General features: G+C 60.0%; 91 protein-coding genes, 6 tRNA genes and 1 pseudogene. 21 read left to right on the top strand and 77 right to left on the bottom strand.

Annotated elements, in window-relative coordinates:
• Positions 1-170: 170 nt before the first annotated feature.
• The 8 genes from larD to ACTM86_RS03805 all read right to left on the bottom strand — a co-directional run bounded on the left by larD (position 171) and on the right by ACTM86_RS03805 (position 12,242).
• On the bottom strand, positions 171-902 hold the full coding sequence (gene larD, locus ACTM86_RS03770) for a D/L-lactic acid transporter LarD (RefSeq protein ID WP_441017382.1): 732 nt from the start codon (positions 900-902) through the stop codon (positions 171-173).
• Positions 903-951: 49 nt separating this feature from the next.
• Positions 952-2,229: a nickel-dependent lactate racemase gene (gene larA, locus ACTM86_RS03775; RefSeq protein ID WP_427748316.1), complete on the bottom strand. Its 1,278-nt coding sequence runs from the start codon at positions 2,227-2,229 to the stop codon at positions 952-954.
• Positions 2,230-3,346: 1,117 nt separating this feature from the next.
• Positions 3,347-6,160, bottom strand: coding sequence for a phosphoenolpyruvate carboxylase (locus ACTM86_RS03780; RefSeq protein ID WP_441017379.1), 2,814 nt, complete (start codon positions 6,158-6,160; stop codon positions 3,347-3,349).
• Positions 6,161-6,417: 257 nt separating this feature from the next.
• Positions 6,418-7,731 (bottom strand): histidine--tRNA ligase, encoded by a 1,314-nt coding sequence (hisS, locus tag ACTM86_RS03785; protein WP_427729192.1) that lies wholly within the window; start codon positions 7,729-7,731, stop codon positions 6,418-6,420.
• A 307-nt stretch (positions 7,732-8,038) separates the two neighbouring features.
• On the bottom strand, positions 8,039-9,343 hold the full coding sequence (locus tag ACTM86_RS03790; RefSeq protein ID WP_441017376.1) for an MFS transporter: 1,305 nt from the start codon (positions 9,341-9,343) through the stop codon (positions 8,039-8,041).
• 3 nt (positions 9,344-9,346) lie between these two features.
• On the bottom strand, positions 9,347-10,645 hold the full coding sequence (locus ACTM86_RS03795; protein ID WP_441017374.1) for a M20 family metallopeptidase: 1,299 nt from the start codon (positions 10,643-10,645) through the stop codon (positions 9,347-9,349).
• A gap of 153 nt (positions 10,646-10,798) precedes the next feature.
• A complete protein-coding gene (locus ACTM86_RS03800) occupies positions 10,799-11,761 on the bottom strand; it encodes an IS1595 family transposase (RefSeq protein ID WP_441017371.1) in 963 nt (320 codons plus the stop codon).
• A 55-nt stretch (positions 11,762-11,816) separates the two neighbouring features.
• Positions 11,817-12,242: a hypothetical protein gene (locus ACTM86_RS03805; protein ID WP_441036934.1), complete on the bottom strand. Its 426-nt coding sequence runs from the start codon at positions 12,240-12,242 to the stop codon at positions 11,817-11,819.
• Between the two features lie 130 nt (positions 12,243-12,372).
• Between ACTM86_RS03805 and ACTM86_RS03810 the strand changes: the two genes are divergently transcribed.
• From ACTM86_RS03810 to ACTM86_RS03825, 4 genes are all read left to right on the top strand, one after another.
• A complete protein-coding gene (locus tag ACTM86_RS03810) occupies positions 12,373-14,565 on the top strand; it encodes a DUF7601 domain-containing protein (RefSeq protein ID WP_441036935.1) in 2,193 nt (730 codons plus the stop codon).
• Positions 14,552-16,219, top strand: coding sequence for a SpaA isopeptide-forming pilin-related protein (locus ACTM86_RS03815; RefSeq protein ID WP_441036936.1), 1,668 nt, complete (start codon positions 14,552-14,554; stop codon positions 16,217-16,219). Before ACTM86_RS03810 ends, ACTM86_RS03815 begins: the two co-directional genes overlap by 14 nt.
• A 78-nt stretch (positions 16,220-16,297) precedes the next feature.
• The gene (locus ACTM86_RS03820) at positions 16,298-18,001 is read left to right on the top strand and encodes an isopeptide-forming domain-containing fimbrial protein (protein ID WP_441017360.1); all 1,704 of its coding nucleotides are present in this window, start codon (positions 16,298-16,300) and stop codon (positions 17,999-18,001) included.
• Between the two features lie 76 nt (positions 18,002-18,077).
• Complete coding sequence (locus ACTM86_RS03825; protein ID WP_441017358.1) at positions 18,078-19,010, top strand: class C sortase; 933 nt, start codon at positions 18,078-18,080, stop codon at positions 19,008-19,010.
• A gap of 268 nt (positions 19,011-19,278) precedes the next feature.
• On the opposite strand, the gene ACTM86_RS03830 is transcribed toward ACTM86_RS03825, so the two are convergent.
• The 12 genes from ACTM86_RS03830 to pstB all read right to left on the bottom strand — a co-directional run bounded on the left by ACTM86_RS03830 (position 19,279) and on the right by pstB (position 35,108).
• Positions 19,279-20,325 (bottom strand): IS1595 family transposase, encoded by a 1,047-nt coding sequence (locus ACTM86_RS03830; protein WP_441036937.1) that lies wholly within the window; start codon positions 20,323-20,325, stop codon positions 19,279-19,281.
• Positions 20,326-20,395: 70 nt separating this feature from the next.
• Positions 20,396-21,379: a DMT family transporter gene (locus ACTM86_RS03835; RefSeq protein WP_441036938.1), complete on the bottom strand. Its 984-nt coding sequence runs from the start codon at positions 21,377-21,379 to the stop codon at positions 20,396-20,398.
• Between the two features lie 207 nt (positions 21,380-21,586).
• Positions 21,587-23,776, bottom strand: a complete 2,190-nt coding sequence (locus ACTM86_RS03840; RefSeq protein ID WP_441015698.1) for a YhgE/Pip family protein — start codon at positions 23,774-23,776, stop codon at positions 21,587-21,589.
• Positions 23,777-26,542 carry a YhgE/Pip family protein gene (locus ACTM86_RS03845; protein WP_441036939.1) on the bottom strand — a complete coding sequence of 922 codons (2,766 nt, stop codon included), beginning with the start codon at positions 26,540-26,542 and terminating at the stop codon, positions 23,777-23,779.
• 462 nt (positions 26,543-27,004) lie between these two features.
• Positions 27,005-29,029, bottom strand: a complete 2,025-nt coding sequence (gene htpG, locus ACTM86_RS03850) for a molecular chaperone HtpG (protein WP_427719038.1) — start codon at positions 29,027-29,029, stop codon at positions 27,005-27,007.
• A gap of 202 nt (positions 29,030-29,231) precedes the next feature.
• On the bottom strand, positions 29,232-29,732 hold the full coding sequence (locus tag ACTM86_RS03855; RefSeq protein ID WP_427795298.1) for a GNAT family N-acetyltransferase: 501 nt from the start codon (positions 29,730-29,732) through the stop codon (positions 29,232-29,234).
• Between the two features lie 39 nt (positions 29,733-29,771).
• On the bottom strand, positions 29,772-30,422 hold the full coding sequence (locus ACTM86_RS03860) for a tyrosine-protein phosphatase (RefSeq protein WP_441015692.1): 651 nt from the start codon (positions 30,420-30,422) through the stop codon (positions 29,772-29,774).
• Positions 30,423-30,439: 17 nt separating this feature from the next.
• Positions 30,440-31,177, bottom strand: a complete 738-nt coding sequence (locus ACTM86_RS03865; protein ID WP_441015689.1) for a CpsD/CapB family tyrosine-protein kinase — start codon at positions 31,175-31,177, stop codon at positions 30,440-30,442.
• A gap of 2 nt (positions 31,178-31,179) precedes the next feature.
• Entirely contained in the window at positions 31,180-31,833 is a 654-nt protein-coding gene (locus ACTM86_RS03870) for a YveK family protein (RefSeq protein WP_441015686.1), read from the bottom strand.
• 178 nt (positions 31,834-32,011) lie between these two features.
• Positions 32,012-33,436 carry a sensor histidine kinase gene (locus tag ACTM86_RS03875; RefSeq protein WP_441015683.1) on the bottom strand — a complete coding sequence of 475 codons (1,425 nt, stop codon included), beginning with the start codon at positions 33,434-33,436 and terminating at the stop codon, positions 32,012-32,014.
• Between the two features lie 3 nt (positions 33,437-33,439).
• Entirely contained in the window at positions 33,440-34,168 is a 729-nt protein-coding gene (locus ACTM86_RS03880) for a response regulator transcription factor (RefSeq protein ID WP_154517679.1), read from the bottom strand.
• A 64-nt stretch (positions 34,169-34,232) separates the two neighbouring features.
• Positions 34,233-35,108, bottom strand: coding sequence for a phosphate ABC transporter ATP-binding protein PstB (gene pstB, locus ACTM86_RS03885; protein WP_441015680.1), 876 nt, complete (start codon positions 35,106-35,108; stop codon positions 34,233-34,235).
• Positions 35,109-35,359: 251 nt separating this feature from the next.
• Between pstB and ACTM86_RS03890 the strand changes: the two genes are divergently transcribed.
• A complete protein-coding gene (locus ACTM86_RS03890; RefSeq protein ID WP_441015677.1) occupies positions 35,360-36,700 on the top strand; it encodes a D-alanyl-D-alanine carboxypeptidase family protein in 1,341 nt (446 codons plus the stop codon).
• A gap of 132 nt (positions 36,701-36,832) precedes the next feature.
• Here ACTM86_RS03890 and ACTM86_RS03895 read toward each other — a convergent pair.
• From ACTM86_RS03895 to serS, 6 genes are all read right to left on the bottom strand, one after another.
• A tRNA-Ser gene (locus ACTM86_RS03895) sits at positions 36,833-36,923 on the bottom strand.
• A gap of 96 nt (positions 36,924-37,019) precedes the next feature.
• The gene (locus tag ACTM86_RS03900) at positions 37,020-39,206 is read right to left on the bottom strand and encodes a tetratricopeptide repeat protein (protein WP_441015675.1); all 2,187 of its coding nucleotides are present in this window, start codon (positions 39,204-39,206) and stop codon (positions 37,020-37,022) included.
• Between the two features lie 635 nt (positions 39,207-39,841).
• Positions 39,842-39,918: transfer RNA gene (locus ACTM86_RS03905), tRNA-Arg, on the bottom strand.
• Between the two features lie 353 nt (positions 39,919-40,271).
• Positions 40,272-40,348 (bottom strand) — tRNA-Arg (locus ACTM86_RS03910).
• Between the two features lie 74 nt (positions 40,349-40,422).
• Positions 40,423-40,800 carry a hypothetical protein gene (locus ACTM86_RS03915; RefSeq protein ID WP_441015672.1) on the bottom strand — a complete coding sequence of 126 codons (378 nt, stop codon included), beginning with the start codon at positions 40,798-40,800 and terminating at the stop codon, positions 40,423-40,425.
• A gap of 173 nt (positions 40,801-40,973) precedes the next feature.
• Complete coding sequence (serS, locus tag ACTM86_RS03920; RefSeq protein WP_441015669.1) at positions 40,974-42,257, bottom strand: serine--tRNA ligase; 1,284 nt, start codon at positions 42,255-42,257, stop codon at positions 40,974-40,976.
• A 111-nt stretch (positions 42,258-42,368) separates the two neighbouring features.
• Here serS and ACTM86_RS03925 point away from each other — a divergent pair, with 111 nt between their 5' ends.
• On the top strand, positions 42,369-42,542 hold the full coding sequence (locus tag ACTM86_RS03925) for a DUF6724 family protein (protein ID WP_195838594.1): 174 nt from the start codon (positions 42,369-42,371) through the stop codon (positions 42,540-42,542).
• A 156-nt stretch (positions 42,543-42,698) separates the two neighbouring features.
• On the opposite strand, the gene proC is transcribed toward ACTM86_RS03925, so the two are convergent.
• The 22 genes from proC to cpaB all read right to left on the bottom strand — a co-directional run bounded on the left by proC (position 42,699) and on the right by cpaB (position 61,120).
• Positions 42,699-43,469, bottom strand: coding sequence for a pyrroline-5-carboxylate reductase (proC, locus tag ACTM86_RS03930; RefSeq protein ID WP_441015666.1), 771 nt, complete (start codon positions 43,467-43,469; stop codon positions 42,699-42,701).
• A 73-nt stretch (positions 43,470-43,542) separates the two neighbouring features.
• Positions 43,543-44,013 carry a 23S rRNA (pseudouridine(1915)-N(3))-methyltransferase RlmH gene (gene rlmH, locus ACTM86_RS03935; RefSeq protein WP_370450649.1) on the bottom strand — a complete coding sequence of 157 codons (471 nt, stop codon included), beginning with the start codon at positions 44,011-44,013 and terminating at the stop codon, positions 43,543-43,545.
• Between the two features lie 6 nt (positions 44,014-44,019).
• Positions 44,020-44,958: an SPFH domain-containing protein gene (locus tag ACTM86_RS03940; RefSeq protein ID WP_117848150.1), complete on the bottom strand. Its 939-nt coding sequence runs from the start codon at positions 44,956-44,958 to the stop codon at positions 44,020-44,022.
• Between the two features lie 117 nt (positions 44,959-45,075).
• A tRNA-Leu gene (locus tag ACTM86_RS03945) sits at positions 45,076-45,162 on the bottom strand.
• 43 nt (positions 45,163-45,205) lie between these two features.
• Entirely contained in the window at positions 45,206-46,123 is a 918-nt protein-coding gene (locus ACTM86_RS03950; RefSeq protein ID WP_441015663.1) for a TatD family hydrolase, read from the bottom strand.
• A complete protein-coding gene (gene rsmA, locus ACTM86_RS03955) occupies positions 46,113-46,973 on the bottom strand; it encodes a 16S rRNA (adenine(1518)-N(6)/adenine(1519)-N(6))-dimethyltransferase RsmA (protein ID WP_441015660.1) in 861 nt (286 codons plus the stop codon). Before rsmA ends, ACTM86_RS03950 begins: the two co-directional genes overlap by 11 nt.
• 107 nt (positions 46,974-47,080) lie before the next feature.
• A complete protein-coding gene (gene metG, locus ACTM86_RS03960) occupies positions 47,081-48,682 on the bottom strand; it encodes a methionine--tRNA ligase (protein ID WP_154517665.1) in 1,602 nt (533 codons plus the stop codon).
• 69 nt (positions 48,683-48,751) lie between these two features.
• On the bottom strand, positions 48,752-49,630 hold the full coding sequence (gene rsmI / locus ACTM86_RS03965; protein WP_441015658.1) for a 16S rRNA (cytidine(1402)-2'-O)-methyltransferase: 879 nt from the start codon (positions 49,628-49,630) through the stop codon (positions 48,752-48,754).
• Between the two features lie 6 nt (positions 49,631-49,636).
• Positions 49,637-50,698: a glycoside hydrolase family 5 protein gene (locus tag ACTM86_RS03970; protein WP_441015655.1), complete on the bottom strand. Its 1,062-nt coding sequence runs from the start codon at positions 50,696-50,698 to the stop codon at positions 49,637-49,639.
• A 603-nt stretch (positions 50,699-51,301) separates the two neighbouring features.
• Positions 51,302-51,374: transfer RNA gene (locus ACTM86_RS03975), tRNA-Phe, on the bottom strand.
• Between the two features lie 158 nt (positions 51,375-51,532).
• Positions 51,533-51,892, bottom strand: a complete 360-nt coding sequence (locus tag ACTM86_RS03980; RefSeq protein ID WP_441015652.1) for a DUF192 domain-containing protein — start codon at positions 51,890-51,892, stop codon at positions 51,533-51,535.
• Positions 51,889-52,365: a hypothetical protein gene (locus ACTM86_RS03985; RefSeq protein ID WP_441015649.1), complete on the bottom strand. Its 477-nt coding sequence runs from the start codon at positions 52,363-52,365 to the stop codon at positions 51,889-51,891. The genes ACTM86_RS03980 and ACTM86_RS03985 overlap by 4 nt, the downstream gene beginning before the upstream one ends.
• On the bottom strand, positions 52,365-54,530 hold the full coding sequence (locus ACTM86_RS03990; RefSeq protein WP_441036916.1) for a hypothetical protein: 2,166 nt from the start codon (positions 54,528-54,530) through the stop codon (positions 52,365-52,367). Before ACTM86_RS03990 ends, ACTM86_RS03985 begins: the two co-directional genes overlap by 1 nt.
• Entirely contained in the window at positions 54,502-55,038 is a 537-nt protein-coding gene (locus ACTM86_RS03995) for a TadE/TadG family type IV pilus assembly protein (protein WP_441015643.1), read from the bottom strand. Before ACTM86_RS03995 ends, ACTM86_RS03990 begins: the two co-directional genes overlap by 29 nt.
• A complete protein-coding gene (locus ACTM86_RS04000; RefSeq protein WP_154517649.1) occupies positions 54,974-55,192 on the bottom strand; it encodes a hypothetical protein in 219 nt (72 codons plus the stop codon). Before ACTM86_RS04000 ends, ACTM86_RS03995 begins: the two co-directional genes overlap by 65 nt.
• Before the next feature lies 1 nt (position 55,193).
• On the bottom strand, positions 55,194-55,424 hold the full coding sequence (locus tag ACTM86_RS04005; RefSeq protein ID WP_441015640.1) for a hypothetical protein: 231 nt from the start codon (positions 55,422-55,424) through the stop codon (positions 55,194-55,196).
• Between the two features lie 293 nt (positions 55,425-55,717).
• The gene (locus ACTM86_RS04010) at positions 55,718-55,951 is read right to left on the bottom strand and encodes a hypothetical protein (protein WP_427719148.1); all 234 of its coding nucleotides are present in this window, start codon (positions 55,949-55,951) and stop codon (positions 55,718-55,720) included.
• A 10-nt stretch (positions 55,952-55,961) separates the two neighbouring features.
• On the bottom strand, positions 55,962-56,603 hold the full coding sequence (locus ACTM86_RS04015) for a type II secretion system F family protein (RefSeq protein WP_441015637.1): 642 nt from the start codon (positions 56,601-56,603) through the stop codon (positions 55,962-55,964).
• Complete coding sequence (locus ACTM86_RS04020; protein ID WP_441015634.1) at positions 56,600-57,526, bottom strand: type II secretion system F family protein; 927 nt, start codon at positions 57,524-57,526, stop codon at positions 56,600-56,602. Before ACTM86_RS04020 ends, ACTM86_RS04015 begins: the two co-directional genes overlap by 4 nt.
• Entirely contained in the window at positions 57,499-58,827 is a 1,329-nt protein-coding gene (locus ACTM86_RS04025; RefSeq protein WP_441015631.1) for a CpaF family protein, read from the bottom strand. Before ACTM86_RS04025 ends, ACTM86_RS04020 begins: the two co-directional genes overlap by 28 nt.
• Complete coding sequence (locus tag ACTM86_RS04030; protein ID WP_441015628.1) at positions 58,824-60,461, bottom strand: AAA family ATPase; 1,638 nt, start codon at positions 60,459-60,461, stop codon at positions 58,824-58,826. Before ACTM86_RS04030 ends, ACTM86_RS04025 begins: the two co-directional genes overlap by 4 nt.
• Positions 60,461-61,120 carry a Flp pilus assembly protein CpaB gene (gene cpaB, locus ACTM86_RS04035; RefSeq protein ID WP_370450646.1) on the bottom strand — a complete coding sequence of 220 codons (660 nt, stop codon included), beginning with the start codon at positions 61,118-61,120 and terminating at the stop codon, positions 60,461-60,463. Before cpaB ends, ACTM86_RS04030 begins: the two co-directional genes overlap by 1 nt.
• Between cpaB and ACTM86_RS04040 the strand changes: the two genes are divergently transcribed.
• The gene (locus tag ACTM86_RS04040; protein WP_195838599.1) at positions 61,107-61,310 is read left to right on the top strand and encodes a hypothetical protein; all 204 of its coding nucleotides are present in this window, start codon (positions 61,107-61,109) and stop codon (positions 61,308-61,310) included. The genes cpaB and ACTM86_RS04040 overlap by 14 nt on opposite strands.
• A gap of 67 nt (positions 61,311-61,377) precedes the next feature.
• Here ACTM86_RS04040 and rsgA read toward each other — a convergent pair whose 3' ends face one another.
• A complete protein-coding gene (gene rsgA / locus ACTM86_RS04045) occupies positions 61,378-62,331 on the bottom strand; it encodes a ribosome small subunit-dependent GTPase A (RefSeq protein ID WP_441015710.1) in 954 nt (317 codons plus the stop codon).
• Positions 62,332-62,842: 511 nt separating this feature from the next.
• Positions 62,843-65,524, bottom strand: a complete 2,682-nt coding sequence (locus ACTM86_RS04050; protein WP_427728430.1) for a cation-translocating P-type ATPase — start codon at positions 65,522-65,524, stop codon at positions 62,843-62,845.
• A gap of 442 nt (positions 65,525-65,966) precedes the next feature.
• Between ACTM86_RS04050 and pyk the strand changes: the two genes are divergently transcribed.
• Positions 65,967-67,427, top strand: a complete 1,461-nt coding sequence (pyk, locus tag ACTM86_RS04055) for a pyruvate kinase (RefSeq protein ID WP_427719104.1) — start codon at positions 65,967-65,969, stop codon at positions 67,425-67,427.
• Between the two features lie 421 nt (positions 67,428-67,848).
• On the top strand, positions 67,849-68,922 hold the full coding sequence (locus ACTM86_RS04060) for a hypothetical protein (RefSeq protein ID WP_441015625.1): 1,074 nt from the start codon (positions 67,849-67,851) through the stop codon (positions 68,920-68,922).
• Here ACTM86_RS04060 and ACTM86_RS04065 read toward each other — a convergent pair.
• The 6 genes from ACTM86_RS04065 to pheS form a co-directional block, all read right to left on the bottom strand.
• Entirely contained in the window at positions 68,919-69,767 is an 849-nt protein-coding gene (locus ACTM86_RS04065) for a hypothetical protein (RefSeq protein WP_427795218.1), read from the bottom strand. The genes ACTM86_RS04060 and ACTM86_RS04065 overlap by 4 nt on opposite strands.
• A gap of 79 nt (positions 69,768-69,846) precedes the next feature.
• Positions 69,847-70,617: an energy-coupling factor ABC transporter ATP-binding protein gene (locus ACTM86_RS04070; protein ID WP_441015622.1), complete on the bottom strand. Its 771-nt coding sequence runs from the start codon at positions 70,615-70,617 to the stop codon at positions 69,847-69,849.
• A gap of 44 nt (positions 70,618-70,661) precedes the next feature.
• Positions 70,662-71,498: an energy-coupling factor transporter transmembrane component T family protein gene (locus tag ACTM86_RS04075; protein WP_441015619.1), complete on the bottom strand. Its 837-nt coding sequence runs from the start codon at positions 71,496-71,498 to the stop codon at positions 70,662-70,664.
• Positions 71,476-72,561 (bottom strand): cobalt transporter CbiM, encoded by a 1,086-nt coding sequence (gene cbiM, locus ACTM86_RS04080; protein WP_441015616.1) that lies wholly within the window; start codon positions 72,559-72,561, stop codon positions 71,476-71,478. The genes ACTM86_RS04075 and cbiM overlap by 23 nt, the downstream gene beginning before the upstream one ends.
• A 246-nt stretch (positions 72,562-72,807) precedes the next feature.
• Positions 72,808-75,261 (bottom strand): phenylalanine--tRNA ligase subunit beta, encoded by a 2,454-nt coding sequence (gene pheT, locus ACTM86_RS04085; RefSeq protein WP_441015614.1) that lies wholly within the window; start codon positions 75,259-75,261, stop codon positions 72,808-72,810.
• A gap of 181 nt (positions 75,262-75,442) precedes the next feature.
• On the bottom strand, positions 75,443-76,519 hold the full coding sequence (gene pheS, locus ACTM86_RS04090; RefSeq protein WP_154517607.1) for a phenylalanine--tRNA ligase subunit alpha: 1,077 nt from the start codon (positions 76,517-76,519) through the stop codon (positions 75,443-75,445).
• A 505-nt stretch (positions 76,520-77,024) separates the two neighbouring features.
• On the opposite strand from pheS, the gene ACTM86_RS04095 reads away from it, so the two are divergent.
• Positions 77,025-78,599 carry a carboxypeptidase M32 gene (locus ACTM86_RS04095; RefSeq protein ID WP_441015612.1) on the top strand — a complete coding sequence of 525 codons (1,575 nt, stop codon included), beginning with the start codon at positions 77,025-77,027 and terminating at the stop codon, positions 78,597-78,599.
• Positions 78,600-78,803: 204 nt separating this feature from the next.
• On the opposite strand, the gene glmM is transcribed toward ACTM86_RS04095, so the two are convergent.
• The 7 genes from glmM to ACTM86_RS04130 all read right to left on the bottom strand — a co-directional run bounded on the left by glmM (position 78,804) and on the right by ACTM86_RS04130 (position 88,372).
• Positions 78,804-80,135, bottom strand: coding sequence for a phosphoglucosamine mutase (glmM, locus tag ACTM86_RS04100; RefSeq protein WP_441015610.1), 1,332 nt, complete (start codon positions 80,133-80,135; stop codon positions 78,804-78,806).
• A gap of 83 nt (positions 80,136-80,218) precedes the next feature.
• Positions 80,219-82,495 (bottom strand): DUF4012 domain-containing protein, encoded by a 2,277-nt coding sequence (locus tag ACTM86_RS04105; protein WP_441015608.1) that lies wholly within the window; start codon positions 82,493-82,495, stop codon positions 80,219-80,221.
• A 150-nt stretch (positions 82,496-82,645) separates the two neighbouring features.
• On the bottom strand, positions 82,646-83,668 hold the full coding sequence (locus tag ACTM86_RS04110) for a DMT family transporter (RefSeq protein ID WP_441015606.1): 1,023 nt from the start codon (positions 83,666-83,668) through the stop codon (positions 82,646-82,648).
• 439 nt (positions 83,669-84,107) lie between these two features.
• Positions 84,108-84,380, bottom strand: a complete 273-nt coding sequence (locus ACTM86_RS04115; protein WP_441015604.1) for a hypothetical protein — start codon at positions 84,378-84,380, stop codon at positions 84,108-84,110.
• Between the two features lie 385 nt (positions 84,381-84,765).
• Entirely contained in the window at positions 84,766-85,671 is a 906-nt protein-coding gene (locus ACTM86_RS04120; protein WP_233539623.1) for a TVP38/TMEM64 family protein, read from the bottom strand.
• A 182-nt stretch (positions 85,672-85,853) separates the two neighbouring features.
• A complete protein-coding gene (locus ACTM86_RS04125) occupies positions 85,854-87,653 on the bottom strand; it encodes a HAMP domain-containing sensor histidine kinase (protein WP_441015602.1) in 1,800 nt (599 codons plus the stop codon).
• Positions 87,638-88,372, bottom strand: a complete 735-nt coding sequence (locus ACTM86_RS04130) for a response regulator transcription factor (RefSeq protein WP_117743134.1) — start codon at positions 88,370-88,372, stop codon at positions 87,638-87,640. Before ACTM86_RS04130 ends, ACTM86_RS04125 begins: the two co-directional genes overlap by 16 nt.
• Positions 88,373-88,631: 259 nt before the next feature.
• Here ACTM86_RS04130 and ACTM86_RS04135 point away from each other — a divergent pair.
• Both ACTM86_RS04135 and ACTM86_RS04140 read left to right on the top strand, forming a co-directional pair.
• Positions 88,632-88,706, top strand: a tRNA-Val gene (locus ACTM86_RS04135).
• Between the two features lie 60 nt (positions 88,707-88,766).
• Complete coding sequence (locus tag ACTM86_RS04140; RefSeq protein ID WP_346979024.1) at positions 88,767-89,108, top strand: ATP-binding protein; 342 nt, start codon at positions 88,767-88,769, stop codon at positions 89,106-89,108.
• Positions 89,109-89,336: 228 nt separating this feature from the next.
• Here ACTM86_RS04140 and ACTM86_RS04145 read toward each other — a convergent pair whose 3' ends face one another.
• Positions 89,337-89,486, bottom strand: a complete 150-nt coding sequence (locus tag ACTM86_RS04145; RefSeq protein WP_175406107.1) for a hypothetical protein — start codon at positions 89,484-89,486, stop codon at positions 89,337-89,339.
• Between the two features lie 224 nt (positions 89,487-89,710).
• Here ACTM86_RS04145 and ACTM86_RS04150 point away from each other — a divergent pair, with 224 nt between their 5' ends.
• Both ACTM86_RS04150 and ACTM86_RS04155 read left to right on the top strand, forming a co-directional pair.
• Positions 89,711-90,769, top strand: a complete 1,059-nt coding sequence (locus tag ACTM86_RS04150; protein WP_138113938.1) for a DUF262 domain-containing protein — start codon at positions 89,711-89,713, stop codon at positions 90,767-90,769.
• A gap of 5 nt (positions 90,770-90,774) precedes the next feature.
• Positions 90,775-91,581 (top strand): MAE_28990/MAE_18760 family HEPN-like nuclease, encoded by an 807-nt coding sequence (locus ACTM86_RS04155; protein ID WP_138113936.1) that lies wholly within the window; start codon positions 90,775-90,777, stop codon positions 91,579-91,581.
• Here the strand turns inward: ACTM86_RS04155 and ACTM86_RS04160 are convergent.
• From ACTM86_RS04160 to ACTM86_RS04170, 3 genes are all read right to left on the bottom strand, one after another.
• Positions 91,578-92,654: a DNA cytosine methyltransferase gene (locus tag ACTM86_RS04160; RefSeq protein WP_117765512.1), complete on the bottom strand. Its 1,077-nt coding sequence runs from the start codon at positions 92,652-92,654 to the stop codon at positions 91,578-91,580. The two genes, ACTM86_RS04155 and ACTM86_RS04160, sit on opposite strands and share 4 nt — an antisense overlap.
• Positions 92,655-92,939: 285 nt before the next feature.
• The gene (locus ACTM86_RS04165) at positions 92,940-93,188 is read right to left on the bottom strand and encodes a PriCT-2 domain-containing protein (RefSeq protein WP_117765514.1); all 249 of its coding nucleotides are present in this window, start codon (positions 93,186-93,188) and stop codon (positions 92,940-92,942) included.
• Positions 93,189-93,350: 162 nt separating this feature from the next.
• Complete coding sequence (locus tag ACTM86_RS04170) at positions 93,351-93,488, bottom strand: helix-turn-helix domain-containing protein (protein WP_138113932.1); 138 nt, start codon at positions 93,486-93,488, stop codon at positions 93,351-93,353.
• Between the two features lie 430 nt (positions 93,489-93,918).
• Between ACTM86_RS04170 and ACTM86_RS04175 the strand changes: the two genes are divergently transcribed.
• Complete coding sequence (locus ACTM86_RS04175; RefSeq protein WP_347478047.1) at positions 93,919-94,617, top strand: DUF5710 domain-containing protein; 699 nt, start codon at positions 93,919-93,921, stop codon at positions 94,615-94,617.
• Between the two features lie 155 nt (positions 94,618-94,772).
• Here the strand turns inward: ACTM86_RS04175 and ACTM86_RS04180 are convergent, their stop codons facing one another.
• A complete protein-coding gene (locus ACTM86_RS04180) occupies positions 94,773-96,278 on the bottom strand; it encodes a Sau3AI family type II restriction endonuclease (protein ID WP_441015600.1) in 1,506 nt (501 codons plus the stop codon).
• A gap of 149 nt (positions 96,279-96,427) precedes the next feature.
• Here ACTM86_RS04180 and dcm point away from each other — a divergent pair, with 149 nt between their 5' ends.
• Positions 96,428-97,690 carry a DNA (cytosine-5-)-methyltransferase gene (gene dcm / locus ACTM86_RS04185; protein WP_441015598.1) on the top strand — a complete coding sequence of 421 codons (1,263 nt, stop codon included), beginning with the start codon at positions 96,428-96,430 and terminating at the stop codon, positions 97,688-97,690.
• Positions 97,691-97,814: 124 nt separating this feature from the next.
• The gene (locus ACTM86_RS04190; RefSeq protein ID WP_055309616.1) at positions 97,815-98,306 is read left to right on the top strand and encodes a hypothetical protein; all 492 of its coding nucleotides are present in this window, start codon (positions 97,815-97,817) and stop codon (positions 98,304-98,306) included.
• Positions 98,307-98,406: 100 nt separating this feature from the next.
• Here the strand turns inward: ACTM86_RS04190 and ACTM86_RS04195 are convergent, their stop codons facing one another.
• Positions 98,407-99,873, bottom strand: coding sequence for an ATP-binding protein (locus tag ACTM86_RS04195; RefSeq protein WP_441015596.1), 1,467 nt, complete (start codon positions 99,871-99,873; stop codon positions 98,407-98,409).
• Between the two features lie 569 nt (positions 99,874-100,442).
• On the opposite strand from ACTM86_RS04195, the gene ACTM86_RS04200 reads away from it, so the two are divergent.
• Together ACTM86_RS04200 and ACTM86_RS04205 are read left to right on the top strand one after the other, a co-directional pair.
• A complete protein-coding gene (locus tag ACTM86_RS04200) occupies positions 100,443-103,481 on the top strand; it encodes an insulinase family protein (RefSeq protein WP_441015594.1) in 3,039 nt (1,012 codons plus the stop codon).
• A 389-nt stretch (positions 103,482-103,870) separates the two neighbouring features.
• A complete protein-coding gene (locus ACTM86_RS04205; protein ID WP_441015592.1) occupies positions 103,871-104,467 on the top strand; it encodes a 5-formyltetrahydrofolate cyclo-ligase in 597 nt (198 codons plus the stop codon).
• Between the two features lie 91 nt (positions 104,468-104,558).
• Here ACTM86_RS04205 and metA read toward each other — a convergent pair whose 3' ends face one another.
• Entirely contained in the window at positions 104,559-105,485 is a 927-nt protein-coding gene (metA, locus tag ACTM86_RS04210; protein ID WP_427719472.1) for a homoserine O-acetyltransferase MetA, read from the bottom strand.
• Positions 105,486-105,696: 211 nt separating this feature from the next.
• Here metA and ACTM86_RS04215 point away from each other — a divergent pair, with 211 nt between their 5' ends.
• On the top strand, positions 105,697-106,674 hold the full coding sequence (locus tag ACTM86_RS04215; protein WP_441015590.1) for an L-lactate dehydrogenase: 978 nt from the start codon (positions 105,697-105,699) through the stop codon (positions 106,672-106,674).
• Positions 106,675-107,056: 382 nt separating this feature from the next.
• Here the strand turns inward: ACTM86_RS04215 and ACTM86_RS04220 are convergent, their stop codons facing one another.
• The 3 genes from ACTM86_RS04220 to ACTM86_RS04230 all read right to left on the bottom strand — a co-directional run bounded on the left by ACTM86_RS04220 (position 107,057) and on the right by ACTM86_RS04230 (position 110,904).
• Positions 107,057-108,025 (bottom strand): SIS domain-containing protein, encoded by a 969-nt coding sequence (locus ACTM86_RS04220; protein ID WP_427793944.1) that lies wholly within the window; start codon positions 108,023-108,025, stop codon positions 107,057-107,059.
• A 144-nt stretch (positions 108,026-108,169) separates the two neighbouring features.
• On the bottom strand, positions 108,170-108,925 hold the full coding sequence (locus ACTM86_RS04225; RefSeq protein WP_427747837.1) for a GntR family transcriptional regulator: 756 nt from the start codon (positions 108,923-108,925) through the stop codon (positions 108,170-108,172).
• 2 nt (positions 108,926-108,927) lie between these two features.
• Complete coding sequence (locus ACTM86_RS04230; RefSeq protein ID WP_441015588.1) at positions 108,928-110,904, bottom strand: RecQ family ATP-dependent DNA helicase; 1,977 nt, start codon at positions 110,902-110,904, stop codon at positions 108,928-108,930.
• Positions 110,905-111,212: 308 nt separating this feature from the next.
• On the opposite strand from ACTM86_RS04230, the pseudogene ACTM86_RS04235 reads away from it, so the two are divergent.
• Positions 111,213-111,278 (top strand): annotated as a pseudogene (locus ACTM86_RS04235) (hypothetical protein); the annotation flags it as partial.
• Between the two features lie 24 nt (positions 111,279-111,302).
• Here the strand turns inward: ACTM86_RS04235 and ACTM86_RS04240 are convergent.
• The 4 genes from ACTM86_RS04240 to ACTM86_RS04255 all read right to left on the bottom strand — a co-directional run bounded on the left by ACTM86_RS04240 (position 111,303) and on the right by ACTM86_RS04255 (position 115,148).
• A complete protein-coding gene (locus tag ACTM86_RS04240; RefSeq protein WP_441015586.1) occupies positions 111,303-112,022 on the bottom strand; it encodes a GntR family transcriptional regulator in 720 nt (239 codons plus the stop codon).
• A gap of 142 nt (positions 112,023-112,164) precedes the next feature.
• The gene (locus ACTM86_RS04245; RefSeq protein WP_441015584.1) at positions 112,165-113,172 is read right to left on the bottom strand and encodes a YitT family protein; all 1,008 of its coding nucleotides are present in this window, start codon (positions 113,170-113,172) and stop codon (positions 112,165-112,167) included.
• 206 nt (positions 113,173-113,378) lie between these two features.
• A complete protein-coding gene (locus tag ACTM86_RS04250; protein ID WP_441015582.1) occupies positions 113,379-114,008 on the bottom strand; it encodes an HAD family hydrolase in 630 nt (209 codons plus the stop codon).
• Positions 114,009-114,164: 156 nt separating this feature from the next.
• On the bottom strand, positions 114,165-115,148 hold the full coding sequence (locus ACTM86_RS04255; protein WP_229770738.1) for an SIS domain-containing protein: 984 nt from the start codon (positions 115,146-115,148) through the stop codon (positions 114,165-114,167).
• Positions 115,149-115,343 lie beyond the last annotated feature (195 nt).

A 115,343-nucleotide genomic window follows, 5' to 3' on the forward strand; every position in this document is an offset into this window, starting at 1 on the left:
CCTGGCCTCGATGTCGTGCTTCACCCTCAAGTCGACTCGCATAAAAAGCCTCCCATTTCTCGTGTCCAAGAAATGGGAGGCAGTTCAGTGCGCAGCGGGGGTTCTTTCATGTCCGAGGACGCGCTGGGAAGTCACCCCATGCGGCCAGCGGACTACTATGCGGCCTTGGACTAGAACATGCCCAAGAAACCGTGCACAAACAGCGCGGCCAGAGCGGCACCGATAAACGGCGCGATGCCAGGAACGAGCAGGCCGTACTTCCAGTTGTTGTCAGCCTTGTTCTTGATCGGCAGCACCTGATAGGCCATGCGAGGACCAAGGTCGCGTGCCTGGTTCATGGCGAAGCCGGTAATGCCACCCATGCCCATGCCAACGGCCCAAACGATCAGGCCGACGCAGATAGCGAGCATCAGAACGTTCTCGCCGGCGCGGCTAGCGGCAGCAAGGATGGCGCTTATGAACACAAAGGTGCAGATAGCCTCACAGAAGAAGTTGCGGGCATAGTTCGTGCCCTCGGTGGTGGGGTTGGTCGAGAAGATGTTGCGCTGGGCAATGGGGTCGACGACGCCCTCGGAAGCCTTGAACTCATCGGTGTACATAAACCAAGCGATTACGGCGCCCACAAAGCCGCCGAGCATATCGGCAATCATGAAGGGGATGCAGCTGCTCCACGGCACCAGACCGACGATGCACTGGGCAAGCACCATAGCCGGGTTCATGCACACGGCGCCGCCAAAGACAAACAGGCAGACCGAGATGCCAAAAGACCAGGTGGTGATGGCAAACATGTGGCCGGAGCCCTGATACTTGGTGCCCTTAAGCACGGTATCGCAGTGTACGCCCACGCCAAAGATGATCATGAGGGCCGTTGCACCGAATTCGCAGAGGAGTTTGGTAAGCATAAAACCTTATCTTTCTTGTCGGTTACAAACGATTCGTTTAGGCCGCGCGCTAGTGCTGAGCGACGACAACGCCCAGGCCATCGGGAATGACGGCTACCTTGGCATCGGCACCCTTCATTTCAAAGGCGAGCTTGAGCGCCTCCTCGAGGGTGTTGACCGGCGTCATATGCATATCCTTGAGCATCTGGTGATCGCACAGGTCGGTGACCATGATCACAGGGTGATGCGCCAAGATGCGGGCAAAGATCTGGCTCGTCCACTGGTCGGGCAGGGTCTCGTCCTTAGGACGGTCGATGCAGGCGCGCTCAAACTCTGCCGGATCGTTGTCAGCGATGTTGTGATAGAAGCCCTCGCCACCGTGACCATCGGCGCAACCGGCGACATCGATGATCACGCCGCCCTCGGGAAGTGTGGCCTCGGCAGCGCACATGCCCTTCACGGCCTGATAGACGTTCTGATCGAGCGGATAGCCACCGTTGGTGGTGATGGCAATCTCGCACTCGACGGGCTCAACGCCGGCAAGGCTCTTCACGAACTCGCAGCCGGCCTCGTGCGCCTTGTGAATGTCGCCGGCAAAGGAGCCGATGACCTCGTGCTTGCCGTTGAGCACCACGTTGAGCACAAAGGCAAGGTGAGCCATCTCGGCAGCGGCAAACATGTCCTCGCTCACGTGGTTGTGGCACAGGTTGCCGGCGCGCGAATGGGAATCGTTCACAAACTGGCCGTTGTGGTTGTACATGATGGTCTTGTAGCTGGCGATGCCGGGCAGCACGGACTTGCGGCTGCCAGAAAAACCGGCAAAGAAGTGCGGCTCAATAAAGCCCTCGGCAAGCAGCAGATCGCAATCGGCGGCAATCTTGTTGATGATGCACTCGCCACCAGAAGGCAGGGTGCCAATCTTTTCCATCATGCTGTCGTCGGTCGCGACGTGCATGACAATTTCCTCGTTGGCAACGATCTCCTCGCCATACTTGTTGACGAGTTCCTCGTGCGTCGATGGACGATGCATACCCGTAGCAACCAGAATGCGAACGCGCGCCTCAGGCGCAGCGGAGTGGATGTGATGCAGCAGAATAGGCATCGTCACACGCGAGGGAACGGGGCGCGTATGGTCGGAGCTAATGATGACAATATCCTTCTTGCCAGCGCAAAGCTCCTCGAGCGAAGGCGATCCATAAGGGTTGGCAAGCGACTCCTCTACCAGCTCTTCCTGCGATTTTGCAGTCTTAAACTCGTTTTGGTGACCTTCCATCACACCCGCGAAGTTCTTATCCTCGAGCTCCAGATGCAATGTCTTGTGGTCAAACGGCAGTTCACATTCAAACAATGACGAGCGCCCTCTTCCTTTCAACTGACACACTAGATAAACCGTTGGAAGGATACGCCGCTCACCGAAAAACGCCACCGTCCACCGAGTCGTTAACACAACGTTCATATTTAACCCACAACAAAACGGCCGCGACCCCAAGAGGGACCGCGGCCTCCTGTCAAAGAAGCTATAGGCAGGGTGGCTTACGCAGCGCCGAGGCAAACATCAATCCTGTGGCATGCGCGTGTAAGCTATTTTGCATAAATAGGTCAATATACTGCATAGAATGACGCATTGGGTTTCGAACCGCAACATGGTAGCCCCCTCCGGAGCGTGCATTTTTGCGAGTATTCAGCATCGCAAGATAAGATTTTGGTGTCAAAAGTCTTTCAAAAGGTAGATCGTCCTCATGACTCGTCCCATCTGGATAACATGCGGCGAGAAACCAGCCATATATGAGCATCGCCAAGGCCCAATTGTCTTGCAAAATCATCAACAAAGGCAGCGAGGGCCGGCTATGGCCTTATGCATCGATCTTTGGCTGCTGAAAACTCCGTTTTTTGCACGTCGCCCCAGGCACCACCCTCACCCAGCGGCCTTCCGCCGAAGCTGGACATCGCAGGGCCCGCCATCAGTTTACTTTTAGGCACACTCCGCAGGACGCAAGAAGCCCTCGCCGCTCTCCACGCTATGCGCGAAGCGCGCCATTCTTCTCCTCAGCTTTAATTCCAGAGGACCAAGGACGAAGGGGCCCGACGGGCTTCCCTCTGAATGCATTCCGCAGCACGAAGCCCTTTCCAAACGCGCGAAGCGCGCCATTATTCCCCCAGCAGTAATCCGCCGAAGACCGGACATCGCAGGGCCCGCCATCAGTTTACTTTTAGGCACACTCCGCAGGACGCAAGAAGCCCTCGCCGCACTCCACGCTATGCGCGAAGCGCGCCATTCTTCTCCTCAGCTTTAATTCCAGAGGACCGAGGACGAAGGGGCCCGACGGGTTTCCCTCTGAATGCATTCCGCAGCACGAAGCCCCCTTATCCGCAGCTCCGAAGGAGCAGGATAAGGGGGCTTCAAGTGCGAGGACGCATTCAGAGGGAAACCCGTCGGGCCCCGGTGAGAGCCACAGGGCTATCGATTACCCCGTGTTCTGCAGACCTGCCGAGACGCCGGTCACAGTCGAAAGAATCAGGCTCATGTACTCGGCCTTCTTCTCCTCGGCCATCTCGTCCTGGTTCATACGCACCTCGCGGAGGGCGCGGACCTGGGCGATGGACAGGGCGTCGACGTAGGGGTTACGCACGCGAACGGCACAGCCGAGCACGCGACGACGCTGCAGCGGCCACTCGTCACCGACGATGGCAAGGACCCACTTACGGGTGAGCTGCATCTCGGTAAAGACCTTCTTGGACAGATCATCGCGGTCGCCCAGATGCAGATACATCTTGGCAATGCGCTGATCGGTCTTAGCAATCGACATCTCGATGTTATCGATAAAGGTGCGGAAGAACGGCCACTCCTGGTAGGCAGCCTTGAGCTGGTCAAGATCGCCCAGCTGCTCGCAGGCGCTGCCCAGGCCGTACCAAGCGGCCAGGTTAATGCGTGCCTGGCTCCAGCTGAAAATCCACGGAATGGTACGCAGGTCGTCGAGCGACTTGGCACCCAAGCCGCGCTTGGCGGGACGCGAGCCAATCGGCAGCAGACCGACCTCGGTCAGCGGCGTCACAGTCGAGAACCACGGTGCAAAGTCCTCGGTGTTCAGCAGGTCCAGATAGCGCTCGTGGCTTGCGGCGTTGAGTTTCTCGGCCATATCCCAGAACTTCTGCGTGGTCTCGGTGTTGGTCTTCTCGACGCTCGGGGCCGACTGCAAAAGCGTTGCGGCGGCAACGGACTCAACATGGCGCTGAGCCAGCGTGCGGTTGCCGTAACGGGCAAAGATGACCTCACCCTGCTCGGTGAGCTTAAAGAAGCAGTTGACTGAACCCTTGGGCTGCGCCAGTACGGCCTTGTTGGCCGGGCCGCCACCACGGCCCACGGCGCCGCCGCGACCGTGCATGAGCACCAGGTCGATATCGTTCTTCTCGGCCCACTTGGCGATGCGCTCCTGCGCGGAGTGCAGCGCAAGCATGGCCGTGGTAGGACCGGCATCCTTGGAGGAGTCGGAGTAACCCAGCATAACCTCCATGCGGCGGTTGGTCTGGGCAAGACGCTTCTGCACCACGGGCAGCGTAAGCATCTGGTCGAGCACGTCAACACAGCCCTCGAGGTCCTCGAGCTGCTCGAACAGCGGGATCACGTCGAGCTCGGGAACGTCCTCCTCGTGTGCGAAGGACAGGTGGGCCAGCTCAAAGACGTCGGCCACATGCTGGGCACTCTTGGTAAACGAGATGATGTAGCGGTGTGCCATCTTCTTGCCGTAGCGCTTTTGGATGGAGCCGATAGCGCGGAAGGTGTCGATGACCTCGCGCGTCATGGGCTGCAGGTCGCCATGGATACCGTTTTCGTGGATATCCTTAAGGGCGCGGGCATGCACCACGGAGTGCTGACGGAACTCCATCTCGACCATATGGAAGCCGAAGGACTCGACCTGCCAGATGATGGTCTGCACCGGGCCGTAGGCGGCACGGACGGCACCGCAGGCAGCCAGCGAACGCTGGACGACGCGCAGGTCATCTAGGAACTCGTCGGCGCTGTGATACATGGTGTCGGTGATACGGCGTACGGTGGCGTTCAGACGGTCGGCCATGACGAGCATGACGGCGCGATGCGGCTCGTGCTCGGAGATAAGCTCGGCGCGGGCCGTGTAATGCGCACTCATCTCGACCTGATGGTTCCACAGGTTGATGAGCTCGGCAGACGGCTTGCTGTAGGTGGCCTCGAGCGTGAGGTTGCGGCCGATGCGGCGGCACTTGTCCTCGAGCTTGAGCACCATGTGGGTGAAGTACTTGGCGGCGACCTCACGGCTCACCTTGGCGGTGACGTTGGGGTTACCGTCGCGGTCGGAACCGATCCAGCTGCCGGGATGGAAGAACGCCGGGCACAGCGGCGGCACGGTACCGGCCTTGTCACCCAGCACCCAGTCGTCAAAGCGACGATAGATGACGGGGATGACGTCGAACAGCGTGTTATCGAAGATGTCGATGATGGTATCGGCTTCCTCGACCGGCGTGGGCTTCTTGAGCGCGATGGGGCTCGTACGCACCAGGGCGTCGATCTCCTGCAGCATATGGCGCTCGTTCTCCACCAGGTCGGAGCCGCCCAGACGCGGACGCTCCTCCAGCAGGTTAGAGATACGGCGAATCTTGCCCTCGACGGCCTTGCGACGGGCCTCGGTGGGATGCGCGGTAAAGACGGGATGGAACTCAAGCTTGCCGAGCAGCTCGTTGGCGCCCTCGACACCCATCTCATCCACCAGCTGGTGATAGGCGACGGTGAGTTCGTTGGCGGGATCGACCTCGGTATCGGTCGATGCGCCGGCCTCACGCTCGCGCAGCTGCTTCACACGGTAGTTCTCCTCCGACAGGTTTGCCAGATGGAAGAAGCTCGTAAAGGCGCGGACGATAACCTGCTGCTTATCGAGCGGTAGGCTGTCGATCAAATCGACGACCTCGCGAAACGCCACAGCAGTGGGCTCGTCGGCGGTGGGCACGCCCTGCTCGTCGACGGCCTCGTCGGCGGCACGGCTACCGGGGTTGCCGGCATTGGCCACGATCTCGGCCGACAGAATCTTGTCGAACAGGTCCGCGATCTCGGGATCATACTCGCTAAGCACACGGCGCTCCAGGCGCAGGAACAGCGCAAGGTTGTCGCGCAGCTCCTCGGGAATCTCAATCTCGGCGAGACGCTCCCTGGACTCGGCATTCGAGCCGATTCGGTTAACGAGGCGGTTGACCACGGCAGCGACGCGCGCCGCGGCTTCGGGTACAGACTGGTTGCTTAGGTTCTCAGCCACGTTTCCTCCCATTCCTCCTTCTATGCACGTAACATGCGGTATTCATTATAGGCACTTGAGAAATACTTTCGACACTGATTGCGCTTTACCACACAAAAGTATTTTCTGCATTGCAAGGCTTTTTGCCCCAAATGGTCGTATTTCTCGGTGGGCGGCATATGCAAACGGGGACATTCCGCATAAATGCGAAACACCCCCGTAACAATCGTTCGCCGCGAGCGGGACGAGTTAGCGGACCCGCAGCTCAAAATGATGCCCTACAGGCGCTCTCGAACCGCCTCGACCACGTTGGCCAGATCGACCAGTACCTCGTCATGGCTCTGCATGTCGCGCACCTTGACCTTGCCGGCGGCAAGCTCGTCGCCGCCCAAGACCAAAATGAGCTTGGCGCCCACCTTGTCGGCCTGCTTAAACTGAGCCTTGAGCGAACGACCCTGATAGTCTGCCTCGGTCACGATGCCTGCGGCGCGAAGCTTCTGCGTAATGGCAAAAACGTTCTGACGCAGTTCCTTGCCGGCGTTGGCAACGTAGACACACGGAGCCTCATCGGCACCCAGGTCGCTGCCAAAGGCCTGCAGGGCCAGCAGGGCGCGCTCAAAACCGACGGCGAAGCCGACACCGGCCGTGGGCTTGCCGCCCTCGAGCTCGACCAGGCCGTCGTAGCGGCCGCCGCCACCGATGGAGCCGACGCCGGCGCCGGGGGCCTCGACCTCAAAGACGGTACGGGTGTAGTAGTCCAGGCCGCGCACCAGGGTGGGATCCTCGACATACTCGATGCCGGCGGCATCCAGATAGCGCTTGACCTGCTCGTAGTGCTCGCGGCACTCGTCGCACAGGTTGTCACCCATCAGCGGGGCCTCGGCCATGATCTCGCGGCAATGGTCGTTCTTGCAGTCGAAGGCGCGCAGCGGGTTGAGCTCGGCGCGCTCGCGGCACTCATCGCACATCTCGTCGGCGTGATCGAGAATGAACTGCTTGACCTGCTCGCGATAGGCCGGACGGCACTGGGCATCACCCATCGAGTTAATGAGCAGACGGAGCTTGGAAAGATCGAAGCCCAGACGCTTGTAGAACTCCATGAGCATAATGATGCACTCGGCGTCCGCAGCCGGATCGGGAGCACCGAGCCACTCGATGCCCACCTGATGGAACTGACGCAGGCGGCCCTTCTGGGGGCGCTCGCCGCGGAACATGGCCTCGGCATAGTAGGCCTTAAACGGCGTGGAGCCCTGGGGCACCAGGTTGTTCTCCACGACGGCGCGCACCACGCCGGCAGTGCCCTCGGGACGAAGCGCCAAGCGCTGTTTGGGCTTGAGCTTGGCATCGGTGCCCTCGGTAAAGACACGCTCCAGGTTGGCGCCGCTAAACACGCGGAACATCTCCTTGCGCACGACATCGGTCGACTGGCCGATGCCGTGGACAAACACGTCCACCTGCTCGATCGCGGGCGTCTCGATGGGCTTAAAGCCAAACGGCTCGAACACGCCGGCAGCGATCCGCTGCATCTTTTGCCAGGCGCGCATCTCGGCGCCGATTAGGTCGCGGGTTCCCTCCGCCTTCTGTGCCTGCATGGGCAAACACCTTTCTTTTAGTATCGCGTCATAGGTAGTGGTCATTATACGGCACAAAAACAAAACGCGGCGACGCGTCTGACCGAACGAGGGTATGGGGGCTCGTTCGGCCAGACGTGCCGCCGCTGCAGCCGATCCGCTTTCCTCCGCCCCCTTCGAATCACACGATCTGTTGGGGACAGAGGAAAACGGATCATTTTGTATGCCCGTGGCCGCCTTGGAAACCGAATGATGGTACGAGCATCCATTCGGCTTCCAAGGCGGCCACGGACAGAACACGGGGCGAGCAGAAAAGAGCGACGGACGTCTACTCCCCCGCCACGCTCGCACGCAGCTTAGCGGCGATGGGCTCGGATGCCAGCAGGAATACGAGCATGACCACAGAACACACCAGGCACACGATCCAGGTGCTCGCAAAGGAGCCCGTGGCATCGAACAGCACGCCCGAGACAATGGCACCCACGGTGCCGCCGACCATCTCGAGCGAGGTAATGGTGCCCGTGACCTTGCCCAGATCGGCCATGCCAAACTGCTTGGACGCGGCGATAGTGGGCGTGATGGTGCCCATGCACGTTCCGACACCAAAGCTCACGGCAGCCACGATGGGACCAAGATCGGTCGCGGGGAAGCACAGGGCGACGCAGGCGATAATGCACGCAACGGATCCCAACACGTTGCCAAAACGTAGGCCAAAGCGATCGTAAATGACGTCGAGCGAAATCTTGGCGATAACGACGGTGACCATATAGGCCGAAAGCACAGTGCCCGCCCACACGGGATCGTGACCGCCCGTGACGATCTTGGCGCCGTTGACGGTAACGCTCGTCATGTTGGTGACCTGGTTGGGCAAGATGGCACCGTTAACGAGGCCCATAAAGAGAAAGGCGACGACAAGCAGCCAAAACGCCGGGCTCTTCTTGATGCGAGACCAACCGACGTTAACCTCGGGAGCCGTGTGCTCGTCCTTGTCGCCAGCTGTCGAGACGGACGGATCGCCCGGGTTCTCGCCGAGCGGCTTAAGGCCTATCTCAGAAGGCTTGGTACGGAAGGAATAGGCCGTGATGGGCAGCGCCGCCACCATGCAGATAGCCGCGAGCACCAGGAAGGCGGAACGCCAGCCAACGCTCACGATAAGCGAGCTCACGGTGGGAGAAAGAACAGCGCCTCCAAAGCCCGAGCCCGAAAGTGCTATGGAGATCGCAAGACCTCGCTTGGCCGTAAACCAGTTGGCGGTCACAAGGCTAATGAGCAGGCGGGTCGAGGCGACGGCAAAGCAGCCCGAGACGGCAAAGAGCACGTAGACCTGCCACAACTCACCGACAAAGCTCATCCCGGCAAGAACGGCAGAGGTGGCGATAACGGTAAGGGAACCCAAGATGCGACCGCTCACTTTGTCGGCAACATGGCCAATGACAAGCGAGCCGACAACGCTCACCACGGTTGAGATGGCGTTGGAGATGTTGTACTGAGCAAGGGAAATGCCCAAGTCGCTCACGATAAGCGGCTGAAACAGGCTCATGCAGTTAACGAAAATCGTGTAACACGTGGCCATGATGACAAAGCCGGAAGCCACGACGAGCCAACCGGGGAAGAATTTATGCTGCTGGGACATGGATTACTCCTTGTGGTCGGCGATATAGCCCAGGGCGACCGCCGCATAAGCCGCGGCGCCGAGCGGCAACTCGGCATCGCTAAAGCGTGCCTTGGGATGGTGCTGGGCAAAGTGCTCGTCCGTATCGGTCACAGCCGCACCGAACGTAAAGTACGCGCTCGGTATCTCGCTCGAGATAAGCGCAAAGTCCTCGCTCGCCATGGCATGGAACAGCGGCAGGAAGGCGGCCTTGGGCAACGTCGCACCCACATAGCCAAGCGAAGCCTGGGTCATATCGTCATCGAGCACGAGCGGGGGAACATCCGAGAGCGTCTCAATAGTCGCCGGCGTACGATAGGTCGTGGCAACGCCTTTGACGACCTCCGCGATGCGGGTCTTGAGGTGCTCCATGAGCTCAACGTCAAAGCCGCGCAATGTTCCCTCGAGCACGCAGGTGTCGGGAATCACATTGGCCGCTTGGCCACCGGCAAACTTACCCACGGTGAGTGCGACCTCCTTGGCCGCCGGCACCTCGCGAGCGATAAGCTCCTGGAACGCCAGGTGCACATGCACGCCTGCCGTGATGGGGTCGATGCAGATCTCGGGGCTCGAACCGTGGCCGCCCTTGCCCTGCAGCGTGATGCGGAAACCGTACACGCCCGAAAGCGCCGGGCTGCCGTAGAGCACCAGGCCAAGCGGCGACTGGCTGTTGACATGCATGGCAAAAGCCGCCTGAGGACGCGGGTTCTCGAGCAAGCCGTCGGCGATGGCAGCACGTGCCCCCTCAAAGGTCTCCTCGCCCGGCTGGAACAACAGCTTGACAGTGGCATTGGCGTCGACAAGCGCGGCCTCGCGAGCCTTGAGCAGGCGCGCCGCACCAAGCAGCGCCGTCGCGTGCATATCATGACCGCAAGCATGCATGCAGCCATTGGTAGATGCAAAGGGCTCGCCGGATTCCTCGACAACGGGCAGGGCATCCATGTCGCCGCGCAGCATAACGACCGTACCGGCCTGTTCGTCCGTGCAGACGCCATTGCCCTGGGCCGCGGCGGCACCGGCACCAACAAGGCCCACAACGCAGGAACCATCGACGAGCGTGGAAAATGGGATGTCCATCTCGTTCAGGCGCGCTTGGATATACGCAGAGGTCTGTGGGAGGTCGTTACCGAGTTCGGGCATCCGATGCAAATCGTGACGCCATGCGGCAAGCTCATCGGCAAAAGCCTGAGCCTCTTTGACCAGACCGTCGCCAATGGCGGCTTGCGCCGCCGCTGAGGTCTGAAGCGCTGGTTGTGGTTGGAAATCGGACAGAGCTGGTGCCATAGATGCCCTCCAGTAAAGTTTTAGCAGCAAGCACTTTCATACTCTAAAGTGCAGGGCATAACTTTAAAGGCGACGCATAAAAAACGCCGCCCCAGAGGGACGGCGCAACAGATTGTTTACAAACGCGCTCGCGGCTTTTTACGCAACTCTCTGTTAGACCAGCATTGACGTAGCCGCTCCCTGCCGTTGCCAATAGTCCCAGAAGGGCTGGGGACGATCGATCATCTGGCGCCTCGTATGCTCGTAGAAGCCGCAGGCGCTCTGGCCGGAAAGCGTCTGAAGCCCGTCTGCGTCCGAGCGCCTTGCCTGCTCGAGCCAAAGGAACCAGGAGAGGTAGTGGTCCAGCCACTTGGTGGATACGCCGTGGAATGGGGCAAGGAAGATGCGCAGCCTCTGGTGCATCGCGTTGACCATGCCAAGCTCGCCGTCCTTCTGCAGGCGCGTGTCGGTGGCGGCATGCTCGGTGATGCCGAGGGCGGGAAGCACGCGCTTGTAGCCCTGATGGGCGTCGGTCGCCACCCAGGTGCCAGGACCGAGACCCTTGATGGCGCCTCTCAGGGCCTCATCCTTCGGCCTTCCCCTGTCGGCCACGCGGCAGAGCTCGTCTCCGGCATCATTGGCTCCGCAGATGGCGCAGACCTTGAGGTTGGAGATGCCGCGCGCATGGACGGCGCCGCCGTGCTTGTGGGGCTTCCTCGGCATCTTGGCAGCACTCCTTGCCCTGTTTCCCGTGAGGGACTCGTCGAGGTAGGCGCCGTCTACCTGCCAGGAGACCGAAGGTCCGGTCCTGAAGGCGAGAAGCGAGCGCTCCATAACCTCGCAGAGTCTCATGCGCATGAACCAGGAGGTCCTGAGGCACACATGGCACGTCTTCGCGCACTGCCTCAGGCTTGAGCCCGAAAGCGTTGCTTCCACGAAGAGCGCCCAGGTCATGGCATCGAGCTTCGAGGCGGCGAGCAGGCCCCTGCTCTTGGACGAGAATGTCCTCCCGCACCCCTTGCAGAGCCAGCGCTGGGAGCCGTCGGCATTGTGCCCTTTCCTGATGAAATTTGTAGAGACAGCATGAATAACAGCTGCGGTCCGCACAATTCCGAGCTTGATTGTAGGAGTATTCATAACGATAAGTGCTACTAAATAGTTCTCAAAACTAAGGGATAGCGATAGGCACAGATTAGGGCGGATAGATGAAATTGGGGAGAGGGAGCGGCACTGCTCTTATTGCAGCAATGTGCGCCATTGTTCTGGCATTGTTCCTGGTGCCTATACGTACCTTTGCGGGCGAGGAAAGCGCAGCGGAGACTGCGGCATCGGCAGATGCCACCGTCACGCCATCCGCAGACGATAGTGCAGGGACTGCCGGCAGCTCCACAAGCAGCACGTCTGCCAAAGCAGCCGCAGGCACTTCGTCTGTATCAGAAACGGCAGGTGCCAGCCCTTCTTCCTCTTCAGCATCTTCTGATACGTCGTCCTCTTCGAGCGCTTCCGCAGGCTCTGAGAACACCAGCTCCTCTGCTGCAGGGCAGAGCAGCTCTGACAGCGCTGCAACGACACTTGCTGCACAGATTCTGGCATCGCCCCTGACTGCGACAGGCGGCATCACAATCCAATACGACACAGCTACCGACATTCATTATGTAGCGGATTCCGAAAGCGCCAACGGCCGCATCATCCTCTACTGCATGAACAACTCGTCGCACTGGCCGCATACCACGCTGAGCATTCCGAACGTGCCCTCCTATGTCGAAGGCTATCTGACGCCGGAAAAATTCAAGCCCCAGGCAGACTACGATGCCTGCATGAACAAGCTCCTCGCTATACTCTACGCCGGCTATCCCTACAATGGCCTGAACATGTATCAGATTGTTGATAAGGCCACCGGCATCACCGAGGACCAGTTCAATGTAATACTTACGGTGCCTGATGTCCTGCGCACCGATTTCCCTAGCACCATCGGCAACGAAGTATTTTCCTATGATGACTACGCGAACAAGAACACCGACCACCTTAATAGGCTGAGCGAATTCATCCAGCAGGTCATCATGATGAGCCTCAGAAATACGACGAGCACTTCTGGCCTCACGGCAGCCCAGATCCAGTCGATGCCGTTCTATCAGGCGGCGCTGTGCCTTGCCTGGTCGGACTCGTACAACACCACGCCGCTCGGCATGTATGACGCGCTTCACTCGGGCGAGTACTACGTCACCGAGGCACAGGCCTACGAGGCCACCCAGTATGCCATCTGGGCGGCGCTCGGCGACTACGGCATCGAATACAACACGCTCAAGTCGGATAGCAGCGAGGTCACGCAGAAGGCGCTTGCCGTCAAGCTCCTCAACTACGCGACCGCCGACCAGGTTCTGCGCAGCGAACCCGATGAATCCAACGTGTCGATCACAGGCGATGCGGCCTTTGTCTACGATCCCAGTTCGGGTACGTGGAAGACAGGGGCTCTCAAGATCGCCGAAGGCACGAACTACAACGGCATGTACACGCTCACGCTGCCTGATGGCGTGACGGCCCAGACGGCAAATGGGTCAACAGTGACAAGCATCGCCGCAGGAATTTCGTTCTATCTGGTCTCCTCGACCAAGCCAACATCGACCGACATGAAGATTACGGCATCGAGCACGCTCACCTGGCTGCAGAAATACCGCCAGTACTCGCCCAATCCCGAAACCTATACTGCCTCTGACGGCAAGAATTTCCAGCACATGATCGGCGCTGTCATCAAACAGAAGCAGGTGAACGCCACGCTGGCGCTGAAACCCGCGAACGAGGGCAGCCTCACTGTCTCTAAGTCGGTGGTGGGGGAGACGAACTCCGCAACCGACTTCACCTTCACGGTCACGCTGGGCAACAAGAACATCAACGGGAAATACGGGGACATGACGTTCACGAATGGCGTGGCGACTGTCACCTTGAAGGCTGGCAAATCTGCAACGGCCGAGCATCTGCCTGCAGGGACGACCTATACGGTTACAGAAACCGAAAATGCAGACTACTCGCCTGACAAGACTGTCGATACGGGCGCGATTGTGAAGGACGCGACCGCTACGGCTGCCTTCACCAACACCCGCCTCTACAAGCTTACGGTGAGCAAGACTGTCTCGGGCCAGGCGGCAGATGCTTCGCAGACCTTTGCCTTCACGGTCACGCTGAAGGGTGCGGACGGAAAGCCGCTCTCCGGCACGTATGCCTATACCGGTGGCTCGGTGTCAGGCTCTTCTGCCACAGCTCCTGCAAATGGCACGATCACGTTCGACGCCAACGGCGAGGGGCCGGTCAGCCTGAGCAGCGGACAGCAGATCACGATCGGGGGCATCCCCTCCGGCAGCAGCTATACGGTGCAAGAGGTCACGAGCAATGAGGACAATGCCCTGGAGTACGACGTTACGTATAACGGAACGCAGACTGTGCCTTCAGGCACGCTTTCGGCCGATGCGACCGTCGCGGTCGTCAATGCTGTGCAGGAAGGCGCGCTTTCAGTGACCAAGCACGTGACGGGTGAGGTTAACTCCACGAGGAATTTCAACTTCACGGTGACGCTCGGCGGATCGGGTGCAAACCTCACGGGCACATACGGCGGCATGGAATTCTCCAACGGAGTGGCAACCTTTACGCTTGCTGACGGCCAGACCAAGACTGTCGAGCATTTGCCGGCAGGTGCTACCTATACCGTGACCGAGGAGCCAAACGATAATTACACCACCACGTCCGAGAATGCGGAAGGCACGATTGCAAAGGGCGTGACGTCTCAGGCAAGCTTCACCAACACGCGCAGCATGTCTTCGCTTCCTCTTACCGGATCTGATGGAGTGGGACCGACCTACCTTGCAGGCATTGCCGTGCTTGCTGGCGCGGCAGTCTGGATGCACATCCGCCGCAATGCTTCTGCGAAGGGCGGTGATGGCCGTGACTAGGAAGAACCGCTTCTCTGCTATCAAGCACAGCCTCATCCTCGCTGCCATCACAGCGTTCGCGCTCCTTCTCGCTGTGCCTGCTCCTGCATATGCATCGGGCACGGGAAATCTGACCGTCAATGCCACCGATGGCTCATCGACTGAATTTGTCGCCTACCAGATCTTCGCTGCCGATGTGGCAGATGGCTCGAATGGCACGAAGACTGTCGCGAACATCGCGTGGGCAACCGACATAGCCGCCTCGGTTGTCCCCAAGGCAATCAAGAGCGTCAATCCGTCGGTAAGTGCTGAAAGCGTCGCAGATGCAGACGGTGCTGCTCAATGGATCAGAAACAATGTCCAGAGCGGCTCAGCTGCTGCCCAGGGCTCTGTTCCTTACGCAATCGCTTCTGCTCTCATGCAGACGGCAGCTGATGGGGAGACCCTTGAAGCAGGCGTGCCCAAGCCTCTGAGCGCAGGTTACTGGATTATCGTGAGCAGGGATTCGAGCGTCGGCCAGGACCAGTCCGGCACTTCTGCCATCCTTGTGGTGGTCGGCGGTTCCGATGTGACAGTTGCTGCCAAGTCCGGCGTGCCGACGGTGGAAAAGCAGGTGCTCGAGGATTCGAACGATGCCTGGCAGAAGCAGGCGGATGCCACAGCAGGAGACGACCTTTACTGGCGTCTCGATGCGACGGTGCCTTCCATTCTCTCGAGCTACACCTCCTACAAGATCGTCTTCGATGACACGCTTGGTGTCGGTCTTGCCGAGCCTTCCGATATCCATGTCTACCTTGCTCCTGCAGCCGCAGACGTATGGGAGACAGGTACTGAGATCTCTTCAGACTGGACAGAGCTCGGCGATGAGGAATATACACACATCTATACGCCTGCAGCAGATGGCGGAAGCTTCAAGGTCGCGCTCGATCTGGTGGAGGCTGTCAAGGCCCATGCAATCGACGCCTCCCAAGGAGTGCGGGTTGTCGTTGTCTACGATGCGTCCCTGAGCGCATCTCTCGGGACCGGCATGGGGAACGGCAATGTGAATACCGTTACGCTCATCTATCCAAAGTCGACCTATTCGACCGAGACGACCACTACACAGGAATCCAAGGCGGTTGCCTATAGCTGGAATCTCATCCTCACGAAGCGCGACGCAGATGACGGCACGCCGCTGTCCGGAGCGGTGCTGAGGATCAGAGACGACAAGGGACGCTATCTGACCACGGATGGCACCTGGTCTTCCAATGAGGCGACTATCACGACCGGAAGCGACGGCACTATCTCCGTCCGAGGTGTCGACGCGGGCACCTTCACGGTGGAGGAAGTTTCGGCACCGGCCGGATACCGCGCATTTGCGGGGACACGGACCATCACGCTTGCGGTTCCTTACGAGCCGAACCAGATCGTGTCTGGCCCTGCTACGGGGAACTCAGCTGCAGCCGAACTCTCTGCAGAGTCTCCGCTCAAAGCGTCTGGCTTCGATAGCGCGATCGGCATAGCTACGGTATCGGTGCCCAATGCACATGAAGAGACTTCCATTCTCGAGAAGCTTGGCCTTCCCGACATGAGCGATCTGAACCCTTCTGGCCTTGCTCTGGGGCTTGTGGTTCTAGGAGCAGCCATTCTGATAGCGGCAGGAGTTCTCAGAAGAAGAGGGGGAGACAGGCATTAGGTACGGACGCTGGATGCAGAAAGCATCCTGCGATTGCAGACAGACTTAGATCCACGTATGAAATAAATGGAGGACACTATGAAGCAGCACACAAGCATTGCCGCCAAGGCCATAGCAGCAGGCCTGAGCTTTGCGTTGACGATGGGGAGCGTGGCAGCACCGGTCACGATCGCACTGGCAGATGACACAGGCACTTCTGCGAGCAGCACCACGACGACTGCGGCTAGCAAGACGGGCTCTGTGACTATCGAGAAGAATGCTAACAACACCTCCGATGCCACGACGACGATCGGCTATCAGATCTTTACAGCCGATGTCGTGGACAACGGAATCGGAACACCGAAGACCGCCTCGAATATCGCCTGGGCGAGCGACGAGGTTGCGACGGTGGTCAATGCCCAGATCACGGCATTCGCCGAGGAATCTGGCAGCACCTATAAGGGAACGACCGCCCAGGAAGCCGCAGACTACCTGGCGACGCATCTTCCTGCGGAAGGAAGCTCCGGTACGGACACGATCATCGAGAGCGGGAAGCTCTATTCCAATATCGCTAACGCCCTGCGTGCTGACGAGAATCTGACCCCGACGACGCTCACGATCGGTGAGCCGCAAGACCTCTCCGAAGGCTACTGGCTCTTCCTCACTGATAGCGATTCGACCAACAACGGCACCAACCAGGTGGGTACCGCTCCCATCTATGCGGTGGTAGGTGGCAGCGCCCTCACCATTTCGCCCAAGACCGACCTTCCCACGGTAACCAAGCAAGTGAAGAACGATAAAACAGGCGCCGATTGGGGCAACGTCGCCGATTCCCAGGTAGGCCAGAATCTGCAGTACCGTCTGACCGGCACGGTCGCTGACGCACTGCCCAGCTACAGAACCTACTACTACAAGTTCACCGATACCCTCTCTGCTGGCCTGACCGCCGACAAATCGTCTGTTGCGGTCACGGTGAAAACGGACAACACAGAGTATACGGTTGCGCCGACTTCGTACACGACGTCGCTTACGACCAACACCGACGGCACGAGCACGCTCGGGGTGGAGTTCACCGACCTCAAGAGCCTGACAGACGCCTCCGGTACAAAGATTCCGGTGAATGCGGGCACCCATGTGTATGTGACCTATAACGCAAAGCTCAACTCCTCCGCAGTGATGGCAAGTGACTCCAACGACAACTCCGTCAAGCTCACCTACTCCAATAACCCCGGCACCGACAGCACGGGCGATACCGCGCCGGCGAGCGTGCGCGACTACACCTACAAGCTCAATCTGGTGAAGGTCGACAGCTCGCAGCAGAGCACGAAGCTTTCCGGCGCGAAGTTCACCATCCAGGCGACAAAGCCCGATGAGGGCGCCGGTACGAAGTACGTGCAGGCAGACGGTACCCTGGGCACCGACGCTCACGAATTCACGACGGGTGACGACGGCTCCATTTCCGTGTCTGGCCTCGATGTGGGCACCTACACGGTGGTCGAAACCCAGGCTCCGAAGGGCTACAACACGGTAGCGAGCTTCGATTTCTCGATCATGGCCACCTACGACGCTGCCGGTGTGCTTACCAAGGTGGGTGCGAGTACCACGAACGCCACCGCTGCCGACGCCTCGGTGGGCAGCGATGACGCTGTCACCGTCACTGTCAAGGACAAGGCGGGCATGAGCCTGCCTCTTACCGGCCAGGCGGGCGTGACGCTTACCTGGGTTGCCGGCGGTGTCGTCCTTGCCTTCGGTATCACGCATCTTGTGCGTTCCCGCAAGCGTGACGAGAACAGCGCTGAGTAGCATCTGTCCTGCACGTCATTCATGCTCTGGCAGGCCCCGCTTGTGCGGGGCCTGTTCTTTGAGAAGGTGAGATCGTTTGGGAAAAGATCGGGGTAAAAGCGCCAGACGCAGGCTGCCGCGCTGGGCAGACCGGCTCATCACGGCTCTGGTGATCCTTTTCGGTGTCGGCCTTCTTGTGTGGCCGTGGGTGGTCGATTGCTTCGAAAGCCAGGGTGTCGGCGCTACGATCTCGAAGGTCACAGCTGAGGTCGATGCGCTTCCTGCTGACCAGAAGCAGTGGTATCTCCAGCAGGCACAGAGCTACAATGCCGTGCTTGCCGGAGATGAGCCCTCGATACTCGAAGAGGATATCGTTTCCTATGGTCAGCAGCTCACCTATGAGAACGACCCTATGATGAGCTGGATCGAGATTCCTTCCATCAATGTCAGCATGCCGATCTATCACGGCACCTCCGATGCGGTCCTGATGGCAGGTGTGGGACATCTCGAAGGCTCGAGCCTGCCTGTCGGAGGCACATCGACGCATACGGTCCTGACGGCGCACTCCGGCATGCGGAACCTCAGGATGTTCGACGATATCCATGAGCTCGAGGAAGGCGATATCGTCCTGCTGCATACGATGGGAGATGTCTTGGCCTACCGGGTCACCTCTTCGGAGGTGGTCTGGCCTGACGAGACGGAATCTCTTGCCATCCAGCCAGGTCAGGATCTCCTGACGCTTGTCACCTGCACGCCGTACGGCGTGAACGACCATCGGCTTCTGGTCCACTGCGTGAGGACCGACTATTCGCAGGAGGAAGCACAGGAAGCATCAATGCTTCAGAACAGGCACTGGGGTGCCCGTGAATGGGCTGTCCTTATCGTGGTCGTTGCCGCCGCTGCCCTTGTCCTCGATATCGTTATCTACCGTCTCCGCAGGAAGGCAAAGCTCAAGAAGAAAGCACGGGATCAGGGACCATCCGGCAGTGATGAGCCAGACACCCTTTTGCCCGGACAGAAGAAGAGATAGGAAGCGAAGGCCCGCCATCTGTGCGGGTCTTCTTTGCTGCCGGAGGCCTTTCTGCGAACCTGTGCCGGAGCGTCTTATACCGTTCACGGAATCGGGAGGATATCTTTCCGGGCTTGCCAGAGCACGGGCCAGGAACCTTGCTATGACTCCTTCAATCTGCAAAGGTGCAGCTTGCAGCTGCAATGGGTGCTGAGTGTCCGTGACGAGCACGTCGCTGAATGTCTATGGATGCGTATACATCTTTCCGGCATGGACAGCAGTCTCTCTGTTAGACCAGCATTGACGTAGCCGCTCCCTGCCGTTGCCAATAGTCCCAGAAGGGCTGGGGACGATCGATCATCTGGCGCCTCGTATGCTCGTAGAAGCCGCAGGCGCTCTGGCCGGAAAGCGTCTGAAGCCCGTCTGCGTCCGAGCGCCTTGCCTGCTCGAGCCAAAGGAACCAGGAGAGGTAGTGGTCCAGCCACTTGGTGGATACGCCGTGGAATGGGGCAAGGAAGATGCGCAGCCTCTGGTGCATCGCGTTGACCATGCCAAGCTCGCCGTCCTTCTGCAGGCGCGTGTCGGTGGCGGCATGCTCGGTGATGCCGAGGGCGGGAAGCACGCGCTTGTAGCCCTGATGGGCGTCGGTCGCCACCCAGGTGCCAGGACCGAGACCCTTGATGGCGCCTCTCAGGGCCTCATCCTTCGGCCTTCCCCTGTCGGCCACGCGGCAGAGCTCGTCTCCGGCATCATTGGCTCCGCAGATGACGCAGACCTTGAGGTAGGAGATGCCGCGCGCATGGACGGCGCCGCCGTGCTTGTGGGGCTTCCTCGGCATCTTGGCAGCACTCCTTGCCCTGTTTCCCGTGAGGGACTCGTCGAGGTAGGCGCCGTCTACCTGCCAGGAGACCGAAGGTCCGGTCCTGAAGGCGAGAAGCGAGCGCTCCATAACCTCGCAGAGTCTCATGCGCATGAACCAGGAGGTCCTGAGGCACACATGGCACGTCTTCGCGCACTGCCTCAGGCTTGAGCCCGAAAGCTTTGCTTCCACGAAGAGCGCCCAGGTCGTGGCATCGAGCTTCGAGGCGGCGAGCAGGCCCCTGCTCTTGGACGAGAATGTCCTCCCGCACCCCTTGCAGAGCCAGCGCTGGGAGCCGTCGGCATTGTGCCCTTTCCTGATGAAGGAGGAAGAGCCGCACCGGGGGCATGATCTGGGCGTCGCGCCATCCGCCTGCTTGCCAAGCTCGCGCGCGACCGCCGCCTTCGTGGCACAGATGAGATCACGCTTCTCCCCGAGGGAGAGCCCCTCCATCTCATGGAGTATGATGTCCAGCATCCCGTCCCCGTCTCTTCGATGTTGATGTTTGGCGACATTCATCTTAGGGCGGGGACGGGACATTATTACGTCAACGCTGGTCTAACGGAGAGTTACGCAAAAAGTCAAAGTGCGTCTCGCTCAAGATAATCGACAGGAAGATGAGCGCAAAGCCGGCAAGCAAACGCGAGGTGAGCACCTCCCCCATCAGCAGCACCGAGAACAGCACGCCCGATGGCGACTCCATCGAAAGCAGTAGTGAGCCCGTCGAGGCCGGGACATGCGCCAAGCCCACGTTTTGGATGAGCAAACCCACGCATGTGCAGCCCACCGAGAGAAATGCCATCACGCCAATAAAGCTCGGCGTCCACACGGATAAAGGCGCCTGGGTCTCGAACGGCAGCGAAGAGATCAGGCACAGCACACCGTTGCCCGCAAACATCCAAAACGTGATGACGTTGATGTCCATCTTGCGACCGTACTTAGCGGCCACTGCCATCTGGATGGCAAAGAAGACCGCGCCGCCCAGCGTAATAACATCGCCGGCATTGAACTCGACGCTATCAAGCGCCACCAAGCCAATGCCCGCCAGACACAGCAACGCGGCGCCCAAGTTGTAACGGGTAAGTTTTTCGCCGCTTAGGACATAGCTCGCAAACGGAACCAAGATACAGTACGTGCCCGTCAAAAACGCGCTTTTGCCTGCCGTGGTCTGCGCCAGGCCAATCGTCTGCAAACCGTAGGCACCCCACATGAGCACGCCCATGCCAAGTCCAACAATCAGATTTCGAGCGTTGAAATGGGCAACAATGCGCTTGTGGAAGACGGCAAGCATGACCAGCGACGCCGGAAGAAAGCGAATGTAGAGCAGCTCGAACACCGGAATGGTATCGAGCGCGTCCTTCATGGTGGTAAAGGAATAGCCCCAGATGACCGCTATCGAAAGCAGCAAGACCTTCCAGAACAGCGGCGAGCGCGCACCGGCACCGCGAGAGGCACCGCCGGCACCCAGGTCTTCGCGGGCTACAGGGCTATCGGGCATATTTTCGATTTCAATAACGGCATGATGGGCCATAGGGCATCCTCGCGCTCGGTCTGGGCGTGGTGTCCGCACGCGCGCGACCGCATGCCGCCTCATGGTCAAATAAAAACGGGACGCGCCGGACCCCCGGCACGCCCCGCAACTGTAGCAACAATCAAGCAGCCCACGCAATTCAGCCCACTAAAGTATCGAACAGAAAAGCCTCGATGCTCCGGCAATGTCAGTGTTCACATTGTTGCGCTAGATTAGTTTTGTACTCTCCAGCTTTTCGATAATCCAGTCGTTAGCTTTGATGACCGGACGACGGAAGACCACACCCAGGGCCAGCGACGGAATCAGATAGCTCACCAGAATACCCAGCTCAACCCAGTACTCCATATGGTAGCCGCCAGCCATGGCGGCATGCATGGCATTGATGCCATGGGTAAACGGCAGGAACGGATAGATCGCCTGGAACACGGGGCCGGTCATCTCGATGGGGAATGTGCCGCCCGAACCACCGACCTGCATGACCAACAGCACGACAGCGAGCGCCTTGCCGATATCGCCAAACGAAACCGTAAGCGTGTAGACGATATTGGAGAACACGAGACTCGCGACCCAGCCCGCTAGCACAAACTGCAGTGGGTTGTCGCACTGAATGCCAAAGAACAAGATATCGCCGGCGCACACGAGCGTCGCCTGCAGCAAGGCCAAGCCGCCAAAGAACAAGTAGCGGCCCAAATAGATCTCGTGCAGGCGTACGGGGATGAGCTCGTTGATAAGCTCATCGTCGACCGAGACCTTCATCATGGCCGCCAGTACGATCGAGCCAACCCACAGCGACAGAATCGTATAGAACGGCGCCATGGCCGAACCGTAGTTGCGAATCGGGTAGACCGGCTTGCGGTCGAGCGCAACGGGGCCGGAAAGCGACGCGGCGAGGCCCTCGGGGTCGTTGCCGATCATCGTCTTGATCGTGGCTAGATCATCAGACATAAGGGCACCGTCGAGCTCGTCCTTAAACGCGCCGATCTTGTCCGACGCCTCGCCCAGCTGATCGGAAACCTTGTTGACCAGCTTTGCAGCCTTGGAGAGGCCCTTTGCCAGCGAACCGGATGCGTCGGTCAGGCCGTCTACGGCGCTATTCAGATCGCTCGAAATACCATTCAGTGAATCCAGAACCCCCGAGACGGTCTTCTTGAGCTCCTTGGCCTTAACCGAGAACGTGGAATCGTAATCGGATTTGGCGCCCGCGATGCCGGCCTTGGCATCGGCGATGGCCTGATCGACCTCGGCACGCGTGCTGTTGACCTCTGCCATGCTGTCAGAAAGGGACTTAGCAGTTGCCGTCAGGTCCTTGGCGTTGTTGCGATACTCCACCGCGATCCTGCCCAGCGATGTTGCTACAGACTTAAGGCTCTCCTGGAGCTTTTCGTCACTGACCTGCTCGGCAAAGCCGCGGAGCTGGTCGGCCGTGGCGTCGATATCGTCGGCACGTGTATTGAGCGCCGCCGCGGCATCGTTGAGCTGGGACACCGTAAGGTCCACATGCTGGTTTGCGGTGTCGAACGCCTTCGCGAGCTCGGCAGACACATTGTCGAACGAGCCCGCGCTTCCGTCAATCGCCGCGTCAACGGCATCGTTGGCGGCCTTGAGCGCTTCCTTGGAATCATTGATGCCACTCTTGGCGTGCTCCATCAACTGCTTGGTCGACTCATCGACGGTACCCGTCTGCTGGAGCATACCGCTCGCCGACGTCAGCGAATCGGACGTGGAGCTCAAAATGCCCGCAAGCGACGTTGCGCTGGCCTGAACGCCCTGCAGGTCCTGGACCGAATCGCCGAGCGTCGAGGACAGGTTGGCGATAAAGTTGCTGACCTGGTCGGTGCTCATGTAATCGAGCAGGCTGGACACCGTCTTAAGGCCGATGGACGTGATGGTCTTGGTAAAGGTCTCGTTGACCTGGCTCTGGACGGCGCTCGAACCCTTCTCGGTCACGATCTGCGCGATGGCGTTGGCCTTCTGGTTCTCGTAAAACTCGATATCGGCGTGCTTCACCTCAGTCGAGAAAAGCGTCATCATGTCGGCGCTAAACGTTTTAGGGATAACGACGGCAGCGTAGTACGCGCCCGACTTAACGCCCTCGATCGCCTTATCGCGGTCGTTGAGGACAACCCAGTCGAAGTTCTCGTTGCCGCGCAGGGTGGCGGTTACGTTTTCGCCCACGTTGACCTCGACGGGAATCAGATCGCTCTCGTAGCCCTCGTCGGTGTTGACCACGGCAATCTTAAGATTGCCGGTGTTGCCGTACGGATCCCAGCTGCCGGCGATGTTAAACCACGCGTACAGACACGGCACGATAATGAGGCCCATCACGACAATCAAGCCAATCACGGAGCGAGACACGTTTTGGACATCACGCTTAAACAGATGCAGGATGTTCTTCATTTATGCCTCACCTCCTTTGGAGTGCTTGCCAAGCGCGGTGGTATCTCCATCATTTGTGGCTGTGCTGTCGCTGCCCTGAGATTTATGGTGCGAGCCTATATGCGGCAAGCGGCCCGTGGACTGATCGCCGCCCTTGGCACCACGCTCGCTGGCGTTGAGGCCAAACATGTGGCGGGCGGCAGGAATGGCGGCCGTGTGTTCGCGCATCTCGCGACGCAAGTCCTCATCCGAAAGCGCCGAGATGCGCATCTGGGTATTGAGGCTCGCGCGGATATATTCGATATTGATAAGCCAGCCGCAGATGGCAATAACCGAGATGATCCAAATGACAAGCAGGATGATCTTGCCGTTATTGTCGATATCGAGAACCGTCGACAGGACAAAGAGCAGGACCTGAACGCCCACCACGGCGGCAAAACCGCCCTTGATGTAGTACGGGTAGCGATGTTCAAAGGCGACCGCATGATCGAGCAGTTCGCGACGGTACGAATCAGAATCGAGCATGACACGCATGGCCGTGCGCAGCGAGTAGCGCTGGCGCGGCAGGTCGTTGGACTCGCAAATCATCATACCGGTCGTGGAAAGCTGTTTATCAAAGAGCAGGTTAAGGTTGAGCAGCAGCGGACGCAGCTGCAGGCCGATAAAGAGCGCCACGATCAAGAACACGCCCAGAATGCACAGGTTAAACAGGTAGTTGAACGAATACATGCCGCCGACCGTCTCGCGCAGCAGATTGATGCCGTAGGTAAAGGGCAGCAGCGGATGCAGCCACTGGAAGAAGCCGGGCATCATCTCGATGGGGTACATGCCCGAAGAGCCCGGAATCTGCACGATAACCAGAATGACGCCGATCGCCTTGCCGATATGCTTAAACGTGGTGGACAGCGCATAGATGATATTGACGTAGGTGAACGAAATGGCGATGCCGCCCAGCACGAACAGCAGCGGGCTGACGCACTGCACGCCAATCACCAGATCGCCTACCGTAACGATAATGGCCTGCAACGCGCCCAGGATCACCAGTAGCAACCAGCGGCCAAAGTAGCCCTGACGCGCGGTAAAGCTGCCGATGCCTTCGCGGTCGACCTCGAGCTTGTAGATAGCGATAAGCACGTAGCCGCCCACCCAAAGCGCCAGATTGGTATAGAAGGGAGCGATGCCCGAGCCAAAGCTCTTGACCGGGAAAATTGACTTGGAAGTCAGCTCTACGGGAGATGCCATAAAGTCTGCCACGTCATTGACGTCGACACCCATCAGTTCAGCCAGCTCGCCCATGGACTCGGAGGTCTGCAGCGCCGCAATGTCGTTGGCGGCGGTTGCGAGCTTGTCCTGGACCTTGGCAAGCGAGGCATCGGTCTGGGACAGCGTGGTCTTGGCCTGACCGAGCGTAGCGTTGAGTTGCGAAAGTGTACCGCGCGCACTTGCAATAGCAGGCGTGAGGCCAGACACGATTCCCGTCAGATCACCCGAGACGGCGGCAAATGAATCAAGCGCGCTCGAGGCCTTCGGCAGCGCGTTTTGACCCAGGTCCGTCTGGGCCTGGCCAAGGTTAGTCGCACCGGTCTGGATTGCGTTATTGATAGCGTCGCTGGCACCCGAGACAGCCGCGGCGTCATTCGCCATGGCGCTCGACTGCGCAGACAGACTATCCTTGATGCTCTGAAGCTTTTCATTCTGCTCGCGGAGCAAATCGATGGTCGATACAATGCGCGCGTCAATTTCCTCGGAACCTGTCGACGTGTCATTAACGAGAATTTCCAAGTGCTCGATAACGGCCTTATTGTGGTCGATCGTCGCCTGGAGAGACTCAAGCGAGTTGTCGATACGGGTGGTCGTAGATGTGACCGTGCCCGTCAGCTTGCCAATCGCAGCGTTCGCGGAGGCTGACGTCTTGGTGAGCGCAAGGCTGCCTTCCGAGAGCGCCTTGGAGAGCGAGGTGATGGAATTACCCGCCGTGGCGCGAGCCTCGCCCAGCAGGTCGTTGCCCTGGGAGATCGCCTGCGTCAGCGACGGCGCCTGACCCTGTAGACCGGCAAGTGCTGCATCTGCCGAGGCAATGGAACCACTCGTCTTATCGATGGCGGCATTCATGTCGCCAATCGAACCACGCACCTCGCCCAAGGTATCGGATGCCTCGGACACCGAACTTGCCAGCGAATCCTGGGTCTGGGTTGCCTTGTCCTTTAAATCGACTCCGGCATCCTTGGCGATACCGGCAACGGTCTCGCCCGCCGTGGAGACAAATTCCGAGTTGATCTGCTCCTCGATGGTGCTTGCACCGGTGTCGGTAACCTTCGGCGCAATAGCGCTCTTCTTCTCATTGACGTAGTACGTAAGCTTGGGCTGATGGTAGTTGCCGTCGAGCATCGAAACCAGGTTATCCGAGAAGTTCTTGGGGATTACGATGGCCGCATAGTACTCACCGCTCTCGACGCCCTCTTTGGCATCGGCCGCCGAATCGACGAAGGTCCAGCCCAGCCGATCGTTCTCCTTGAGCTGATCGACGACCTTATCGCCCGCGTTGAGCTCGCCCACCAAGTCGTTTTGGGTGCCCTGATCGTTGTTGGCGATGGCAATCTTGATACCCTGGGTGTTTCCGTACGGATCCCAGTTGGCAACGATGTTGTACCAGGCATACAGCGAGGGAATAACGCACACGCCGAGGGTAACCACCAGGGCGACGGGGTTCACGATCAATCGCTTGATGTCGCGTTTAAAGATTGCAAAGGAAACCTTTGCATCGGATAGTTTGCTGCCGAGACTCACGCTTGGACCATCCATCCTGTCGTTGAATCGAATCGTACTATCGATAACCATTGTACGAAGGCGTTTTAACGTCTCGATGCACAATGGTATTGAGTTTTGCGGGTAGCAATATACTACGAAGATGAGTTAACGTACAGTTGTACAGTATCTTAAATTTCAGCAGGTCACAAAACCACAACCCGCACAAATTAGCAACCCAACTAGTCGTTGGGGACGTTCTTTAGTCATTGGGGACGTTCTTAAACGACCAGTCAAACAAGAACGTCCCCAACGACTAGTTTGGACCACGGTAACGTCGATGTTTTGGCAATGCCAGCGAGCGGGCACCAGAGCGAACAAATTGGCATGAAAAGAGGACGGCATAGACCTTCTGGTCATGCCGTCCTCTTTGAATGACAAGTTGTCGCTCTGGTGCCCGCGCAGCGTCGACCGGTCCGCCGTTCGTTAGAACGGCGGAACCAATTACATAAGCTCGCAGACAGCCGCTGCGAAGGCAACGGGGTCCTCGGGCAAAATACCCTCCACGAGCAGGGCCTGGTCATAGAGCAGGCCGGAGTACTGCTTGATCTTGTCGGCGTCGCCCGCCTTCTGAGCGGCGACGAGCTTGGCAAAGACCGGGTGTTTGGCGTTGAGCTCGAGCACGCGTTGGCTCTTGGGCATACCGTCGGGCGCACCCTCGGGACCCTTCTGAAGCACCTTCTCCATCTCGAGCGAAAGCGGACCCTCGGTGGTGATGCACGCGGGAGCATCGGTCAGGCGCGCAGAGACGGCGACCTTCTCGACCTTGTCACCGAGTGCCTCCTTCATGGCGCTAAAGAGGTCCTCGTTCTCCTTAGTGGCGTCCTCGGCCTCCTTCTTCTCGTCCTCGGTCGCCAGGTCAAGATCGCCGGTAGCGACATTCTTGAGCTCCAGGTGACGATCTTCGACCTCGGGCTCGGCACCGTCGGCAACGGCCTTCTCGGCAGCCTCGCGGGCAGCATCGTCCTCGTAGATCTTGGGCATATCGACGGCAACGTACTCACGCATAGCCTGGAACGTGAACTCATCCACATCCTGCGTCAGCAGCAGCACGTCATAGCCGCGGTCGAGTACGCCCTTTACCACGGGCATCTTGGTCAAGCGCTCACGCGAGTCGCCGGCGGCGTAGTAGATGGCCTTCTGATCTTCGGGCATGCCCTTGGCATACTCGGCCAGGGTAATCATCTTCTGCTCCTTGGCAGACCAGAACAGCAGCAGGTCGGCGAGCTCATCGGCCTTCATGCCATAGCTCGAATAGATGCCGTACTTAAGGCCACGGCCAAAGTTCTCAAAGAACTTCTCGTAGGCCTCGCGGTCGTTGTCACGCATATCCTCAAGGTCGGCGGTAATCTTCTTTTCCACACGCTTGGCGATAGCCTTGAGCTGACGGTTCTGCTGCAGCGTCTCGCGCGAGATGTTGAGCGACACGTCGGCGGAATCCACGACGCCGCGGACAAAGTTATAGTAGTCGGGAAGCAGGTCGTCGCACTTCTCCATGATCAGGACGTTGGAGCTGTAGAGCGCCAGGCCCTTCTCGTAGTCCTTGCTGTACAAATCGAACGGCGCGCGGCCCGGCACAAACAGCAGGGCGTCGTACTCGAGCGTACCCTCGGCGTGGAAGCTGATGGTGCGCGCAGGATCGTCAAAGTCGTGGAACGTAGACTTGTAGAACTCGTCATAGTCCTTCTGCTCAACATCGGAGCTGCGCTTCTTCCAGATCGGCGTCATGGAGTTAACGGTCTCGAGCTCCTGGTAGTCCTCGTACTCGGGCTTGTAATCCTCCGGCGCGTCCTCGGGCTTGGGCTTCTGGCGGCTCTTGGAGACCATCATTTGGATCGGGTAGCGCACATAGTTGCTGTACTGCTGAATCAGGCTCTTGAGGCCCCACTCGGTCAGGAAGCGATCGTAGGTCTCGGCCTCGCCATCGGCGTCGAGCTTCTCGTTCTCGCGCAGCGTCAGGATGACATCGGTGCCGTGCTCGGCGCGCTCGCCGTCCTCGATGGTATAGCCCTCAAGACCGTCGGATTCCCACACATGGGCGACATCCTCGCCATAAGCGCGGCTGACCACCTTCACGTGGCTGGCGACCATAAAGGCCGAGTAGAAGCCCACGCCAAACTGACCGATGATGTCGACATCCGAACCCTGCTGCTCGGCGTTCTCGGTCTTAAACTCCTCGGAGCCGGAATGGGCGATGGTGCCCAGGTTGCGCTCGAGCTCCTCGGCGGTCATGCCAATGCCGTTATCCGAGATGGTAATGGTGCGGGCGTCTTTATCAAAGGAGACGCGAATAGCCAGGTCGCCCTGGTCGAGCTTGACGCTCGGATCCTGCAGGCTCTTAAAGTTGAGTTTGTCGACGGCGTCGCTCGCATTAGAGATAAGCTCGCGCAGGAAGATTTCCTTGTTGGTGTAGATGGAGTTGATCATGAGGTCGAGCAACTTTTTGCTCTCGGTCTTAAATTGACGCATGTGCAGTCCTTTCGCGCTACCCCCGTCCGCAAAAACAGCCCGGTTGCCCGAGCCGTATCGCAGACCTGCTATGTTCAGACTTAGATTTTATAACCCATTAGCGCGCATATATACATGCGGAATCGAAAAACTGTATGTCCGAGCACTCCGATGCGCCAATTGCCAAGGAGTGTCCCCAACTGTCGACAGGAAAGGAACGTCCCTATCTGCCATCTACGCGCTTGGCCATCCAGGCATGGGGCTGGCCCTCGTCTTCGTAGTCAACCGGGGCAATTTGTGTGTAGCCAGCCTTTTCATAGAGCGGCAACACGTATTCCTGCGCGTGCAGCTTAATAAGTTTAGCGCCGGCATCGCGTGCGCATGTATCGCTGGCCTCGACGATCGCGCTTGCCAACCCGCGACGACGCATAGCCGGCAGCACGGCGACGCGCCCCATAATGTAGGTCTCCCCCGCGGCGACGCCTTCGTCCAAGTCGCACGCCGGTGGCACCGGAGCCTCCGCATCTGCCGCGCGCTCCAGCTCCTCGGGAAACACGCGCGAGCAGCCGGTGAGTTGGCCATCCACATACAGCGTCACATGGATGCAGCCCGGGTCCTCGTCAATCTGGTCAAACTCGTTTTCATAGCCTTGTTCGTCCATAAAAACGGCGCGGCGCACCAGCGCCGCGTCCTCAAAGCAACCTGTCTTAAGTTGGATATCCAAAGCGGCCCCTTCATTCAGTAAGAACGTTAGGGACAGATTTTAGCGAAAATGAGCCCCGCGCACGCCAAACTTCGCACGCGCTTTTGCCAGGCAATCGTAGTGGCCCACGTTATGGGCGTCACTCGCGATAAAGCTGTACAAGTTCTGGTCGAACAGGCGCTGCGCCGGCTTTTTCTCGCGACCAAAGCGGCCGCCGGCGATAAAGTCTGCCGAAGCTTGCAGCTTGCAGCCCATATCGACCAGACGCTCGGCCACACTCACATCCTTTTGAACAGCGCGATATCGCTCGGGATGAGCGATGATTACCTGGTAGCCGCGGCATTGCAAATCGTAAATCGTACTCTCGTACTCTCTAAACGCATAGGAATCAGCATGCGTCGAAAGCTCGAGCAGGAACTCGTTGGTTCCATCGAAATGCAGGTACTCCGCAGCGTCGATGCCCAGCTCGACGAGCTTTCGGTGGTTGACCTCAAAGCCCATCTGAAGCGGAAAACCATCTGCGTTATCCCGCAATAGCTCAAAGGCATCCCACATCTTGTCGTAGTCAAAATAGGGATCTCGGCAATGCGGGGTGCAGACAATTCTGGTTACGCCAGCCTGCTTGGCAGCTGCAAGCATCGCCAAGCTCTCATCAAGATCGGCAGCGCCGTCGTCTACACCCGGCAAGATATGACAATGAATGTCGCGCATAGGTCGACCTTAATCAACTAAACGTTTGCCCGGTTGGTAAAGATGCCCATTTTAGAAGCACCCTGAGCAGCGGAACCGTTCTTTACCTTCTTACCTTCCTTGGTGTAGTAAGAATAGTAATAATCGCTGGTCTCGGTCTCGCAGTAATTCATAACGGTACCGATGAGCCTGACCTTCTCGGACTTCTTAAGCTGAGCGATGGCGTTGAGCGCCTCCTCGCGCTTGGTGAAGTCTTCGCGCACCACAAACAGCGTGCCGTCAGTCAGGCTGGCGATCTCGGCAGCATCGATGAAGGTGCCGACCGGAGGAGCGTCAAAGATGACATACTGGAACTTGGCAGACAACGCCTTAACCAGCTTGGCAAAACGGTGAGACACGATGATGTCGGCAGGATTGGGAATATGAGGCTCAGCATCGAGGAAGTAGAAGTTCTTCTGACCCGTCTCGACGATTGCCTGGTCAATGGAAATCTGCTCGGACAGGACTGCGTAGAGTCCGCCACGCGAACGAACGCCAAGCATATCGGAAAGAGACCTGCGGCGCATGTCTCCCTCGACCAGAAGAACGCTCTTGCCGCTGGTGGCGATAGCCTGGGCAAGGTTGATGGAAACCGTAGACTTGCCCTCGTCGGGAATCGAGGACGTAACGGTAATGGTGCGAATGGGATCGTCTACGCTCGAAAAGCGAATGTTGGCCAAAAGGGTCTTGGCGGCATTCTGCACAACAAGCTTATCGGTGCTCTTCGCCTTAGCCATGCCTATTTACCACCTTTCATAGCCGGAATTCGGCCAACAACGGGAATACCCAGGAGCTCTTCCGCCTCTTCGGCACCGCGAATACGCGTGTTGAGCATATCTTCCAAAACAACGTAGGCAATTGCGATAAAGACGCCGGCAAGGAACGCAACGGCAACGTACAGCAAGCGCTTGGGGCCGCTCGGAGACTCAGGGGTCTTGGCCTCATCGACCACGTTAATGCTCTGGGCGGCGCCAACATTTTGGGCGACCGTGCTTACCGAGTTGGCCATGGCCCTTGCAACCTTGGCCGTCTCCTTGGCATCGGTACCCGTCACCGAAAGCGTAATGACACGCGTCGTGGTCTCGGACGAAACGGCAATCTTGTAATCATCCAGATCGGAAAGGCCCAGATCTTTGGCGGCACCACTCTTAACGCTATCGCTGTCGAGCAGCGTGGCGATATCGTTGGAAAGCATCTGGCTCGCCGAAAGGTCGTTATAGCTCATCTGGCCGCCATCGGTCTTGGCGAGAATGTACATGCTCGTCGTGGCGGTGTAGGTGTTGTCCATCATGATGAAGGAGACGACGCCCATGGCGATCGCGCAGACCACCGGAAGGGCAATGACCAGCTTGAGATGCTTTTTAAGCAGCTGGAACAGTTCAAGAAGGGTCATGCAGTTCGCCTTTCATTTCCCTAGTTCGTATCGACAAAACTGCTCGTATAATATCGCATATTTCTGCCATACCCGAGCTCTATACATAAGATACAGCGTCCGCGTGTAAGTTGCGCAACAATTCACGCGGCAGCGGAGGCGCGGGCGTACCGTCTAATCCTCGGTTTTTGCTATGCCGCTACGCGAACGGTCCCTCTTGTTGCACGGGAAACGTTACCGTAATGGTGGTTCCCACGCCCGGCTCACTCGACAGGTCAATCGCGGCGTGATGGTACAGAGCGGCGTGTTTGACGATCGCCAAACCCAGGCCGGTTCCGCCACGCGCCTTAGAACGACTCTTGTCCACGCGATAAAAACGCTCGAACACTTTACCCTGCTCCTCGGGCGCAATACCGATACCCGTATCGGCAACAGACAGGTACGGATGACCCTCGTCATTGGTCCCGCAGCGCAGCGTGACCGTACCGCCAGGTCGGTTGTATCGAATGGCGTTGCTTGCAAGGTTGTAGATCAGCTCGTCAATCAGGCGCGGCACGCCTTCGATCACCATGGGCTTCGTCTCGTGCCCAATGGTCACATTCGACTGCCGGGCAACTTGCTCAAGACGCTGTTCCACCGTCAACATGGCGCGAGAGAGCTCGATGGGTTCTGTGGACCCAATGGGCACCGCCTCGCCCTCGGATGCTCGCTCCGCCTCGTCCAAGTTGGAAAGCGTAAGAATGTCGTTGACGAGCGCCGCCAGGCGGCCCGCCTCGCGATAGATGCGGCCACCAAAGTTGCGCAAGTCGTCCTCGCCCTCAACCATGCCGTTTGCAATAAGCTCGGCATAGCCCGAAATCGCGGTAAGCGGGGTCTTGAGCTCATGGGTGATATTGGCCGTGAACTCACGGCGCATTCGGTCGTTGTCCGCTAGCACCGCCATTTGGCGCTTGAGTTCCTGGCGCTGCGACTCAATACGCTCAAGCATGGGGACCATCTCGGCATAGGCGTGCTCATAGCTACGGCGTGGGTGGTCCAAATCCACCTCTTGCAACGGCGCGATGATTGCACGGGACTCGCGGCGCGCCATAAAAAACGAGAGTACTGCACCCGCTGCTGCGATAAGCAGCATCGGCGCCACCATCGACAGCAAAATCGCCGCAACGCCAGGCTGGGCTTGCGCCAAGCGGACAACCTGGCCGTTATCAAGGGCGACGGCGCGATACAGCATAATCTCGTCGAGCGTAGAGCTTGCGCGCTCCGCGGAACCCAAACCACTCTCAAAGGCCTCGATGACCTCGGGGCGATCGCCATGGTTGGGCAGTGAGGAAGGCGACGCCTCGTTGTCGTAGGCAACCGATCCATCCTTGTTAATCAGCGTGATGCGCAAGTCCTCGCGATCGAGGCTACGCAAGAACGGGATGGGCTCCTGCTGTTCGTCGAGGGCGGCAGCAATGAGCTCGGTTTCCTGCGCCAGATTGGCACTCGTGGCATCCGCCAAGGTGTTTTGCACAAAGAACGCACCCAGCACCGTAAACGCCACGATAACCGCCATGGCGCAAACAAAGATCGTCACAAAAACGCGGTGCGACAGCGTATGTTTTCCCTGGGGGGCGAAGACCACGGGTTACTCCTCCGATGCGGTGGCCGCGGTGTCGTCACCTTCGGCACCGTCACCGGCAGAAGGCTCGGCCAAACGGTAGCCCACGCCGCGCACGGTCTCGATGGCACTGGCATGCTCGCCCAGTTTTTGGCGAAGCGTCTGCACGTGCACGTCAACGGTGCGCGAACCGCCGTCGAAATCCCAACCCCACACGCTCTGCAGCAACGACTCGCGGGTAAAGACCACGCCGGGCTTGCGCATGAGGTACTCGAGCAGGTCGAACTCGCGCAGGGTGAGCTTAAGCGGCTCGCCGGCAACGGTCACCTCGCGATGGCTGGGCGAAAGCACGATATCGCCCACGCTGAGCACATCGCTCGCCTGCTTGACCATGCCGCCGCGACGCAGCAGTGCGCGGCAGCGGCTCGCAAGCTCCATGAGCGAAAACGGCTTAGTCAGGTAATCGTCGGCACCGCCATCGAGCGCCATCACCTTGTCGAGCTCGGTATCCTTGGCGGTAAGCATCATGATGGGCACCGTCTCCGTCAGGCGATCGGCACGCAGGCGACGCATAATCGCCAAGCCATCGGTATCGGGCAGCATGATATCGAGCAGCACGGCATCGGGCACCCGTCGCGCCACGGCAGCCTTAAACTCACCGTCGCACGAAAAGCCTTCGGCCTCGATCCCCTGCTTGCGCAGCGCATAGACCGTCAAATCCCTGATGTTGTCATCGTCCTCGACGTAATAGATCATGTTGAACCCCTTTGCGGCCGGCATGACCGCATCTTAATCCTAAAGGTACCTTTACTAGATGGTATCAGCCAAAACGCCCCGTCAAATAATCCGCCGTACGCGGGTCGGTAGGATTTTTGAAAAGCTGAGCGGTGGGCACGTGCTCCACCAACTCACCTAGCAAGAAAAACGCGACGGAATCGGATATGCGCGCCGCCTGCTGCATATTGTGTGTAACGACCACGAGCGTGCAGGTCTCTTTGAGCTCGCAGGCCAGCTGCTCCACCACGAGCGTCGACACGGGATCGAGCGCCGAGGTCGGCTCGTCCATCAGCAGAATATCGGGCTGCACGGCAAGTGCGCGGGCGATGCACAGGCGCTGCTGCTGTCCACCCGAAAGACCCAGGCCCGACTTTTTGAGCTTGTCCTTGACTTCGTCCCACAGGGCAGCGCGGCGCAGGGAGTCCTCGACCAGCTCATCCAGCACGGCGCGATCGCGCACACCCATACCGCGAGGGCCGTAGGCGACGTTGTCGTAGATGCTCATGGGAAACGGGTTGGGGCGCTGGAACACCATGCCCACGCGCTGGCGAAGGCGGCAGATATCGTAATCGCCCAGGATATCTTGACCATCGAGCGCAATCTTGCCCTCGATGCGGCAGTCCTTGATGCCATCGTTCATGCGGTTAAAGCAACGCAGCAACGTCGACTTGCCGCAGCCCGAAGGACCGATAAACGAGGTAATCTGCTTGTCGCGGATCTTGATGGACACATCCTTAAGCGCGTGGTGATCGCCATAGAACAGGTCGAGGCCCTCGACATCGATGCGCGTCGGCGAGGCGGCAAGGTCCTCTGCCGTGGGGCGAGTCGCATCTCCAACTTCGCGCTCATGCGCGGCCTCGGCCTGCGCTTCCATTAGCTCCTCGAGCTCCGTGGGCCCCACAGCCGCAGCAGCCGTCATACCGCATACCTCCACATCGATATCAAATCAGCAGTATCGATAGTAAAAATCGCAGCTCATATATGCGTGAGCGTATTGTCAAGTATTTGTAAGGACCTCCTCGATACGCGACGGGCAATCATATCGACCGTGCACACCCAAGCGTCCGCTCAGACACGAAGATAAACCGCACGCGCCAAACCCCAAGCGGCACAGCCGGTAAACGATATACTCTAGAGCCAAAGGAGACCATCCCGTCGAAAGCGAAATCAGTGAAGCATCTTACCCCTCTTGTAAAGCGTTCCGCGCAGCTGACCGTTGGCCTTGCCTGCGCCGTCGCCCTTGTCGCCGGTATTCCGTCCGTCGCCGGCGCCCAAGTGCTCACGACCGATAACATCTGCGGCAAAGCCGCCGATGCACGCGGCATTGCAGCCGAAGACCTGCCCGATATCGATGCCTCCAATGCGTTTGTCATGGGTAAAAACGGCACCGTCTACTATGCCCGTAGCGCCGACGAGCAAGTCAAAATCGCCTCGATCACCAAGGTCATGACTGCAATCCTCGCGGTCGAGAACTGCAAAATGGACGAGAAAATCACCGTGAGCAACGCGGCGGCAGCCGTAGGCAACTCGACCGCGGGACTCCTCGAAGGCGACGAGCTCACCGTCGAGCAAGCGCTGCGCGGCCTGATGATCCCCTCAGGCAACGACGCCGCCATCGCGCTTGCCGAGCACGTGGGCAAAAAACTTGACCCCAAGACCAAAGATGCCGTCGCTACGTTTGTAAAAGCCATGAACGAGCGGGCCAAGAAGCTCGGCTGCACGGGAACGCTCTTCGAGAACCCGCACGGGCTGGATTTTGACGAATGGGCCGGCGATATGCATTCAACCGCACACGATGTGGCATTGATGATGCAAGAGGCCATGAAGGACGACACGATTCGCGAAGTCATGGCGAGCAAAGATCCCTGGATCGAAGTGACGGGCGCCGACGGCTCCGATCATTCGCATTCCATGGATACGCACAATGATTTATTGGACCAAGACGGCAATATCGGCGGTAAGACCGGCACCACCGACGATGCCGGATACTGCTTTGCAAGCGCCTACAATCGCGATGGCGACGAGATCTATACCGTTGTCTTGAACTCCAGCACCACCGACCAGCGTTTTGCCGATACGGCCACACTTGCTAGTTGGTATTACGACCACAAGGTAACGGTCGAAATCGCCAATACGCAAAAGAAGACCGCCAACGGAAATCCGCTGATGGCACGTGTCAGTCAAACCGACTGGACAGACAAAACGATCGACGCCACGCTTGCCGACCCCACCGCGCAGGCAACGGTGTTCTCACTCGCCGGCGAAGTGACCGAAAAGGTTAGCTACGATGACCTTTCGGGCACGGTGCATGTTGGCGATAAGGTGGGCAGCGTTACGCTTAAGCAGGACGGCACCAAGATTGCCGTCATGGACCTGGTTGCCGACGAGGAAGGAACGGGGCCCAATCCCATCGAGTGGCTGCTCGTGAAGCTCGACCGCCTGGGCCGCCGCATCGACAACCGCCCGCTCACAGCCGAGAGCGAGACCGTAGCCAAGGCTCCTGAGGTGTAGGGCCAAAGCGATATCACATCGAACCAAATGAGGCGTCCAACGGGGCGCCTCATTTTTTGAGGGTTCGAATCCCCAGCTAACGTTCTCTATACCAAAAAGGGCCCCTTACGGAGCCCTTTTTCAAATTCGTACTGGCGGAGAGCTGGGGATTCGAACCCCAGATGCCCTTTTGGGGCATACTCGCTTAGCAGGCGAGCACCTTCGGCCTCTCGGTCAGCTCTCCGTAACAGCCGTTCCATAGTAACCAAACACTCGAATCCGGGCAAGGGGAAATTTTGATAATTGGCCGGCAGGCTTTCCTCCCCCATAAATCAAACCCCTATCCCAACGACCTGCTGAGGGAGCCGAGCTCATCGTTTCCCATCGTGCGCCACATTTGGAAGATGCAGACGCGTGCCAGGAAAAAGAAACCGTTATCGACCAGCTGCACAGCAGCGTCTGCCAGCTGGTTGGACACGGCGGGCACCGGCGGCAGTTCGAGCCCCGCCTTACTGATGGTCTCAACCGCTTCCTCGAACGTCGGTGGCTCATTGACACCCATCTCGTTCATAAGGCCCTGCATTTCCTCCAGTGCGTTGCTACCCGACTCCTCGCCACGCGGTACCAAGCGGTAGCACGCCAACGCCAGCTCGAGCTGATCGCAGTTCCAGTAGGCAAACGCTAGGCGATAGAACAGGTAGCCGATTGAGGAACGGTCGCTGGCAATGCGCAGGCCGTGGCGCGCCACCTCAATGACCTCGTCATAGCGCTCCAAACGCGCCAGAACGTTGATGAGTGCAAAGTGTGATTGCATGGATGAGCGCGCCAGATCGTAAAGATGACGCACCTCGGGCAATGCCCGCTCAAAATCCTCCTGATCGGCGTAAAAGCTGCAAATCTCATGCTGGGCAAAGTACAGCGCATCGGGAGCGCGCAAAATACGAACGGAGCGGTCTTCCTCCATTACCGGCAGTACCATACGCACCAGTTGGTTGTCGCAAAACTGCGTCTGGACCGGTCCTGTCGCCAAAAGCTCGGCAACGGCGCACTTGGCCTCCAGCTCCTCAACAAGACGGGAAAAGCCCTCAAACGCACCCGCGCGGTCGACTTTTGCCCGCTCGCGCAACTCAGCGACGCGCGCCACATACGGGTCATCGCCCTCCTCCATAACCTCAAGCTCATCAGCCGTATCGGCAAGCAGCAGGTCGCGCAACGCCGGCGGCAGCGAACGGTGGTCGTCACGCGGGCGAGCATGAACCTCAGCGGGCTCAATCGCATCCGGCGCGTCCGACTCATATGCCTCAAGCATGCGCTTGCACGGCATATCATCCATATCCATGCTTTCAAAATTCTTAGCGGCGGGAACGCAATTGGCCAGATAGGCCGCACGCCCAAAGGAATATGTTGCAACAATGCGCTCGCCCTGCTCGCCATCGGGAGCCGCAATCTGAACGTAGCAGCGCGTAATGCTGGCACCGGCAGCAAAACAAGCCGCTGCTAGCGTGAGCGCCACGCGCGCATCGTGCTCGGTGGCCCAAATCGCACGTACGTCCTCGTCCAACTCACGCCAGACGTCATCCTGGGCGTCGTATTCACGTTGAGGCATGGCATCCACGACCGAGCGCCCAAACCGAACGAGCATAATCCCCTCGGCAACGTTTGCCCGATAGGTATAGTCAAGCCGCGTGACCACGTTGAGGGCTTCGACCGCGCGCGCAAAACGGGTGCGCACGTCCCACTCACCGCCTGGCTGGCAAGCTACCGTACCCGGTTTGCCCCACGGGTTGTCACTCGAGGCCGTATCGAGCAGTCGGGGAACATCGCTGGTCGTCTTGGCGATATGCCACGCGTCAAAGAGCGCGCAGCCCTCAAGGCTCGGCGAGGATGCCGCAGGGGCCAATCCGGCCCCGATGCGCTCAAGGATGCCGGAGAGGCGGTTAAGACGACACTCGATAGCAAGCAGCATGTCAATCTCGTCTTGGTCCAGCAGGCTACGATCAAAATTGAGATAGAACAGCTTTGAGCGGTCGATACGCGCTAGGCCCATCTCGGACTTGGCAGCGATGGTGCGCAGTCGGGGCAAATCGACCTCGCTCATAAGGGCGGCGGCATAACGCTCGATACCACTCGGATTATCGGCATGGTCAACGCGGTAGAGCAGCGTCTCGATAGCATCGGGGAGCGGTGCCGTGTTAAAGCCCAAAAACACCTCGACCGGCTCGGGCAACTTTACGAGTTTGATCTTGTTGGCGGTGTTTTTTATACCCTCATCGAGCTCGTCGGCAGGTACCGTGTTCGCAAGGGCGTTTTTGGGGTCGGCAAATATCACGTAGCGCAAGAACATCGAGGCCATAAACTCGCCATAAGGGAGAGCACGGCTCGAATTCCATGTCTCGTGGTCGGACTGCTCACGCATGGGCCCTTCGGGAGAGCCGGCCGTTCGCGCGCAAGCGCGCATTGCACCGTTGGCTCCCCGCACCAAAATCTCGCCAACACTGGAATCGGACTCGTCAAGGACCAATTTCATTTCGGGGCTCTTGGGCAATGGCACTTTCTGAACAGGGCCGTCAACCTTATAGACCTCACCTGACACGCTCACGTAGCCCAAAAGCGATATGTGGCTTTTGCCTACGAATTCGACGACGTAGCAAGACTCTTTAGGATCCTCGCCAAAAACTTTCCAGACAACACCATACGAGCGCCCCGCGGGTTGCTCTGGCATCGATGGAAAACGCTTTTTGGGGTCGAGAAACCTGAGCTTGTATGTCGGACGCTCTGCCACGAAATATCACCCTGATCGGTCGTATAGCGAAGGAGTGGTCGCGGATGGACCGCGACATCTACTCGGAATCTTACACGAGTCGATAAGAAATAGTCTCCCGCGGGCGGAGGCGCACGATTCCAGTCGAGTGTCTGGGGTCGAATGGCGGCGTAAAAGAAAAGCCCCCGTTGCCGGAGGCTTTAAGCTCGATTGGTGCGGCGTATAGGATTCCGCGCATCCGCTTCGCGGATCCGCACCGGCTTCGCCCGCCTGCCGGCGCGCTCGCCCGCTCGCTAAAAACGCTCCGCGTTTTCTTTACGCTCGCGCCTCGACCGAGGTTCGAATCCATGCATGGCTTCCAAAAAAGAAAAGCCCCCGTTGCCGGGAGCTTTAAAGTCAATTGGTGCGGCGTATAGGATTCGAACCTATGACGTTCTGATTCGTAGTCAGACCCTCTATCCAGCTGAGGTAACGCCGCAACGCACGGATTATTATGCACGCGAGGCCCCGACGGGTCAAGCGACAATTTGAAAAAATTTTACGATGTGATGATTATGCTGCTCGCGCCTCGACCGAGGTTCGAATCCATGCATGGCTTCCAAAAAAGAAAAGCCCCCGTTGCCGGGAGCTTCAAGTTCGATTGGCGCGGCGTATAGGATTCCGCGCATCCGCTTCGCGGATCCGCACCGGCTTCGCCCGCCTGCCGGCGCGCTCGCCCGCTCGCTAAAAACGCTCCGCGTTTTCTTTACGCTCGCGCCTCGACCGAGGTTCGAATCCATGCATGGCTTCCAAAAAAGAAAAGCCCCCGTTGCCGGAGGCTTCAAGTTCAATTGGTGCGGCGTATAGGATTCGAACCTATGACGTTCTGATTCGTAGTCAGACCCTCTATCCAGCTGAGGTAACGCCGCAGCGCAAGACATATGAAACCATTTTAGTTAATTGGAGTCAAGCACAATCTTGATTTTTTTCTAGACCATTTTCCTCATGCAGCTCCGCATGTATCACCGTTTCCCATACGATCGATTGGCTTTTCAACCACATCGAACCCAACACCGAGTTCCTTCAATAGCGAGCGCACCTGCTGGGCGCAATCATACTCGGCAAACGAGATACTCAGCATGCGTGCCACCTGGTTAGAAGTCCCGACTCCATAGAACCGTTCGAGTGTTGCAAGCCCTTCGTGCGTCACAAAGGTCTCAACTACATGTGGCGACTCCTCAAAGCACCATTGGGTCAACGGACCCTCACTCGTTTGCCTCACCACCAAGCCACCCATACCCGATGGCTCACACGTAACTAGCAGGTGCTCCCCACCTTCATCGCTCTCAAACAAAACTACCCGCTCATCAAACAGGTCCATCACATCCCCCTTCTCTCGCGCGTATCTAGTAAAAGCATAGCAGGTAGACGACCGTATATAGAACATTTGTTCGTGTATTTTCTATTGAGCTGTCCGCGCGACATGGTAAGGCTCCGCGCACAAAAAAGGCGCCCCGGATAGGGGCGCCCCCGCAAATCGCTTATGCAGCAAACCTACGCGACCGGCTCGATCTTCTCGAGGCCGCCCATGTAAGGACGCAGAACCTCGGGGATCGTAATGGTGCCGTCGGCGTTCTGGTAGTTCTCCAGAATGGCGGCCATGGTGCGGCCAGCCGGCAGACCGGAACCGTTAAGGGTGTGCAGGTAGCGCGAGCCCTTGAAGTTCTCGGGATCGCGATACTTGATGTTGGCGCGGCGGGCCTGGAAGTCGCCGCAGTTGGAGCAGGAGCTAATCTCCTTGTAGGCGTTGTAGCTCGGCAGCCAGACCTCGATGTCGTAGGTCTGACGGGCAGAGAAGCCCAGGTCGCCGGTGCACAGGCTAATCACGCGATACGGAAGACCCAGCTGCTGAAGCAGGAACTCGGCCTCGGCGGTCATGCTCTCGAGCTCCTCGTCGGACTCCTCCGGCTTGGCAAACTTGACCATCTCGACCTTGTCGAACTCGTGCTGGCGGATGATGCCGCGGGTGTCGCGACCAGCGGAGCCGGCCTCCTCGCGGAAGCAGGGGGTGAAGGCGGTGTAGCGGCGCGGCAGGGTGTCGGCATCGAGAACCTCGCCGGCGTGCAGGTTGGTAAGCACGACCTCGGCGGTGGGGATCAGGAAGTTATCGCCCGAGACATGATAGGCGTCGTCCTCGAACTTGGGCAGCTGGCCCGTGCCAAACATGGTCTGGCGCTTGACGACGATGGGCGGCCACCACTCCTTAAAACCACGGCTGGTGTGCGTATCGAGGAAGAAGTTGATGAGGGCGCGCTCCAGACGGGCGCCGGCGCCACCGAGAACGGTGAAGCGGCTACCGGAGAGCTTGTTGCCACGCTCGAAGTCGAGGATGTCGAGGTCGGTGCCCAGATCCCAGTGCGGTTTAAAGTAGAAGTCGAACTCACGCGGGGTGCCCCAACGACGGCGCTCGATGTTCTCGTCCTCGTCCTTGCCGTACGGGGTGGCCTCGCAGGGAATGTTGGGCAGGTGAGCCATAAAGTCGTACTGCTCCTGCTCGAGAGCGGTGCGGCGCTCGGCCAGACCGTCGATCTTCTCGTTGACGGCGCGCACGGCCTCCTTGGCGGCCTCGGCCTCGTCCTTCTTGCCCTCCTTCATCAGGGCGCCGATCTTCTTGGACTCGGCATTACGCGTGGCCTGGAGCTCCTCGACCTCGGTGATGACGGCACGACGCTCATCGTCGAGCTCAAAGAACTTCTCGCGATCCCAAGACGTCTGGCGGTTAGCCATGGCGGTATCGATGGCATCGGGGTTCTCGCGAACAAACTTGATATCAAGCATTAGATCCTCCGGCGATATACATTCCATTTAGGTTGCAACCTTGTACATGTATGGGCAAGTATATACTTATGAGCGTTTACGACCCAACTCAACTACGCAAGAAGGCACCCAATGGACGCAGTTTTTTCCTTTTTGTTTGGCACCCGCACCGGTTTTGCCATCCTTTTCGCCGGCGGCATCCTGCTGTTTGCGATTCTTGCCTTTGTAATGGAGAAGCGCACCCATAAGCTCTACGTCGACCGCGGGCCCAAATCCGAAGAAGATCAAGACAGCTTCTGGGACTAACCTGCCATTTAGGGACAGGTTTATTTTGGTCGGTTTTATCTGGGCAAACGCAAGCGCCCCGCAACCGGTATCAACCCGGTTGCGGGGCGCTTTTCGCTATAGAGATAAAACCGCAGGAAAAACCTGCCAAAATAAACCTGTCCCTAAATGGCAGGTTTACTGAAGGGTGGCGTCGATGGCCTTGACCAGGGCGCTGCGCATGCCGGCGTCCTCGAGCGCGACGACGCCCTTGATGGTTGCGCCGCCGGGCGAGCACACGGCATCCTTCATCGCCGCAGGATGCTGCCCAGTTGCAAGCTGCAGTTTCGCCGTACCCAGAACCATCTGGCTCACAATGCGATAGGCGTCGGCGCGCGGAATGCCGTGCTTGACGGCCGCGTCGCCCAGGGCCTCAATCGCCATGGCAACAAATGCCGGGGCGCAACCGCCCACGGTACCGCCCACAAACAGCAAGCTCGTATCGAGCTCAACGACAGTGCCAATCTTTCCGAGCAGATCGAGCACCACGGCACGCTGCTCGCCGTTGAGCGTAGAGGACTTCTCACAGGCGATGACGCCCTCGCCCACCGAAACCGGTGTATTGGGGACCGTCGAGATGTGCGCGACACCCGGCAGGACCTGCTCCCACTTGGCACTGTCCCAAGTCCAGGCGACCGAAAGGACGACCTTATCGGCAAGAGTATCCTTGAGCGGAGCGAAGACCTTCTCGATCATGTACGGCTTGACCGCAGCAACCACGATATCGGATACAGCGACAACCTCCGCCGCATCACGACAGGCAAGTATCCCACGCGCCTCACAGCGCTCAACCAGGGCATCGTAGCGGCCCGCGCAGGCACACATGTCGCTCGCAGCCACACCGGCGGCAATCCAGCCATCGGCCATAGCGCTCGCCATATTGCCAAAACCGACAAATCCAATCTTCATATCTCATAGTCCTCTCAGACAGGTTCTTCAAATCGAGAGCTATTGTCCCACGGCATTGTTTCGTGTTGCCGACCTATTTGTGATACGGCTCACCACGGCTAATCTTGCAGGCGCGGTAGACCTGCTCCAGCAGCACCACGCGCGCCAAGTTATGCGGCAAGGTAATGCGTCCAAAGCTGAGCATTTCGTCAGCTCGTGAGCGAACATCGTCGCTCACGCCGTCCGATCCGCCAATCACAAAGGCGATGTCGCTGTTGCCTCGCAACATAAGATCATCGAGCCGCGCCGAGAGTTCCTCACTCGAGCGCTCTTTGCCCTCAATGGCCAGCAGGATCACATGCGCTCGGGGCGGCAGGGCTGCAAGAATCGCCGCTCCCTCCTTGTCGCGCGCGGCATCCACGCCGCCCGCCTTGGCCGGGTCGATATCGGCCACCTCGCGCATATCCACCTTGGCATAGGCGCCTAGGCGCTTGGTGTACTCGGCGCAGGCATCCTTCCAAAAACGCTCTTTGAGCTTACCGACGCATACAACGGTGCACTTCACGCGCGCCTACTCCTTCGAATCGTTTTGAACTTTGCCGGCGGTCAGCATCTGCTCGAACATAGAGGCCGACTGCGAAAAGTCGCTCGGCAGCACGACCGTCGATGTTTTACCCGTGCGAGCGAACTCCGTCATCATCTCGGACCATTGCGTAAACATGAACAGCTGGTTGGCCTCATCGTTGCCGACGCCCGTCTCCTGGATAATCTCGAGCGAATCCTTGATACCCAGCGCGATGGCCTTGCGCTGGTTGGCGATGCCTTCGCCCGCCTTTTCCATTGCCTCGGCCTCGGCAGTCGCCTCGGTAACGCGCTTGATGCGGTCGGCCTCAGCGAGCTCCTGCGCAGCAGCGCGCTTACGCTGGGCGGCGTTGATGTCATTCATAGAGTTCTCGACCTCGGTCGGCAGCGCGATCTTGGTGATGAGCGTCGACACGAGGGTAAAGCCGTAGGCGGCCATCTGCTCGGATACGGTGGCGTTGACGTCCTTGGCAATGTCATCCTTCTTGGCAAAGACCTCATCAAGGGTATAGACAGGGATGGAAGAGCGCAGGGCATCGGTAATGAAGTCGCGCATCTGGTCGACGGGCTCCTGCAGCATGTAGTAGCTCTTGTAGATGCCCGAATCTGCCGGGCCGGCTCCCATGTCATAGCTCACGTGGTACTGAGCAGAGACCTCAAGGCCGATAGTCACGTTGTCCTGGGTCTTAACGTCGATCCCAAAACCGTTTTTCATGGTGCGCAGACTCACCGTGGCGGCCTTGCGGTCGATCACGGGCACCTTCATGTGGAAACCCGCGTTGACGATGCGGTTAAACTTGCCCAGGCGCTCGATGATCACAGCATGCTGCTGTTCAACGACATAGCAGGCGTTGGGAAGCAGTAGCAACAAAATGATGATGGGAAGTAGAAGGCTCGTAAGGGCAGCGATAATACCGGATAACAGCATGGTCTCTCCTCCGATGGGCACACGTTGGCACTAGGATACCCGCACAAAGCAGCCATGTGACACCATCAGGAAGCCCATAACAAAAAAGCTCCCATTGCTGGGAGCTCTTTCAATCAATGGTGCGGGCGAAAGGACTTGAACCTTCATGGGGTTGCCCCCATACGGACCTGAACCGTACGCGTCTGCCAATTCCGCCACGCCCGCGTGCAGGAATTAGAATAACGGAGCGCCACCGTGAACGCAAGAACTATTTTTGAAAAAGTTTGCAGGCATTGTCCCACGCAGCTTGCGCAATTGCCTCGGCGTTCTCGCCGGTACGATCGACACGGTCGTTGACCAGCGCGTTTGCCGTGATGGAAATCATTGCCGGCTCACACTCAAGACCGCGAATGGGCTCCGGAGCCATATACGGGCAATCCGTCTCGAACAAAATACGGTCGAGCGGGGTTGACGCAAATGCCTCGCGCACATCATTGTTGCGCTTAAAGGTGGCCGCGCCGCCATAGGCGATGTAACAACCCAAATCCACAAAGCGCTCCATCGTGGCGCGATCCTCGCCAAAGCAGTGCAGTACGCAACCGGCCTGGGGCACGCCGACCTCGCGCAACACGTTGTACGCATCCACATGCGAGGAGCGCTCCTCGTCCGTGTCCTCATGACGCAGATGCAGCTCTACCGGCACATTGCGGCGTACGGCAACCTCGAGTTGGCGCGCCATACAGTCGATCTGCACGCTGTGGGGCGCCGGCGCGATGTCGTCATCGTAATCCATGTGGTAGTCCAGACCGATCTCGCCGATACCGACGCATAAGGGATCATCAAGCGCAGCAACGACCTGTGCATGAATGTCATCGGTATAGTCCGGCGCACCATAGGGGTGCACACCGGCGAGATACTTTATCTGCGGAATATCCCGCATCGGCAAAATCTCGCGCACCAGCCAGTCGCTATAGTCCGTCACGCTGCGTTTGTCGGCAATGGGATCAAAGATCGTCACCAACAGGTCGACGCCTGCAGCTTTGGCGCGCACAAGCGTCTCGGGTACTTCCTTGCCCCAAAACGAGAGCAAGTGCGCATGCGTATCGGCAAGCGGCGCCAAGGGCACGGGGCAAGCAACCGTTTTCTTTTTCTTGGTAAACGTCACGCGCTCGTCATTAGGCATCATGGATTAGCTCCTGAGCTAGACGGACAAAATCGGCAACGCCAAGCGTCTCGGCGCGCGTGGTGGGTGCGATGCCGCAAGCCTCAAAGGCGGCATCGAGCGCGTCCTTGGCAAAGCCGTTGGCGCTCATGGAATTGCGGATGGTCTTGCGACGCTGAGCAAACGCAGCGTCAATCACGCGGGCCACAAACTCGCGATCAAGCCCCTCGGGCGCTACGCCGTCAACACGGTCGATGCGCACGACGGCCGAATCCACATGCGGCGCCGGCATAAAGCAGCGCGGCGGCACCTCAAAGCGACCCGTCACCTGCGCATACAGGCCGAGCTTTGCCGTATAGCCGCCGTAGGTCTTATTGCCCGGCGTTGCGGCAATGCGATCGGCAACCTCCTTTTGAACCATGACGACGGCGCGTTTGAGCGCGGGCATCGTCTGGAAGAACTGCAGAATGATCGTCGCCGCCACGTTATAGGGCAAGTTCGCGACAAATACCGTCGGCTCACCGCCCGCGGCCTGCTCAATCTGCTCCGGGCACACCTTGAGCGCGTCGCCCATGATAAAGCGGAAGTTGGCATAGTCGGCGGCATGGGCATCGAGCACCGGCTCGAGCTCGGGATCGGCCTCAATCGACGTGACGCACGCCGCCTCCTGAAGCAGCGCAAGCGTGAGCGTTCCAGCGCCCGGACCAACCTCGAGCACGCGCTCATCGCCCGCAAGTTCGGAAAGCTCGCAAATACGCTCGATCACATGGTTGTCGATCAGGAAGTTCTGGCCCAGGCGATGCTTGGTCGCAAGGCCAAACTCCTCCAGCAGCTCCCTTGTTGCCGTGGGGTTTGCCAAAGGCGAAGTTGTCATAGTTGCCTCCTTAGCATGGTGGCGGCGTCTTGAAACAAAAGGGCATGGACCGTTGCGGCCATGCCCTTACACCTAAACAGCAGATTGCCGATATGGCGCGCGGCGTCTTAACCCAGACGCGGGAACAGCGGCTCGCCCTTCTCGACGGGCTGACCACCGGCAAGCAAACCCCAAGCGCAAATGCCCTTGAGGTCGTCGCTCGCGGCCTCGTCCTCGCACGACAGGCGGCGCAGGGCCTCGGTAGAAGTCTGGGGCATGAGCGGCATCAGCAGGTGAGCGGCAATGCGGATGGCCTCGAGGAGGTTGTAGATCACAAACGCCAGCTCGTCGGCCTTGGCCTCGTCCTTGGCAAGTGCCCAGGGCTCGGAGTCCTCGATGTAGTGGTTGGCGGCGTGGATGAGCTCCATAACCTCGTCTTTGGCTCCACCGTAATCGAGCACGTCCATCTTGGCCATGTAGCGCTCGGCCAGGCCATCGGCGATCTTTGCCAGCGGGTTATCGAACGCATCGAACGATGCGGGCTTGGCGGGCGCGCAACCGTCAAAGTACTTGCCGCTCATGTTGAGCGAACGCGAGATGAGGTTGCCCCAGCTGTTAGCGAGATCGGCGTTGTAGACCTGCTCCATGCGATCGAAGCTGATAGCGCCGTCGGTGCCGGGGACCACGTCGGTCATAAAGTAGTAGCGATAGCCCTCGACGCCCAGCATGTCGATAACATCCTGCGGGGCAATGGCGTTGCCACGGCTCTTGGACATCTTCTCGGCCTTGCCAGTCTCGGCATTGCGCACGGTCAGGAAGCCGTGGGCAAAGACGTGCTCGGGCAGAGCCTCGCCAATGGCCATGAGCATAGCGGGCCAAATGACGCAGTGGAAGCGAATGATGTCCTTGCCCACAATGTGGAACTGCGCAGGCCAGCGATAGGCCAGCTCGGCACGGGCCTCGTCGGTGTCGACACCGTAGCCGACAGCCGTCATGTAGTTGAGCAGCGCGTCGAACCACACATAGGTCACATGGCCCTCATCGAACGGAACCTGGATGCCCCAGTCAAAGCTCGTACGGCTCACGGAAAGGTCGTTGAGGCCGCCCTCGACAAAGCTACGCACCTCGTTCATGCGGAATGCAGGCTCGACGAAATCGGGATGCTCGTCATAGAGCTTGAGCAGCTTGTCCTGGAAAGCGGAAAGCTTGAAGAAGTAGGACTCCTCCTGCACGCGCTCGAGCGGACGATGACAGTCGGGGCACAGGTGCTGGCCGACGCTGCCGTACTCCTCGTCACCCTTCTGGACCTGCGTGTCGGTAAAGTAAGTCTCGTCGGGCACACAGTACCAACCGTCGTAGCTGCCCTTATACAGGTAGCCAGACTCCTTCATGCGCTCCCACAGATACTGCACCGCATGATGCTGGCGCGGCTCGGTGGTGCGGATGAAGTCGTCGTTGGAGATCTCGAGTTTGCTCCAAAGCTCCTTGAAGTGCGGAGCCTGGCTGTCGGTCCACTCCTGCGGCGTCATGCCATGCTTGGCTGCGGCCTCGGCGACCTTCTCGCCGTGCTCGTCCATGCCGGTCAGGAACTTGACGTTATAGCCGGCGGAGCGGCGATAGCGAGCCTGGACGTCGGCGATGATGGTGGAATAAGCCGTGCCCAGATGCGGATCGGCATTGACGTAGTAGATGGGCGTCGTGATAAAGAACGAAGGCTTGCTTTGATCCATGGGGTTTGTCCTCCAGAAAAACGTTGCATACAGGGGATGATTCTAACGCAAGGGCTGGATATCCTCCATCTATTGCATATTGAGCACCATGGCATAGACATCGCGCTTGCGGCGTGAATACTTCTGAGACAGGCGCTTGGCCACCGCAGAGGCGGGCTCCCCCTCCTCGAGCGCGGCGCGGATATCCGCGCGCAGGGCCCCATCGGGATCCGCTGCCGCTGCGCCAACCGGCACGATGCCGGCCTCCTCGTCTTCGCTCGGTGGCGCAATGACCAGCGCAATCTCGCCCTTTACTTCGCCGCGAGCACGCAGCCCCTCGGCAAGCTGGGCGGCGGGCCCGCGCAAGACCTCCTCGTGCAGCTTGGTGAGTTCGCGGCAGACGGCAACCTCACGCTGGGGAAAGACCTCCGCCACGGCCTCGAGCGTCGCCACGATGCGATGTGGAGACTCGTAGAAGATGAGTGCGCCGGGCACCACGGCAAGGCGCTGCAAACGGCGTACGCGGTCGCCGTGCTTTCGGCCCAAAAAGCCCTCGAAGAAAAAATGCTCGCAGGGAATACCGGACGAAACGAGCGCTGTGACGCAAGCAGAGGGCCCGGGAATAACTTCGACGGGCACATCGGCCTCACGCGCCGCCTCGACCAGCGCCTGGCCGGGATCGGACACGCTCGGCATGCCGGCATCCGAGGCAAAGGCAAGGGTCTCACCCGCCAGCAGGCGGTCGACCAGACCGGTGGCGCGGCTGGCGATCACATTCTCGTCGCAACGGACAAGCGGCTTGGAAATGCCCAGGTGCATCAGTAGCTTTGAGGTCACGCGCGTGTCCTCGCAGCAGATCGCATCGGCGGCGGCAAACGCCTCGCCAACGCGCGGAGACAGGTCGCCCAGGTTGCCGATGGGTGTTCCGACCACATAGAGTTTGCCCGTATGGGCGCTGTTTTGCGTCATATCAACCTATTCAATCATGCCGCGCTCGAGCGTACCGAGCGCCGCGCGGGCGTCCCATGCTGCGATACGTTTCTCGGTCTTCCACGTTTGGAAGAACCAACCGGCAGCCGGCGCAAACGAAGCCAGCTGATTGGCGATAAACACGCGCTCGTAGGCATTGCGGCCCTCGGGCGTAACCGACGAGTTGGCAAAGATCGCCGCGCCCGACCATTCGCCCACCAGCACGGGGAACCCAGTTGAAATCGCTTCTTTAAGCTCGCGCTTGTTACGCGAAATCGCCGTCGTCAGCCCGCGGGGGCTCGTGATGTCGAGCGCATGCTCGTCGCGGTAATGGTACAGGTGAAGATCCATGTAGACGTTCTTGTACTTGGCGCCGCGCATAAAATGCTTCCACTCGCCGGGATGTCCCGACGACGAGAAGACGACGATCTTATCCTCGGGCATAAACGAACGGACGAGCTCATAGGCATCGCGATAGAAATTGCGCAGGTAGTGGGCCGGAATGCCATCCGTCATGGTAAAGAGGCTCTTGCGGACACTCATCTGCGGCGTATCCAGCAGCTCAATGCCCAGAAGGCTTTCGGCTTCGCCGTAGCGATCGGCCAAACGCTCCAGCACGTCGAGCGCAACGTGACGACCGTTGGTGGACGAATGCCACTCGGCAACAGCCTCCGGCGTGGTGGGCGAATCGTTGGAATCGCCCTGGCCACCGGGCACAGTCGCTAGATCGAGCAGCACGCGAATGTCGTACTTGGCAGCCCACTCAATTGCACGGTCAATGTAGTCGATAACCGAAATGTAGGACGCATCGGACTCCTGCGAGCCAAAGGCATACCAGGGCACCGGCAAACGCACGGCATTGAGACCAATCTGCGCCATACGGCGAAAATCATCTTCGCTTACGAATGTCTCATAATGGCGACGCATGCGCTCGTTATAGGCAGCAGTGCCCATGACTTCTTGCAGTTCCGCCGCATTGGACGCACCTGTCGCCGCGTACAGCGACGGGGTCACCCAAGGCTCGGGAATAAACCAGCCAGAGAGATTAACGCCGAGTATCCTCTCCATCACGGCCCCCTTCGAATCGTGCAGGGCGAACCCGCATCGTATTGCATAGGAAAAGTATCGTTTTGAGTATACCCGCGCACACGGACAGCCGATCGAACGGTCTGCAAAGTGGCGCAAAAGTAGGAGTAATGTCTGGGCGGGCACACCCGAGATGGTACGCCAAGATGTGCACGCGCGCCGAAGGCAGGCGCCGGAAGGCGCATCCCGTTTCTTTGCTCAATAATGGAATGCATTTTCCGCCAGCAGGCCCAACCGGAAAGCATGTCCCGTAATTTCACGTCATTCCGGGTCGCATTTTCCCAAGCGCCCCTAAAGCGGAAAGCGCATCCCGCTCAGGATTGTAATTCTGGGATGCGTTTTCCGCGGGTCCACATAAAAGAAAAGGACCTCTTTGCAGAGGTCCTAGTCAATTCAAGGTGGCGGGGAAGGGAATCGCGTCCGCGCGCTGCGCGGACGGACCGCTGCGGCGCTTGCGCGCCTTGCGAGCTACGCTGGCAAACGCTATCGCGTTTCCTCAGCTCCGCGCCCTCGCGGGGTTCGATTCCGTGCAGGGGCTACATAAAAGAAAAGGACCCCTTCGCAGAGGTCCTAGTCAATTCAAGGTGGCGGGGAAGGGAATCGAACCCCTGACACGAGGATTTTCAGTCCTCTGCTCTACCAACTGAGCTACCCAGCCATTTGAGGTGTGCCTTGTTTCAAGGCTTGATTAGTATAACCAAGGACGCGCTCCGGTCAACCGAGAATTTGAAAAAAGTTTTTGGACACCGCCTCGGTTCTGTAAAGCAGCACGTCAGAGACATCAACCGGCCGCAAGAAGTTTTTCGCCCAGGGCCTTCAAGCCTGCACTCGTTGCAAGACATCGGGCGATACAAGGATTGAAGGGCGTTCCAGCACCGCCCAAGCACCGGGACAGGAGCACATGCGCCAGGGGCGGACATTTTCGTAGCGTGCAAGGATATTGCCGCTGCAATCAATAAAGGCAATGTCGATGGGATAAGCCATAAAACAGGTGTGGACCGAAGAGCAGGACGGAAACGCCATGACGAGCGGCAGTCCGTCAGCCGTAATCGGCACGCGGCCCAGCATGCCGCGCAAGCGTGCGCCAAACGTTTCTGCCACCATAAACTCTGCCGGCGACCAACCGAGCCTATTGAGCGCACGCGCGTAGGCGATATAAGACAAGACGGCGCTCACATGACCACCCCCGGTCGCCACGGATCGACCGTAACCGCGCGCTCGTGCGACAGCTTCGCCGGCGTCCCCAGAGAAACGCCGGCAATGCTGAGCAATCTAGGCCACGGCTCATAGTACATGACGCAGGCATAGGTCCTAAACGTCCCGGACAGAGAGAGCAAGCCGCCGTCAGACGACGCCGAGCTCTGCTCGCTCGAGACCTCGACCTGCAGTTCATAGCCCTGCATAGCCGCCTTAATCTCGGACTGGACACGCACCGAGGCATCGACAGAGCTCTTGTCGCCCTCCCCTTCCGGCGCCACAGCGTGCGCCAGCACGATATCGGGCACCACGCGATCGAAGCGCGCAACGGCGCCGGCAAAGACCATGACGTTGTACACGATGAGCGCAAGCGCCAGCAAAACGGGAGCGACCACTGCCATCTCGACCGTCGCCTGGGCGCGCTCCTCGCGCAGACGCATGCGGATACTCATTACGACCCACCGCCCAAGGCGCCCGCCAGCGTAGCGACATCGACGGTAAGCGGGATGGAACCACCGCCGGGCAACGGAATCTCCGCAAGTGTGAACACTGTACCGCTAATGGTGCGTTCGACTTGATATTCCAACGCCTCGCAAAGCGCCTTGGGATCGGTCACGCCCAACGGAATACTTCGCAGTTTGTCTTGCGCTTGAGAGAGACCGGCAATGTCAGACCCCGGACTCTTAATGACGTTAGCGGAATCGGTCAGCACCGGCTTTCGCAGGCGCAAGTCGCACGGTTCCAAACCCAGCGCCGCCACGGACGCCGAAACGGTATCGCCGAGCCACGATGCAATGGAGCCCAACGCGCCGCTGCCCCCTCCTAGGTCTTTAATCATCTCGTCCATAAGTTCGTCGGCCGAACCTTGGATGTCTCCGTATCCCACAAGCAGGCGTCCCCAAACATCCATGACGCCATCGAGTACGCCGGCAACGCCGCCCGAGCGCTCTTCCAGTGTCGAGAAAAACCGCGAGAGCACGTTGTTTTGCGCCGTCGCGTTGTCGGGAGCCAAGACCGCGGCAGAGATTGCACCGCGACTGCCGAGCGTAACCGGCTTATTGAATGAAGAGTTGAGCTTACCGGGACTGGTCATATCGCCCGAGACCGCAAAGGCGACCACGCCGTTTCGGCCGGGCGGGGCGATACGCGGCCGCTCGCCCGAAAGCGCCTTGATGGCCTGGTCAAACGCATTACCCGCGCGATCGGCTTCGTCCTCGGTCTGACGCATAAGCTCGAGCTCTTTGTTGCGACATTCGACGTAGTCTTCCAGGGCGTCTTTGAACTTGTCAAAGTGGTATTCGAAGCCGTTTTCGATAAATGATGGAGGCATGAGGGCGCGACCCAGGTCAACGACGTCAAATTGGCACTCCTCGCACACATCGTGGCCATCGTAATCGACGACGGATGCCAACCCACCCGGCGACCCATTCTTATAGTTGGGGCATCCGGTCCCATAGTGCAGGTATGTCTTGCCACCCATATCACTCGTAGGCCACATGGCATCGGTGTAGAGCTGGGTTCCCTTCACCTCATCTGGAGTGCGTGGCAGGAATGGAATCTGGGATAAGATTTTTTCACCATCATCTTTAATATACGAGTGATCGAGTTCTTCGATTGCATAAGCGTAAAACGCTTTGCGCGCGACAGACTCCGCTTCCATCTCTACACCCCCACCAAGCGGCCTTTCATTCGCCAGGCGCCGGCGGTAATAGTTCTTCGCACGATTTAGGGCGATTTGCGGCTCCCAATCGATACTCGAAGTATAGTGGCGGTTTTGTTCACCCGATAGCTTTGCCAAGCTCCTCGCGCGTTCCCACATACATGAGTACTTGCCAATCGCATTCTCATCCGATCCGCCACAGTCCGCAAGCCAGGCGCGTTCCTTGGCCTTTGACGTTTTCTCGGACGCTTTCTTCAGTTCCTTGGCAGCATAGTCAAGGTCTTTTGAGGTGCTCTCGATGGCATCGGTCGAGATCTCTGACCCTTTGAGCGCAACAAAGTCCGACTCCGATGTCCTGGGCACGGCGAGCGCTGTGCCGGTATAGGTCACGTTATCGGTATCCTGCGCCGAAACAGCCTGCGTAGCTCGCGCGGCAACCAGATATGGCAGAGCCGTTTCGACTTTTTGCAAACCCTCCGACGCACTTTTGGCAAACCTATTGCGCGTTTTAATAATCTCAATCCCGGTATCGACCATATCGCTTGCGGCTATTTTCCCACCCGGCACCAGCATGGCAACCAAGCCGGTGCCGATTGTGGCAAACCCCGCCAGGCCCAAGCTCAAAATGCTCGCATCCACCACCGTGGCCGCTGTATGGTAGGACGATATCACGTTGGCACCCGCCAGAGCACCGCTATCGGCCGCCACCTGGGTATCCCCGGCACGCGACATACTCCATATCGCCGCCGTCGACGAAAACAGCAGCGTAAGCACCACAAGTATGACGACCGCCGAAGAAAGCGTAGTGTAGGCACCGTCCTCGATAAACAAGTCGATACCGGAGCGGCCCATGAAGCCGCCCCGCTTGCGGCGGGCATTCGACCGGCAACGGCACACGAGCCCTCGCATCATTCGCAGCAGGCGACGCCTAATCCCACGCGGCAATCCACGAATCATAGTCTCCCTCCAGCCATCCGGGACGCGATCGGTACGAAACGTCGACTTTCAACTCAACATTCCCTCCTCCCCCCACATTGCCCATGGCCTGCGCGAACGCGCCGATCACGGGCAGCGGCTTTACATCACCCGCGATAGATACAGACGAAACGCCCCCTGCGCCCGCCCGGCCAAGCTCGATATCCCACGACAGCGGTCCGCCGGCGTGAAAGATCGAGACATCGGGCACCGCGGCGAGACGGCGGCGGGCAAACTCCTTGAGGTCGTCGTCCTCCGCCGTCGTCGTGGTCATGAGCCGCGCCGTCTCGGCGGCGGCAGACTCCATGACCGCGCGCGTATAGAGCAGGCACACCGGCTGCAGCGCAAGCAGGATGAGCGTCAAAAACGTCGGCAGCAAAAAAGCGGCCTCGACCGTGGACTGCGCCCAATCCTCGCGCGCGATATCAATAGAGCGCGATGTCTTTGGCGCCTGCGGCGGCGTCGATAACCGATGTCGAGGCGACGCCATGGGACGCCGCCCGTGCAGCCAACGCCGCCAAGCGTCCGTCGGTGCCGGCGCGCCAAAGCCCCGCAATCGCCAGCACGATGGAAAGCAGCGCCATGGTGACGATGGCGTACTCAACGGTCGATTGGGCAGACTCCTCGCGCAAAACGTCAAGCATTTCACGATCCCTCCTTTGACCCCGATGCTTGCGGAACCAAGCGCACCGCGCGTAAGCGGCACGAGGCGTCGCCGGCATCCGCGGCAACCGTCACCATATCGACCCAGCCGCGCCCATCGCGCACGATGGCGCCCCATACGTTGCCCTTAATATCGAGATAGCCGCTCAGGGCGAGCTGGGCCGTTGGCACCTCGCGGTAGGCGCGTAACATATCCGCCGCTGCCTCGGTCATCGGCCGCTCCTCGGCCCATGTCAGCCGGGCTGCGACTGCGTTGTCCGCAGATGGCCCCGCCGCAGCATCCGCCCGTTCGTCGAGCGCCCGCAGAAAAGTTTGTGCCGTGACGGCGGCATCCCTGTCGGCCGTGTCCCGTGCTTTGTCATCGGGAGGCGCCACCGCGCCCGAGCTCCCATCCGCGACGGCCCCAGAACGCTGCTGTCGCACGGCATTCAGCCCCCAGAGCGTCGCCGCTATCGCCACAATCAGGCAAGCGAGCACCAGCAGCACGCCAACAGAATGCCCGCCTTCTACAGGCTGTTGATGCCGTCTTTGATCGCGTTCCATAGCTTTTCGACGTTGCCCTTAAATGCAACGATGGCAATGATCGCGATTACCACGAGCACGCCGACCAAGATGGCGTACTCGGTGGTACCCTGCGCGCTTTCCTCCTGCACCAGCGCCTTGGCACGTTGACAGGAACGCATTGCACGGTAAAGCGTCCGGCTCCAAACCCTACCCATAACGTCAGCCATTTTGTTCATGTATTCCTCCCTACATCATCCCGCCTGCTCCCAGCAGCGGGCCCAATATGGATAACAGCAGTGCCGGCAAGATGAGCGTGCCGGTGGGAATCAGCAGCTTGACGGGCGCTCGTTCAATCTCGCGCTCGACCGCGGCACGATGGGCGGCGCGGATCTCGCGACTTTGGACAGCAAGGGTCTCGGCAAGCGGGGCACCCAGGGCGAGCGCTTGACCCACCGTAATGGCAAAGGTCTCGAGCGCCCGCACGTCCAGGTCCTGCGCGGCCGCCAACAACTCGTCCTCGCGCGCTCCCACGCCCACCTGCCACGCCATGCATGCCCGTTCAAGCCGAACAGTCAGCGCCGATCGACGATTGGCGCAAAAGATCTCGAGCGCCGCATCGAACGAAAGGCCGGCGGAAAGCCCCAGGCGCACCACATCGATCATCTCGGACACCTCGCCGAGCGAAACCTGCGCTGAGTTGTCCACGCCAAATGCGCCCCTCACCCGCGCAATAGCGGCATCGATCACCGAATGGGCCGCAGCAACGACCAGCACCGCCTCGCCCCTGAAAATCTCCATGGTCTGGCGCACATCCGAGCGCTCCAGGCCCGTCGCGACAAATACGCCGAAGGCGCACAGGCAAGCCGCGGCGGCAACCAGGGCGCTCACAGCTCCACCCGCATAATGCGCCGGATAACCATTAGGGCGACGCCGTTAAGGGCAAGCCCCAGAACCACGGCGCCGGCGCCTACCGGCGTTGCGAGACCGTAGCGAAAATCTGCCGAAAGCAGGGCCAGCACCGCGCACATACCCGCCGGCATCGCCGCGACCATATGCGCCGACATGCGCGCCTGCGACGTTTTGACATCCAGACGGCGCTTGAGCTCGATACGCTCCCCCACCATGCTCGACGCCTCGGACAGCAGATCGGCAAGCGGGGCACCGGTCCGCTGCGACACCTTGAGCGCCAACGTGACAAGCGAAAGCCCGGGGGCGTCGATGCGGACAAGCAGGTCGTCGAGCGCATCGGCAGCCGAAATGCCACAGTCGATCGCCGCCGCTACCCGCAGAAACTCGGTATGCACCGGCTCTTGCGCGTGAGCGCCCACAAACCGCATGCCCTGGGCCAGCGAATGTCCCGAGGCAAGCGACATGGAAAGTGCCGTAAAGGCCTCGGGCATGGCTTCCTCCACATCGCGCTGCTCGCGTCGGTGGTCAAAGATGTCGCGTGCGGCGCCCGCGGCAAAGGGCGCAACCGCCCCCAAAACAAAGCCGATGGGCGATAGCGACACCACGGCAAGCGCAAGGCAGCAGACGCCACTCGATAGCAACAGGAACGCTAAGCGTGAAGCATCATCCTCAACGACAAGACCGATGCGGCGCACGGGAGCCAACGATGCCCACGAACGGGCGATCTTTTTTAGCAGATCGTTTTCCACCAGCTCACGCGGCAGCTTCTCTGCCGCCGTCTCGAGCGTCTGGCGCACCAGCTCCGCCGGCGGCACCCTCGGCACATGAGGCTCCACTCCGCATACCGTCGCGACCGAAAACCCGGCAAGGCCCCCTACGACGAGGGGCACAACGACCTCCATTCGTCCACCTCCTCCTGTGTAAGCGTTCCCGAGCGCAAGCCCTCTGCGATAAACGGCGGCTCGCGGTTGAGGGTCCAGGTGCGCTCGGCGGCATCGAAGGTCACGTAGCGCTCGAGTTCCACGCCACCCGACGCGCCGCGTCGCACCCCCGAATAGGAGGACACAAAACGCCGGCCGTCCGCATGGCGCTCGGACATCACGATGCCGTCGAGCGCCATAGCGATTTGTTCCTCGATAAGCTCGCTCGGCAGATCGATGCCATAGCGCGCAAGCAGCGTCAAACGCACCACGGTCTCTTGCTCGGTGCCCGCATGAAGCGTGGTGAGCGACCCATCGTGCCCGGTGTTCATGGCCTGCAGCATGTCGCAACATTCCGCACCGCGTACCTCACCCACCACAATACGGTCGGGACGCATACGCAGGGCGTTGGTCACCAGGTCGCGGATTGTCACCGCACCCTCACCCTCAATTGAAGCCTCGCGCGCCTCCAGGCGAACCACATGCGGGTGATGCGCGAACTTGAGCTCGGCGGAATCCTCGATCGTCACGATGCGCTCGCCGGTAGATATCTCGCACGATAGCGCGTTGAGCAGCGTAGTCTTGCCCGACCCCGTACCGCCCGCAACCGCCAAATCTTGGCGCAGCGACACCGCACACGAAAGCAGTTGCGCATACCAAAGCGGCAGCGACCCCAGGCCCACAAGCTCGTCCAACGAACAGATGCGATCCGAGAACTTGCGGATAGTAAGGATCGGCCCATCGATCGCCACGGGCGGAATCACCGCGTTGACGCGATAACCCGTCTTGAGGCGGGCGTTGACGATGGGACTGCGCTCGTCGATACGCCTGCCCAGCGGTGAGATGATGCGGTCGATGAGCACGCGGATCTGCTCGTCATCCTCAAACGCATGCTCGATGGGGTATAAGACCCCGCCGCGCTCAAAGAAAGCCGAGCGGCAACCGTTGACCATAATCTCGGTGACGGTGTCGTCCTCGATGAGCGGCTGCAGCGGGCCCAAGCCCACCACGTCATCCAAGATCTCGTTGATGATGGTCTCACGCTCGGGCGTCGCCAGGTCGGTCGGTTCTTCCACGTTGAGTGCCGCCTCCACCGCAGGACGCAATTCCGAGCGGGCAAGAACCGGATCGATGTAGGCACTGATGCGTGCCACCTCGTCGTAGCCCACGCGGTCCATCACGGCCCGCTTGGTGCGGCGCTTGACCGCACGGCGCCGTCCCACATCGACAGGTGCCGTCGCCGCTGCCGCACCGGCTGCTTTAATTCTCGTTTGCAGGCTCATCGGCAATCACCCTCACGCGACCAGGGAAGGCGGATGCGCGGGCGTTCGGTGCGCGTTGCACGGTCGGCGACCATATCGCTCCAAGGGCCGACGGCGCACCCCAGTTCCACGAGCATCTCACGCGTGGCCTCGCGCACGCTGGTCGCAAAAGCGCTGGTCTGCCCCACTGCCTCGTCAGCGCGCCCAAACGCCATGAGCGCGGCGAGATCCTGCCCGCCATCGGCGATACGAATCTTGGAGCTCAACGCACAGGCAATCTCAAAGCGCATGGCGACATCCTCGTCCGCCCCACGCGCGCCAAATCGGTTGAATACGGCGCTCATGCGCGTGCGCGGCACGCCCACACGGCTCGCCAGCTCAATGACGCGCGCTGCAGACGTCGCGGAAGAAACTGCCGCATCACCCACGACAAGGCAACGGTCGCACGCTGCCACCGCAGCCGCCACGGCATCGCCCCAAAAGACCGAGGTATCGATAAGGACCACGTCGGACTCACGACGCAAGATGTCGAGCAGCAGCTCTACCGGACGCGCCATGAGCTCGGCGCGCTCGGGCGCTGCGACAGGCCCCCAAAGCGTAACGCCTGGGGCAACGCGCATCGATGCAGCGACCACGTCTTGCTCCGCAAGTGCGCCCGCGACCGACGGCTCAATAAGTGTCGCCATGTCATGCGGGGCATCGGCGCCCAGCAAGTCGTAGAGATTTCCAAACATTAGGTCCAAATCGAGTACGGCAGCTCGCAGACCCAGCAACGAAGCGGCATGCGCCATCGTGGCGACAATCGTCGATTTGCCACAGCCGCCCGAACCCGAAATGGCGCAGATGACCGGAGCTCGATGCGACGTCGACGCAGTGTCTGCCAGCGGTGCAGGGGCTGACGACGTGGGCGGCAACGTCCCCGTCTCGCCAGCCGCACCCAAGTGCTGCGTCCACGCCGGCACGGCAGGCTGCTCAAACGGTAGGGGCGGAACTGGGGATTCCGCTGTCACGTCGACGTGCGGGCCATCACCCGCGACAAGGCCCTCGACCTCATCGAGTCCATCGGCCAGGCTCACGCCGTGCACGTATCCCATATCTACGGCCAGGAGGTCTTCGCCATACGGCACCGACGCTCCGACGTCACCACATGCAAGGGGGCCCGGGGGGCGCCGAACATGCTCGGCTTCCGCTTTCCCATAATCATCAACACGCGGGCCTCTTGTAGCGCGAGGCGCCCCGGGTTCCCTATCAACAAAAACATCGGGCTCAGGCGACACGCCCCAATCGGAATCAACCGCTCCCTCGCCCACATGTCCGCTGCCGCATATGCTGTGCGCAGCGATGACCTCGGTCGCCCCCGCGCGAAACAGCCCCTCGATATCCGACGGATCGAGCGCCTCTATCAACACGACGACGCGGCTCACGCGTCCTTCGGCAGTCAGGCGCGCTACGGTCTCTCGCACATCTTTAGTATCAAACAGGGATGCCGCGATAATGGCAGCGCCACGGCGCGAAGGAAACGCCCGAGCCATAGACACCAACCCGTCTAGGTCGCCCACGCGAAGCACCTGCGCGCCCGCATCGCGGCCCTCGACTTCCTGCTGCAGCAGTCCGTAATCGCCACACGCGCAGCACGCAAGCCAGATCGCTTTCATCACTCGTCGCCTCCGCTCTTTTTGCCGCGTGCCGTGGCGGGAATCGTCAAGCTTACCGTTCCCTTGCCCGAGGCTCCCAGCAATTCCTTGACATCTTTGGGGTCGGCCGCCAGCGTCACCCACTCGACCTTGCCTTCGCGCGTGGCACCGGCCTCGTCGCTGGTATCAATCACATACGCGCCGCACAGCCGGTCGGTCACGCCGTCTTTTTGCACGTACACATCCACGTAGCTGCCCACGCCTGCGGCTCCGCCCACCGAATGCTCGGCATCGACCGCCACCGAAACGGCAACCTTGCCCTTGGGCACCTCGAGCGTATGGCTCTCGGCTTTGGTGTAGACATCGCAGACCACGGCATTTTTGGGAATACGCGAGGTCGTCACGTCGCCACGCACCTGGCGCAGTTCGGTAGCCGCATCGCGCGGCAGCAGGCTCGCGAGCCACTCTTGGGTTACGACATTGGTCTCGTCGAGGGTCTCACCCACATCGATATCACGTGCGGCAACGCAAACTTCGACGCGATCGCCGCCGTATTTGGCCAAGGTTTTGGCCTGGGCCTGCTCAGCCCGCGAACGAACCGATGACCCGTAAACCATGCAGAGTGCCGCGGCGAGCACGCCCGCTGCCAGACTGATGGCGATGCGCTTGCTCTTGTTCACGGCAGCTCCTCTCAAGACAGCACTGGGCGGATGGGATGCCCGTACCACTATTGTCCGAGCGGCCAAGCAACAAAACAGCGCGATCACCATCTTGGTTTTAAGTGTCAAACCAATTACCAGCCAAGAGCTGACCAACCCGTCAAGCCCGCGGCAAGGTTTTGGTCAGCGCGTCGGCAAAACGCTCATTTAAGGGCGCATCGCCAGTAAAAAAGCCGCCTCCCGCACAGTTGGAAGACGGCTGTCATAGATAAATTCAATTACAGATGGACATCGGGATCGAGCATTTGGGCACTCACACGCATGGATGACGCCAAGTTTTGGAACGTTTCCAGGCGCAGGCCATCGATCTGCCCGGCATCGGCGGCATCGCGAACGGCGCAGCCCGGTTCGTGGGTATGCGTGCAGTCGCCAAACCGACACGCACGCGACGCCTCGACGATCTCGGGGAAGGCACGCGCTAGGCCCCGCTCGTGACCAACGAGTGGCAAACTGCGCAGGCCCGGAGCGTCGGCAATGACGCCGGCGTCGCCCGGCAGCGCCACCATCACGCGCGCGACCGTGGTATGGCGGCCTTGGTCGTCGCGCTCGCGCACACCACCGGTAGCCAGCGCATCGTGGCCCAGCAGCGCATTGAGCAGCGTCGACTTTCCGGCCCCCGACTCACCCAGGATCATGGCGCACGTTCCCGCCGGAACACAGGCGCGCACCTCATCCAAACCACGGCCTTCGGCAGAGGACGTCACGATCACGCGCACGTCCGGGCCCACCAGACGGCGCACGCGATCCAGATCGCGCTCGAGTTCCGCGGCCTCGCAGCGGTCGGCCTTGGTAAGCACCACCACCGGCTCGGCATCGCAGTCGAGCGCCAAAACCAGCGAGCGCGCCACGCGGTCGAGCAGCACCTCGCCGGCGCCAAGTGCCTGCACGATCAGCACGCTATCCACGTTGGAACAAAGCACCTGACGCTCGCCGCGGGCGCGGCCACGCCAACGCTCAAAACTCGTGCGTCGCGGCAGGACGCATTCGATTACGCCCATGTCGTGCCCGGGTGCACGACGCACCGCCACACGGTCGCCCACAGCCGGCAGCAGTACCTCGTCCTCGCCGCGCGACTTGGCAAACCCCACGGCATGCTCGGCACGAAAGGTATCGTCGGCCGTCACCACCAGCGGAAACCCGCGATCTAAGCGCACCACGGCGCCCAGTTGCATCTGCTCGGGCTCCTCGGCTTGGGCGCAAAAATCGTCAAATGCTGCCTGCTGAGCCGCGGCGACCGGCAGATCGCCAAACGCCGGAACATCCTGCAGCGCATCGAGTCCCGGCACGCTCGCCAGCAGCTCCTCAGCAGACGCGGGGGCTTCGGTCGCAAGCTTCCGACGACGATCACGCTTGGCCCGCGCCCCCGTCGTCTTTTTCTTCGCCTTAGCCCTAGCCTTGCCCACAAGCGCCTCCCAGCACCACAAATCACAACTGAGCAGGTATTTTAAATCAAAAAAAGCTGGCCGGGCAAAGCCCTAACTCAAAAAGAGCCGGTCGAGCAAACGCTCGACCGGCTCACAAACTTTCCCTCAGCCCTTTATCATCCGCGCGGGAGAAAAGCCAGCAAGGATGCCGCAGGGCCCGCCCGCCGGGAGGGGTTTCCTAAGGGCACATCCCGCAGCCGCAAAGCGGCGAGGACGTGCCCGTGGAAACCCCGCAGGCGGTCGGGCCCGGACAGGAACGTTACTCTTTTTCGACTGCGCGCATGATCGCCTTGTAGATCTCCATCAGCGGAATGATCAGGAAGGCAAGGCCCAGCGCGGCGATAACGCCCTTGAGCTCAAGCGTCACGGGGCCAAAGAACATCTCGGCAAGCGTCGGCTGCACGGTTACGATCACCGTCAGCACCAGCGCCAGCGCGGCAGAGGCCCACAGCCACTTGTTCTGCTTCTTCATCTTAAACAGCGACGTGCGACGGCTGCGCATGTTAAAGCAGTGGAAGATCTCGACCATGTTGAGCGTGATGAAGGCCATCATCACGCCTTCCTCGTCGGCGACGCCGGCGATCATATCGGAGATGTGGATGTAGCCCATGTCAAAGTACACGCCCACAAAGAAGCTCGCCAGCACCAACGCGGCAATGATCAAGCCCTGGACCACGCAGTCCAGGCCCATATTGCCGGCAAAGACGCCGTCCTTGGCGTTGCGCGGCTTGCGCTTCATGATGTCGCCCTCGGCATCCTCCATGCCCAGCGCGAGCGCGGGGAAGCAGTCGGTGACCAGGTTCACCCACAGCAGCTGCACCGGCTGGAAGATGGTAAAGCCGATGAGCGTGGCGATAAACACCGAGAACACCTCGGCAAGGTTGGCCGAAAGCAGGAACTGGATGACCTTGCGGATGTTGTCGTAGATGCGGCGACCCTCTTCGCAGGCACCGATGATGGTGGCGAAGTTGTCGTCGGCAAGCACCATGTCGGCGACGTTCTTGGTAACGTCGGTACCGGTGATGCCCATGCCAACGCCGATGTCGGCACGCTTGATGGACGGGGCGTCGTTGACGCCGTCGCCCGTCATGGCCACGATCTGGTCGCGCGACTTCCAAGCCTCGACGATACGGGTCTTGTGCTCGGGCTGGACGCGGGCGTACACGCCGTAGTCCTCGATGTGCGCGTCGAGTTCCTCGTCGCTCATGCGATCGAGGTCGGCACCGGTGATGGCATGGCTGCGATCGGTGACGATACCCAGCTGCTTGGCGATGGCCACGGCGGTGTCGATGTGGTCGCCCGTGATCATGACGGTGCGGATACCGGCATCGTGGGCCTCGCGGATGGCGTCGGCGACCTCGGGGCGGACCGGGTCAATCATGCCGGACAGGCCGCAGAAGACCAGGTCGTGCTCGAGCGCGGCGGGGCTGCAGTCGCTCGGGACCTCGGTGTAGGTGCGGCTTGCCAGCGCCAGCACGCGCAGGGCCTCGTCGGCCATGGCCTTGTTGGCGGCCACGAGCTCGGCACGACGCTCCTCGGTCAGGGGGACGACCTTATCGCCCTCGTAGATGTGGGTGCACAGGCCGATCACCACGTCGGGCGCGCCCTTGGTGTATTGCTCGTACTCGCCGTCCAGGGTCTCAACGACCACGGACATCATCTTGCGGCCCGAGTCAAACGGGGCCTCGCCCACGCGCGGGTGCTCGGCAGTCAGACCAGTGAGGCCCGCCTTTCCGGCATCGTTGACGAGCGCGCACTCGGTCGGCTCGCCCACGGCCTCGCCCAGTTCCTCGTCCCACTGGGCATCGGAGCACAGCGCCATGCCTGCCAGGAACTTCTCCTTAGGCGCAGCGAGCTCGTGCTTGACGACGGTCATCTTGTTTTGGGTAAGGGTACCGGTCTTGTCGGAGCAGATGGTCTGCGTGCAGCCGAGAGTCTCGACGGCAGAGAGCTTGCGGATAATTGCCTGGCGCTTGGCCATCTTGGTCACGCCAAGCGACAGCACGATGGTCACGACGGCGACCAGGCCCTCGGGGATGGCAGCGACGGCGAGCGAGACGGCGACCATAAAGGTGTCGAGCAGGGCAGTCGGGTCGGTAAGGACGTTGCCCACGCCGTGGCGGACGATGTCGACGCCAAAGATCACGACGCAGATGACGATCACCATAATGGTGAGGATACGGCTGAGCTCGGCGAGCTTCACCTGCAGCGGCGTGAGCTCTTCCTTGGCCTCGGCCAGGGCACCGGCGATCTTGCCCATCTCGGTATCCATGCCGGTGCCGACCACGACGGCGCGGCCACGGCCGTACACAACGGTGGAGCCCATGTAGCACATGTTCTTGCGGTCGCCGAGCGGCACGTCATCGGTGCCCGCGGCAAGCTCGATCACGTTGGCGTGCTTCTCGACCGGCACCGACTCGCCGGTGAGCGCGGCCTCTTCGATCTTCATCGTGGCGCTCTCGAGCACGCGGCAGTCGGCCGGGACGGAGTCGCCCGCCTCGAGCATGATCACGTCGCCGGGTACGAGCTCGGCGCTCGGCAGGTGCACGAGTTTGCCGTCGCGTAGAACCTTGGACTGCGCGGCGCTCATCTCCTGAAGGGCCTCGAGGGCCTCCTCGCTCTTGGCTTCCTGGACCACGCCCAGCACCGAGTTGACGATAACGACGAACATGATGATGGCGACATCGGCAAAGTCCGCCTCGCCCTTAACCATGCCCGTGAGCGCGCTGATAACGGCGGCAACGATCAACATGATGACCATGGGGTCGGCCATCTGCTCAAAGAAACGCTTCCACAACGGCGTCTTCTCGGCTTCCTCAAGCTTGTTAGGGCCTGTCTTGGCGAGGCGCGACGACGCCTCGTCGTTGCTCAGGCCGAGGTTCTCATCGACACCTTGGTCGCTGAGCACCTCCGCCGCGGCGGACAGGTATTCCTTTTGCATATAGAGTCCCCTCCTGGGATTCGGGCCACTCAGCAGATTGATGCCCGATCATAATTCCCAGGAGAAGGGCAAGGGCTCATCAAGGCTGCCGTGCTGAGCGGCAGTTGATAGTGGAGCTATGGTACCCCAAAGCGACGCGTCTAGCCAAAACAATCCATTTGGAAATATGGTCCGTATGCAACGATGCGGACCGTGTGATGCTCAATACTGATAAAACGTTTTTTCTTAGGCGCGTCGCCAAACTAAAATATCACCCAGATAGCAGCGGTTAGAGCGGTTGGTAAAGTTTTTTCATATACCGTTTTTCCCGTAAAAAATGAACTTCTAATTCGGCATACGGTCGATTTTTTGGGGTATTCGGTCGGTATTTCGTTATAATCAACTCAGTTTTATTTCTTATGGTTTATCTATCAGCGCAAGACGATGTCAGATGGAGGTCTGAATGTACAAGCGCACTAAGATTGTATGCACCATGGGTCCCGCCTGCGATAGCGACGAGACCATCCGCGAGATGATCAAGGCGGGCATGAACGTCGCCCGTTTTAACTTCTCGCACGGCTCCTACGACGAGCACCACGGTCGCATCGAGCGCGTCCGTCGTATTTCCAAGGAGCTCGGTATGCCCGTCGGCATCCTGCTCGACACCAAGGGCCCCGAGGTCCGCACCGGTCTTCTGGTCGACGGCAAGAAGGTTGCCGTCAAGACCGGCGACAAGATCGTCGTCACCGCTCAGCCCACGTCCGAGGATTTCCACGGCACCGCTGAGCACATCTCCCTCGACTACCTGGCTCTGCCCTCCGAGGTCGAGAAGGGCTCCCTCATCCTGATCGATGACGGCCTGGTTGCTCTCGAGGTCGAGTCCGTCGACGGCCAGGACATGACCTGCGTCGTCAAGAACGACGGCCTGATCGGCGAGCGCAAGGGCGTCAACATGCCCAACGTCAACATCTCGCTGCCCGCCATCACCGAGCGCGATCGTCAGGACATCCTCTTTGGCCTGACCGAGAACATCGACTACATCGCCGCTTCCTTCATCCGTGACGGCGAGTCTGTCCGCGGCATCCGCGAGCTTTGCCGCGAAAACGGCGGCGAGCACGTGACGATTTTCCCGAAGATCGAGTGCGCCCTGGGCGTCGAGAACTTCGATGAGATCCTCGAGGCTTCCGACGGCATCATGGTCGCCCGTGGCGACCTGGGCATCGAGATCAAGCCCGAGCTCGTTCCGCACATCCAGAAGGAGATCATCGCCAAGTGCAACGCGGCCTACAAGCCCGTTATCACCGCTACGCAGATGCTCGACTCCATGCAGCAGAACCCGCGCCCGACGCGCGCCGAGGTTGCCGACGTTGCTAACGCCATTTACGACGGTACCGACGCCGTCATGCTGTCCGGCGAGTCCGCTGCCGGTAAGTACCCGGTCGAGGCCGTCAAGATGCAGGCCAGCATCGCTCTCGAGACCGAGAAGTACCTCCCGGCTCACGCTCCGCTCGAGGTTCCGACCGATGCTCACGGCACCCGCGTCGTCAACAACGTTGTGGGTATGTCCGCTGTGAACATGGCCACCACCGTTGGCGCCAAGTGCATCACCGTGCCGACGACCACCGGCCGTACCGCTCGCCTGATCTCGCACTTCCGTCCCAACATGCCGATCTGCGCGTTCTCCCGCCACGAGTGGGCCGTCCAGCAGATGATCATGTACTGGGGCGTTATCCCGCACAAGGCCGAGATTACCCAGGGCACCGTCAACGGCACGATCGTCAAGGCGATCGAGACCGCTAAGGAGCTCGGCTACGTCGAGGCCGGCGATTTGACCGTCGCTACCGCCGGCGATCCCCGTATGAGCGTCCAGCTTGAGGACAAGGTTTCCTCGACCAACGTCGCCTACGTCGCTCAGGTGCGCTAAATCGCACTTGCTAGCACGCTTGCATTGCAAAGGGCCCGGAAGGCTTTGCCTTCCGGGCCCTTTTTCTGTGCGCCGATGCCTACCGCACGGCATGACACGCACCCATTTCTTTACCAAAAGCGCGAAATCCGCCCTCCGAGGCCCAAAAAATAAAGCCCCAAGCGCTAAAAGTGTTCGCCCGGTGGCAAACCCACACCTCACACAGGGCTGATAAATCGTTTTAGCAAGGTCTAAATCGACCACGTTTTCGGAAGTGCGGGGAAAAATTGCCTACCCCGGAGCACAAGCCCTTTTATTTCAACAAAACCCCTGATAAAGTTGACTTAAATACCGCTTGTGGTTGACCTGTTTGTCTTTTTCCCCGCACTTCCGAAACCGATAGCTTTTCTAGCCCAAACTACGCTCAAACGATCGGATCGCTATGTCATTTCTTGCCTGCGGACCCACGGCTTTTCAGTACTATCGCATACCGCCCCAGATACTGGGACTCTATCCGGCAATCCTGCCGCCCGACCATGACCATCGCTTGGTGCATTACTCAAAACAACCAGTATTTAAAGACTTGCTCGGCACACCAGTCTGGAGATTCGTGGGCGAAAGAAAACAGCGCGCGAACGGAAAGCTATTTCATAGCCGTCTGCTAACCCAAGAGCCGCCTCCTGGGTCGTTTAGGCAGACTGAGCATGGATTTGATGTCACGTCGCCCGAGTTTACGCTGCTCAACCTTGCTACGCAGGTCTCACGCAACCAGTTACTCATGGCTTGCTACGAGATGTGCGGCTCCTTTGCAGTGTTCACGCCTTGTAAACGGGCGCAGCAGCAGCTCGATGAAGCAATTTCGCTTAAGCTCATTCCGCCCGACTGTGGTTGGAAACGTGTTGTCGACACCAAGGGCAATGACACCAACTTGTGGAAGCGCACGCCGCTTCTTTCCGCAGCGGATATCGCCGCGTTCGCCAAGCAGGCCGCAGGCCTGCGCGGCGTTAAACAACTGCGCTGGGCGGCCGAGCACATGACGGGACAGACCGCCTCGCCCTTCGAAGTACAGACCTCCATGCTTGTCTCGCTCCCCCGCAACGAGGGCGGCATGGGCATCAATATCGCAAACAACGTGCGCATCCCACTCAGCGACGCCGCGCGCTCACTGTATGACAAAACCTGCTGCTACGCCGATATCCTCATAGAGAGCAGCACCGACAGCATGGGCGTCATTCTGGAATGCCAAGGCCGCTCCGCCCATGACAGCGAAGCCGCGAGCCTCTCCGATGCCGAGCGCATCACCGCCCTCACAAGCATGGGCTATGACGCTATCCAGATAACCTATGATCAAATCAAGGACACGAAGAGCTTTAACTGCATCGCCGAGCTAATTCATAAAAAGGCGGGGCTCCCTTACGTTCCAAAATCTAAGCTGGAACTCACTGCCGCAGAAACCCTTCGGCGGGAGCTATTGGTCGATTGGGATGAACTGTTCACCGTTAAGCCGGTCAGCTAGCAGCTAGCGATCAGAGGGACTGCGGGGACGTCAGAAGCGGCAACGCGGGCGGCAAAACCCGCCTCGGTTAGCTCGACGACCTCGGTAAACGTTGCGTCAAAGAACTCTTCGGTCAGCAGACGGTACGGCGGATGATCCGGATCGCCGGGGTTTTCGCGCACAATCTCGTGCATAACGCCAATGGTCTTGAGCACATACTCTTGTGGAATCGAATACTGACCAAACTGGGCCGCCGCGGTATAGAGGCGATCGGTCGCACGCGGGATAGAAACGATGCCGAGCGTCTTGCCAAACCAGTCAAAGTCTCCCTGCTTCTTAATGCGGAACTCCTCGCACGGCTTGCCGCCGCGCGCCTCGAGATATTGGTTCACGCGCGTGTTCCACACGGTATCGGCCACCAGATGCGACCAAACGCCCAGCGTCAAATCGAGCAGCGACTGCGCCACGTCATCGGGCGCGAGCGAAAACTCGGCGGCGCCGGGGCCGTCAACCGGCTCGGCGTCTTTGTAGCGCTGCGGATAGTGCACCCGATTGAGCCTTTCACGCTCTTCGACAATCGAGGTCGCTGCAGCCGGCGCACCCGCCGGCGCACCTTTAAGCAACGGCGCCACATAGGTGTCCCAAAACTCATGCTCGCGTGGCTTAGGAATGGGCTCGGGCTTGGCAAAGTGCGTGATGCGATACGGGATGGGGTCGGCAATACCGGGAACCATGTACCCCACAAAAATGTCCGGAACCACGCTGCCAAACAAAAAGGCATTGCGGTCGCGCACGTTATCGGCAAGCGCGCCGGCACGCGCCAGAAGTCGTTCCGTCTGAGCGATATGAATATTCCAGCTTGGCATAGCTACCCCCGTAAAAACCCGGATAACTATACCATTCGCAGCAAGTCACGTGCGCGGCCGCAACCCCACTATGCGGCAACTATTCTGCTGCACCGTTTTCGGTTCCATATGATGGCACGGGAGCCTCGACCACGTGGTGATATCGATCGATATAAATCGCACGGGCCCCAAGACGTCGTACTAAATCCTGATGATGCGTGCTCATCAAGACCGTCTTACCGGCAGCAACATAAGCCAGTAGAAAGTTAACCACGATGTCGCAAGATTCCTCGTCAAGTCCGTTGGTAGGCTCGTCGAGCACCAGAATATCGGGGTTCATCGACACGACGGCAGCCAGCGCCACACGCTTCTTTTGCCCGCCCGAAAGCTGATAGGGCGAAGCATCGACCAGATCGGCAACCTGAAACAGCCCCATGGCATCACGGACGCGGCGCCCGAGCTCGTCCGCCGAAAGCCCCATTTGAGCCGGGCCAAACGCGACCTCCTCGCCGACCGTGGCGCAAAAGAGCTGTGCATCGGCGTTTTGGAACACGAAGCCCACGCGCTGATGGAACCGCTGGGCCATCGCGGAATCCTTGAGATATGCCGCATCGACCACATGTCCATCAAACAGGTACGTACCCGCATCCGCAAGCTCAAGGCCGTTGATAAGCCGCATGATCGTCGTCTTGCCGCAGCCGTTGGGTCCAAGCAGCGCAACCAGCTCACCGCGATTAACCTGCAGCGACACGCTATCGACCACCGTATGGCCCGCATAGGAAAACACCACGTCGCGAAACTCGATGAGCGGCGTGGCCTTGGCGCCGGCAGCACCGCTCGCACCCATCGCACCATTTGTATCGTTTGCCAAAACGTCGCCCTTCCCTGTTCACATCGACGGCTTGACCGCCCGCGCTACAGCACCGCGCACAACACGGCGAGCAGCACCACAACGGCCGCATAGACCGCGTCGCGCCAGCCAAAGCCGTTCCGTGCAGGCGCCGGATATGCGCCGGCAAAACCGCGGCAAAGCATAGCCTCGTCCATCGCGCGGCTGCATTCCATCGCCTTGATAAAGGTCATGCCCATGATACCCGCGATCGAATCGGTACGCGAAAATCCTGCAGGCGCACAGCCAACGCTGCGCAGCAAGACTGATTCGCACAGGTCGTGCGCCGTGCGTCCCAGCACCTCGATGTGTTTGAGCGCCATATCAAACGTAAAGATAACCTCGTCGGGCAGGTGCAGCATCTTAAGCGCCGCCGACATGCGACTCCAGGTAAGCGTCCACGAAACGCCCAGCACCAATGACACATTAACAAAGGTCTTGAGCGCAATCTTGAGCATGGCGCCCGTGGCAGAAGCACCCAGCAGCAGGGCAGGCAGCGCCAAAACCACGGCAAACCCCGCGGCAGCCAACGCCGGCACAAAGGTCGCGTGCAGCCCGCGTGCGGGGCGCACCGCAACGAGCACCAACGCGATCGCTGTCATCAGCATCAAGTACAGCGGGCTCTGCGTCAGGCATACGCACAGGACGCAGACGAACATCCCCACCAAACGCACTGGCGCCGAAACGGAAGAAAGGGCGCGGTCGATAATCGACCCGCCCTTATGCGCGCCGCCGCCTAGGCGAACCCGCTCAAGCAGGCTCGCCAGGTGCAGGACATTCTTTTGCATCACACGATGCCGAGCCCGCGGGGGCTCATAACGCTGCTCGGCCGCAAGCCAGCTAGGCAGCTCGACCGTCGCCATGGGCTCCGCTTTCCTTAACCGTCAGCGAGATCAGGCGAAAGGCGATGGTGAGTACCGCCACGCCAATCACGCCCGAGAGGATATACATGGCAGCCTGGCCGGCAAAGCCAAGGCCCTGCTCCTCGGAATAGGCCTGCAGATAATCGCCCGTGGGCAGGGCATCGGCAAAGGTCGGGGTATCGAGACCGACCGAAGTCTGCAGACTGTCGTCACCAGCCTCCTGAACGGCGGTCGCGGCGCCCTCAGCGTCCCACTCGCCCCATGCGTCACCGGTGGCCAGCAAGCCGAGCGGCGTGGCCACGACAAGCACGGCGACCAGGATGAGCGTGGGGACCAGCGAGGTCTTCTTGGCAGCAGCGCCCTCGGCAGCAAGCTGGCCATCGGCGGCCTCGGGCCCGACGATAACGCTCGGCGCCGTCTTCTTAATGAAACCGTAGATGGCGGCCGTCGCCACGCCCTCGACCACGCCGGCTACCAACATGTGCGGGATCATCATGGCCGGAATGGCAATAGAGAGCGGGAAGGGGCAGTACAGCGGAGCGCCCGAAGCGTTGGTAAAGAACATCGGCTGAATACCAAACTCGATCGCCGTGCACAGGGCCGCCAGGCACAGGCCGACCCAACCGCTTACGACGGCCGAAACCGAGGTGCCCCAGCTCTTGTCGTGCAAACGGCTGTTGAGCGCACGGAACACGATAGCGGCGGCAAACGGCAGCACGAAGGCCATGTTAAAGCAGTTGGCGCCAAAGGACAGGATGCCGCCGTCGCCAAACAGCAGCGCCTGCAGCGCCAGCGCGACCGAAACCGCGATGGCCGCGGCCTCCGGGCCCAGCAGCAGCGCGATGAGCGCGCCGCCGACGGCGTGACCCGTGGTACCGCCGGGCAGCGGCACGTTGAACATCATGAGCAAAAAGGAGAACGCGGCGCAGATACCCAGAAACGCCATGTGCTCGCGATCGAGCGTGGCGCGCACCTTTTTGATGCAGTGAACCCACACAGGGACCATCGCCACTGCCATGACGGCATCGGTCTGCGGGGACAGATAATTATCTGGAATGTGCATGTACGCCTCCCGGTTATCGGCGCACAGAATTACAACGCCGCTTAAATCACCTTGCCAGTGTTACGTATTGTCAGATTCGTAACACGCCACGGGCTATCATAGCAAAACGGCGCACTGCCGACAAAGCAGCACGCCGTTATGCAATGCGCGTGTCATATATGCAGGCTCAGCAGTGCCTTATACCGAGGATAGCAGTCACGTAAGGCTCGGCAGCAGCCACCGCTGACCCATACCCCAGTGCAGGACCTAGCCGCGGACCTCGCCGTTTACGCCCTTGCACACCTTGGTGACGATCTTCTGGTGCGCTTTTTCGACCTCTTCGCTGGTAAGCGTGTGGTCGTCGGAACGATACGTAAGCGCAAAGGCCATGGACTTCTTGCCCACGCCCACGCGGACCGGATCGCGGTAGACGTCGAACAGACGCACACCCTCGAGCAGCTTGCCGCCGGCGCTGGTAATGCGGCGCTCAAGGTCCTCGCAAGTCACGGAGTTGTCGACCACGATAGCAAGATCGTGCTCAACAGCCGGGTACTGCGAGAACTCGCGGTAGTTCTCCTGGTTGCGGGCGCCCTTGATCAGCTTGTCCAGGTCGAGCTCAAAGGCAACGACGACCTCGTCGATACCCATGGCCTCGCGCGCCTCGGGGTGGATCTCGCCGACCCAGCCCAGCACGGTGCCGCCAGACAGAACCTCGGCGGCACGGCCCGGCTGCAAGAAGGCATAGCCCTCGCCCTCGACGGGACGGAAGCGAACCTTCTCGATGCGCAGCTGGGCGAGCAGCTCCTCGACAATGCCCTTGCCAAAGAAGAAACGCAGCTTGCGGTACTTCATGTTCCAAGACTGCTCGCTCCACTGGCCCGAGAGCACGCCCGCCACGGACTTAGTCTCCTTGGGCAGGCTGGCGTTCTCGCGGCCGTGGAACAGGCTGCCGACCTCGTACAGGTGCACGTTGGGCGTGCCATGGGCCTCGTTATAGGCCACAGACTGCAGCAGGCCCGGCAGCAGCGAGCGGCGCATCTCGGTCTGCTCGGCCACCAGCGGGTTCATAAGTACCACGGGGCAGCCGCGGCCCTCGGTGGACATGCCGATCTTCTCCAGGTCGCCCGGGGCGGCAAAGCCAAAGGTCGTGGTCTCGTTGAGGCCGCAGGCGCGCAGGATCTCGCCGACCTTGCGGGTGAGCTTCTGCTCGCGGGTCAGGCCACCGATGTGGTTCTTGGCAGCCGGGATGGTCGCCGTCACGCGGCCCATGCCCCACAGGCGCAGGACCTCCTCGATCAGGTCGATCTCGCGCGGCAGGTCGGGGCGGAAACTCGGCGGGGTAACCATAAAGTCCTCGCCGTCGCGCTCGACGGTGCAGCCCAGGCGGGTGAGCGAGCGCTCGATAAAATCGGGCTCGATGTCGGCGCCGCAGATGGCGTGCACGCGGGCCAGGCGCAGCTTGATGCTGTCGATGGTCTTGGGCGCGGGGAACACATCCACGTAGCCGGGAGCGACCTCGCCGCCGGCGATCTCCTCGATGAGCGCGCAGGCGACATTGGCCACATCCACGCAGCCGGTCTCATCGACCTGGCGCTCAAAGCGGATGGAGGCGTCGGAGATCAACGACAGGTCGCGGCTGGTGTGCGAGGTACGGCCGGCGTCGAAGCAGGCGCTCTCGACCATCACGTCGACGGTGTCGTCCTCGATCTCGGAATCCATGCCGCCCATAACGCCGGCCAGCGCCACGGGGCGCTCGCCGTCGGTAATGAGGCCCATGCCGGCGTCGAGCGTGCGCTCCTCGCCGTCGAGGGTCGTGAACTTCTCGTCCTGCTGGGCGGCGCGAACCACCACGCGGCGATGACCATCGCGCTCGGCAAAGGTGTCCAGGTCAAAAGCGTGCAGCGGCTGACCGGTGAGCATCATCACGTAGTTGGTGATGTCGACGATGTTGTTGTGCGGACGCACGCCCAGGGCGTTAAGACGCTTGACCATCCAGTCGGGCGAGGGGCCGACCTTCACGTTGCGCACGATGCGGGCGACATAGCGGTCGCACAGGCCCTCGTCGGCGATCTCGACCGAAAGCTCGTCGTCGGTCGCGCGGCCGGTCTCCGCCTTGATGGCGGGCAGCTCAACGTGGAAATCGCGATCGAAAATGGCACCGGTCTCACGGGCCATGCCGATCATAGACAGGCAGTCGGGGCGGTTGGGCGTGATCTCGCAGTCGAGCACGGTATCACTCGAGCCCACATACTCGGCAAACGGCATGCCGCAGGGCGTATCCTCGGGCAGGATCATGATGCCGGAGTGGTCGCCACCCAGGCCGAGCTCGCGCGCGGAGCAGTTCATGCCCATGGACACGACGCCGCGAAGCTTGCTTTTCTTGATCTTGACGTCGCCGGGAAGCACGGCGCCGATCATTGCCGTGACGATGTGGTCGCCGGCCTCAAAGTTCTGCGCGCCGCAGACGATCTGCAGCGGGGCGGGGTTGCCGTCGGCGTCGAGGTTCTTGTCACCCACGTCGACCGAGCACACATACATATGGTCGCTATCGGGGTGCGGGGTCTTGGTGAGCACCTTGGCAGTCACCACGTGGTCGAAGGACTCGCCCACGGTGTCGATCGCCTCGACCTCGGTGCCGGTACGGATATATTCGTCCGAAAGGGTCTTGGGATCCTCCGGAATATCGATCATGGTCTTGAGCCAGTCGTAAGAAACGCGCATCTAACTGGTCTCCTTTCATCTGTAACGTCTGCAATAAACAGACGGAAAACTCCAGCTACGGAGACGGGTTTCCGAGGTGCCGCAGATTGCCCCGAAAGAGGAGCGCCGCGTACTTGGGTACGCAAGCGACGGTTTGAGGGGCAAGGTGCGGTGGCTCGGGAAGCCGCCGGGACAGGTCAACTTAAAACTGATTCAGGAAACGCATATCGCCTGTCATGAGCGTTCTGAGGTCGGGCAGGTCGTAGCGCAGGGCAGCGACGCGCTCGGCGCCAATGCCAAAGGCGAAGCCGGTGTACTTCTCGGGGTCGATGCCGCAGTTGATCAGGACGTTGGGGTCGACCATGCCGCAGCCCAAGATCTCGATCCAGCCGCTGTGCTTGCAGAAGTTGCAGCCCTTGCCGCCGCAGACGTGGCAGCTCACGTCCACCTCGCAGGAAGGCTCGGTGAAGGGGAAGAAATGCGGGCGGTAACGCGTCTTGCGGTCCTCGCCAAACATGCACTTAACAAAGTAGTCGAGCGTGCCCTTAAGATCGCCAAAGGTGATGCCCTCGTCGACGACCAGGCCCTCGATCTGGTTGAACTGCGGCAGGTGACAGGCGTCGGCCGTGTCGGGACGGTAGACGGTGCCCGGGCAGATCATGTAGATGGGCGGCTTCTGCGACTCCATGGTGTGAATCTGCACGCCCGAGGTCTGGGTGCGCAGCAGCACGTCGGACTCGCCGTGGGCATGCGCCTCGGGGTGCGCGACGCTGCCGGGGTTGTTGTCGACCACATAGAAGGTGTCGCGGGCCGAGCGGCTCGGGTGATCCATGGGGGCGTTGAGCGCGGTGAAGTTGTAGTAGGAGGTGTCGACCATGGGACCGGACTCGACGGTGTAGCCGATACCGCTAAAGATGTCCTCGGCCTCCTCGATAATCTGCTTGATCAGGTGCTGGTGGCCGATCTGCGGACGGATGCCCGGCAGCGTGATGTCGACGGCCTCGTGCTCCAGTGCGTGCTTGAGGGCGGCGGCCTTCATCTCGGTGGTGCGCTCGTCGAGCATACCCTCAATCAGCTGGCGCATCTCGTTGGCGCGCTTGCCCATCACGGGGCGATCCTCGGGGGCGAGCTTGCCCATCATGCGCATCAGGCCGGTAATACGACCCTTGCGGCCGAGCAGCTCAACGCGCGCAGCCTCGAGCTTGGCGGCGTCGTCGGCGCCTGCGACGAGCTCCTTGGCCTCTTCCTCGAGTTTGACCAGATCATCAATCAGACTCATGTCTTCCCTTTCGTCTCTCGCGTTCCCCGCTCGCCAGGACGACTGCCGCCGTCTGGCGTTGCAAAAACGCGGCCCGGTTCGGTAACAAAAAACCGTCCTCGGGCATGTGCATTGCCCAAGGACGGTTGAATTCCGCGGTACCACCTTGTTTGACCCGGCGGATGTCTGGCCCGCCGTGCCCACTCTGTGCCCCTTATCGCGAGGCTCACGGCTTCCCTACTGGGGCTTCGCCGCCGCTGGCCGCGCGCCCGTTGAGGTTGCTGCTCGGGAGTGAACGCTTGGCCCTTGCCACCGCAGGAAGGCTTGCAGCCCATGACCTTCCCTCTCTTGCCGGCGACGCGGCGGGCAAAACCCTCTCCGTCAACGCATTGGGCTATAGGATAACACATTCTGCGAGCATATCGCCGCGTTCCGTTTTGTTCGCACTGGGTACAAGGCAGATAGCTGTGCAAACTGGCCGCACGCCCACCCGTGGCGTCCGGTCTGCGAGATCAAGGATATGGGTATGGGAAAGAAACTCGATAAGAAGGCCAAGGCCGCCGTGGCCAAGGCCTCTAAGAACGCCAAGGCGGGCAAGGGCATCAAGAAGCTCCGCAAGCTCGAAGGCAAACTATGGACCCGCGAGTACCTGCTCAAGATTGCCGAGTTCGATGGCGCGACGATTGCCCCCGCCAACGGCGCTGCGGCCCGCGCCGATGCTATGGGCACCCTTGCCGGCGAACATCACAAGCTCCTGACCAGCAAAAAGTCCATCGAGCTTGTAGGCTCGCTGGCACACGAGACCGTCGCCGGCGGCAAGATCGACGACCCGCAGCTGCTCGACGAGATCCGTGTGCTCGGCCGCGACCAGCGCGAGGCAAGCGCCATTCCCACCGAAGAAGCCGAAGCCTGGACCAGGCTCACCTGCGAGGCCGACGCCGTGTGGCACAAGGCCAAGACGGCCAACGACTGGGCGAGCTTTGAGCCCTACGTGGATAGAATCGTCGCCCAGCTCAAGCATCAGGCCCAGCTCATGGACCCCAAGCGCGACCCATACGATGTTTGGCTCGACCAGTACGAACGCGGCCTTTCCGCCAAGAGCTTCGATGCGTTTTGTGACGAGGTCAAGGCCACCGTCGTGCCGCTCGTGCACGCCATCGGCGAGCGCGGACAGCAGCCTACTGCCGACTTTTTGCACGCCCGCGTGCCCGAGGCCGCCCAGCGCGCCATGAGCTTCGACCTGATGAAGCTCGTCGGCCTTAACCTGGACGACACCACGCTCGCCTTTACCGAGCACCCGTTTAGCGAGGGCTTCTCGGTGGGCGATGCGCGCATCGCCACGCACATCTACGAGGACGACTGCATCTCCAACGTCTATAGCATCATCCACGAGGCGGGGCACGCCATGTACGAGCTGGGCGTCAATCCCGCTTACGCGCGTACGTGTCTGGAGGGCGGCACCTCCATGGGCATTCACGAGAGCCAGAGCCGCTTTTTCGAGAACACCGTAGGCCGCAGTCGCGCTTTTATGGGCCCGCTGCTCGAAGTGCTGCGCCGTCACGCGCCCGAGGTCTACGGCAACGTGGACGAGGACACGCTCTACCACGCCGTGAACATCGCTCAGCCGTCGCTGATCCGTACCGAGGCAGACGAGCTCACCTACCCGCTGCATATTATGGTGCGCTACGAGATTGAGCGCATGCTGTTTGCCGGCGAGGCCACGGCCAAAGACATCCCCGCGCTTTGGAATCGCTTTATGGACGAGTACCTGGGTATTCCTGTTCCCGACGACACGCGCGGCTGCCTGCAGGATACGCACTGGAGCGGCGGCTCGTTTGGCTACTTCCCCACGTATGCGCTGGGCAGCGCCTACGATGCCATGTTTGTGCCGGCCATGTGCCGCGACGGTGTCGACCTTAACGGCGCCTGTGCGAGCGGCGACCTGACACCCGTCCGTGCTTGGCTGGGCGAGCACATTTGGCAGTGGGGCCGCGCCAAGGACGCGCCGGAGCTCATCAAGGGCGCGTGCGGTATGGCATTCGATGCCCGCTACTACTGCAGCTACCTGCAGGACAAGTTCACCACGCTGTACCAGCTGTAAGGATTGACCAGCACGCCATCGCCAACGCCAACCATGTTGACGTCGATGTCTTGGCAACGTCAGCGAAAACGGCCCCAAGCGAGCAAGGTGACGTGAAATGAAAGGGCGCTGACCTTCTGGTCGCGCCCTTGAAATTGAACGCCAGATTGCCGCTTGGGGCCGTTTGTAGCGTCGAGCGGTTACGCGGTTTGCTAAACTGCGTAACTACAGAGCCTCCAGCGCGGCGGCGATGCGCTTCATGGCGGCGTCGGCGGCGTCTTGGTCGGGGGCCTCGGCCAAAACGCGAATCACCGACTCGGTTCCGCTCTTGCGCACCAGCACGCGGCCCTCGCCTGCCAGCAACGCCTCGGCCTCGGCGATGGCGGCCTGCACGCCCATGCTACCCAGCGCAGCATCCTTGTCCGCCACGCGTACGGCAACCTGCGCCTGCGGCAGCAGCTTGCACGGCACCGCGAGCTGCGAAAGCGTCTCGCGTTCGGCACGAATCACTTCCATTACGCGCAGCGAGGTCATTATGCCGTCGCCCGTACGCTCGATATCGCCAAAGATCGTATGGCCCGTCTGCTCGCCACCCAGGCTGTAGCCGCCCTCGCGCATCTTGGCATACACGTGGCGGTCGCCCACGCCGCTGGTCACGGCGCTCAGACCGGCAAGCTCCAGCGACTTAATCAGGCCAAAGTTGCTGGCGATCGTCGGCACCACGGTACCGCCCGAGAGGCGCCCGTGCTTGTTAAGATACACGCCGCACACGTACAGAATCTGGTCGCCGTCGACCACGCGGCCGCGCTCGTCCACGGCCAGGCAGCGATCGGCATCGCCGTCGTAGGCAAAGCCCACGTCCAAGCCTTGCTCCACCACATGGCGCTGCAGGCGCTCCATATGCGTAGAGCCGCAGTCGACGTTAATGTTAAAGCCGTCGGGTGCGGCGTTAATCACGCGCACATCGGCGCCGAGCGCATCGAACACCGGCTTGGCGACAGAGGACGCCGAGCCGTTGGCGCAGTCAATGCCAATCTTGACGCCCTGCAGCGAAAAGTTCGCGCTTGCAATGAGCGAGGCAATGTAGCGGTTGCGGCCCTGCATGTAGTCAACCGTGGCGCCAATGTGGTTGCCCGTGGCCAGCGGCACCTCGCTCTTGCCATCGATGTAGTCCTCGATGAGCTCCAGCACGTCCTCGTCCATCTTAAAGCCGTCGCTGTTAACCAACTTAATGCCGTTATCGCAAAACGGGTTGTGGCTCGCACTGATCATGATGCCGCAATCGAAGCAGCCCTCCACGGTCTGGTGCGCCACGCCCGGCGTAGGAATCACATGCAGCATATAGGCGTCTGCGCCGCTCGCAACCAGACCGCTCACCAGCGCCGCCTCGAACATATAGCTCGAGCGACGCGTGTCCTTACCCACGATCACGCGCGCCTTGGCCCCGCGCCTGGCGCCGTAATACCAGCCCACAAAGCGGCCGATCTTGTACGCGTGCTCCACGGTCAGCCCAACGTTGGCCTCGCCGCGAAATCCGTCGGTGCCAAAGTATTTCATGCGATCTCCTTACAAAATAGGGGCGAACAGATTGCCTGTCCGCCCCAAAATGGTACTCGATTATCTGCGCTACCAGAAAAACCCTACGCCGACGCGCTATCGCGAGCCGCCTGGCATGTAGGAGTCTGGCGCAGCGCAAGCGGCTTGTCCCCCGCCTCGGCCGACGTGGTCAGCGTATACGTGATCGTCGTCGTCTCGCCAGCATGCAGGTCAACGGTGCCCGAATAGAAGGGGATTCCATGCCACGTAGCGGCGCCAAGACCAAACTGGGTGCCCTCAACCGTAAGGTCACTGATGCTGCCGCCCGTCGGGGCAAACAGTGAGACATTCAGACGCTCGTCATCGCGCGCGGCATCGGGCGCGCTCGCCGCGACGTAGTCGGGCAGCTTGCCTGCCTCCTCCTGCGTCATGATGTTCGTCAGGGTAACGGTGATGCGATAGGAGCACGTGCCGTCGCCGTTCTTCACGCCCTGGCCAAGCTGCGTGTCGGCGTTCAGATACCAATCGAGCTTGGAGAAGCTCAGGTTGTTAAAGTAAACGCCGGCAACGGGATCGGCACTCGGATCATCCGGATCGGGCAGCGAAGCGTCAATGCCCGTCTCCTTGATGGCATTCTGCTCATCATTGTTTCTCATCCAAGCAATCAGACGGCCCTCTTCGGCACCGCGCTCGAATGCACCGACAAGCTTCGTAACGTCGACGTCACCGATGCCACCGAGAATCTTGTCGAAGGCAGCGCTGGCGACGGATGCAAAGATGCCGTCCGACTCCTCGACCGGATAGTTCCAGTACACATCGTGCATGAGAACCTTCGCTGCGTTGGTACCGTCGACGACCGTACCATCAGGCAGCGAGACATTACCGACAAGGCCCAGCAGGTACTGCAAGAACACCGGATCGATGCCGACGACGCCATCAACGTCCTGCCCATACTGGGACTTCCACAGCGCGGCGACACGCTGCGAGTTGCGGGGCCAATCGGGCGAATACGCGTTACCAGAGTTGTACAGGTTACTGTGGTCACCAAACAGTGCCTCGTCCTCTTCGTCGACGCTCTCAACCGCCTCGTCTTTGCTACGCGCAATACATGGAACAAAGTCACCGATCGACATCTGGCCGTCGGTGACCGAAATCAGGCCCTGCGACCCACCAAAACCGCCGCAAGCACGAATCTCGACGTTGTTCATGGCATACACAAGATAGTTGCGCGTCTGGCCGTTGGCGCCGAGCATCTGGGGAAGGACGGGGGCGACCTTCTCCGCCGCGTCAACCGCGCCGTTGAGGGTGGCAAAGCCGTCCTTGGCCTTATCGACCAGCTCAGTCATCTGGGAAATATGAGTATCGCCAATACCCTGAATCTTTTCATTGGCGCTCTTGAACGCCCTCGAGCTATCGGAAAGCGAATCGGCGACCGCCTGCAGCGCGGACACGTTGATTGTTCCGTCCTGGAACAGCTTGCCGGGCGTTGCCTGAGCGAGATTATCGGCCATGGGGACCAGCGCGCCGCTCGAAACATCGGACAGAGCGTCGACCATGGTGCGGGCGGCGCTAATATCGCTGCCATACACCGGAATGAACGAGGCCATCGTCCACACCGGGCTCGAGGTCTCCGCCTTCATGCTGCTGCAAAGGTCGTTGATCTTCTTCGCATCGTCGGGCAGGGTCGAAAAATCGCCCGACGTGACCTTACCCTTAAGGTCTGCGACGATACCCACGGCCTCCTTTGCCTGGGCCTTCACGGTCTTTGCCGAGTTAAAGAACATGAAGCCGCTCACGCCAAGTGCAACGAGGACAACCGCGACGACAGCAACGACCGCTGTGGCGGCATAACGGTTCTTGTTCTCGCCCTTGCGATGACGATGACGGACCAGCCCGTCCGACGTCGTGCTCGACGAAGTGCCGCCGCCGTAGTTCAGGCCAAAATCGTAATAGTCTTCTTTGGAACCCGAGCCCACAAACTCGGCACCGCTATCGTCCAGACGGGCAAACGTGCCGGTCTCGGAAGCTCCCGTGTAAATCGTGCCCAAGTTGCCCGTGATGCCTGCATCCTTGAGCGACGAGGTGTTGCCGGCAGCATTGGCGCTGCCTGCATTGCCTGCGGGATTTGCGGAGACCTCGCGCGGTGGCACTGCGGGGGTAGCCCCGGTCGCAGCGGCCTGACCGTTTGCGCGGGCGGCCTTTTTTGCCTTCTGAGATTGCTCATACAGAGCGGTAAACATCGCCGTCTCGCCCGGAGACGTGCGATTGCCGGCGCCGTTCTGGCCAATGCCGCCCGGAGCGCCGGGCCTTCCCGCCCCATTAGAACGCGGCGGGACCGCCGGACGGCCGTCTCCGCTACCCTTAAAATGATTTCCAGCCATAGAGAAATCCTCACAATACAAAAGTCGATAAACGTTATCAGTTTATGTCATATTGAACGCGCGCAGCTAAACTCCAGACATGCGTCCTGATTACACGCAACATGCGCGAATCCCTATTCAGTTTTTAACTTGTATCAGCCGCTGCGTCGACTACACCGTTAAAAACATCATTACGATAATCATGGCAAAGCCGATAAGGTCGGTCGGCAAAAATACCGTGCCCAGCATAACGGCGCTGGTAATGGTTGCCGAGACCGGCTCCACGGTCCCGATGAGGCTCGCGCGCACCGAGCCGATGTCCTTGACGCCCTGCATATAGAGCATGTACGCCAAAAACGAGCCCACGACCACAAACACCGCGAGTGCCTCGACGCCGGCGGCATCGAGCGCCGGCATATGGGCCCAAGGCTGCACGATAGTGCAGGTGACGATACCAGCCGTGAGCATGGCTGAGCCCGTAACGATGGGGCTGCCGTATTCTGGCAGAATTTTGGCGGGAATCACCGCCATGCAGGTGGCGCTCACCGCGCACATAAGACCCGCCACCAGACCGAGCGGCGAGATGCTCAGGCTCGTGGGGTCGCCGCCGGTGGCGATCAAAAACGTGCCGCCAAGGGCCAGGCCAATACCGATAACCTCGCGCATGCGCGGTTTGCGGCGATCGGTGATGCAGGTATATCCCATGATGATGACCAGCTGCAGGCACTGAAGGACCGTCGCGGTTCCGGCGTTGGTCAGGCGCACGGCCGAAAGATAGCAAAACTGGTTGAACAGCAGGCCAAAGGCGGTAAAGAGCAACAGCTGCTTGCGGTCGGCCGGCGTCGTCCAAAGCTTAACCAGGCGTGCGCGGTCGCGCGTGACAACCACAGCCATAAAGAGCAGGCCGGCGAGAATCTGTCGTATGCTCATAAGCCACAGCGTATCGACATGGTAGGTATCGAACAAAAAACTCGCGCTGGTGCCCGAGAAGCCCCAAAACGAGCCGCCCACGAGCGTAGCCAACATGCCCACGATCATCTTACGCGTCGAAGCGCTGTTCAGGCGGTCGCGCCATGCACGGCGGGTGCTGCGGCTGAGCTCGTCGGTGCCCTCGGGCACATCAATGTTCGATATATCGGTCATCGGCACCGAAGCTCCTGCGCCTTCGACCTGCTCGACGCACTCTTTGCTCATTCCACTCCCCCGAAACAGCCTGGAAACAATTCGGCTTACCTTACCACGGCGAAGGCACCAGCCGGAGGCTTGTCCGCTTATCGGTAGGACAATTCCGCAGGCGTCTTTCCATAGCTCGGTACCGCAATGGCCTTGCATTATGCGACAGTCAAATCGCGGCAGCAGGCTCTTTTGAAATGGATATGACAAAGCCCCCGAATTCCACAATGCAAGGGTTGATTTCCGATCTCAGCCGAACACATTGAGCAAATAGGCCATTCCCGCACCTAGCCGAACGCCCCCGCGGCCCCTCCCGGGGCCCGGGGGCGCCGTTTTCCCAGTTGAAGGAACGGTGGAGATGTGTTTCGATGGGTCCGGTGGCCATGCTCCGCCCGCCGCCCGGCGCCTCTTCCCAGACTCAGCCGGACGGTCGGTTCCGTCTATTCCGTTTTCCCTTAGGCTAGGACAGCGGGGCATCGCCCCTTTCCTCGCGCGCCCGCGCGATGAGCCCCGGCGTCAGGTCGAGCTCGCCGACGGGCACGTCCTCGATGCCGTACGCCTCCAGCAGCGCCGCCGCGTCGCCGCCGAGCATCGCCCGGAAGGCGCGGGCGGGCGTCGCGAAGCCGAGCGCGCCGCGCGGCTCGGAGTTCACGTGCGACATCGCGAGCGACAGGTCCGCCGGGGCCAGCCGGTCGAACCTGAGGCCGCGGCCCTTGGGGGCTGCTCGAAGCAAAAACGAGCGACCCCGCGGACCTCGCGCGCGCCGTCGAACTCATCGAGATCGGCGGCGGCATCGACGCGTGCCGTGATCTCGCACTCAAACTCGCACAAGAGGCGCAAGACACCAGCCGCGCGCTCGCCGAGGCCGGTGTCATTTCGCACAACGCCGCTGACCTGCTCTGCTCCATGGCCGATTTTTTCATCAATCGGAGCGCATAGCGGGGTCGCAAGCGCGTAAACCCTCGAAACCTCCCCCAGCATGTGCATTTTGCTCGCGTTTCCGCAAGATTTCGATTTCAGAATGCACATGTTGGGGAGGTTTTGGATTGCTGTGGCGACCGGCGGTCCGATGTAGCCGCAAAAGGCCCATCAGCCGCCGTACATCCTCGCCGGCCGCCTCAGCTCGCCTTGGCACGCAGGCGACGATACAGCAAGCCGCCCAACGCCACGCACAGCAGTGACACGGCAACGACGACACCAACCACCAGCCAGTTTCCGCTGCCCGCAGCGGATGCCGCGGCCGTCGAAGTCACAATGGAGGGAATGCGCCCAAACGTTGCGATGAGCACCACGGGGGCGAAGCGCATCTTGGTGAGGCCGGCGAAATACGTCAAGAAGTCCTTCGGGGTTCCCGGGATCAAGAAAATCACCAGCATGACCAGCTCGAGTCGCTTCGCATTATTGAGCCACGAAAACCGGTCGAGAAGGCTGCGGTCGAAGAAGAGGCCAACCAGGCTCCAGCCCCATCGACGCGTCGCCCAATAAATCGCCGACGTCGCCAGCCCCGAGGCGACGAGACACAGCGCCGTCCCCTCCCAGAAGCCAAACGCGTAACCACTCGCCAGCTCCACAGGCTCGCCGGGCAAAAAGGCCAAGAAGATCTGAGTGACGTTGATTCCAAGCATGACGAGACGACTTATCACGCTGTGGTCGGCGACGAACGACCGAACCGCCTGAGGGTCTGCAAGCCATGCCAAGATCCCCGGAAGATATTCCCAGCATGCAGTCGCGAGGATCGCGGCCGAGGCCGCAAGCGCCAAAAGCACGCGACGGCGCAGGATTCGACGGCGGGCATCGAGGCCATCGTCCTCTGCGACGGCCTCGGCCGACATTGCCGCAGCGGTCGCGAATGAGGGGGCGTTTGCGGTCCGCGCGCCGGCAGAAGAGGCGTCGTCCAGCGCGTCATGAGCGCCCGCGACTCGATTGCGAAGCTCGCTCAAAGCGCTTACGTCAAGACGGCGAGCGGCGCCCCCGCAAGAAACCTGATCGGAATACCCTTCGGCTTCGGGCTGCATCCTCATCATCGCGTTACCTCCTTGTGTACCTGACAAGGACAGTTTCGCAACTTGGTGTCTATGTTTTGTCTACCAGCAATGACAATTCAGTAAGCCTTACGTTAAGGTAAGTCATTCTTAAGGTAATAGCAGGTAACTGGTTCGCCGACGGCTCGATGAGCCCGGCGACGCCCGCGCAGCGCGCGCCCTCGTCACAACTCCCCCGTTTCGTCCCCATCGCCGCCCGTGCTAAACGTCGCCGTCACACGTGCCCCGCCGGTCGAACCATTCCCTAACTCAAGCGCTCCCCCGTGTAAACCGCACAAAATGCTCGACACATTCAAGCCCAGCCCAAAATGCTCGGCAGATTTGTTCTCGCTAAAGAACGGATCGCACCCGCGCCGCAGGGCTTCGGGCGTAAAGCCCGGACCATCATCGGCAACGCTCAGAGCCAACCTGCCCTCGCGAACAGAAATCTCAACCTCGATGACGCCCTTCGCATGGCCGCACGCATTGCTCAAAAGGTTGTCGAGGACCTCTTCGACCAGGGGTAGGTCGATGTAGACCATGTCGGGACGGGCGCCGTCTTCGCCTTCGTCGATTGCAACCCTCAACGCGAGCCCTTCCCCGCGCGCCGCAACAACCTCGTTCGCATGCGACTCGAGCTCATCCACAAGAGACCGCGACGCCAGCGGCTTGCGGTCTACAGGCCGATCTTCGAGCTTGCTCAGCCCTCCCATCTCCGTTGCGTACCGCTCCAAACGCACCACCTGGGCCGACAGGGCATCCAACGAACCAACATCGAGCTCATCGCCGCGACGCAGGCGCATCTGCGCCATCTCGACCGTCCCCTTGAGCACCGTGATCGGCGTTCGGAGGTCGTGCGCAAACGCCGCATTGAGCTGACGCCGCCCTTCGGCGGTGCGCCACAGCTCGCGCTGGGCATCGAGCAGCGACGCCCTCATATTCTCCAGCGTCTCGGACAGGCGACCAAGTTCTTTGCCCCGCACGCGCTCGATCGAGAAATCCAAATCCTGACCGGCGATGCGCCCCGCGGCGCTCGCCAGCTCCCCCAAGGGCCCGGCGATGTGAACGCGGTAGAAGTGCTTGAACGTGAGCCAACCCAGGCCGCCGTACGCCAAAACGGGCACAAGCCCCGTCGCAAGCGTGAGGACCCAAGGCATCGGACCATCGGGAGGCGGTGAAGCCGCATAATAGGCAGTGTTCGAGACGAGCCCTTCGCCAAACGTCTCCTCAAGATCGGCTCCCGTCATGTTTTCAAACAGCTCCACGCTCTGCGCGCGGCCCACGCGGCTCAACGCGTCATAGCGGGCGAGGTTCTCCGCTGGAATCGTGCTGTTCACCTCGAGAATCTCCTCCTGCGGATAGCCCTCGTTGTAATTGAGCCCCCAGTCGTAGAGCTGCACCTGGCCGCTACGAACCATGTCGACGGTCGCGTACAGCGTGCTGATGGTGCGCCCGCCCTCCGGCACGTAATCGCTACCGGTCCCCCAATCGCCCGTCGCAATGAAGACCGCGTACGGCCCATCGCCTGGCAAGTTGAGCTCGGATGCGGGAAGCAGCTGCTGAGAGGTGGGGTCGTAGATGTATGGGCCCGAATCGATCACGCCGTGCTCGGTCAAACCGTTGTCGAGCGTCACCTCGAGTTCGTAATATCCATTATTCCAAGCCGCGAGTACCTCAATGGCGCTCAGCGCAAGCACCGTGGCGACAACAAGATAGGCGACCAGATACGCCGTGAAGATCACGCCCAACGGCCGCAGGCTCCACCAGGTACGCAGGCGCTCTTTTCGCGGCAGACGTTTCAGCTGTTCGCGCTCAAGCTCGCGGGCCGCGCGTCGCTCGGCGCGGCGAGCTGCGCGGCGGTCGCGCCTGCGGACAGAACCGCCATTGTCCCGACAACCGTCCTCGCAAGCGACAACTCGGCCGTCTTCGTGAGGCGCATGGCGCCCGCGTGGGCCCTTACCAAAACCCGTCACTTTGCCACCCACTTGTAGCCCACGCCCCATACCGTTGCGATCGGATCGTCCGCGATCCCCGCCGACGTAAACTTGTTGCGAATGCGGCGAATGTGCTCGCGCACCTGCGACGGGTCACCCGCGGCGTCCCATCCCCACACACGCTCGTAAATCACATCGCGGTCAAACACCTGGCCAGGGCGCTTGCTCAACAGGGCGATGATGTCGAACTCGAGCTTGGTCAAGTCGACGGTCACCGCGTTCGAATCGCCCCCGGCGGACGAATCCCGATTACCGCCCGCACCGTGAACCTCAACGATGCGCTGAGCGTAATCGATGGTCATCTCGCCAAAAAAGCGGACGGCGCCGTCGCTTTGCCGATCGCGAGCCCTTCCCTCGCGCGCCATGTGCGCCGCCACGCGACGACCCAGAACCTCGAGAGAAAAAGGCTTGAGCACGTAGTCATCGGCGCCCGCCGCAAAACCATCAAGCTGGTCCATATCCTCAACGCGCGCCGTTAGAAAGATGATCGGGCAGCTCACATGCTCCCGCACGCGGCGACAGACCTCGAAGCCGTCCATCCCCGGCATGTTTACATCGAGCAGCATGATATCGGGGGCGGGGCCAGAAGAAGCCGCCGCCAGGGCCGACGGCCCGTCATGGGCAACCGAAACCTCGTAGCCCTCCATGCGGAAAAACTCCGCGAGCATATTTGCGATATCAACCTCATCATCTACGACCAGCATGTTCATGGTCGGCCCCCATACTACTCAAACAACGGCACACGCCTCGTGCAATCGTGCGCAAGACGGCGAAGCCAGCACATACTTCCCTGAAACCTTGCCACAAACCCGTCTACGCTTTGTCGATAATTTGACCGCAAACGGTCACCTGCAGGCGGCGAGCGGCTTTTTCTCACCAGACCACAATGCAAGCGATTTTTAAAAATGTTCTTGCCACCGAGTTCAGGCTCCGTTATATTATCCCTTGCGCACTTGCGCACCCTTGATCGGGCGTTTAGCTCAGGGGGAGAGCGCTTCCCTGACACGGAAGAGGTCAGAAGTTCAAATCTTCTAACGCCCACCAATTGTTCAACCGGTCTACCTGCGGAAATGCGGTAGACCGGTTTCTTGTATATAGCGCTGTATCCCAAATGTATCCCAAAAGGCGGCGCGCGAGCACTCGCTGGAGGCGGCGATGAGGGACATCGCCAGAAACGACCTGGTCATCCTGGACGAGTTCGGCTACGTGCCGCTGGACCTCGACAGCGCGAGGCTGCTGTTCCAGGGGGTGTCGGACTGCTACGAGAGGCACAGCCTGGTCATCACCACAAACATTGAGTTCAGCAAGTGGGGCACGGTCCTGGGGGACGACAAGATGGCGGCGGCGATGATCGACCGCATCGTCCACCACGGCCGCCTGGTCGAGTTCACCGGCGCGAGTCACCGTATGGAGGCGACGCTCATACTCGGCAAGGCGGTGGGATAGGTTAACGCGGCGTGTTTGCCAAAGTGCTCAATTTGGTCGCGCCACAATGTTCAGCTTGTCGTCGACACAAACAGCGGCTCCCGCGTTTGGCAGCCCCGTGGTCCCAGCGGACGCGGGGAGACCGAGAAGAGTCAGGGCTCCGCCTCCTTGAGCGCGCCCACGTCGCCCCCGTGTTCGTCGAGAAGGGCACGCGCGGCCTTGACGCTCCGCGCCCCAGCGAGCCTGAGCTCAGTACTCCACGCGCTCGTCGGCTGCTGCGCCCTCCACCGCTTCGATCCCCGAGCGAAGGGCGTCCGCCACCTCTGCCGACCTCGCGTCCTCTTGCCCTTCCGCGAGCTCGACCTTCGCCGCCTCGTCGCCATGAGTCTCACCGTCCATGTATCCTGCTTTCAAATCGCGGCAGGCACAACAAGGCGCCCGCCCAGTTACTCGATACGAGCAGCCTAGACGGGCGTCACAAAGTGGCAGAGGGGCACGACTCTAATGCCAGGCATCTGCTGGTATCATTAGAGTGCAGCATTGGTTATGGGAGAGGGCTTCACATCCCACAGCCAGTCAGACCTAAGTTGGCTTCGTCCTGCTATAGATTGAGGTGAAGGCGATTGACTGATCAACAAAGTGAGACGATCGAGATTTCCGAACAGATTCGCGACAAGAAAAAGGATGTGCGATTCAGCACTCGCGAATACGTTGCGGAATACCTCATCAATAAGTTCAATGCTGATGCATTCTACATTCCGCTTGACTATCAACGGAACTTCGTCTGGACGGACGTTGACTGCAGCTACTTTATTGAGTCTGTGCTAATTGGCCTGCCCATTCCCTACATGTTCTTTGCCGATGCTGAAGATGGCAGAACGGAAATCGTTGATGGAGCGCAAAGGATGAACGCCTTGGTGAACTTTGCCAGAGGCGATTTAACCTTGTGCAATCTAGACATCCTTACATCTGTCAACGGAAAGACCTATTCAGAACTTCCCATAGAAGTACAAAGAAGATTCGATAACGCGAGCTTTCGAGTGGTTTACCTTGAGGAAGGGACCACCTTTGACGTCCGACAGGAGATTTTTCGTCGTATCAATTCATCGGGCAAGCAGCTCAAATCGCAAGAAATTCGCCGTGGCTCCATGGGCGGCGATTTTACAAAACTAGTAAGCGAGCTCTCCAAAGATCCGCTCTTTATAAAACTTGCCCCGTTAAGCGAGACGGCGCGCAAACACTACGATGACATGGAACTTGTCACTCGTTTCTTCGCCTATGCAGACGGCTACCCAGATTTCGAGGGTTACAAAGACCGCGTTGCTAGTTACCTGGATGAATACACGAATCGCATGAACATCGAGCTTGCCGAGTCACCTGACAAGCGCAATGAACTCGTCGCTCGCTTCAAAGAAATGTTGGAATACGTTGAGAAGTGCTTGGGAGACAGGGGTTTCAAAAAGACACCGACAGGAAAAACGACTCCTCATGCGCGTTTCGAAGCTATTGCGGTCGGCGTTGCCGTGGCGTTGTCGGAGGACAAGGACCTTTCGCGCAAAGACATGTCTTGGGTTGATTGCGAAGAGTTCCAGACCCTTGTGCGGTCAGACTCGGCAAACGTAAAGGCCAAGTTGAAAGCTCGCATTGATTTCGTTGCCAACAAGCTGAAGGCGGAGCGGTAAACCTTATGGATTCCAATGACTTTAACTTGGGGTACGAAGAGGTCTACAACGACCGCCTTGGTGAGACCAAGAGCATGATTACGCTCGCGACCCTGCTCGATTCGCTTGACCAAGGTGCAGAGGGCGTGCGCTACAATGCTGTAATGCGAGGAGCGTACGAAATCGCTGAAAAGGCAAATCCCAGTGGCCTGCCCTCATCGACACCAGATGTGACCCTCGTTTCCAGTGTCATCCGCTCCAACGTCAAGCTTATGATCTACAACATCATTGAGTACTCAGTCACTAATCTCATGCAGGCGATTTACGACAGAGTAAAGGACGAGGGTTGCGGCTACGCTGAGGTTTCCGAAAAGCTTCAATCGATTTGGCACCATACCCAAATGTATAACGGGTTGAGCGACCCAAAAGCCAGCAATAGTACTGCCGAGTCCATAAGCAAGAGGTTGCTTGATCATGCTGTTAAAAATAACGTACTTCAATTCAGCGTTCGGAACACCATCGCCGGTGGAAATCTAGATGCAGACAAAATCCTCAAGCTCTTTGATGACCACGGAATATCGATTCATGATGATATAGCGAACTGCAAGAGGGATGAGATTAAGAGCGAGCTTAAAGACATCAAGAATCGACGGAATGACCTAGCTCATGGATCAATTTCGTTTGCAGAAGCAAGCAATCAGGTGACAACATCGGAGCTTGCGGAGCTAGTCAATCATGTTGACTCATTTTTGATGCAGCTCCGCAAGGATGTTTCGACCTACCTCAACGCCGGTGAATATCGGCGCGGTATGACCGAATCAGAAGAGGGCTAGTGTACGCAAGCGGCAATTATGCTTTTGCCAACCGCTTCGCCGAGCTTTGGTGGCACGGCGTTTCCAATATGCCGTGCCACAGCTTTCTTGCTGATCTTCTCGCCAGGCCTAATGAACTTGTAATCCTGCGGGAAGCTCTGCAAGACGGCACCCTCACGCAAGGTTAGGGCTCGATTTTGCTCTGGATGCCCAAACCGGCCCGTACCGTACATATAGAACTGCGTAGTTATAGTTGGGGACGTCTCGTCCCAAGCCATCCTCCCGTAGACCGCAGGGTACGTTTGGCCAGCAGCCTTTTTATGACAATCAAGCCTCAGATCCTCAGGCCAATCTCGCCACGTGCCATTAGGCGTCGAAGCCTTAATGCGCTTCAAGTTTAGTTCTGATAGCGCCGACGCCGTTTGCAGAGAGTCCCCCCTGCAAGAGCCGCCAGCGCTCACGGCAGGCAGCGCACCTATTGCCTGCCGAACCGTAACAGCATGAGCGTTATCATTCGTAGGGTCAATCAAGCTGATGGACCCATTTCTAGAAGCTAGCAGAATCAATCGCCGCCGATGCTGGGGCACACCGTACTCCTCAGCCTTTACGACGCTGTATTCCACCGAGTATCCGGACTCCTTAAGCGTGTTCAAGAAACCAGAGAAGATGCTCTCCTTCTCGAGCTCGGGCACGTTCTCCATGGACACGTAATCTGGCTGCACTTCACGTACAAGCCTCCCAAACTGCGCAAGCAACCCCCAGTCCTTGTGCTTCTCGCGATGCTTCTTGTCCTTGCGGTGCTTCGAGAAGGGCTGGCAAGGAGCGCACCCTACCAAGACTTTGATGTCAAAGTCCTTCAGGAGCTCCTTGACTTCCTCCCCGGTGACCTCGGCGATGTTCTTGCAGATGAACTTGTCCTTGCCGTTGTTCGCATCGTAGGCGTACTGGCAAGAGGAATCGAGGTCAAACCCAGCCACCACATCGATGCCAGCGGTGCGTAAACCGTAGGTCAGGCCCCCGACCCCGCAAAACAAATCCACAGCACCAATGGAGGCGCTCTGAGCCTTATCCTCCGTGGAACTATCAACGCTCATCGCAATCACCCCTTCGGCGTCCTAGAATGACCGTATGCGAGCGTCACAAACTCGAAAAGAATTCAACTCGCTAACTTTATAGATTAGCAGCAATCAGAGGGATTGGAGACCTGAGCTTGAAAACGTCACCGAACGGCTGTTTGCTTCCCGTAAACAGCAGAAGTGCAAGTAAAACGCCTTGGCCTCGATTTGCTTGATCGCCTGCTCCAAGTACGGCAATCCGGAGAGGTCCTGGCCGCCGGAGGCCGTGCAAAGCGCTCCGCTTGTATGGTCGCCCGTGCTCTTTCAGCCTGCGTTCGCCGCATGCCAGAAGAGCGTGCCCGCCGTGATCCTACCGCCCTCGTCCACATGCTCGAAGAGCTTGCGGGTAACGGCCTCGTCGTACTTCTCGGGGTCGTGGGAGCACCAGCTAAGGAACGTGTCGTGGTCGCCTCCAGCGGCCTCGTAGCTGATGCCGATGTTCTTCCAAGTCTCGTAGTTCTTGGGCGGCTCCATAGAGAGGAACGCCAAGTCGGCCTTCTCCTTATCGTTCATGCTGGCTCACCCCGCAATCGAGCTGCGAGGCGGCGCTCCCCGTGACCGAGCTGTAAGATGCAGCCACGACAGGCCCCCGGCCTGTCCACTCGCCGCCGGTGGCCCCGCCGCCAAGTATACGGCCACCGGTGTCATTTTCCTTGAATGCTTCCATAGGCATCGCTAGTCCTCAATGCCGAGCATGTCGCAGATTTTCTGCCCGCTGATCGCCCAGGTGCCGCCGATCATCATCGCGGGGAGCGTCCCGTCCGCGCACCACTTCTGGACTTGGCGCAGGCTCCACCCGCCAATCTCGGCCACGTGCTTAGGGGGTCTCGCACACCTTCACGTCCGCGCGCCGGATTTGCGAGCAGCCGAGCGGCTCCTTCCCATGCCCTATTCTCGCCTTTGTACCGAGCCATTCAGTCACCGCCCTAACCTCTGAGCTACTAATGACGTGTGATCACGGTTAAGACTGTACAAGAGCGAATTGCCGCGTTTAACTGTGGTTATGTAGTGCAGCAGTGGCAAAACTGCTTGACGGCGCGGGACTTCCATTTTGCTTTGCGACTGCTTGGACGGCCAAATTGCTCATTTGCTGACTTATAGCAATGCCCCAACGGCACCGTCGCGTTCGCAAACAGCCGCGGCCAACAGCAAGAACATCAGCAATTCCGTCGGCATGCATCGGACGTCCGCCGCTGGGGTATCCTTGGAGCACATGCACCGCAAGCCGCACAAAGGAGCCGCCATGCGCACCGAGCTCGATGTTCCCTTTTCGCACAAAGACCAGGCCAAGGCCCTGGGCGCCAAGTGGGACCGGGTCAAGAAGATCTGGTACGTGCCCGATGGCGTCAACCCCGAGCCCTTTGCCGCGTGGCTGCCCGGCGTGGATCGTTCCGACCCCAGCGCGCCCTACATCTATCTGGTGCTTGGCAAGCGCGAATGTTGGAAGTGCCACGAGCAGACGACGGTCGCGGCCTTTGGCATTCCGTATCGGTTGGCCGAGGACTCGGGCAGCAAGGCCGCGCCCGGCGCTGCGCCCGCCATGGACGACGCGGGCCACATCGCGATCGACACCGCCCGCGCCAACGCCATAGCCATCGTTCCCGCGCTGGGCTGCGTGCCGGCCGAGATCCGCGACTACCTGCGCGAGCGCTGCGGCTACAAGCCCGTAACGTCGCGCACCACCAAAACCGTATCGCTCGCCAGCACCTGCACCGCCTGTGGCGCGCTGCAAGGCAGCCATTACCTGTTCGAGGAGCCCATGTCGCCGTTTGCGCTCACGGCTATCAACAAGCTGCCCGCGCTGGAGTTCGTGCGCGTGGAAGTCGCCGGCGTCTTTGGCATCCACGCCAGACAGGGCAACTTTGACCAGGCACTTTTTACCTGGGCACGCGACCACCACACCCAGTTCCACAAGCCCCTGTGCGAGGGGATCTACCTGTAAGATATCTTAGGTACCGGCGAGCGCTCCTGGCGGCAAGGTATCGCCCAAAGGCAGAAGCACCCGACAGACAATTAGGTGTCCGCATCGTCATACACGACATCGATACCACAGCCGTGACAGCGTCCGGGGCGCACCAGCATGTGAAGACGGTCTTGTTACAGTCCCAAAATATGCTCCAAATAGCCCTTGTTAAACCAGAACGATTGCCTGGTCATCCAACGTCCGTCGGGCAACTCGTAGGCGTTCCTCGCAATATCGCCGATTTCGGTTCCGTCGGCGAATCTGTACGCAGCTTTTGAGGTATGCGGGCGGACGTGAACGATCGGGTTGTCTGCCATACCGGGCAGGTTGTTGGTCACTTTGAGCTTTCCGCTTGCATCCCGATACGGATTGAGCTCAACGCCCTCGCGAATGACCTTTCGTGTCTCATCCCAACAAGCCTTTGCGGGGCCTTCGATTTCGTTTGCCGGCATTGCCCAGAATAGGCAGCGGTCAAGGCGCCACTCCCCCTCGTGGTCCTCACGGAACACGACAAAGAAGAAACGACTGGTCTCAAGGCGCGCACGGAAGGAAGACGTTTCCCAATCCTCATTGATTAGCTGCTTAAACTCAAACGGAGGGAAGGACATTGCTTGCTCGATGTGCCCCCTCTTATTAACGCGACAAGCGCGGACGTTAATCCCAGCCTTAACGAACTCCTCGGCAGCATTGTGTTTTATGCCGAGCATGCGATAAACGAGTGTCGTCCATTGCGCCTTGTTTCCTGTGTATTCCAAGCCGTACTGCTCCGCAATCTGGCGATCAGTTTCGCCATAGTGTTGCTCGATCAGTCCAGTTACGTAGCTTTCGAAATCAATGGACTCGTCGTCGCCTCGAACGATGCTCTCGCCGATACGCGGGGCACCGAGAACATAGGCGTGAAGCACATAGTCCATGTACGAGCGTTTGAGAGAAAAGGCGCGACGCTTCGCGCGACGGCGTTCGATCTCGCCCGTATCGGTATTGAAGTACTCGTAGTACTGGTCGACCCACATTGTCGCTTCGGTTGCGCCCTTTGTGCAGGCGCCCAAGTAGGTGGTCATGCCCTCCGACAGCTCGTCTGCGCGACCATCCTGAATGTACGAAATGATTTTCTCGTAGTCGGCGCGAATGATCTTCATATCCTCTTCGGGCAGACGAACCATGACTGCACGCTCAATGCGCTGGTCGTATTTGTCGATGGAGCGGTCACGGCCGTAATAAATCAGCAGGATATTGCTGAGCTTGGTCTTGAGATGCGAGCTGTCGTAGTCGAGCGAAACGGGACGGTCGTAGGGAATCATCGTCAAGACAAGACGTTCACCGGCAGATTTACGACCGTCTTTAAGTACGTCAAAACACGTTGCCTTGAGCTCGACACCCGCCTCGGGAAAGTCCGGCCGGTCGTCGCTGTTGGCCTTGTAGCCAAAGTAACGCTCCTCGATCAGGGTTCCCATACCGCCCTTGTACTTCTTGGATCCAAAGTCCTTAGGCGCGCTCTCCCCCTCCGGCGCAATGCCAAGCTCCAGAATGTCGCGAAACGTCATCCCGTCGAGATTGGCAGCATACCGCTCGATGCTAGAGGGGTCAGAAAAATCAGTATCGTCAAGCATGCGCTTGAAATCGAGGTGCTTCTTGGACATGGCAAATCCTCTCGAAATAAGACATGATCTAATACGTATGCTACTGTAAATTCGGGTTATACCGTGAAGATCCCCTAAGGGATCTTCCATTTGCAACCCGATTTCTGTACCCTTGATCTTTGCATTTGCAGCGATTTGGGGGAGTGAGTATGTCAGAGGTCAAAATCGCCGAGCTTTTTGCTGGCGTCGGCGGATTTCGTTTGGGCCTCGAAGGCTACGCTGACCCTCGTTATCCAGATTTCTACATGAAGCCCGCCGGACCCTTTCGCACCATTTGGGCCAATCAGTGGGAACCACCCGGAACCAAGGCTCGTCAGTTCGCGGCACGCTGCTATATGGACCGCTTTGGCGAGGATTCCGTAGTCAACGAAGATATCAATAAAGTCCTGGAACAGGCTGAAGCCGGAGAGGTTGAAATCCCCGACGTCCAGATGGTCGTCGGCGGCTTCCCTTGCCAAGATTACTCCGTCGCTCGCCCGCTTAACCAGGCACATGGCATCGAGGGCAAGAAGGGTGTCCTTTGGTGGGACATCTACCACTTCCTCGAGATGAAGAAGCCGCGCTTCGGTCTCTTTGAGAATGTCGATCGTCTGCTCAAGTCGCCCGCGTCTCAGCGCGGTCGCGACTTCGCCATCATCCTAAGCTGCCTTGCCGACCTCGATTACACGGTCGAATGGCGCGTGGTCAACTCCGCGGAATATGGTTTTCCCCAGCGCCGCAAGCGCGTTTATATCTTCTGCGAGAAGAACGCCGGCAAGGTCGATCTCGTTGACCGCATGCACAACGGTGTCATGGCGAAGGCCTTCCCCGCCATCTACCCTGACGAAATGGCCGAGCTCGATGTCCTGCCTGATCCTTACGAGAACTCGACTCGTTTTGGCGTTGGTCAAAAGACATCTCAGTTCAAGAATGCCGGTGTCATGCAGGGCTGCCATGTTTTGACCTGCGACTTCGTTGAGAATTATCACGGCGAGCGCCGTGTGCTTGGCGATGTACTTGTTAATGAGGAGTATGTTCCGGAGCAGTTCTACATCTCCGACGAGAAGCTTCCCGACTGGCGCTACCTCAAGGGCAGCAAGCGCGAAGAACGCACCAACAAAAAGACGGGCTTTACGTACACGTATTCCGAGGGTGCCATGAGTTTCCCGGATGCCACCGACAAACCGAGCCGCACCATCCTCACCGGCGAAGGCGGCACGGGCGCCAGCCGATTTAAGCATGTTATCGAGTGCCCCGACGGCCGTTTCCGCCGCCTCGTTCCCGACGAGCTCGATCAGCTCCAAGGATTCCCCAAGGGCTGGACGGATACTGGTATGACCGACGGCCATCGAGCTTTCTGCATGGGCAACGCGCTCGTCACCGGCGTGCCCCATCGCATTGGCGAAGCTATGGTCGAAGTGTACGGCCTCTAAGGCAAGCAATCCGGAGCCGGCAGTCACGCTGTCGACTCCATTTTTCCACCCCACTCCCCTGTATACTGATGTAGCACGTGTTTCGTCCGGGCCTGTTGGGCCGGATTGTTCATGGGAGGGTCTTATGGCTGCTTCGAATCCGCCTAAGGGGAGCGTTTCTTCTTCGTCCATCAAGCCGGTTACGCGCAAGGCCGTGCGTTGCCAGCGCGAGGTCGCTTGGCTTGTCACGCAGGCGGCGGGCAGGCTCGTGGCGACCACTCAGGACGTCAACGCGCCTACGCCGAGCTTTGTGCTGGCAGCGGCGCTGGATTTTGTGCGCCAATTGGAGCTTGCCGCACAGGATGCCAGCGGCCACCTCGACTACCAGAATGTTATGGCGCCCGACCTGCAAACGTTCTGCCACATGGCCAAGTTGCCCGCCGCGCCCAATGCGCTTTCGGACGCAGGCTACATGTTTACGCTTTCGGGCGCGGACCTTATCCGCGACATCTATACATACTGCAGCGAGCTCGCCGAGCGCCATGTCTTTGACGCAGCTGAAGTCAAACCGGGATATGTCATCAAGCTGGTTCTTAGGCTGTTCTTGATGGACGGGTTCGCGGCCATGCCGGCGTAAGCCGAGTCTTTAGCATCACCGTCAACTGGGCAACAACCGCTTAACCTTAGTGGGCGCCAATCGAGAGTCGATTATTGGGTCGCCTCGTCCGCTAACGCATTTATTCCACGCGCTCCAACAGTCGATACTTGCGGTTGCGGCTCGTCGCCGGCGCCGTGGGCTCAAGCTCGCCTTGAGCAATGAGCGCGTTGACGCGCGACCTAACCTGGGAAATTGTGAGCCCCGTGCGCTCTGCCAGCTCACGCGTCCCCAGCTCGCCGTAATGTTTGAGTGCCGTCACAATTAAGCCCCCGCCATGATCGACCGGCTCGATCTTTGAACGGTAAAGTACGACCTTGAACCGATCGAACCCCGGGCAGAACAGGGGCTCGGCCAGACCATGCGCGCGCATGGCATCGATCATCATCGGGATGCCCGAGCCATTGCCCTCAGCCGGCGAACCTGCGCCATCCGGCAGCGGGACAATCGACATGAGTTTCACGAGCGTCGCGTTACGGCATCGGGAGCTGCCGTCAAACAAGTTCACGCGAGTCTTTCCCCCGTATAGGCCGCCGGGGTTCGTCACCTCGATACGGTCATCAAAGACGTCAACAGCGATCGACTGCCCACAGAACCGATCTCCGTATTCTCGGTGGATTACGGCGTTGGCGATTGCCTCGCGCAGGACTTCCTCGGGAATCTCCAGCGAGTCGACACGCGAGACGCCTTGGATCGTCGAGGTTCGCCGCAAATTCTTGGCGATTGCCGCGACGGCATCCGAGATCATTTCGCCCAACGTTCCCTCGCAGATCGTACGGTCCATGAACCTCAACGACCCCGCCGCGCCCTTCTGCGTTCCGGCATAGACCGCCACATCGATAAAGAGCTTGGGATAGAACTGCTGAGGATAGGCACCCGCGGCCAGGAGTCCGGCCTTAGTGACATTGCCCTGGGAGTCGAGGAAATTCAGGCGCTCCAGCTTCGTTTTCTTGTCCGGCGCGCCGCGCATCGCACGAGGTGTCAGTGAGAAAGCACGCTCTATCGTGCGGTCGACCAGGGCCTCGTCAAGATCGCCTGCGACCGCGCCGGGCACTGCATCGCGATCACTGGGGCTCGTCCGCTCATACGATGACAAGGACAGGACCTCGGTCGACGAGAGCGGAACATCTTTATCATCGATGCGTTTGTAGCTGCCGCCTTGAGCGCCCCGCTCTATGACATAACAAGGCTTGCTCGACGGGTCGAGCTCCTCAATCGTGATGACCAGAACCACGGTGCCTCGAAGCTCCACGCGCTCAATAGTGTATTTGGGCGGATTGGCCAGTTTTCCGCGACCGCCGGCATCACCCATGCCTGCGACAAATTGGTTGAGCACCTTCTCGGTCTCAAAGTTCTCAACCGGGACAAAGCCCACGCGCTCGCTCACGCCGAGCACGATAATTCCGCCAGCGGTATTCGCGAATGCGCTAACCGTTTCCCATACGTCGCGAGAAAGCGTCGTGGCGCTCTCTTTCACTTCGACGCTAAGGTCATCCGAGCCCATGCGCTTTAATGACTCGAGCAGACCGGCCAGCTCGTTTTCGTTCATCTGCACGTCCCTTCGCTCGGTCCTGCGGAGAATGCCGCAGACGGATTTCCCTCGTCGCTCAGTTATCTCTCGTAATTATCTCTCATCTTTCTGCTATCTCTCATATTAGAGATAAGTGAGAGATGAAAGAAAAGATGTCTGCCATCTGTTTCATTTAAACATGTTTTTGCTGGTAAAACAATCTATATTGAGACAATACCATGGTTGCCTGTCTCTTTGCAGCATTGTTATCTCTCATATTTATCTCTCATCTTTCTGTTATCTCTCGTATTAGAGACGAATGAGATATGAGAGATGTGCGGGCGGCGGATGAGCGTGGATTTTGAACGGTCGGGAAATGAGGGTGGATATTTGGACGGTTTTTGGGCGTTTTGAGGCTGATTCCGTCCGAAAATCAACTCTCATTCGATAGGCGTCCAAGTTTCCACACTCGTGCGGTGAACGAGCAAGGCCTTCGCCCAATCCGCCGGCATCGTCTCCAGTTCGCCGCAGAGCCGCGGCCCCATATGGGTATACTCACGAGGATTCGACTCGATTCGCCCCCGCTGGGACGTCAAAGGAGACTGCATATGTCCACCACCTCAACCGACCCGCGCGCCGCTGCCGCCGCGCTGCTGGTGCCCGGCACCACCTGTCACGGCTTTGCCGTCGAGCGCTGCGAGGCCGTGCCCGAGCTCGACTCGGACGCCTACGTGCTGCGCCACACCGCCTCGGGCGCCCGCCTGCTGTACTTGGCATGTGACGACGAGAACAAGGCCTTTGCCATTGGCTTTAAGACGCCGCCGGCCGATTCCACCGGCGTGTTCCATATCCTCGAGCACTCGGTGCTGTGCGGATCGGCCAAGTTTCCCGTCAAGGAGCCGTTCGTCGACCTGATCAAGAGCTCCATGCAGACGTTCCTCAACGCCATGACCTACCCCGACAAAACCATCTACCCCGTCGCCACCACCAACGAGCAGGATCTGTACAACCTGATGGACGTGTACCTGGACGCGGTGTTCAACCCGGCCATCTATACCAAGCCCACCATTTTTGAGCAGGAGGGCTGGCACTACGAGCTGGACCTGCCGAAGGGCGCCGAGGGCGAGGGCAACGGCAGTTCCGCAAGCCTGCGCGAGGGAACCCTACGCTATAACGGCGTGGTTTTCAATGAGATGAAGGGCGCGCTGTCCGACCCCATGAGCGTGCTGGACGATGCCGTCAACGCCGCGCTTTATCCCGACACCGCCTATGCGCACGAGAGCGGCGGCGACCCGCGCGCGATCCCTGCGCTCACCTACGAGCAGTTCCTGGACACGCACGCACGCCACTACAATCCTTCCAACTCCTACATCACGCTCTACGGCGACCTGGACGTGGACCGTGCACTGGCCTTTTTGGACGAGCACTATCTGTCGCAGCCGAGTGCCGCGAGCCGCCGCATGGAAGCTGCCGTTGCAGCCGGCGAGGACCCGTCCACGCTGGCGCCCAATCCGCTGGTCGTGCAGGCGCCCGTGACCTGCGAGTACAAGCGTGTCGAGATGGCAACCACACCCGAGAACGCCCTGGTGGGCCTGGGTCTTGTGCTGGGCAGCGCGCTCGACCGCAAGCGCACGATCGCGGCGGACATCCTGTTCGAGGCACTGCTGGGTTCCAACGAGGCGCCGGTTAAGAAGGCCATTCTGGCCGCCGGCCTGGGCGGCAACGTGGTGAGCTACACCGCGGCCGAGAGCCTGCAGCCCTACGAGCTCATCATGCTGCAAAACGCGCAGCCCGGCGTGGCGCGCGAGCTGCGCCGGGTGTTCCAGGACGCCTGCCGCGACCTGTGCGAGCACGGCGTTCCGCGCGAGCGCCTGGAGGCCATCATCAGCAGCAACGAATACGACCTGCGCCAGCGCGACTACGGTATCGCCGACGGCGTGGCCATTGCGTGCGACGCGCTGAGCACCTGGCTCTACGATGACGACGCCGCGACGCTGGCGCTCAAGTACGGCCCGGTGTACGAGGAGCTGCGCGGCGAGCTGGACGGCAGCTATTTTGAGGACCTGCTGCGCGAGCTGGTGCTGGAAAACGACCACATGGCGCTGGTCGAGCTGGTGCCGGTGGATGCCGCCGAGGGCGCGGAGAGTGCCGAGGCCGCCGAGCTGGCAGCCAAGCGCGATGCCATGACCGATGCCGAGCTGGCCGATGTGGTCGAGCGCACGGCTGCGCTGCGCGCCGCGCAGGAGGCGGATGACGCGCCCGAGGCCAAGGCCACGCTGCCACGCCTGCGCGTGTCCGACATTGGCGAGGCGCGCCCCGAGCCGCCGCTGGTCGTGGACACGACCGCGCCCATCCCCTGCCTGCGCCACGGCATCCCCACCAACCGCTTGGCCTACGCCATGCAGTATTTCGACCTGAGCTGCGTCGCGTTTGAAGACCTGCCCTATGTGACCCTGCTCTGTCGCCTGCTCAAACAGCTGCCCACGAGCGAGCACTCGGCCGAGGAGCTCGACAACCTCATCGCTGGCAGGCTGGGCTTTTTGAGCTTTACGACCGAGGTCATGACGCAGCCCGACGTGGACGGCGTGCGCCCCTACCTGCTGGTGAGCGCCGGCGCCCTGTCCGAAAAGATCGATGCGCTGGCGAGCCTGCCGCGCGAGGTGTGGTCGAGCACGCTGTTGCTCGATGCCGACGCCGACCGCGTGCGCGACGTGCTCACGCAGATTCGCATTGGGCTTGAGCAGGGCTTCATTAACAACGGTCACTCGGCGGCGCTTGGTCGCGCGATGAGCTACAGCTCGCCTTCGGCCGTGGTGCGCGAGCAGCTTTCGGGCGTGGACTTCTACCTGTTCCTGCGCGATCTGCTCGACCACTTTGACGAGCGCCTGGACGACCTGCGCGCCAAGCTTGCCGAGCTGGCAGGCCGCATCTTTGTGTCCGATGGCTGTCTGGCGAGCTTTACCGGCAGCGACGAGGACTTTGACGCGTACTGGGACGCCGCGGGCGACCTGGGGCTTGGCGCGGGCGACGGCGCTGGCAGCGGCACGCTCGTGGTACCGGAGCCGCGCGACCGTCACGAGGCTTTCGTCATCCCCAGCGACATCTGCTTTGCGGCGAGCGCGTGCGATCCGCGCCGTCTGGGCATTAACGTGACGGGTGCCTGGGCGGTTGCCGCCAACGCGCTCTCCTACGACTACCTGTGGAACGAGATCCGCGTGAAGGGCGGTGCGTACGGATGCGGATTCCGCGCGGCCGGCGAGCGTCAGGCGGCGTTCTACACCTACCGCGACCCGGCGGTCGACCCCTCGATTGAGCGCGTGGCGCGCGCAGGCGAATGGCTCGGCAGCTTTGAGCCCGACGAGGCAGCCTTTGAGGGCTTTATCGTGAGCTGCGTGAGCGGCATGGACGCGCCGGTGAAGCCGTACGCGCTCACCAAACGCCGCAACACGACCTACCTGGCCGGACTCGATCCGCATGCACGCGAGGAGCGCCGCGCCCAGATGCTCGCCGCCACGCCCGGTGAGCTGCGCTCGCTCGGCGCCGACGTGACGCGCATTGCAGCCGTCTCGCCCACCTGCGTCTTTGGCGGCCGAGACGTCATCGCCAAGAGCAACGCCGGCTTCAACGTCATCGACCTGCTGGGCTAACGCACAGCAAAGGTAGATTTTTGGGACATGCCTGAAAATCTACCTTTTCTTTTGCCGCTGCTTGGGCGGGGCAGCTCAGCCCGTCACACCAGTTTGTCTAAATCTGTAACATCTAGGCGACAATATTGGCTCCAGATGTTACAAATCGAGACGTTTTCGGATGACGCCGGCCCTTTGTCTCAATCTGTAACATCTAGGCCCGATTTTGCCGAGTTACTGTTACAGATCGAGACACACCGCCGCGAACACCCACTCTTCGTCAAAACCCACGAAGGTGTCCATGAGCTGCTCCCCTTGCGATGGTTTGCGTGGTGGTTTCGACATTTGACCAGATAAAACCTACCAAAATAAACCTGTCCCTTTTTGGTAGGTTTGAGAGAGGGGCCGGGATGGATAAGGCCGAGTTGCGGCGGGCGATAATTGCCCGGCGCGACGCTCTAGATTTGGATATGCGGGCGGCAAAGTCTGCTGCTGTATGCGCGCGGCTCGTTGAGTTACTGGGCGGCTCGGGTCCCGCGGCCCCGCGCACCGTTGCCGTCTATGCCGCCATGGGCTCCGAGGCAGATCCTGCCGCGTTTGCCGCAGCGGCCGCAAAACACGGCTGGCGCGTGGCCTATCCGTGCATGTTCTCGGCAGCTGACACCGTGGCTTGTGGCCAGCGCATGTGCATGCGGGCAGTTGCTGCCGGCGATGCGTCCGAGGCCCCGTTTATCGCCTACCCTACGCGGGCCTTCGCAGCCACGGACGTCGACAGCAGCCGTTTTCCTATCGTGCCTGCCGAGGCGCTCGATATGATCGTCGTGCCGCTCGTAGCCTTCGACCACACCGGCGCGCGCCTGGGCTACGGCGGCGGCTGCTACGACCGCTACCTGCCCACGCTCTCGCCCGCATGCCAAATCATCGGCATCGCCTTTGACGAGCAGCGTGTCGACCACGTTCCCACCGACACCCACGACCTGCCGCTACCCCACATCATCAGCGCCTAACTGCCGTTGTATCGCACCCGCAAGATGGGCATCCGAAAATCCACGCTCGTCACGCCGCAGCCGCAGCCACAACCGCAACCGCAGCCGTAGCCTAGTGCTCCTCGCCGGCGCGGGCCAGGTCGTAGGGCGTGGTCTGGTAGACGTAGTAGTTGAGCCAGTTGGTGTAGAGCAGCTGGGCCTGGCTGCGCCAGACGTTGCGCGGCTCGGCGGTGGGGTCGTCACCTGGGAAGTAATGCGCCGGCACCTGGGGGTTGAGCCCGCGCTTCACGTCGCGCTCGTACTCCAGGCGCAGCGTGTCGGTATCGTACTCGGGATGGCCAAAGACAAAGAAGCGGCGGCTGTCGGTCGACTTGACGATGTACAGGCCCACCTCGTCTGATACGGCCACGACCTCAAGCTGCGGCTCGGCCTCCACGTCCTCGCGGCGCACATCGGTATTGCGTGAATGCACGGCATAGAAGCGGTCGTCAAAGCCGCGGACCAGCGGGCTTTGCGGCTTCACCAGATAATGCTCAAACACGCCGCTCGCCTTGGCCGGCAGGTCGCACTTCTGGATACCGTAATGATGGTAGAGCCCTGCCTGTGCACCCCAGCAAATATGCAGCGTAGAGTGCACGTGCGTGGTGGACCAATCCATGATCTGGCAGAGCTCGGGCCAGTAGTCGACCTCCTCGAACGGCATCTGCTCCACCGGCGCGCCCGTGATGATCAGGCCGTCGTAGTGGATATCGCGGATGTCGTCGAACGTACGGTAGAACGTCTCCAGGTGGCCGGCACTCACGTGCGTGGCCTCGTGCGTCTTGGTGCGTAGCAGGTCCACCTCTACCTGCAGCGGCGTGTTGGAGAGCTTGCGCATGATCTGCGTCTCGGTGGCGATCTTGGTGGGCATGAGGTTGAGGATGAGCACGCGCAGCGGACGGATGTCCTGGTGCAGCGCGCGGTACTCGGTCATGACAAAGATGTTCTCGCTCTCGAGCTGCGCGGCGGCAGGGAGGGCGTCGGGGATGCGAATGGGCATGGATGCTCCTTACGAGTCAGTTGCAGCTATGGTACAACGAGCGGCCCCATCCGCGCGAGTGCATCGCCCCGAGACACCGTCAGCGGCCCAAATCACTCCAAAAGTAGAGATTAAGGCATGTCCCAAAAATCTACGGCGCTTTAGCCTAGCAAAGTGGCAGCAGGACGCTACAATGGTTCGATGCGAAAAACTCGGCCGAAAGGATATGAATATGTACCAGACGCGTAAGATCGGTGTGGTCGGCCAGGGCCACGTAGGAGCACATGTCGCCAACAGCCTGCTCATGCAGGGCATTGCCGATGAGCTGTACCTCTGCGATATCAACGAGGCAAAGGTGACGTCCGAGGTCCAAGACCTGCGCGACTCCCTTTCGTTTGTCCCGTACAACACCAAGATCGTCAACTGCTACGACCACTACGAGGAGCTGGCCTGCTGCGACGTCATCGTCAACGCCGCCGGCAAGGTCGCACTGGCCGCCGGCAACCGCGACGGCGAGCTGTTCTTTACCACCGACGCCGCCCGCACCTTTGCCAAGCGCATCGTCGATGCCGGCTTCGACGGCATCTTCGTGAGCATCTCCAACCCCTGCGACGTCGTTTGCACCGAGCTGTGGCATCTGACCGGCTACGATCCCAAGAAGATCATCGGCTCGGGCTGTGGCCTGGACTCTGCCCGCCTGCGCACCGAGATCTCCAAGAAGGTCGGGGTGAGCCCCAAGTCCATCGACGCCTACATGATCGGCGAGCATGGCTTTAGCCAGCTGGCCGCCTTTAAGGCCGCAACCATCGCCGGCAAGAGCCTCAACGAGCTTCAGGCCGAGAACCCCGACAAGTACGCCTTCGACCACATGGAAGTCGAGGAGCTCGCACGCAAGGGCGGTTATGTGACTTACGCCGGCAAGCAGTGCACCGAGTACGCCGTTGCCAACTCCGCCGCGCGCGTCTGCGCCGCCGTGCTGCACAACGAGCACGCCGTGCTTTCGGCCTCTACGCTTATGACCGGCCAATATGGCGAGGAGGGCATCTTTACCTCCCTGCCGTGCGTGATCGGCGCCGAGGGCGTCGAGGAGGTCTACACGCTCGACCTTTCCGAGCACGAGCGCGAGGGCTTCCACAAGAGCTGTCAGCACATCCGCGACAACATCGCCCAGCTCGACTGGTGGGACGCCGAGGCCTACGACGCCAAGTAGTCCGCCGGTTGATGCGACAACTCACTCATACGGACACAATGTAAAGCGGGCCGCGCCGGAAACCCACCGGCGCGGCCCGCTTTTTGACTCACGCGACACGCTTGCAGATTTAGGTCTAATACTTTTCCCGAAAAGTGAACGAGCAAAAACGAGCCCCCGAAGCATCGGCACTTTGTGGGGACCATTTCCTGCAGTTTCATTAAGATTTTCCTGCTGTTTTGGCGTCAAAAAATGTCGATGCTTCGGGGGTCCAAAATAGGTCGTTCACTTCTCGGGAAAAGTATTTGACTTCGTTTTTCGACAAACAGAAAGGGGCGCCGTGACGCAAACGGGGCCCGCGCTTGGCGAAGGCCCCGTCATGAAAAATCGCGTTCCCCGTTACCTAGTACCGCTCGACGCCCATGTAGCGGCGAACCTCGGGGCTGTGGTCAAATACCTTGCCGCGGGCGGCGCGCAGCTCACAGCTCATCGCATAGAAGAAGATCGGCTCCAGGTACGAACGCACGCTGGCGGGCACCTCGCCCACGCCGTACTCAAGCGCATCGAGCACCATGACTGTATCGGTGTGCGTGTTGAGAAATGCCAGTGCGCGCTCCTCCATGGGGCGACACTCGCCAGCGCCAAGCTGCACAAAGTAGAACACGCCGGGCTCGGTAGCCTCGAAGGGACCGTGGAAATACTCGCCGGAGTGGATGTAGCAGCAGTGCTGCCACTGCATCTCCATGAGCGAGCAGATGGCCATGGCGTAGGTCTGGCTAAAGTTGGGGCCGGAGCCCAGGATATAGAAGAACTTGTGCTGCTGGCAGAGCTCGGCAAAGCGATCGCCCAGCTCGGCGTTGACCTTCTCGCGGGCAGCGGGCAGCAGTGTGTCCATCTGCTTAAGGCCGGCGTACATGTCGGCGAGCGCCTCGTAGCCCTCCTGCTGGTCGAGCAGCTCGGCGGCGATCAGAGCGCCGATGCCCTGCGGAACTTCGGCCTGCGACTCGCCCTTGCCCCACGGGTAAACCCAGGTGGTCCACTTGCCGTTATCGATCTTGGAGCCCGCGTAGTCAGTCATAGTCACGACCTCGGCACCGGCGGCCAGCGCCATCTCGCAGCCGTCGACGACCTCTTGCGTGTTACCGCTGTGGCTACAGGCGATGACGAGTGACTTCGGCCCTAGGCTCTTGGGGGCCATAAGGCAAAACTCGCGCGCCGTGTAGACCGTCGAGGTAAACGTGGTTGCCTCGCGCTTGAGCAGCTCATTGGCCGGCATAAGGTCAATCATCGAACCGCCGCAGGCGATCCAAAAGACATTCTCGATCTTACCCTTGCGCTCGATAATTTCCTGAACCAGATCGTGTGCGTTCACGGTGACATTCCTCCCTGTGTGGCGGCTTTGAGCGGCGACAGCTCGTACCTGCGGTCGTTCTATGTTGTCCTATTTATAGCACGCAAGCTGTCGCAGGTGAATTCATTTCACCAAACTTGTTCTGTATTGTTCTATCTATGGACGTTAGATGTCGAACACGTAGCGCGACCCCACGATCTTTTGGCGCCCGAGCAGCAAGGGCCGCTCGTCCGCATCGGTAAAGTACGCCTCCATATAAAAGAGCGGCTCGCCAACCGGCACCTCCAACAGCGGGGCCGTCTGAGCATCGGCGAGCGCGATCTCCACGGTACAGGGATCGGACTTGAGCGGTGCGCGGCCCGAATGCACGGCAACGAGCGCAAAAATCGAATTGTCGGTGAGGTCCTCGTCGGCAAGCTGCTGCAGATAGGGATGGTCGGCCAGCACAAAGGCGTTGTTCTCGAGCATGACGGGCACGCCATCGGCCGTGCGCACGCGCTCGACCACGATGAGCTCGCAGCCGGGTTCCACGCCAAAAAACGCCGCGTCCTCGCGCGTCGCCGCAACCACCGTGCGCGACACCAGGCGCGCTCCGGCCGCCATGTCGTTGGCAGCGCAGGCCTCGGTAAAACTCTGGACGTCGCCTTTCTGGACAATCTTGCGCTTGAGCTTGGGCGCACACACAAACGTGCCCCTCCCCTGCTGACGGTTGAGATATCCCGCGCGCGACAACTCCTCAATGGCGCGACGCACGGTAATGCGCCCCACGCCGTAGGACTTCGCGAGCTCCATCTCGGAAGGAATGCGCGAGCCGGCAGCGTACACGCCGCGCGCAATCTCGCCCTTTAGGTCGTCCATAACCTGCTGGTACAGCGGCACGGCGGACACGTCAGTACGGTCGGTCTTGCTATCGGCTACCATCGTTACGCTCCATCCCGTGCATGCTCGGATTCAAACTCTTCAATCGCCGCCATAAACTGCTCGCCAAAGGCGTCGGCTTTTTTCTCGCCAATGCCGTTGACCCGGATAAGCTCGTCGCGCGTCTGAGGGCGCAGGCGGCACAGACCGCGCAGCGCCTTATCGGAGAAGACCATGTACGGCGCCATCTCCAGCTCGGTCGAAATCTCCTTGCGGAGTGCCCGCAAGCGCTCGAACAGCTCGGCATCGTCGCCCACGCGCGGGCGCTGATCCAGCTCGGCCTCCTCGCGCAGCAGATCCACCGCACGGCGGGCGCGGGCCGAGGCCTTGCGCTTGGATGCACGACGCTTAACGGTAAAGGCAAACGCCTCGTCCTCGACCTCGCCGGCACGCGGGCCCAGTCCAACGACCGGGTACTGTCCCTGTGAGGTTGCCAAATAACCGCGGCCGCACAGCTGGCCTATGATGTCCTTGATGCGCCCGACCGATTCGCTCGACAGCTCACCGTAGCCGCGGTCCTCGTCCAGATGCATCTGGCGAATGCGCTCGGTGTTGCCGCCGTGGAGCACGTCGGCGATCAGCGACTTGCCAAAACGCATGGGACGCGTAGCCACATAGCGCACGGCGGCGCGGGCCATATCGGTGACGTCCTCGACCTCGAACTGCGTGAGGCAGTTGCTGCAGTTGCCGCAGCCCTCGGCGTCCTCCGTGGCGGCACCGCTAGCACCGGCTGCGGCGGTATGCTCGGCCGCAGCCTCGTCGCCAAAGTAGCGCAGCATGTATTCGCGCAGGCAGCCGGTGGTATTGCAGTAGCCCTCCATCTGGCTGAGCAGGCGATATCGATTCTGGAGCGCCCACGCGCGTTGCTCGTCATCGAGCGCCTCGTCGGCAGCATCGCCGCGATCGATCAAAAAGCGACGCATGCGAAAATCATTGCCGTTCCACAGCAAATGGCAGCTGGCTGGGTCTCCATCGCGGCCGGCGCGGCCCGCCTCCTGGTAGTACGCTTCGATGCTCTCGGGCACGTTGTTGTGAATCACGTAGCGCACGTTGGGCTTGTCGATACCCATGCCAAAGGCGTTGGTGGCAACCATTACCTGGATATCGTCGTCGATAAAGGCGCGCTGGCTTTGCCGGCGGGCGTCGTTGCCCATGCCGGCATGGTAGCGGCCAACGCGAATGCCGCTGGAGCCCAGCGCCTCGGCAAGCTCGCTTGCCAGCGCATCGACGGTCTTGCGAGTCGAGCAATACACGATGCCGCTTTCACTCGAATGTGCGATCACATAGTCGCGCACCCACGCGGCCTTGGCCTTGTCGCCCATCTCCTCGCAGCCAAAGTAGAGGTTCTTGCGATCGAAGCCCGTCACCACCGTCGCGGGGTTTTGCAGGCCGAGCATCTGCTGAATGTCCGCACGCACGCGCTCGGTCGCCGTAGCGGTAAAGGCCGCCACGATGGGACGCTGCGGCAGGGAATCGATGAACTCGCGAATCTGCAGGTAGGCGGGACGGAAATCCTGGCCCCACTGGCTTACGCAGTGGGCCTCGTCAATGGCCACGAGCGGCACGCCAATGCCGGCGGCGGCCTCCCGCGCAAAAGCTAAAAAGCGCGGCTCGAGCAGACGCTCGGGCGCCACGTACATAAGCTGGTAGCGTCCCTCGCGCGCCCGCTTGAGCACGGTGTTTTGCTGGGCCGGAGTAAGACTGGAGTTGAGATAGCTGGGTCGCGCACCCGCCGCGAGCAATGCACGGGTCTGATCCTCCATAAGCGACAGCAGCGGACTCACCACAAAGGTGATACCGGGCAGCATGAGCGCGGGCACCTGGTAGCAAATGGACTTGCCGGCGCCCGTGGGCATAACGCCCAGCGCATCGCGGCCGGCAAGGACCGCATCGACCATGCGGTCCTGCCCCGGGCGAAACGAGGTGTAGCCAAAATAGGCGCCGAGCGTATCGAGCGCCATCTGCTGCATGCTATCGGTCATGGTTTCCTAACGTCCAAGTCATCTGCCGCCGATTATACGCCGCCACGCGGACCGGTGCCGCACGGCTGCCGGCCACGGGCAATGTAATCCGATGGGAACGAGCGTGGATAATCTCCCACTTTGAACCCGTACACAGGCCAAAAACGGTGGGTAGTCATTGGGGATATTCTTGACAAGCGCGGAAACGTCGATGGTTGAGCATAAGTCAGCGAAAACGCCCCTAAGCGAGCAAGGTGACGTGAAAGAGGAGGGAAGCGTACTTTTGTACGCGACCGACGATTGAACGTCAGATTGCCGCTTAGGGGCGTTTGCAGCGTCGACCGGTCCGCCGTTCGTTAGAACGGCGGAACCAAAGGCGTAGCGTCAAGCCGTTACACGGTTTGGTAAAACCGCGTAACTTATATGACCATGACGTAGCGACTACCCACGTAGTACTGCTTGCCGAGCAAAACCGGCTCGCCATTGGGACCGGTAAAGCCGGCACGCAGGTTGAGCAGCGGATCGTGCGGAGCGATGCCCAGCTCGGCCGCCTGCTCGGCATTGGCGCGAACGGCCTCGACCGTGCGGTAGCCAACCGAGGCAACCGGCGTTCCACCAACACGCTCGACCTCGGCAAAAATCGACTTGTCCTCAAGATCGGCCGTCAACAGCTCACGGTAGGCGTCAAAGGGCACAAAGATGTTCTCCTCAAAGATGGGTTCGCCGTCGGCCGTACGCACGCGCTTGATATGCAGCAGCAGCGCATCCTTCTGCAGGCCAAAGAACTCCATCTCGTTTTGGCGCGCCGGAACGATCTGGCGATCGATTACATGCGCGCCGGCCTTCATGCCATTGTCGGCACACAGCGCGGTAAACGTCTGCAGCATCGAGGCATGAAACTGGCGGTTGATGTGCGGCGTGGAGACAAACGTGCCACGGCCTTGCTGTTTAACCAGATAGCCATCGGAACACAGCTCCTCTACGGCGCGGCGCACCGTAATACGGCTCACCTCGTACTGCTCGGCAAGCTCAAGCTCGGACGGGATACGCTCCTTGGGTGCATAAACACCCTTCTCGATCGAATCCTTGATTTCGTCGTAAATCTGCTGGTACAGCGGCGCATTTTTGGGTGCAGGCATATCTAATCACTCTTATCGAAATATCGGGATAACAAATACGTATATAACGTCTAGTTTTATGTTACCTCATAACGATAAAACGATACACGCTCCCTACCAAAAAGGGACAGGATTGAGCAGAGCCGGCAAAATGCCAAATACCTTACTTGCCGTCGTCCTGCTGCAAGCTGTCCTGTTCGCTGAGGCGCACCTGCCTGCTGGCCATGCGTGCGGGCTTGTCGGGATCGGGAACGGCCGTGGGCATGGGTTCGTCGACATGACCGCCCCACCAACCGCCCACAAAGTTGAGCGTGTGGAACACGTTGATCACGGCTCCGGGATCAACCTCGCATACCAGCCTGATAATGTCCTGGCTCTCGTAGGTCGAGACAACGGTGTGCAGCAGGTACATCTTCTCGCGGCTGTATCCGCCGACGACCTCGGCGCAGCTAATGCCGTGCTGAAAATGGTTTACGTAGGCAGTCATAACCTCGTCTGCCTTACGCGTCGTGATCTGCAGCGTCACACGATCGTAGCGATGATAGAAACTGTCGATGGTCTTGGTCGAAATAAACTGCAACACAATGGAATACGCCGCCTTGTCCCAGCCAAACATAAAACCAAAGATTGCCAGGATAAAGCAGTTAAAGCCAAAGATGACGCCCCAGATGGTCTTGCCCGTGTGGTTGGAAACCCACAGCGCGATAAAGTCGGTGCCGCCGGTGGATGCGCCGGACTTAAGCGCGATGGCAGCACCCAGGCCCGAGACCACGCCGCCAAAAATGATGAGCATGATCTTGTCGCCCAAAAATGGAGCGAAGTGAAAAACGTTGAGGAACAGCGACGAGAGCACGACCTGCATCATCGAGAAGATGACAAAGCGCTTGCTAATGCCGCTCCAGCATAGGAGCGCCACGGGGATGTTGAGTGCGAGCATACCGAGCGAAATGTCGATGTGAACGCCGCCTAGCGAGGTAACGCGATCGAGCAGGACCGCGACGCCGGTAAGACCACTCGGAAGCAGGTCAGCGGGCCAAATGAACGCCTGGATCAGGAATGTCTGGAGAACGGCAGAGACCGTGACTGCCACGGCAGTAATGGCACGGCGGACGATGGTGAGGCGGCCGAGTACGAGCACTCGGTCCGTGAGCTGATCGATGGCATCCGCCACGCAGGCTCCTTTCGAAGGCAGATATAGTTGTGGGGCATGCCCGCGATTGTAGCATGGAGCGTGCGGGGGCGCCTCAATTCACCCTCTCTCGACAACCATCAGAAGGACCGTGAGGCCGCTCAAAAGAAAAACGCCGTGAAGAGAGCGATCCCTTCACGGCGAATTCGGCATTTGCCCAGATAAAACCTGCCAAAATAAACCTGTCCCTAAATGGCAGGTAGGATGTCACACAGATTGTCAATGACAACGTCGGCGGCAGACTGGTCCAGGTTGACGCCCTCGTGCGGACGCAGCGCCAGGACGCGGGCGCCAGAGCGCTTGCCAGCCTCGATGCCCAGAGGCGAATCCTCGATAACCAGGCACTCGGAAGGCTCCACCCCCAGCGCCTCCATGGCACGCTGGTAGATCTCGGGGTCGGGCTTAAACGCACTGCACTCGTGACCGCTGATGGTGTAGTCCAGCACGTCGGCGATGCCGGCAATCTCCACCAGCTCGTCGATCAGCTCGCGATAGGACGAGCTCGCGATGGCACACTTCACACCGCGCTCATGCAGCTCACGCATCACCGGCTCCGTCTGCTCGTTGAGAAGCTCGGCATACGGAACGGGGTGGTGCGGGCTGTAGACCTGCTTGTACTCCACGCGCAGGCGCTCACGCAGCTCAACATCGTCGGGCACCAGCGCCTTCCAAATGGCCGGCTCGTTAGACCCCGAAAGGTCGGGGATCTCGTCAAAGTGGAACCCCTTCTCTTCCATAAACGCCACGCGGCGACGGTTGTAGAACCACTCGGTATCGACCAGCACGCCGTCCATGTCAAACAGCACTGCCTTGATCATACGCATCTCCTCCCACCTGCCAAAAAGGGACAGGTTTATTTTGGTAGGTTTTATCTGGGGTTTGCGGCGCGACAAACACGCCCCCAAAGCAAAAAAGGGGACGGGGCGAAAACCCCATCCCCTCTCAATCAACCCGTAAGGTCTACTTACTTGTGATTAGTAGGAAAGCTTCCACATGTAGCGACGCATGGTCAGCGGGTGCTGACGGGCCTCGGCGATCTGGTTGCCGTACTCGCGCATAACGGCGAGGTGCAGCAGCGGGTTGAAGTAGGTGACGACGCTCGCGGGCACGGCGTCAGCCAGGCCGTAGTCCTTGGAGTCGATCAGAGCGACCTTGGCGCCCATGCGCTCAAGGAAGGTGAGGGCGCGGGCGTCCATCGGACGGGTAGCGCCATCGGACATGAAGAAGACGTAGGGCTTACCCTCGGTGGAAACCTCGAACGGGCCGTGGAAGTACTCGCCGGTGTTGTAGGCGGCGGCGTCGATCCACTGCATCTCGGTGAACAGGAAGGCGGCGTGAGAATAAGCCATCTTCTCGGAGGCACCGGAAGCCATGAAGTAGATCATCTTGTCGTCCTTGAAGTCCTCGGCGAACTTCTTGGCGAGCTTCTTGCAGGACTGAGCGGCGTTCTCGCAAAGGTCGAAGACGTTGGTGAGGCCGGTGATCATGTCCTCGTAGTGGTCATAGCCCTCGGTCTGCTGAAGGATCTCGAGAGCAAGAGCGATGGCATAGCCGGGCTTCTCGCACTTGGCAGCGTAGTTGGCGTGGAAGCCGTGGATGATGACGTGGTCGGCGTCGACGGTCAGAGCGGAGCCGGCCTTGTTGGTGAGGGAGACGACCGGGCAGTTGTGCTTCTTGGCGGTCTTGTTGGCCTCGACGGTCTCGGGCGTGGAGCCACCGAGGGAGCAGGTGATCACGAAGGTGTGCTCGTTGACCCAGGAGGGCGTGTCGTAGTTGAACTCGTTTGCGGTGAAGATCTGAACGTTCAGCTTGTCCGTGTTGTTGGCCAGGAAGTACTTGGCGGGGTAAAGGTCGGACATGGAAGCGCCGCAGCCAACGAAGGCGACGCTGTGGATCTCGTGGTTGGACAGGACGTCAGCGACGATCTGCTTAGGGAGGTTAAGGTCGATCTCGTACATCTGACACATTCCTTTCGATTTTTGCGGCGCCACTTTGCCGGACGTGCGCAGGATTACCGTGATTTGGACCGAGTCGCCGGCCCATTGAAGATGTGACATAGGGACTGTCCCTTTGACACATTTAGGGATGGAAGCCTGCCTGGGGTATGGGATGCCAGGCAGGCTCCCCGGGGAAAGCGGTTAGACGCTTGGGCG

Origin of the sequence: Collinsella sp. HCP3S3_E11 (genome assembly GCF_052067375.1) — a bacterium.
Classification (GTDB): domain Bacteria; phylum Actinomycetota; class Coriobacteriia; order Coriobacteriales; family Coriobacteriaceae; genus Collinsella.

Bases quoted from the DNA above. Each gene is read 5' to 3' on its own strand.
- larD (WP_441017382.1), bottom strand. From the start codon at position 902: ATGCTTACCAAACTCCTCTGCGAATTCGGTGCAACGGCCCTCATGATC.
- hisS (WP_427729192.1), bottom strand. From the start codon at position 7,731: ATGCAGGCACAGAAGGCGGAGGGAACCCGCGACCTAATCGGCGCCGAG.
- ACTM86_RS03790 (WP_441017376.1), bottom strand. From the start codon at position 9,343: ATGTCCCAGCAGCATAAATTCTTCCCCGGTTGGCTCGTCGTGGCTTCC.
- ACTM86_RS03795 (WP_441017374.1), bottom strand. From the start codon at position 10,645: ATGGCACCAGCTCTGTCCGATTTCCAACCACAACCAGCGCTTCAGACC.
- ACTM86_RS03800 (WP_441017371.1), bottom strand. From the start codon at position 11,761: ATGAATACTCCTACAATCAAGCTCGGAATTGTGCGGACCGCAGCTGTT.
- ACTM86_RS03805 (WP_441036934.1), bottom strand. From the start codon at position 12,242: ATGCCGCCTGTCGCAGTCAGGGGCGATGCCAGAATCTGTGCAGCAAGT.
- ACTM86_RS03815 (WP_441036936.1), top strand. From the start codon at position 14,552: ATGGCCGTGACTAGGAAGAACCGCTTCTCTGCTATCAAGCACAGCCTC.
- ACTM86_RS03820 (WP_441017360.1), top strand. From the start codon at position 16,298: ATGAAGCAGCACACAAGCATTGCCGCCAAGGCCATAGCAGCAGGCCTG.
- ACTM86_RS03830 (WP_441036937.1), bottom strand. From the start codon at position 20,325: ATGCTGGACATCATACTCCATGAGATGGAGGGGCTCTCCCTCGGGGAG.
- ACTM86_RS03835 (WP_441036938.1), bottom strand. From the start codon at position 21,379: ATGGCCCATCATGCCGTTATTGAAATCGAAAATATGCCCGATAGCCCT.
- ACTM86_RS03840 (WP_441015698.1), bottom strand. From the start codon at position 23,776: ATGAAGAACATCCTGCATCTGTTTAAGCGTGATGTCCAAAACGTGTCT.
- htpG (WP_427719038.1), bottom strand. From the start codon at position 29,029: ATGCGTCAATTTAAGACCGAGAGCAAAAAGTTGCTCGACCTCATGATC.
- ACTM86_RS03860 (WP_441015692.1), bottom strand. From the start codon at position 30,422: ATGCGCGACATTCATTGTCATATCTTGCCGGGTGTAGACGACGGCGCT.
- ACTM86_RS03865 (WP_441015689.1), bottom strand. From the start codon at position 31,177: ATGGCTAAGGCGAAGAGCACCGATAAGCTTGTTGTGCAGAATGCCGCC.
- ACTM86_RS03870 (WP_441015686.1), bottom strand. From the start codon at position 31,833: ATGACCCTTCTTGAACTGTTCCAGCTGCTTAAAAAGCATCTCAAGCTG.
- ACTM86_RS03880 (WP_154517679.1), bottom strand. From the start codon at position 34,168: ATGATCTATTACGTCGAGGACGATGACAACATCAGGGATTTGACGGTC.
- pstB (WP_441015680.1), bottom strand. From the start codon at position 35,108: ATGACGGCTGCTGCGGCTGTGGGGCCCACGGAGCTCGAGGAGCTAATG.
- ACTM86_RS03900 (WP_441015675.1), bottom strand. From the start codon at position 39,206: ATGAAATTGGTCCTTGACGAGTCCGATTCCAGTGTTGGCGAGATTTTG.
- ACTM86_RS03915 (WP_441015672.1), bottom strand. From the start codon at position 40,800: ATGGACCTGTTTGATGAGCGGGTAGTTTTGTTTGAGAGCGATGAAGGT.
- serS (WP_441015669.1), bottom strand. From the start codon at position 42,257: ATGCTTGATATCAAGTTTGTTCGCGAGAACCCCGATGCCATCGATACC.
- ACTM86_RS03925 (WP_195838594.1), top strand. From the start codon at position 42,369: ATGGACGCAGTTTTTTCCTTTTTGTTTGGCACCCGCACCGGTTTTGCC.
- proC (WP_441015666.1), bottom strand. From the start codon at position 43,469: ATGAAGATTGGATTTGTCGGTTTTGGCAATATGGCGAGCGCTATGGCC.
- ACTM86_RS03940 (WP_117848150.1), bottom strand. From the start codon at position 44,958: ATGCTGTTATCCGGTATTATCGCTGCCCTTACGAGCCTTCTACTTCCC.
- ACTM86_RS03950 (WP_441015663.1), bottom strand. From the start codon at position 46,123: ATGATGCCTAATGACGAGCGCGTGACGTTTACCAAGAAAAAGAAAACG.
- rsmA (WP_441015660.1), bottom strand. From the start codon at position 46,973: ATGACAACTTCGCCTTTGGCAAACCCCACGGCAACAAGGGAGCTGCTG.
- metG (WP_154517665.1), bottom strand. From the start codon at position 48,682: ATGGATCAAAGCAAGCCTTCGTTCTTTATCACGACGCCCATCTACTAC.
- rsmI (WP_441015658.1), bottom strand. From the start codon at position 49,630: ATGACGCAAAACAGCGCCCATACGGGCAAACTCTATGTGGTCGGAACA.
- ACTM86_RS03970 (WP_441015655.1), bottom strand. From the start codon at position 50,698: ATGGAGAGGATACTCGGCGTTAATCTCTCTGGCTGGTTTATTCCCGAG.
- ACTM86_RS03985 (WP_441015649.1), bottom strand. From the start codon at position 52,365: ATGAGTATCCGCATGCGTCTGCGCGAGGAGCGCGCCCAGGCGACGGTC.
- ACTM86_RS03990 (WP_441036916.1), bottom strand. From the start codon at position 54,530: ATGATTCGTGGATTGCCGCGTGGGATTAGGCGTCGCCTGCTGCGAATG.
- ACTM86_RS03995 (WP_441015643.1), bottom strand. From the start codon at position 55,038: ATGGCGTCGCCTCGACATCGGTTATCGACGCCGCCGCAGGCGCCAAAG.
- ACTM86_RS04000 (WP_154517649.1), bottom strand. From the start codon at position 55,192: ATGCTTGACGTTTTGCGCGAGGAGTCTGCCCAATCGACCGTTGAGTAC.
- ACTM86_RS04005 (WP_441015640.1), bottom strand. From the start codon at position 55,424: ATGACCGAGGCAGCGGCGGATATGTTACGCGCCTACCGCGAGGTGCCA.
- ACTM86_RS04010 (WP_427719148.1), bottom strand. From the start codon at position 55,951: ATGAACAAAATGGCTGACGTTATGGGTAGGGTTTGGAGCCGGACGCTT.
- ACTM86_RS04020 (WP_441015634.1), bottom strand. From the start codon at position 57,526: ATGGAGGTCGTTGTGCCCCTCGTCGTAGGGGGCCTTGCCGGGTTTTCG.
- ACTM86_RS04025 (WP_441015631.1), bottom strand. From the start codon at position 58,827: ATGAGCCTGCAAACGAGAATTAAAGCAGCCGGTGCGGCAGCGGCGACG.
- ACTM86_RS04030 (WP_441015628.1), bottom strand. From the start codon at position 60,461: ATGAAAGCGATCTGGCTTGCGTGCTGCGCGTGTGGCGATTACGGACTG.
- rsgA (WP_441015710.1), bottom strand. From the start codon at position 62,331: ATGCAACTGGGCGCCGTGGTGCGCTTAGATCGCGGGTTTCCGCTGGTG.
- ACTM86_RS04050 (WP_427728430.1), bottom strand. From the start codon at position 65,524: ATGCAAAAGGAATACCTGTCCGCCGCGGCGGAGGTGCTCAGCGACCAA.
- pyk (WP_427719104.1), top strand. From the start codon at position 65,967: ATGTACAAGCGCACTAAGATTGTATGCACCATGGGTCCCGCCTGCGAT.
- ACTM86_RS04060 (WP_441015625.1), top strand. From the start codon at position 67,849: ATGTCATTTCTTGCCTGCGGACCCACGGCTTTTCAGTACTATCGCATA.
- ACTM86_RS04065 (WP_427795218.1), bottom strand. From the start codon at position 69,767: ATGCCAAGCTGGAATATTCATATCGCTCAGACGGAACGACTTCTGGCG.
- ACTM86_RS04075 (WP_441015619.1), bottom strand. From the start codon at position 71,498: ATGGCGACGGTCGAGCTGCCTAGCTGGCTTGCGGCCGAGCAGCGTTAT.
- cbiM (WP_441015616.1), bottom strand. From the start codon at position 72,561: ATGCACATTCCAGATAATTATCTGTCCCCGCAGACCGATGCCGTCATG.
- pheT (WP_441015614.1), bottom strand. From the start codon at position 75,261: ATGCGCGTTTCTTACGACTGGCTCAAGACCATGATCGATATTCCGGAG.
- pheS (WP_154517607.1), bottom strand. From the start codon at position 76,519: ATGAGTCTGATTGATGATCTGGTCAAACTCGAGGAAGAGGCCAAGGAG.
- ACTM86_RS04095 (WP_441015612.1), top strand. From the start codon at position 77,025: ATGGGAAAGAAACTCGATAAGAAGGCCAAGGCCGCCGTGGCCAAGGCC.
- glmM (WP_441015610.1), bottom strand. From the start codon at position 80,135: ATGAAATACTTTGGCACCGACGGATTTCGCGGCGAGGCCAACGTTGGG.
- ACTM86_RS04105 (WP_441015608.1), bottom strand. From the start codon at position 82,495: ATGGCTGGAAATCATTTTAAGGGTAGCGGAGACGGCCGTCCGGCGGTC.
- ACTM86_RS04110 (WP_441015606.1), bottom strand. From the start codon at position 83,668: ATGAGCAAAGAGTGCGTCGAGCAGGTCGAAGGCGCAGGAGCTTCGGTG.
- ACTM86_RS04120 (WP_233539623.1), bottom strand. From the start codon at position 85,671: ATGATGAGGATGCAGCCCGAAGCCGAAGGGTATTCCGATCAGGTTTCT.
- ACTM86_RS04130 (WP_117743134.1), bottom strand. From the start codon at position 88,372: ATGAACATGCTGGTCGTAGATGATGAGGTTGATATCGCAAATATGCTC.
- ACTM86_RS04145 (WP_175406107.1), bottom strand. From the start codon at position 89,486: ATGGACGGTGAGACTCATGGCGACGAGGCGGCGAAGGTCGAGCTCGCG.
- ACTM86_RS04155 (WP_138113936.1), top strand. From the start codon at position 90,775: ATGGATTCCAATGACTTTAACTTGGGGTACGAAGAGGTCTACAACGAC.
- ACTM86_RS04160 (WP_117765512.1), bottom strand. From the start codon at position 92,654: ATGAGCGTTGATAGTTCCACGGAGGATAAGGCTCAGAGCGCCTCCATT.
- ACTM86_RS04165 (WP_117765514.1), bottom strand. From the start codon at position 93,188: ATGAACGATAAGGAGAAGGCCGACTTGGCGTTCCTCTCTATGGAGCCG.
- ACTM86_RS04175 (WP_347478047.1), top strand. From the start codon at position 93,919: ATGCGCACCGAGCTCGATGTTCCCTTTTCGCACAAAGACCAGGCCAAG.
- ACTM86_RS04180 (WP_441015600.1), bottom strand. From the start codon at position 96,278: ATGTCCAAGAAGCACCTCGATTTCAAGCGCATGCTTGACGATACTGAT.
- dcm (WP_441015598.1), top strand. From the start codon at position 96,428: ATGTCAGAGGTCAAAATCGCCGAGCTTTTTGCTGGCGTCGGCGGATTT.
- ACTM86_RS04190 (WP_055309616.1), top strand. From the start codon at position 97,815: ATGGCTGCTTCGAATCCGCCTAAGGGGAGCGTTTCTTCTTCGTCCATC.
- ACTM86_RS04195 (WP_441015596.1), bottom strand. From the start codon at position 99,873: ATGAACGAAAACGAGCTGGCCGGTCTGCTCGAGTCATTAAAGCGCATG.
- ACTM86_RS04200 (WP_441015594.1), top strand. From the start codon at position 100,443: ATGTCCACCACCTCAACCGACCCGCGCGCCGCTGCCGCCGCGCTGCTG.
- ACTM86_RS04205 (WP_441015592.1), top strand. From the start codon at position 103,871: ATGGATAAGGCCGAGTTGCGGCGGGCGATAATTGCCCGGCGCGACGCT.
- metA (WP_427719472.1), bottom strand. From the start codon at position 105,485: ATGCCCATTCGCATCCCCGACGCCCTCCCTGCCGCCGCGCAGCTCGAG.
- ACTM86_RS04215 (WP_441015590.1), top strand. From the start codon at position 105,697: ATGTACCAGACGCGTAAGATCGGTGTGGTCGGCCAGGGCCACGTAGGA.
- ACTM86_RS04225 (WP_427747837.1), bottom strand. From the start codon at position 108,925: ATGGTAGCCGATAGCAAGACCGACCGTACTGACGTGTCCGCCGTGCCG.
- ACTM86_RS04230 (WP_441015588.1), bottom strand. From the start codon at position 110,904: ATGACCGATAGCATGCAGCAGATGGCGCTCGATACGCTCGGCGCCTAT.
- ACTM86_RS04240 (WP_441015586.1), bottom strand. From the start codon at position 112,022: ATGCCTGCACCCAAAAATGCGCCGCTGTACCAGCAGATTTACGACGAA.
- ACTM86_RS04250 (WP_441015582.1), bottom strand. From the start codon at position 114,008: ATGATCAAGGCAGTGCTGTTTGACATGGACGGCGTGCTGGTCGATACC.
- ACTM86_RS04255 (WP_229770738.1), bottom strand. From the start codon at position 115,148: ATGTACGAGATCGACCTTAACCTCCCTAAGCAGATCGTCGCTGACGTC.